The sequence below is a fragment of the Saccharopolyspora erythraea genome (assembly GCF_018141105.1).
GTDB classification, from domain to species: Bacteria; Actinomycetota; Actinomycetes; order Mycobacteriales; family Pseudonocardiaceae; genus Saccharopolyspora_D; species Saccharopolyspora_D erythraea_A.
The window spans coordinates 5,536,419-5,650,198 of record NZ_CP054839.1 but is presented as its reverse complement, the minus strand read 5'-3'; the positions used below and the strand labels follow the sequence as shown (position 1 = coordinate 5,650,198).

101 protein-coding genes and 1 pseudogene (3 of these 102 running past the window's edge) are annotated in these 113,780 nt (G+C 71.5%); 46 read left to right on the top strand and 56 right to left on the bottom strand.

What is annotated here, in order from left to right; translation table 11 throughout:
- On the top strand, positions 1-8 hold the final stretch of the coding sequence (locus HUO13_RS25240; RefSeq protein WP_211897539.1) for a DUF5997 family protein. Its footprint begins 391 nt before the window's first position; the window shows 8 of its 399 coding nt (coding positions 392-399); the start codon falls outside the window, past its left edge; the stop codon is at positions 6-8.
- On the opposite strand, the gene HUO13_RS25235 is transcribed toward HUO13_RS25240, so the two are convergent.
- Positions 1-177: the 5' portion of a hypothetical protein gene (locus tag HUO13_RS25235; protein WP_211897538.1), read on the bottom strand. It extends 39 nt beyond the left edge of the window; only the first 177 of its 216 coding nucleotides appear in the window; the start codon lies at positions 175-177; its stop codon lies off the left edge, out of view. The two genes, HUO13_RS25240 and HUO13_RS25235, sit on opposite strands and share 47 nt — an antisense overlap.
- Positions 178-387: 210 nt before the next feature.
- Here HUO13_RS25235 and HUO13_RS25230 point away from each other — a divergent pair, with 210 nt between their 5' ends.
- The 3 genes from HUO13_RS25230 (at position 388) to HUO13_RS25220 (ending at position 4,574) form a co-directional block, all read left to right on the top strand.
- Complete coding sequence (locus HUO13_RS25230; RefSeq protein ID WP_211897537.1) at positions 388-1,293, top strand: LysR family transcriptional regulator; 906 nt, start codon at positions 388-390, stop codon at positions 1,291-1,293.
- A 100-nt stretch (positions 1,294-1,393) separates the two neighbouring features.
- Complete coding sequence (locus tag HUO13_RS25225) at positions 1,394-2,473, top strand: tartrate dehydrogenase (RefSeq protein WP_211897536.1); 1,080 nt, start codon at positions 1,394-1,396, stop codon at positions 2,471-2,473.
- A 517-nt stretch (positions 2,474-2,990) separates the two neighbouring features.
- Positions 2,991-4,574 carry a BCCT family transporter gene (locus HUO13_RS25220; protein ID WP_211897535.1) on the top strand — a complete coding sequence of 528 codons (1,584 nt, stop codon included), beginning with the start codon at positions 2,991-2,993 and terminating at the stop codon, positions 4,572-4,574.
- Between the two features lie 70 nt (positions 4,575-4,644).
- Here the strand turns inward: HUO13_RS25220 and HUO13_RS25215 are convergent, their stop codons facing one another.
- Together HUO13_RS25215 and HUO13_RS25210 are read right to left on the bottom strand one after the other, a co-directional pair.
- Positions 4,645-5,952, bottom strand: a complete 1,308-nt coding sequence (locus tag HUO13_RS25215) for an MFS transporter (RefSeq protein ID WP_211897534.1) — start codon at positions 5,950-5,952, stop codon at positions 4,645-4,647.
- Positions 5,953-5,972: 20 nt separating this feature from the next.
- Entirely contained in the window at positions 5,973-6,983 is a 1,011-nt protein-coding gene (locus tag HUO13_RS25210; protein WP_249124031.1) for a 2-hydroxyacid dehydrogenase, read from the bottom strand.
- A gap of 110 nt (positions 6,984-7,093) precedes the next feature.
- Here HUO13_RS25210 and HUO13_RS25205 point away from each other — a divergent pair, with 110 nt between their 5' ends.
- On the top strand, positions 7,094-7,957 hold the full coding sequence (locus tag HUO13_RS25205) for a dihydrodipicolinate synthase family protein (protein WP_211897533.1): 864 nt from the start codon (positions 7,094-7,096) through the stop codon (positions 7,955-7,957).
- 66 nt (positions 7,958-8,023) lie between these two features.
- A complete protein-coding gene (locus HUO13_RS25200) occupies positions 8,024-8,701 on the top strand; it encodes a GntR family transcriptional regulator (RefSeq protein ID WP_211897532.1) in 678 nt (225 codons plus the stop codon).
- A gap of 100 nt (positions 8,702-8,801) precedes the next feature.
- On the opposite strand, the gene HUO13_RS25195 is transcribed toward HUO13_RS25200, so the two are convergent.
- On the bottom strand, positions 8,802-9,524 hold the full coding sequence (locus tag HUO13_RS25195) for an SDR family NAD(P)-dependent oxidoreductase (protein WP_211897531.1): 723 nt from the start codon (positions 9,522-9,524) through the stop codon (positions 8,802-8,804).
- Positions 9,525-9,540: 16 nt separating this feature from the next.
- The gene (locus HUO13_RS25190) at positions 9,541-10,305 is read right to left on the bottom strand and encodes an SDR family oxidoreductase (RefSeq protein WP_211903132.1); all 765 of its coding nucleotides are present in this window, start codon (positions 10,303-10,305) and stop codon (positions 9,541-9,543) included.
- A gap of 110 nt (positions 10,306-10,415) precedes the next feature.
- On the opposite strand from HUO13_RS25190, the gene HUO13_RS25185 reads away from it, so the two are divergent.
- Positions 10,416-11,243, top strand: coding sequence for a helix-turn-helix transcriptional regulator (locus tag HUO13_RS25185; RefSeq protein WP_211903131.1), 828 nt, complete (start codon positions 10,416-10,418; stop codon positions 11,241-11,243).
- A gap of 41 nt (positions 11,244-11,284) precedes the next feature.
- Here HUO13_RS25185 and HUO13_RS25180 read toward each other — a convergent pair whose 3' ends face one another.
- From HUO13_RS25180 to HUO13_RS25145, 8 genes are all read right to left on the bottom strand, one after another.
- On the bottom strand, positions 11,285-12,427 hold the full coding sequence (locus HUO13_RS25180; RefSeq protein WP_211897530.1) for an L-talarate/galactarate dehydratase: 1,143 nt from the start codon (positions 12,425-12,427) through the stop codon (positions 11,285-11,287).
- Positions 12,428-12,468: 41 nt separating this feature from the next.
- Positions 12,469-13,854: an MFS transporter gene (locus HUO13_RS25175; RefSeq protein ID WP_249124030.1), complete on the bottom strand. Its 1,386-nt coding sequence runs from the start codon at positions 13,852-13,854 to the stop codon at positions 12,469-12,471.
- A 213-nt stretch (positions 13,855-14,067) separates the two neighbouring features.
- Positions 14,068-16,581 (bottom strand): LamG-like jellyroll fold domain-containing protein, encoded by a 2,514-nt coding sequence (locus HUO13_RS25170; protein ID WP_432757770.1) that lies wholly within the window; start codon positions 16,579-16,581, stop codon positions 14,068-14,070.
- Between the two features lie 336 nt (positions 16,582-16,917).
- The gene (locus HUO13_RS25165; RefSeq protein ID WP_249124029.1) at positions 16,918-18,024 is read right to left on the bottom strand and encodes a L,D-transpeptidase; all 1,107 of its coding nucleotides are present in this window, start codon (positions 18,022-18,024) and stop codon (positions 16,918-16,920) included.
- 309 nt (positions 18,025-18,333) lie between these two features.
- Positions 18,334-19,182, bottom strand: a complete 849-nt coding sequence (locus HUO13_RS25160; protein WP_211897527.1) for a carbohydrate ABC transporter permease — start codon at positions 19,180-19,182, stop codon at positions 18,334-18,336.
- Positions 19,179-20,252 carry a carbohydrate ABC transporter permease gene (locus HUO13_RS25155; protein ID WP_249124028.1) on the bottom strand — a complete coding sequence of 358 codons (1,074 nt, stop codon included), beginning with the start codon at positions 20,250-20,252 and terminating at the stop codon, positions 19,179-19,181. Before HUO13_RS25155 ends, HUO13_RS25160 begins: the two co-directional genes overlap by 4 nt.
- Before the next feature lie 4 nt (positions 20,253-20,256).
- The gene (locus tag HUO13_RS25150) at positions 20,257-21,480 is read right to left on the bottom strand and encodes a sugar ABC transporter substrate-binding protein (protein WP_211897526.1); all 1,224 of its coding nucleotides are present in this window, start codon (positions 21,478-21,480) and stop codon (positions 20,257-20,259) included.
- Positions 21,480-22,514, bottom strand: coding sequence for a LacI family DNA-binding transcriptional regulator (locus HUO13_RS25145; protein WP_211897525.1), 1,035 nt, complete (start codon positions 22,512-22,514; stop codon positions 21,480-21,482). The genes HUO13_RS25150 and HUO13_RS25145 overlap by 1 nt, the downstream gene beginning before the upstream one ends.
- A 175-nt stretch (positions 22,515-22,689) precedes the next feature.
- Between HUO13_RS25145 and HUO13_RS25140 the strand changes: the two genes are divergently transcribed.
- Complete coding sequence (locus tag HUO13_RS25140) at positions 22,690-24,621, top strand: amylo-alpha-1,6-glucosidase (protein ID WP_211897524.1); 1,932 nt, start codon at positions 22,690-22,692, stop codon at positions 24,619-24,621.
- 24 nt (positions 24,622-24,645) lie between these two features.
- Here the strand turns inward: HUO13_RS25140 and HUO13_RS25135 are convergent, their stop codons facing one another.
- Both HUO13_RS25135 and HUO13_RS25130 read right to left on the bottom strand, forming a co-directional pair.
- Positions 24,646-25,812, bottom strand: a complete 1,167-nt coding sequence (locus HUO13_RS25135; protein ID WP_211897523.1) for an acyl-CoA dehydrogenase family protein — start codon at positions 25,810-25,812, stop codon at positions 24,646-24,648.
- A gap of 137 nt (positions 25,813-25,949) precedes the next feature.
- Positions 25,950-27,134, bottom strand: coding sequence for a CaiB/BaiF CoA transferase family protein (locus HUO13_RS25130; RefSeq protein ID WP_211897522.1), 1,185 nt, complete (start codon positions 27,132-27,134; stop codon positions 25,950-25,952).
- A 119-nt stretch (positions 27,135-27,253) separates the two neighbouring features.
- Here HUO13_RS25130 and HUO13_RS25125 point away from each other — a divergent pair, with 119 nt between their 5' ends.
- The 7 genes from HUO13_RS25125 (at position 27,254) to HUO13_RS25095 (ending at position 33,504) form a co-directional block, all read left to right on the top strand.
- Positions 27,254-28,207, top strand: a complete 954-nt coding sequence (locus HUO13_RS25125) for a LysR family transcriptional regulator (protein ID WP_211897521.1) — start codon at positions 27,254-27,256, stop codon at positions 28,205-28,207.
- 65 nt (positions 28,208-28,272) lie between these two features.
- Positions 28,273-29,073, top strand: a complete 801-nt coding sequence (locus HUO13_RS25120) for an alpha/beta fold hydrolase (protein ID WP_211903128.1) — start codon at positions 28,273-28,275, stop codon at positions 29,071-29,073.
- A gap of 106 nt (positions 29,074-29,179) precedes the next feature.
- On the top strand, positions 29,180-29,764 hold the full coding sequence (locus tag HUO13_RS25115) for a phosphonopyruvate decarboxylase (protein WP_249124027.1): 585 nt from the start codon (positions 29,180-29,182) through the stop codon (positions 29,762-29,764).
- Positions 29,764-30,348, top strand: coding sequence for a thiamine pyrophosphate-dependent enzyme (locus HUO13_RS25110; protein ID WP_211897520.1), 585 nt, complete (start codon positions 29,764-29,766; stop codon positions 30,346-30,348). The genes HUO13_RS25115 and HUO13_RS25110 overlap by 1 nt, the downstream gene beginning before the upstream one ends.
- Positions 30,349-30,452: 104 nt before the next feature.
- A complete protein-coding gene (locus tag HUO13_RS25105) occupies positions 30,453-31,805 on the top strand; it encodes an MFS transporter (protein WP_211897519.1) in 1,353 nt (450 codons plus the stop codon).
- Positions 31,806-31,828: 23 nt separating this feature from the next.
- Positions 31,829-32,695, top strand: coding sequence for a hypothetical protein (locus HUO13_RS25100; RefSeq protein WP_211897518.1), 867 nt, complete (start codon positions 31,829-31,831; stop codon positions 32,693-32,695).
- On the top strand, positions 32,692-33,504 hold the full coding sequence (locus tag HUO13_RS25095) for an HpcH/HpaI aldolase/citrate lyase family protein (protein WP_211897517.1): 813 nt from the start codon (positions 32,692-32,694) through the stop codon (positions 33,502-33,504). The genes HUO13_RS25100 and HUO13_RS25095 overlap by 4 nt, the downstream gene beginning before the upstream one ends.
- A 64-nt stretch (positions 33,505-33,568) precedes the next feature.
- On the opposite strand, the gene HUO13_RS25090 is transcribed toward HUO13_RS25095, so the two are convergent.
- Both HUO13_RS25090 and HUO13_RS25085 read right to left on the bottom strand, forming a co-directional pair.
- On the bottom strand, positions 33,569-35,497 hold the full coding sequence (locus HUO13_RS25090; RefSeq protein ID WP_211897516.1) for a YhgE/Pip domain-containing protein: 1,929 nt from the start codon (positions 35,495-35,497) through the stop codon (positions 33,569-33,571).
- 18 nt (positions 35,498-35,515) lie between these two features.
- Positions 35,516-38,227, bottom strand: coding sequence for an MMPL family transporter (locus tag HUO13_RS25085; protein WP_211897515.1), 2,712 nt, complete (start codon positions 38,225-38,227; stop codon positions 35,516-35,518).
- A gap of 167 nt (positions 38,228-38,394) precedes the next feature.
- On the opposite strand from HUO13_RS25085, the gene HUO13_RS25080 reads away from it, so the two are divergent.
- A complete protein-coding gene (locus HUO13_RS25080; RefSeq protein ID WP_211897514.1) occupies positions 38,395-39,090 on the top strand; it encodes a TetR/AcrR family transcriptional regulator in 696 nt (231 codons plus the stop codon).
- A gap of 500 nt (positions 39,091-39,590) precedes the next feature.
- On the opposite strand, the gene HUO13_RS25075 is transcribed toward HUO13_RS25080, so the two are convergent.
- From HUO13_RS25075 to HUO13_RS25040, 8 genes are all read right to left on the bottom strand, one after another.
- Positions 39,591-40,091, bottom strand: coding sequence for a quercetin 2,3-dioxygenase (locus HUO13_RS25075; RefSeq protein WP_249124026.1), 501 nt, complete (start codon positions 40,089-40,091; stop codon positions 39,591-39,593).
- A 111-nt stretch (positions 40,092-40,202) separates the two neighbouring features.
- Complete coding sequence (locus HUO13_RS25070) at positions 40,203-41,447, bottom strand: beta-ketoacyl synthase N-terminal-like domain-containing protein (protein WP_211897513.1); 1,245 nt, start codon at positions 41,445-41,447, stop codon at positions 40,203-40,205.
- Positions 41,444-43,159 (bottom strand): polyketide synthase, encoded by a 1,716-nt coding sequence (locus HUO13_RS25065; RefSeq protein ID WP_211897512.1) that lies wholly within the window; start codon positions 43,157-43,159, stop codon positions 41,444-41,446. Before HUO13_RS25065 ends, HUO13_RS25070 begins: the two co-directional genes overlap by 4 nt.
- A 2-nt stretch (positions 43,160-43,161) precedes the next feature.
- Positions 43,162-43,908, bottom strand: coding sequence for a polyketide synthase (locus HUO13_RS25060; RefSeq protein WP_211897511.1), 747 nt, complete (start codon positions 43,906-43,908; stop codon positions 43,162-43,164).
- Positions 43,905-44,648, bottom strand: coding sequence for an enoyl-CoA hydratase/isomerase family protein (locus HUO13_RS25055; protein WP_211897510.1), 744 nt, complete (start codon positions 44,646-44,648; stop codon positions 43,905-43,907). The genes HUO13_RS25060 and HUO13_RS25055 overlap by 4 nt, the downstream gene beginning before the upstream one ends.
- The gene (locus HUO13_RS25050; protein WP_211897509.1) at positions 44,630-45,853 is read right to left on the bottom strand and encodes a hydroxymethylglutaryl-CoA synthase family protein; all 1,224 of its coding nucleotides are present in this window, start codon (positions 45,851-45,853) and stop codon (positions 44,630-44,632) included. Before HUO13_RS25050 ends, HUO13_RS25055 begins: the two co-directional genes overlap by 19 nt.
- 12 nt (positions 45,854-45,865) lie before the next feature.
- Complete coding sequence (locus HUO13_RS25045) at positions 45,866-46,114, bottom strand: phosphopantetheine-binding protein (protein WP_211897508.1); 249 nt, start codon at positions 46,112-46,114, stop codon at positions 45,866-45,868.
- Between the two features lie 3 nt (positions 46,115-46,117).
- Positions 46,118-46,378: an acyl carrier protein gene (locus tag HUO13_RS25040; protein ID WP_211897507.1), complete on the bottom strand. Its 261-nt coding sequence runs from the start codon at positions 46,376-46,378 to the stop codon at positions 46,118-46,120.
- A gap of 313 nt (positions 46,379-46,691) precedes the next feature.
- Between HUO13_RS25040 and HUO13_RS25035 the strand changes: the two genes are divergently transcribed.
- Positions 46,692-47,903, top strand: a complete 1,212-nt coding sequence (locus HUO13_RS25035; protein WP_211897506.1) for an IS110 family transposase — start codon at positions 46,692-46,694, stop codon at positions 47,901-47,903.
- 5 nt (positions 47,904-47,908) lie between these two features.
- On the opposite strand, the gene HUO13_RS25030 is transcribed toward HUO13_RS25035, so the two are convergent.
- Genes HUO13_RS25030 through HUO13_RS25010 form a run of 5 tightly spaced genes read right to left on the bottom strand, consistent with a single transcriptional unit; the run spans position 47,909 to position 53,990 of the window.
- Positions 47,909-48,922, bottom strand: coding sequence for a 3-oxoacyl-ACP synthase III family protein (locus tag HUO13_RS25030; protein WP_211897505.1), 1,014 nt, complete (start codon positions 48,920-48,922; stop codon positions 47,909-47,911).
- Positions 48,919-49,569, bottom strand: coding sequence for an SRPBCC family protein (locus HUO13_RS25025; RefSeq protein WP_211897504.1), 651 nt, complete (start codon positions 49,567-49,569; stop codon positions 48,919-48,921). Before HUO13_RS25025 ends, HUO13_RS25030 begins: the two co-directional genes overlap by 4 nt.
- A complete protein-coding gene (locus HUO13_RS25020; RefSeq protein ID WP_211897503.1) occupies positions 49,566-51,269 on the bottom strand; it encodes a thiamine pyrophosphate-binding protein in 1,704 nt (567 codons plus the stop codon). The genes HUO13_RS25025 and HUO13_RS25020 overlap by 4 nt, the downstream gene beginning before the upstream one ends.
- A complete protein-coding gene (locus HUO13_RS25015; RefSeq protein WP_211897502.1) occupies positions 51,256-52,446 on the bottom strand; it encodes a valine--pyruvate transaminase in 1,191 nt (396 codons plus the stop codon). The genes HUO13_RS25020 and HUO13_RS25015 overlap by 14 nt, the downstream gene beginning before the upstream one ends.
- Complete coding sequence (locus HUO13_RS25010; protein ID WP_211897501.1) at positions 52,443-53,990, bottom strand: coproporphyrinogen-III oxidase family protein; 1,548 nt, start codon at positions 53,988-53,990, stop codon at positions 52,443-52,445. Before HUO13_RS25010 ends, HUO13_RS25015 begins: the two co-directional genes overlap by 4 nt.
- A gap of 805 nt (positions 53,991-54,795) precedes the next feature.
- On the opposite strand from HUO13_RS25010, the gene HUO13_RS25005 reads away from it, so the two are divergent.
- The gene (locus HUO13_RS25005) at positions 54,796-56,067 is read left to right on the top strand and encodes a cytochrome P450 (RefSeq protein WP_249124025.1); all 1,272 of its coding nucleotides are present in this window, start codon (positions 54,796-54,798) and stop codon (positions 56,065-56,067) included.
- 48 nt (positions 56,068-56,115) lie between these two features.
- Positions 56,116-57,492, top strand: a complete 1,377-nt coding sequence (locus HUO13_RS25000) for an FAD-dependent oxidoreductase (RefSeq protein ID WP_211897499.1) — start codon at positions 56,116-56,118, stop codon at positions 57,490-57,492.
- Between the two features lie 250 nt (positions 57,493-57,742).
- On the opposite strand, the gene HUO13_RS24995 is transcribed toward HUO13_RS25000, so the two are convergent.
- The 7 genes from HUO13_RS24995 to HUO13_RS24965 all read right to left on the bottom strand — a co-directional run bounded on the left by HUO13_RS24995 (position 57,743) and on the right by HUO13_RS24965 (position 65,580).
- Positions 57,743-58,618, bottom strand: a complete 876-nt coding sequence (locus tag HUO13_RS24995; protein WP_211897498.1) for an NAD(P)H-binding protein — start codon at positions 58,616-58,618, stop codon at positions 57,743-57,745.
- A gap of 287 nt (positions 58,619-58,905) precedes the next feature.
- The gene (locus HUO13_RS24990; protein ID WP_211897497.1) at positions 58,906-60,321 is read right to left on the bottom strand and encodes an Nramp family divalent metal transporter; all 1,416 of its coding nucleotides are present in this window, start codon (positions 60,319-60,321) and stop codon (positions 58,906-58,908) included.
- Between the two features lie 76 nt (positions 60,322-60,397).
- Positions 60,398-61,558: an enolase C-terminal domain-like protein gene (locus HUO13_RS24985; RefSeq protein WP_211897496.1), complete on the bottom strand. Its 1,161-nt coding sequence runs from the start codon at positions 61,556-61,558 to the stop codon at positions 60,398-60,400.
- An 11-nt stretch (positions 61,559-61,569) separates the two neighbouring features.
- Positions 61,570-62,520 carry a phosphoglycerate dehydrogenase gene (locus HUO13_RS24980; RefSeq protein ID WP_211897495.1) on the bottom strand — a complete coding sequence of 317 codons (951 nt, stop codon included), beginning with the start codon at positions 62,518-62,520 and terminating at the stop codon, positions 61,570-61,572.
- Positions 62,517-63,701, bottom strand: coding sequence for a sialidase family protein (locus tag HUO13_RS24975; protein ID WP_211897494.1), 1,185 nt, complete (start codon positions 63,699-63,701; stop codon positions 62,517-62,519). The genes HUO13_RS24980 and HUO13_RS24975 overlap by 4 nt, the downstream gene beginning before the upstream one ends.
- Positions 63,698-64,471: an HpcH/HpaI aldolase family protein gene (locus HUO13_RS24970; protein WP_211897493.1), complete on the bottom strand. Its 774-nt coding sequence runs from the start codon at positions 64,469-64,471 to the stop codon at positions 63,698-63,700. Before HUO13_RS24970 ends, HUO13_RS24975 begins: the two co-directional genes overlap by 4 nt.
- 131 nt (positions 64,472-64,602) lie before the next feature.
- On the bottom strand, positions 64,603-65,580 hold the full coding sequence (locus HUO13_RS24965; RefSeq protein WP_211897492.1) for an aldo/keto reductase: 978 nt from the start codon (positions 65,578-65,580) through the stop codon (positions 64,603-64,605).
- A 116-nt stretch (positions 65,581-65,696) separates the two neighbouring features.
- Between HUO13_RS24965 and HUO13_RS24960 the strand changes: the two genes are divergently transcribed.
- Positions 65,697-66,926 (top strand): RNA-guided endonuclease InsQ/TnpB family protein, encoded by a 1,230-nt coding sequence (locus tag HUO13_RS24960; protein WP_282974502.1) that lies wholly within the window; start codon positions 65,697-65,699, stop codon positions 66,924-66,926.
- Here the strand turns inward: HUO13_RS24960 and HUO13_RS24955 are convergent, their stop codons facing one another.
- Genes HUO13_RS24955 through HUO13_RS24935 form a run of 5 tightly spaced genes read right to left on the bottom strand, consistent with a single transcriptional unit; the run spans position 66,927 to position 71,990 of the window.
- A complete protein-coding gene (locus tag HUO13_RS24955; protein ID WP_211897491.1) occupies positions 66,927-67,757 on the bottom strand; it encodes an ATP-binding cassette domain-containing protein in 831 nt (276 codons plus the stop codon). It abuts the gene before it with no gap.
- Complete coding sequence (locus HUO13_RS24950; RefSeq protein WP_211897490.1) at positions 67,754-68,587, bottom strand: ABC transporter ATP-binding protein; 834 nt, start codon at positions 68,585-68,587, stop codon at positions 67,754-67,756. The genes HUO13_RS24955 and HUO13_RS24950 overlap by 4 nt, the downstream gene beginning before the upstream one ends.
- On the bottom strand, positions 68,584-69,486 hold the full coding sequence (locus tag HUO13_RS24945) for an ABC transporter permease (protein WP_211897489.1): 903 nt from the start codon (positions 69,484-69,486) through the stop codon (positions 68,584-68,586). Before HUO13_RS24945 ends, HUO13_RS24950 begins: the two co-directional genes overlap by 4 nt.
- Complete coding sequence (locus HUO13_RS24940) at positions 69,483-70,418, bottom strand: ABC transporter permease (protein ID WP_211897488.1); 936 nt, start codon at positions 70,416-70,418, stop codon at positions 69,483-69,485. Before HUO13_RS24940 ends, HUO13_RS24945 begins: the two co-directional genes overlap by 4 nt.
- A 3-nt stretch (positions 70,419-70,421) precedes the next feature.
- Positions 70,422-71,990, bottom strand: a complete 1,569-nt coding sequence (locus HUO13_RS24935) for an ABC transporter substrate-binding protein (protein WP_211897487.1) — start codon at positions 71,988-71,990, stop codon at positions 70,422-70,424.
- A 185-nt stretch (positions 71,991-72,175) separates the two neighbouring features.
- Between HUO13_RS24935 and HUO13_RS24930 the strand changes: the two genes are divergently transcribed.
- The 5 genes from HUO13_RS24930 (at position 72,176) to HUO13_RS24910 (ending at position 77,399) form a co-directional block, all read left to right on the top strand.
- A complete protein-coding gene (locus tag HUO13_RS24930) occupies positions 72,176-73,561 on the top strand; it encodes a four-carbon acid sugar kinase family protein (protein WP_211897486.1) in 1,386 nt (461 codons plus the stop codon).
- A gap of 4 nt (positions 73,562-73,565) precedes the next feature.
- Entirely contained in the window at positions 73,566-74,570 is a 1,005-nt protein-coding gene (gene pdxA, locus HUO13_RS24925; protein WP_211897485.1) for a 4-hydroxythreonine-4-phosphate dehydrogenase PdxA, read from the top strand.
- Positions 74,571-74,658: 88 nt separating this feature from the next.
- Complete coding sequence (locus HUO13_RS24920) at positions 74,659-75,459, top strand: DeoR/GlpR family DNA-binding transcription regulator (RefSeq protein WP_211897484.1); 801 nt, start codon at positions 74,659-74,661, stop codon at positions 75,457-75,459.
- A 294-nt stretch (positions 75,460-75,753) separates the two neighbouring features.
- Positions 75,754-76,515: a siderophore-interacting protein gene (locus HUO13_RS24915; RefSeq protein ID WP_211897483.1), complete on the top strand. Its 762-nt coding sequence runs from the start codon at positions 75,754-75,756 to the stop codon at positions 76,513-76,515.
- Positions 76,516-76,547: 32 nt separating this feature from the next.
- Positions 76,548-77,399: an alpha/beta fold hydrolase gene (locus tag HUO13_RS24910; RefSeq protein ID WP_249124024.1), complete on the top strand. Its 852-nt coding sequence runs from the start codon at positions 76,548-76,550 to the stop codon at positions 77,397-77,399.
- A gap of 21 nt (positions 77,400-77,420) precedes the next feature.
- Here the strand turns inward: HUO13_RS24910 and HUO13_RS24905 are convergent, their stop codons facing one another.
- Positions 77,421-77,624 carry a hypothetical protein gene (locus tag HUO13_RS24905; RefSeq protein ID WP_211897482.1) on the bottom strand — a complete coding sequence of 68 codons (204 nt, stop codon included), beginning with the start codon at positions 77,622-77,624 and terminating at the stop codon, positions 77,421-77,423.
- A gap of 11 nt (positions 77,625-77,635) precedes the next feature.
- Positions 77,636-78,379: an SDR family oxidoreductase gene (locus HUO13_RS24900; protein ID WP_211897481.1), complete on the bottom strand. Its 744-nt coding sequence runs from the start codon at positions 78,377-78,379 to the stop codon at positions 77,636-77,638.
- 174 nt (positions 78,380-78,553) lie between these two features.
- On the opposite strand from HUO13_RS24900, the gene HUO13_RS24895 reads away from it, so the two are divergent.
- The 3 genes and pseudogenes from HUO13_RS24895 to HUO13_RS24885 all read left to right on the top strand — a co-directional run bounded on the left by HUO13_RS24895 (position 78,554) and on the right by HUO13_RS24885 (position 80,683).
- Positions 78,554-79,030 (top strand): MarR family winged helix-turn-helix transcriptional regulator, encoded by a 477-nt coding sequence (locus HUO13_RS24895; protein ID WP_211897480.1) that lies wholly within the window; start codon positions 78,554-78,556, stop codon positions 79,028-79,030.
- 188 nt (positions 79,031-79,218) lie between these two features.
- Positions 79,219-79,883, top strand: a pseudogene (locus HUO13_RS24890) (nitroreductase).
- Positions 79,884-79,951: 68 nt separating this feature from the next.
- Positions 79,952-80,683, top strand: a complete 732-nt coding sequence (locus tag HUO13_RS24885) for an SDR family oxidoreductase (protein WP_211897479.1) — start codon at positions 79,952-79,954, stop codon at positions 80,681-80,683.
- Between the two features lie 14 nt (positions 80,684-80,697).
- Here HUO13_RS24885 and HUO13_RS24880 read toward each other — a convergent pair whose 3' ends face one another.
- Both HUO13_RS24880 and aspA read right to left on the bottom strand, forming a co-directional pair.
- Positions 80,698-81,216 carry an RrF2 family transcriptional regulator gene (locus HUO13_RS24880; protein WP_211897478.1) on the bottom strand — a complete coding sequence of 173 codons (519 nt, stop codon included), beginning with the start codon at positions 81,214-81,216 and terminating at the stop codon, positions 80,698-80,700.
- Positions 81,217-81,281: 65 nt separating this feature from the next.
- Positions 81,282-82,697: an aspartate ammonia-lyase gene (aspA, locus tag HUO13_RS24875; RefSeq protein ID WP_211897477.1), complete on the bottom strand. Its 1,416-nt coding sequence runs from the start codon at positions 82,695-82,697 to the stop codon at positions 81,282-81,284.
- Between the two features lie 333 nt (positions 82,698-83,030).
- Here aspA and HUO13_RS24870 point away from each other — a divergent pair, with 333 nt between their 5' ends.
- Positions 83,031-84,425, top strand: a complete 1,395-nt coding sequence (locus HUO13_RS24870; RefSeq protein WP_249124022.1) for a dicarboxylate/amino acid:cation symporter — start codon at positions 83,031-83,033, stop codon at positions 84,423-84,425.
- A 7-nt stretch (positions 84,426-84,432) separates the two neighbouring features.
- Complete coding sequence (locus tag HUO13_RS24865) at positions 84,433-85,389, top strand: TAXI family TRAP transporter solute-binding subunit (RefSeq protein ID WP_211897476.1); 957 nt, start codon at positions 84,433-84,435, stop codon at positions 85,387-85,389.
- On the opposite strand, the gene HUO13_RS24860 is transcribed toward HUO13_RS24865, so the two are convergent.
- Together HUO13_RS24860 and HUO13_RS24855 are read right to left on the bottom strand one after the other, a co-directional pair.
- A complete protein-coding gene (locus tag HUO13_RS24860) occupies positions 85,368-86,750 on the bottom strand; it encodes a sensor histidine kinase (RefSeq protein ID WP_211897475.1) in 1,383 nt (460 codons plus the stop codon). The two genes, HUO13_RS24865 and HUO13_RS24860, sit on opposite strands and share 22 nt — an antisense overlap.
- A gap of 2 nt (positions 86,751-86,752) precedes the next feature.
- A complete protein-coding gene (locus HUO13_RS24855; protein ID WP_211903122.1) occupies positions 86,753-87,415 on the bottom strand; it encodes a response regulator transcription factor in 663 nt (220 codons plus the stop codon).
- A gap of 181 nt (positions 87,416-87,596) precedes the next feature.
- On the opposite strand from HUO13_RS24855, the gene HUO13_RS24850 reads away from it, so the two are divergent.
- The 3 genes from HUO13_RS24850 (at position 87,597) to HUO13_RS38385 (ending at position 90,037) form a co-directional block, all read left to right on the top strand.
- Positions 87,597-89,063 carry an amidase family protein gene (locus tag HUO13_RS24850; protein WP_211903121.1) on the top strand — a complete coding sequence of 489 codons (1,467 nt, stop codon included), beginning with the start codon at positions 87,597-87,599 and terminating at the stop codon, positions 89,061-89,063.
- A gap of 46 nt (positions 89,064-89,109) precedes the next feature.
- A complete protein-coding gene (locus tag HUO13_RS38390) occupies positions 89,110-89,517 on the top strand; it encodes an IS5 family transposase (RefSeq protein ID WP_432757769.1) in 408 nt (135 codons plus the stop codon).
- 76 nt (positions 89,518-89,593) lie between these two features.
- A complete protein-coding gene (locus HUO13_RS38385) occupies positions 89,594-90,037 on the top strand; it encodes a transposase (protein ID WP_432757768.1) in 444 nt (147 codons plus the stop codon).
- Positions 90,038-90,084: 47 nt separating this feature from the next.
- Here the strand turns inward: HUO13_RS38385 and HUO13_RS24840 are convergent, their stop codons facing one another.
- Positions 90,085-90,717: an FkbM family methyltransferase gene (locus tag HUO13_RS24840; protein ID WP_211897474.1), complete on the bottom strand. Its 633-nt coding sequence runs from the start codon at positions 90,715-90,717 to the stop codon at positions 90,085-90,087.
- Between the two features lie 249 nt (positions 90,718-90,966).
- Entirely contained in the window at positions 90,967-91,629 is a 663-nt protein-coding gene (gene lexA / locus HUO13_RS24835) for a transcriptional repressor LexA (protein ID WP_211897473.1), read from the bottom strand.
- 327 nt (positions 91,630-91,956) lie between these two features.
- Here lexA and HUO13_RS24830 point away from each other — a divergent pair, with 327 nt between their 5' ends.
- The 5 genes from HUO13_RS24830 to HUO13_RS24810 all read left to right on the top strand — a co-directional run bounded on the left by HUO13_RS24830 (position 91,957) and on the right by HUO13_RS24810 (position 96,744).
- Positions 91,957-92,403 (top strand): YbaB/EbfC family nucleoid-associated protein, encoded by a 447-nt coding sequence (locus tag HUO13_RS24830; RefSeq protein WP_249124021.1) that lies wholly within the window; start codon positions 91,957-91,959, stop codon positions 92,401-92,403.
- Positions 92,404-92,415: 12 nt separating this feature from the next.
- The gene (locus HUO13_RS24825) at positions 92,416-94,101 is read left to right on the top strand and encodes a WXG100 family type VII secretion target (protein WP_249125167.1); all 1,686 of its coding nucleotides are present in this window, start codon (positions 92,416-92,418) and stop codon (positions 94,099-94,101) included.
- A gap of 7 nt (positions 94,102-94,108) precedes the next feature.
- A complete protein-coding gene (locus HUO13_RS24820; protein WP_211897472.1) occupies positions 94,109-94,861 on the top strand; it encodes a hypothetical protein in 753 nt (250 codons plus the stop codon).
- The gene (locus HUO13_RS24815; RefSeq protein ID WP_211897471.1) at positions 94,854-95,576 is read left to right on the top strand and encodes a hypothetical protein; all 723 of its coding nucleotides are present in this window, start codon (positions 94,854-94,856) and stop codon (positions 95,574-95,576) included. The genes HUO13_RS24820 and HUO13_RS24815 overlap by 8 nt, the downstream gene beginning before the upstream one ends.
- 127 nt (positions 95,577-95,703) lie before the next feature.
- On the top strand, positions 95,704-96,744 hold the full coding sequence (locus HUO13_RS24810; RefSeq protein ID WP_211897470.1) for an SDR family NAD(P)-dependent oxidoreductase: 1,041 nt from the start codon (positions 95,704-95,706) through the stop codon (positions 96,742-96,744).
- Positions 96,745-96,752: 8 nt separating this feature from the next.
- On the opposite strand, the gene HUO13_RS24805 is transcribed toward HUO13_RS24810, so the two are convergent.
- The gene (locus HUO13_RS24805; protein ID WP_211897469.1) at positions 96,753-97,298 is read right to left on the bottom strand and encodes a TetR family transcriptional regulator; all 546 of its coding nucleotides are present in this window, start codon (positions 97,296-97,298) and stop codon (positions 96,753-96,755) included.
- A gap of 42 nt (positions 97,299-97,340) precedes the next feature.
- Positions 97,341-98,702, bottom strand: coding sequence for an MFS transporter (locus tag HUO13_RS24800; RefSeq protein ID WP_211897468.1), 1,362 nt, complete (start codon positions 98,700-98,702; stop codon positions 97,341-97,343).
- A gap of 242 nt (positions 98,703-98,944) precedes the next feature.
- Between HUO13_RS24800 and HUO13_RS24795 the strand changes: the two genes are divergently transcribed.
- The 5 genes from HUO13_RS24795 (at position 98,945) to HUO13_RS24775 (ending at position 103,571) form a co-directional block, all read left to right on the top strand.
- A complete protein-coding gene (locus HUO13_RS24795; RefSeq protein ID WP_211897467.1) occupies positions 98,945-100,150 on the top strand; it encodes a cytochrome P450 in 1,206 nt (401 codons plus the stop codon).
- 5 nt (positions 100,151-100,155) lie between these two features.
- Complete coding sequence (locus HUO13_RS24790; RefSeq protein ID WP_211897466.1) at positions 100,156-100,809, top strand: TetR/AcrR family transcriptional regulator; 654 nt, start codon at positions 100,156-100,158, stop codon at positions 100,807-100,809.
- Between the two features lie 143 nt (positions 100,810-100,952).
- Entirely contained in the window at positions 100,953-101,153 is a 201-nt protein-coding gene (locus HUO13_RS24785; RefSeq protein ID WP_211897465.1) for a ferredoxin, read from the top strand.
- Positions 101,150-102,337: an NAD(P)/FAD-dependent oxidoreductase gene (locus HUO13_RS24780; RefSeq protein ID WP_211897464.1), complete on the top strand. Its 1,188-nt coding sequence runs from the start codon at positions 101,150-101,152 to the stop codon at positions 102,335-102,337. The genes HUO13_RS24785 and HUO13_RS24780 overlap by 4 nt, the downstream gene beginning before the upstream one ends.
- Before the next feature lie 31 nt (positions 102,338-102,368).
- The gene (locus HUO13_RS24775; protein ID WP_211897463.1) at positions 102,369-103,571 is read left to right on the top strand and encodes a cytochrome P450; all 1,203 of its coding nucleotides are present in this window, start codon (positions 102,369-102,371) and stop codon (positions 103,569-103,571) included.
- A 42-nt stretch (positions 103,572-103,613) separates the two neighbouring features.
- Here HUO13_RS24775 and HUO13_RS24770 read toward each other — a convergent pair whose 3' ends face one another.
- The 4 genes from HUO13_RS24770 to HUO13_RS24755 form a co-directional block, all read right to left on the bottom strand.
- Complete coding sequence (locus HUO13_RS24770) at positions 103,614-106,538, bottom strand: tetratricopeptide repeat protein (RefSeq protein ID WP_211897462.1); 2,925 nt, start codon at positions 106,536-106,538, stop codon at positions 103,614-103,616.
- Positions 106,535-106,951, bottom strand: a complete 417-nt coding sequence (locus HUO13_RS24765; RefSeq protein ID WP_249124020.1) for a hypothetical protein — start codon at positions 106,949-106,951, stop codon at positions 106,535-106,537. Before HUO13_RS24765 ends, HUO13_RS24770 begins: the two co-directional genes overlap by 4 nt.
- Positions 106,952-107,068: 117 nt before the next feature.
- The gene (locus tag HUO13_RS24760) at positions 107,069-109,570 is read right to left on the bottom strand and encodes a sensor domain-containing protein (RefSeq protein ID WP_249124019.1); all 2,502 of its coding nucleotides are present in this window, start codon (positions 109,568-109,570) and stop codon (positions 107,069-107,071) included.
- 367 nt (positions 109,571-109,937) lie between these two features.
- Complete coding sequence (locus HUO13_RS24755; RefSeq protein ID WP_211897460.1) at positions 109,938-110,741, bottom strand: IclR family transcriptional regulator; 804 nt, start codon at positions 110,739-110,741, stop codon at positions 109,938-109,940.
- Between the two features lie 108 nt (positions 110,742-110,849).
- Between HUO13_RS24755 and HUO13_RS24750 the strand changes: the two genes are divergently transcribed.
- The 3 genes in view from HUO13_RS24750 to HUO13_RS24740 are tightly spaced (at most 2 nt apart) and all read left to right on the top strand, a layout consistent with a single transcriptional unit that may run on beyond the window.
- Positions 110,850-111,389: a thioesterase family protein gene (locus HUO13_RS24750; protein ID WP_211897459.1), complete on the top strand. Its 540-nt coding sequence runs from the start codon at positions 110,850-110,852 to the stop codon at positions 111,387-111,389.
- A 2-nt stretch (positions 111,390-111,391) separates the two neighbouring features.
- The gene (locus HUO13_RS24745; RefSeq protein ID WP_249124018.1) at positions 111,392-112,552 is read left to right on the top strand and encodes an acyl-CoA dehydrogenase family protein; all 1,161 of its coding nucleotides are present in this window, start codon (positions 111,392-111,394) and stop codon (positions 112,550-112,552) included.
- 2 nt (positions 112,553-112,554) lie between these two features.
- Positions 112,555-113,780: the 5' portion of an acetate--CoA ligase family protein gene (locus HUO13_RS24740; protein ID WP_211897457.1), read on the top strand. Its footprint extends 835 nt past the window's final position; the window shows 1,226 of its 2,061 coding nt (coding positions 1-1,226); the start codon lies at positions 112,555-112,557; its stop codon lies off the right edge, out of view.

The window sequence follows — 113,780 nt, the reverse complement described above, 5'->3', positions numbered from 1 at the left end:
CGAGGTGACGGCGGCCGAGCGCCCCGGGGAGATCCGGTCGGCGAGGGCCCGCCTGGCGCGGTCGATGTCCACGGCCTCGTCCCACTTCGGGATCGCCAGGGTCGCCACGGCGCTGTCGTAGAAGTTGACCAGCGCGCGGCACTCGGACATGAACTCGTCGACGCCGAAGATCAGCATGATGACCCGGCGCGGACTGCGCCGAAGCGGTCAGGGCGATGAAGCCGCCACCGGCCACGCTCGCGGCGCCGTCGAGGTTGACGCTTGTAGCCAGTGGGCAGCGCCAGGCCCACCGTGGCGCGGGCGGCGCCCATGAGCGATAGGTTCGCCTTATGAATGGCGGCCTACCTGGGCTGATCCAAGCCCGCCCGTACCGGAGGCAGACCGACGATGGACGCACGCCGACTTGAGTACTTCCTCGCGATCGTCGACCACGACGGCTTCGGGCGCGCGGCGCAGGAGCTGCACATCGCCCAGCCCTCGCTGTCGCAGGCCATCGCCGGCCTGGAACGCGAGCTCGGCGTCCGGCTCTTCCACCGCATCGGCCGCGGTGCGGTGCTCAGCGACGCGGGCAGGGAGCTGATCGCACCGGCCCGCCAGGTCCTTCGCGACCTGCGCACGGCCCGCGCGACGATGGACTCGCTGAAGGGCGTGCGGCGCGGCCGGGTCGAGCTGGTGACGATGCCCTCGCCGGGCATCGAGCCCCTCGGCACGCTGACCCGCCTGTTCACCCGGCGGCATCCCGGCGTGACGGTCGGCGCCGACGCCGCCTTCACCCCCGAGGAGGTCGTGCGCAAGGTCCGCGAGGGCGTGTGCGAGCTCGGCCTGGTCGGCGCACCCGGCAGCGTGCAGGCCCCGGGCGTCGACGTCATGCCGCTGGAGTCCCAGGACTTCGTCCTCGTCGGCGCGAGCGACGTGGAGTTCCCCGCGGGGAACCCCGTGCCGCGCACGGCGCTGGCGGGCGCTCGGTTGATCGTCTCGCCTCCCGGCAGCCTGATGCGCCGGATCGTCGACGAGGTGCTCGCCTCCGGCGCGGACCTGGAGATCGTGGCGGAGGTCGCGCACCGCACCTCGATCCTCCCGCTGGTGACGCAGGGGGTCGGGCTGGCGGTCCTGCCCGCGGCGTGGGCGCCGCTGGCCCGCCGGGCCGGGGCCCGCGCGGTCCGCATCGACCCTCCGGCCCAGCTGCACGTCGCCTTGATCAGCCGGTCCGCCCCGCTGACACCGGCCGCGCGCGCCTTCCTCGACGTGGCCCGCTCCTACACGCCGGTCGACCACCTCGAACAGCCGGGATAGCCACAACCTATGGACCGGATCGGAAGCGCGTGTTGGACGCCCGGTTCCCGCGGGTCTTCACTCGGGGTGAGGAGAGCCGAACCCACCAGGGAGTGACCCGATGTCAGCACCGCGCACGTTCAGGATCGCCGCCATCCCGGCCGACGGCGTGGGCGCCGAGGTCGTCGCCGCCGGACGTGCCGTTCTCGACGCGCTGGCCCGGTCCTCCGGCGGGGCCCTCGCCTTCGACTGGACGGAGTTCCCGTGGGGCTGCGGCTACTACGAGAAGACCGGCCGCATGATGGACGAGGACGGCCTGAAGGCACTCGAGAAGTTCGACGCCGTCTACTTCGGCGCCGTCGGCTGGCCCTCCGTCCCCGACCACGTCAGCCTGTGGGGGCTGCGGCTGCGGATCTGCCAGAACTTCGACCAGTGGGCCAACGTGCGGCCGGTCCACTTCCACCCCGGCGTCACCTCCCCGCTGCGCAAGGCCGACGACACCGCGCTGGACTGGGTCGTGGTCCGCGAGAACAGCGAGGGGGAGTACGCCGGTCTGGGCGGGCGCAACCTCTCCGGCCGCGGTCCGGGCAACGAGGTCGCCCTGCAGACCGCGCTGTTCACCGAGCGGGGCTGCGAGCGGATCATCCGCTTCGCCTTCGACCTGGCCCGCACCCGGTCGCGCAGGAAGGTCTCGTCGGTGACCAAGAGCAACGCCCAGCAGTACGGGATGGTGTTGTGGGACGAGGTCTTCGCCCGCGTCGCCGGGGACTACCCCGACGTGGAGACCGAGAGCGTGCTCGTCGACGCGATGTCGGCGAAGTTCGTGCTGCACCCCGAAGACCTCTCGGTCGTCGTGGCCTCCAACCTCAACGCCGACATCCTCTCCGACCTCGGCTCCGCGCTCGCCGGCAGCCTCGGGCTCGCCGCCAGCGCGAACCTCAACCCGGAGCGCCGGTTCCCGTCGATGTTCGAGCCCGTCCACGGATCGGCACCCGACATCGCGGGCCAGGGCCTGGCCAACCCGATCGGCGCCATCGGCAGCGCCGCGCTGATGCTCGACCACTTCGGACTGGCCGACGAGGCGGCCCGGGTGCACAAGGCCATCGAGCGCACCACGGCATCGGGAGTCCTGACCCGGGACGTGGGCGGTACCGTCGGCACCGATGAGGTCGTGGCGGCGGTCATCGAACACCTCGCCTGACGCAGAACCACAACTGGCCCTCGAGTGCGTTCACCACGCGCTCGGGGGCTTTTCGCATGTGCCGCACTCCGGTTCCGAAAGCAGCGGAGGTGCGAATACGACTTCCCCTTCGCACCGGCTCCACCACGCCGTGCGCTTCTCAGACGGGCGGCGCCGTATCCGACGCGCACTTGTCGTGGTGACCGCCGCGACGGCAGGGCCCCCACGGGCGCGTCGTCGTGATCTGCCCAAGGGTACGATCCGGGGCCGCGTACTCCGCGGCCGAGACGGGCCGCACGCAGCACGACGCGATGCCCGTCGTCGGCATCCTGCGTGACCTCGGGGTTCGTTGCGATCCGGTCGGCGAGCGCCGACCCGGTTCCGGAACCCCGTCAGGAGCAGAATCCAGCCACCCCGCCGACGTGCCCGTGTAACGGCATGACCTCGGCTCCCCGATCCCGGTTCCCGGCAGGCGGCGCAACGCGTCCTGCCTGGCGCCGCACCGGGAACCCACCACGTCCGAACCTGGAGTCGAACCATGGCACGAGCCACCGCCACCACCCGGCGACATACCACCTCACCGCCGCTGGGCAGCGTCTTCTACGCGTCGGTCACGCTCTGCGGCCTGTTCGTGCTGTGGGCGACGCTGTTCACCGAGAACCTCAACGCGGTCACCTCCGCCGCACTGAACCGGGTCACCGGTGAGTTCGGCTGGGTGTACCTGGTATCGAGTCTGGGCGTGCTGGGCTTCCTGATCGTGCTGGCGGCCAGCAGGTTCGGCCGGATCCGCCTCGGCGCCGACACCGACCGCCCGGAGTTCGGCACGGTCAGCTGGCTGGCGATGATCCTGGCGGCGGTGATGGGCATCGGCCTGGTGTCCTACGGGGTGTCCGAGCCGATCAACCACTTCGCCGAGCCGCCGCACGGCCTGGCGCAGCCGGGCAGCAGGCACGCGGCCGTGGTCGCCTTGCAGTACTCGTTCTTCGACTGGGGCCTGCACGCGTGGGCGATCTTCGCGGTGTTCGGCATCGCGCTCGGCTACTCCACCCACCGCAAGGGCCGCAAGGGACTGGTCAGCCCGATGCTGCGTCCCGTTCTGGGCAGGCGGGTCGACGGCCCGGTCGGCAAGGCCGTCGACGTGCTGGCGATCTTCGCGACGCTGTTCGGGACCACCACGTCGCTGGGACTCGGTGCGCTGCAGATCAACGGCGGGCTCAGCCGGGTGTTCGGGATGCCGGCGGGAACCGGAACCCAGGTGCTCGTCATCGCCGTGGTCACGATCCTGTTCACCATCTCGGCGATCACCGGTCTGCACAAGGGAATCCGGTTCCTGAGCGAGAGCAGCATGGGGCTGGCCGGGTTGTTGTTCGCCTTCGTGCTGATCGCCGGACCGTCGGCCTTCGTGCTCAACCTGTTCGTCGAGTCCATCGGCCGCTACGTCGGTGACTTCGTGCCGATGAGCCTGCGAACCGGGAGCTCTGGCGAGCTGGCGTGGATGCAGAACTGGACCTACTTCATGCTGGCGTGGTGGATCTCGTGGGGCGCTTTCGTCGGGGTGTTCCTGGCCCGCATCTCGCGCGGCCGCACGATCCGCGAGTTCGTCGTCGCCGTCATCGGCGTGCCCAGTGCGGTTTTCTTCCTGTGGTTCAGCGTCTTCGGCGGCTCCGCGATCTTCCAGGACGCTTTCCGCGGTGGGCACGTGGCCGGAGCCGCTGCCCAGGACTCGAACAACGCCATCTTCGCAATGCTCGAAGCCTTCCCCTGGCCGACCGCGACCTCCTCTGTCGCCATGGTGCTGGTCCTGCTGTTCTTCGTCTCCGGCGCCGATGCGAACACCTTCGTGCTGAGCATGTTGTCCTCGGACGGCGAGACGAAGCCCCGGGCAGCGGTGCTGGCCCTGTGGGGTGGGCTCACCGGCGTGACCGCCATCGTGCTCCTGGTCGCCGGTGGGCTGGAGGCGCTCCAGCAGACCGTGATCATCACTGCGGCGCCGTTCGTCGTTCTGATGGTCTGCCTCGCCTACTCGCTGTGGCGCGAAGTGCGCGAGGACCCGTTGTTCGGGCCGGCGCCCGAACCGGCCCGAGCGGAGCGGGAAGCCGAAAAGCCGGTTCCCGTGGCGTGATCCGGTAGGTGTTCACCGCGTGCTCCTGCGCAGCGGCCCACGACCGGGTGGGTCGCGGGCCGCTGCCGCGTCACCGCACGCCCAGCCGGCGCACCGGGGGCAGCACGAACGCGTAGACCGCCGCGCCGGTGAGGGCCACGCCGCCCGCGATCAGCAGGGGCAGGACGAACGAGCTGGTCATGCCGGTGAGCACGCCGATGAGGATCGGCGAGATGATCCCGGCGATGTTCGCCGCGGTGTTCTGGATGCCCGCCAGCGAACCGACCTGGCCCGGCGTCGGGGCGAAGTCGGCGGGCAGCGCCCACACGCTGGCCGCGGCGAAGGTGCTGCAGAAGTACGACGCCGACAGCGCCGCCAGCGCCATCTCCACCGACGGCGAGAACACCGCCAGCGCGATCACCGAGGTGCCCAGCAGCCCGCCGACCAGCGGGATCTTGCGGGCCACCGTGAGCGAGGTGCCGCGCCGGACCAGGTAGTCGGAAAACAGGCCGCCGCACCAGCCGCCGAGCATCGAGGCGATGCCGGGGACCATCCCGTAGAAGCCGAACTTCAGCAGGCTGAGCCCGTAGGTCTTGACCAGGTAGGTCGGGAACCAGGTGATGAAGAAGTAGGCGACGAAGTTGACGCAGAAGAAGCCGATCATCATCGCCCACACCGCGCGGAACCGGAACAGCTGCGCCCAGCGCACCGGCGCGCCGGCCGCGGTCGGCTCCTCCTGACCCTCCTCGATGTGCGCCAGCTCGGCGGCGGTGATCTTCGGGTGCTCGCGCGGCTCGCGGTAGACCTTCCACCACACCAACGCCCACACCACGCCGAGGGCCCCGGCCAGCACGAAGGCCCACCGCCAGCCGAGCGTCGCGATCGTCAACGCCACCAGCGGCACCGAAAGCGTCGCGCCGACCGGGTTGCCGTTGTTGAAGGTGGCGGCGGCGAAGCTGCGTTCGGAGCGGGGGAACCAGCGCGACACCACCTGGGCGCTGGCCGGGAAGGCGGGCGACTCGCCGACGCCCAGCACCAGCCGCAGCACCACCAGGGACACCACACCCCACGCCAGGCCCATCGCCATCGTCGACAGGCCCCAGCACAGGCTGGCGACCAGGAGCATCTTGCGCGGACCGAGCTTGTCGGCGAGGAAACCGCCGGGCATCTGCCCCGCGGCGTAGGTCCAGAAGAACGCCGAGAGGATCACGCCGCCGACCGCGTCGGAGATCCCCATCTCCTCGCTCATGAACGGCATCGCGACGCTGATCGTGGCGCGGTCGACGTAGTTGATCGCGATGCCGGCGAACAGCACGCCCAGCATCGCGTACCGCAGCTTGCCGATCCCGCGACGCGGGGCCGGGGTACCGGTCGGCTCTGACCGGGACAGGGTGGCCATCAGGTTGTTCCTTTCGGGGATCAGCGCGGTTGGACGCCGTTGACGATGTCCGCAGGGGACTTGCCGGCCAGCACCGCCGCGAGCTTGTCGAACAGGCGGTTCCGCAGATTGTGGTAGGCCTCCCAGGTGACCCCGGCGGTGTGCGGGGTGAGCAGCACGTCGTCCCGGCCGCGCAGCGGCGAGTCCGCGGGCAGCGGTTCCTCGGCGAAGACGTCGAGCGCGGCACCGGCGAGGTGGCCGGAGTCCAGCGCGCGGGCCAGTGCGGGCTCGTCGATCACACCGCCCCGCCCGGCGTTGACCACGTACGCGCCCGGAGGCATGGTCGCCAGCGACTCGTCGCCGAGGATTCCGCGGGTGGCGTCGTTGAGCGGCATGTGCAGGCTCAGCACGTCGGCCCGCGCCACGGCTTCCTCCAGCGCCACGTACTGGCGGCCGGGTTCCGACGGGAAGGGGTCGTGCACGACGATCTCCGCGCCGAAGCCGTCGAGCCGGCGGGCGACCGCGCGGCCGATGTTGCCGAAGCCGAGGATCGCGACCGTCAGCGCGCTGAGATCGCGGCCGCGCAGTCCTTCCGGTCCCCAGCCGCCCTGCTCGACCTTGCGATGTCCGGCCGCGTAGTGGCGCAGCAGGTACAGCATCGCGCCCACTGTCCAGTCGGCGACCGCGTCGGCGTTGAAACCCGGCAGGTTCGCCACCGGGATACCGCGCTCGGCGGCGGCCACGTGGTCGACGCCGTCGAACCCGACCGCGACCGACTGGATCAGCCGGCAGTTCGGCATCGCGTCGAGCAGGGCCGCGTCGATCCGGCGTTCCTTCTCCAGCGGGGCCAGCACGATCGTGGCGGTGGCGAGCTCGGCGTGGCGGTCCGCGGGGTCGGCGTCCGGTCCGATCTCGGTGATCCGCAGGTCGGGGTGGTCGGGCAGGTGCTTGCGCAGCTCCGCCTCGGTGATGTCGTTCAGGTGGTAGAGGCTGACGATGTGCTCGCCCATGCGGGCCTGCTCCTCTTCGTCGGGGAGCGCGGCGGAGGTCACGCGGCGCTGGTCGGCACAGTCTCGGCGGAAACCCTGCCTCAGTCAACCGTTAACGAAAGACCGTTAACGAAGTATGCTGGGGTCGTACCGATCCGGACGAAAGGACCCGCATGAGCGGCCAGCGCACGGTCATCACCGCGGTGACCACGCCCTTCCAGCCCGACGGCGACCTCGACCTGGCGGCGGCCAGGCAGCTCTACGGGTTCGCGGGGCAGCACACCGGGCAACTGCTCGTCGGCGGCACCACCGGCGAGTTCCCGGCGCTGACCATCGGCGAACGCATGTCGCTGCTGGACGTCGCGCTGGAGATCGCCGGTGCGGAGGGCGTCATCGCGCACGTCGGCGCGGCGGACGCCCACAACGCCGCGCTGCTGACCCGGGCGTCGGTGCGCGCGGGCGCACGACGGCTGGCCGCCCTGACGCCGTACTACCTGCCCGCGACGCCCGAGGAGCTGCACGCCTACTTCGGCAGCGTCCGGGAGGCCGCCGGGGACGCGGAGATCTACGCGTACCTGTTCCCGGAGCGCACGGGGCTGGAGGTGTCGCCGGAACTGTGCGCCGAGCTGGCCACCGCGCACGGGTTCGCCGGCGTCAAGCTCAGCGGCGCGGCGTCCGGTCAGGTGCGGGAGCACGTCGCGGTGGCGCCGCAGGGCTTCGAGGTGTATTCCGGCAACGACCGCGCGCTGGCCGACGTCCTCGCCGCCGGCGGCGTGGGAACCGTCTCCGGATGCTCCGCGGCGCTCCCGGAACCGTTCCTGGAGCTGGCCGAAGCGATCCGGGCCGGACGCGACACCGGTGAGGTCCAGCAGCGCGTCGACCGAGTGGTGGCCGCGCTCGGGCCGAGCATCGGGCGGATCAAGTGCGCGCAGCGGCTGCGCGGGCTGCCCGCGGGGGAGTCCCGGATGACCGTGGCCGACCCGGATGCCGAGACCGAGGCGCTGATCAAGGACCTGGTGGCCGAGAACGCGCGCTAACCTGGTGGCCGCCCTGCCAAGATCCACCGGCGGGGCGGCGCCGCAGCCCGAGCCTAGGAGTTGATCTTGAGCTTCCCGTCCCTGGTGCAGCGGTCGCTGGGCGACCGGGTCGCGCACGAGCTGCGGGTCCGCATCATCGGCGGGGAGCTGCCGCGCGGCACCCGGCTGGTCGAGGACGTGCTCGCCGAGCAGTTCGACGTCAGCCGCGGCCCGATCCGCGACGCCTACCGGCAGCTGGAGGCCGAGGGCCTGCTGGAGTCGCGGCGGCGCGGCGTGTTCGTCACCGGGCTCACCGAGGACGACGTCGACGAGCTGTACATGCTGCGGGAGTCGCTGGAGACCCTCGCGATGTCGTTGGCGATCCGGCGGGCCGAGCAGGACGGCTGGGACCGCGCCCAGCAGTGCGTGGACGAGATGAACACCGCCGCGCAGCGCCGGGACGTGCAGACCTTCGCCCGCGCCGACCTGGAGTTCCACACGGAGTTCTACCGGCTGTCCGGGCACCGGCGGTTGCGGTCGGTGTGGGAGCAGTACCTGCCGACGATCGCCGTGGTGCTGGACGTGACCAACGCCCAGGACGTCGACCTGCACCCGGCCGCCGAAGCCCACGCCGACCTGCTGCGCCTGGCCCGCGGCGGCCTCGAGGAGGAGGCGCTGACGAACCTGCGCGCCCACCTCCTCGGCGCCCGCAACCGCCTCCGCGCCGCCATCGGCACCACGCAGCGCTCCGCAGCGTCGGACTGACCCCGCCGCCCGGCGGGCCACCGCGGGCCCGCCGGTCAGCGCGCTACCGCGGGGAACCGGGCACCGATCACTGGGCGGTCCATCCGCCGTCGACCGCGATTTACGCGCCGGTCACGAACGTGGAGGCGTCGCAGACGAGGAAGGCGACGGCTTCGGCGACCTCCTCGGGCCGGCCGATCCGGCCGATCGGATGCGCGCCGCCGAAAGAGGCGAGCATCTCGCGCCCGTTGTCGACGACGCCCTCCATGATGTCGGTGTCGACGACGCCCGGGAGCACGACGTTGGAACGGATGCCCTTGGGGCCGCCCTCGATCGCGAGCACGCGCGTGATCTGCGCCAGGGCACCTTTCGACGCGGCATACGCGGTCTGGGTGTGGAAGGCCACGACCGACGAGACGGACGCGATCGAGACGATCGCACCGCCGCCCGCGGCCTCCATGGCGCGGAAGGCTTCGCGCGCCTGCACGAATTTGCCGCGGGCGTTGACCCGCATGATCTCGTCGAAGTCCTCGACGCTGGTTTCGGTGATCGGCTTGTTCAGGGTGCGGCCCGCGTTGTTGACGAGGATGTCGAACCGCCCGAACCGCTGGGTGGCCAGTCGCGTGGTGGCTCGTGCGACGTCCTCGTCGGCGACGTCGCCGACGAGCACCGCAACGTCGTCCGCCGCGAGCTCCCCGACGGCCTCGCGACGGTCGGTCACGACCAGCCGGGCGCCGCGCTCGCGCAGCAGCGTGGCGGTGGCCCGGCCGATTCCGCGTGCGGCGCCGGTGACGACGGCGACCCGGCCGGTGAGGTCCCAGGAAGCGGGGATGGTGGTGGTCACGGGTTCCCCCGCGTGGTCAGCGCTGGCGGGCCGGACGCACGACGATCTCGTTGACGTCGACGTCGTCCGGCTGGTCGAGGGCGTAGGAAACGGCTTCGGCGATGGCCTCGGGCGCGATCGCGTGCCTGCGGTAGGCGTGCATCGCCTCCGCCGCCCCCGGGTCGGTGATGGAGTCCGCGAGCTCGGAGGTGACGACGCCGGGGGAGACGGTGGTGACCCGGATCGAGGGGTCGGCCTCCTGGCGCAGTCCCTCGGTGATCGCCCAGGCGGCGTACTTGGTGCCGGAGTACACGGCGCTGGTCGGCACGACCTGGTGGGCGCCGATGCTTGCGATCGTGACGAAGTGGCCCCCGCCTTGCGCGGTGAAGTGGGGCAGCGCGGCGGCGATCCCGTGCAGCAGTCCGCGCACGTTCACGTCGATCATCCGGTCCCACTCGTCCACCAGCAGGGAGTCCAGTCGCGACAACGGCATGACCCCGGCGTTGCTGACGAGGACGTCGACGCGCCCGAACCGTTCGCGGGCGGTCTCGACGAAGGCGGCGACGTCGTCGCGGTCGGTGACGTCGAGACGCACCGGGTGGATGCCGCCGCCCGAGGCGGCGGTGGCCTGCTCGGTGCGTTCCGCGAGCTCCCGCAGGCGGTCGGTTCGCCGGGCGCCTGCGACGACCTGGTGCCCTGCACCGGCCGAGCGTGCGGCGATCGCCTCGCCGATCCCGCTGCTGGCTCCGGTGACGAGGACGACCTTTCCGGTGATGGGGGCGCCGGCTGCTTCGTGGTTCATGTGCATGCCGACCACGCTGGCCCGGCCGGGCGTCCCGTACGAGGGCGCCGTCTTCATGGGAGCGCCGCACCCACGAAGACCGGCGCCCGCACACCTACGATCGGGGTGTGATGCGCTCGGACCTCGGCGACTACCTCCGCGCACGGCGAGCCCGGCTCGGCCCGGGCGAGGTGAACCTCCCCAGCACCGGTCACCGCCGGGTGCCGGGTCTGCGCCGTGAGGAGGTGGCGCTGCTCGCGGGGCTCAGCGTCGACTACTACGTCCGCCTCGAACAAGGCCGGGAACGCAGTCCGTCGGCCCAGGTGGTCGACGCTCTCGCGGCCGCGCTACGGCTCGACGAGGACGGCCGTCAGCACCTGTTCCGGCTGGCCGGGCTCAGCCCGCGCGCCCGGCCCGCCGTCGTCCGCGACCGCGTCGACCCGAGCCTGCTGGAGCTGATGGATGCCTGGCCGGACAACCCGGCCATCGTCTACAACCGGGCCTACGACGTGCTGGCGTCGAACGCGATCGCGGACGCGCTCTTCCAAGACTGGACCCAATCGCGCAACCTGATGCACGTCGTGTTCACCGACCCGGTCGCGCGAACGTTCTACCGGGACTGGAACGACGTCGCGCGCAACACCGTCGCGGGGTTCCGGCTCTGCCACGGCGAGGCGCCCGACGATCCCCGCGTGCGTCAGGTGCTCGCCGAAATGCTCGACCAGAGCCCCGAGTTCGCCGAGCTGTGGACCGCCCACGACGCCCGGGGCAAGGCGCTGGAGCGCAAGCGCTTCGACCACCGCGCCGTCGGACCGCTGACCCTGACCATGCAGACCTTCGACGTCCGGTCCAGCCCGGGCCAGGAACTCGTGGTCTACCACGCCGAACCGGCGTCGGAGAGCAGCCGCGCGCTCGCCCTGCTCGGGTCGCTGGCCGCCACCTCACGTCAGCGGACCTGAATCCTTCGACTCACCTCGCGTGGCGGTGCGGATGCGGGAGCTCAGGCGTGGAACTCCTGCTCCGCGACGGTCCAGGCGCGGGCCTGGTCGCTGATGGTCACGCCGAGGCCCGGGCGCGGCGAGATGTGCATCAGGCCGCCGGAGATCTTCAGGTGCTCGTCGAAGAGCGGGTCCAGCCACTCGAAGTGCTCCACCCACGGCTCGCGGGCGTAGGCGGCGGCCAGGTGGATGTGGATCTCCATGGCGAAGTGCGGTGCCAGTTGCAGATTCCGGCTGTCGGCCAGCGCCATCACCTTGAGGAACTGGGTGATGCCACCGACGCGCGGGGCGTCGGGCTGCACGATGTCGGCGCCGCCCGCGCGGATGAGCTCGGTGTGCTCGGCGACGCTGGTCAGCATCTCCCCGGTCGCGATGGGGGTGTCGAAGTGCGACGCGAGCACGGCGTGGCCCTCGAAGTCGTAGGCGTCGAGCGGTTCCTCGATCCACACCAGGTCCAGCGGTTCCAGGGCTCGGCACATGCGTCGCGCGGTGGGCCGGTCCCACTGCTGGTTGGCGTCGACCATCAGGGCCACGCCGTCACCGATCTTCTCGCGCACGGCGCGCACACGCGCGAGGTCGGTGGCGTTGTCGGGATGGCCGACCTTGATCTTGATCCCGCCGATGCCGTTGTCCACCGACTCCGCCGCGCGGTCGAGGACTTCCCCGACGGGCGCGTGCAGGAAGCCGCCCGAGGTGTTGTAGCAGCGCACCGAGTCGCGGTGGGCGCCGAGTAGCTTCGCCAGCGGCAGACCGGCGCGCTTGGCCTTCAGATCCCACAACGCGACGTCGAAGGCGGCGATCGCCTGCACCGACAACCCGCTGCGGCCCACCGACGCCCCCGCCCAGACGAGCTTGTCCCAGATCTTGGCGATGTCGCTGGGATCCTCGCCGAGCAGCACCGGCGCGATCTCGCGGGCGTGCGCGTACTGGCCCGGACCGCCCGCGCGCTTGGAGTAGCTGAAGCCGACGCCTTCCAGCCCGCCTTCGGTGGTGATCTCGGCGAACAGCATCGCCACCTCGGTCATCGGCTTCTGCCGCCCGGTGAGCACCTTGGCGTCGCTGATGGCGGTGGGCAGCGGCAGCGTCACCGAGGAGATCTTGACTCCGGTGATCCGGTCCGAAGTGGCTGATCCGGCGGTGGTCATGGTCGTTCTCCGTTCCGGGATTCGGTTGTGCGGGAGGGAAGTCACGGCTCGTCGAACTGGATGCGCCTGATCGTGCCCATCGCGGCGAGTCCGACCAGTGACAGCAGGCCGTGCGCGGCGACGAACCACAGCGCGGTGTCGAACGAACCGGTCGCCTGCACGGTGTAGCCGATGACGATCGGTGTCACGATGCCCGCCACGTTGCCGAACGCGTTCATCGTCGACCCGACGAAGCTGGTGGCCTGCGGCGGCGCGATGTCGGTGGTGATCGCCCAGCCGAGCGAGCCGAGCCCCTTGCCGAAGAAGGCCAGCGTCATGATCGCGACGATCAGCGGGCTGCTGTCGGTGAGGCTGCAGAGCGCGATGCTGGTCGCCAGTCCCATGCCGATGACCGACGGCACCTTGCGGGCCGCGGTGAGCGAGTACCCACGGCGCAGCATGGCGTCGGAGAAGAAGCCGCCGGCAAGGCCGCCCGCGAAGCCGCACAACGCGGGCAGCGCCGCGACGAACCCGACTTCCAGCAGCGAGAGCCCGCGGCCCTGCACGAGGTAGACCGGGAACCAGGTGATGAAGAAGTAGGTCAGCGCGTTCACGGCGTACTGCGAGATGTAGACGCCCCACAGCGCGCGGGTGGAGAAGATCTTCGCGATGGTCCGGCGGTCGAGGCGGGTGCGCTGCTGCTTCGGCGAATCAGGAGTGCCGGTCTTGGGCGCGTCCAGGTCGACCAGTCCGCCTCCCGCTCTGATCGTCTCCAGCTCGGCGGGCGTGACGCGCGGGTGGTGCCGCGGCGAGTCCATCCACCGCAGCCACACCACGGCCAGCACCACGCCGAGCACGCCGAGCAGGACGAACACCCAGCGCCAGCCGAACTGGTGCGTGACCCAGCCCATCACCGGCGCGAACAGGGCGGTGGCGAAGTACTGGGCGGAGTTGAACACCGCCGTCGCGCGGCCGCGCTCGGCGGTGGGGAACCACGCCGTGGCGATGCGCGCGTTCGCCGGGAAGGCGGGCGACTCGAAGACGCCCAGCAGGAGCCTGAGCACGAAGATCACGGACACGGCCACCAGCACGGGGGTGGTGATCAGCCCGACCAGGCTGATCGCGGCGGTCACCAGGGTCCACAACCCGAGGCTCAGGGCGTAGACGCGGCGCGCGCCGAACCGGTCGAGCAGGATTCCGCCCGGGATCTGGCCGGCGACGTAGGCCCAGCTGAACGCCGAGAAGATGTAGCCGAGCTGGACGCTGCTGAAGCCGAGGTCCTCCTGCAGGCTGGTGCCCGTGATGGACAGGCTGCTGCGGTCGGCGTAGTTGAGCGCGGTGATGATGAAGATCAGCGCCAGGACCAGGTAGCGGGTCGGCACGCGACGGCCGGTGGTGGCCGGGGCCGCCGTCTGCCCGCCGCTGGAAGCCGTTGTGTTGTCAGACATCGTTGTCCTCCGGTCGCCGCGGAGCACTGCGCGGTGACCAGGACATTAGGGCGGCCCGGCGATGCCGGTCCAAAACCAATTGGACATCAACCAATACCTTGAACGTATTGGAAGTCCTGCGCTCACCGGCTGACGGCTCGTGAGCGCGGCAGAGCGCCGGGTCCGCGCGTTCGTGCGCGGACCCGGCGCTCCCGGGCGTTCTCCGATGGTGCGTCAGTCGCGGTTGGCCAGTGCGGCGACCTCCTCCTGGGACAGAGCGCGGTCGAAGACGCGGACGTCGTCGACGTCACCGCGCAGGAAGTCGACCTGCGCGCCGCCGTACTGGCCCCGCCCGATCACCGTGCTCCCGGTGGATTCCGCCGCGACGCAGGCGTTCTCCGTGCCCGCGAGCCGGCCGTCGACGTAGAGCGAGACGGTGCCGTCCGCGGCGTTGCGCACACCGGTCAGGTGGTACCAGCGGCCGGGTTCGGGCTTCTCCGGCGACAGCGCGCGCAGCCCGACGAAGCTCATCGCCCAGCGCTGGTCGGCTCCGGAGTACTGCAGGAAGAAGGCGCTGTTGGTGCCGCCGTCCTGGCTGACGACCGTCTGGAACGCCCCGGTGGCCTCGTCGAGCTTGGCCCACGCCGAGACCGAGTAGCTGCCCGCGGTGTCGATCAGCGGCTGCCGGGTGTCGGCCTGTCCCGCTCCGGCGAAGGAAAGCCCGCCACCGTCGACTCCGGGCACCCACTCGGTGCCGGTCAGCGCGGCGTCGGCGGAACCGACCGAGTCGGCCGCGGTCGATCCGGTGCCCTCGTCGAACTGGTAGCCGTGCACGCCCTGCAGGCCCGGCGTTCCCGGGGCCGGTGCGGGGCCGCCGCTGCCGTCGGCGCTGCGCACGATCTCGTCGTTGATGGCGCGGACCCGCGCGAAGTCCATCTTCTCGACTTGGCGGTCGTAGGTGAAGAACCCGTTGACCTCGTGCTCGACGTCGGTGATCTGGGTGTAGATCGCACCGCTGATCCCGCAGCGCTGCGCCGCGGTGAGCACGTCGCGCTGGTTCTCCACGTAGCGCCTGGTGAGGGTCTGCTCGTCCGGGGTCATCTCGTAGGCGTGGCCTTCGCCGAACCACATGTGCCCGTCGACCTCCAGGCCGAACCCGCCGTGCTCGCCGTCGATGGAAACCCGGTCAGCTTCCGGGGAGGGCGTGGCCGGACCGACGTACTGGTGCCAGTCGATGACGTCGCCCTTGCCGGAGTCGCCGAGAGAGGCGCAGCAGTTGACCCCGCTGTGCCCGTTGACCAGCCGGGTGGGGTCCTGGCGCTTGACGTCCTCCGCGATGCGGCCGGTGGCCTCGCGGGACCACTCACCCCAGCCCTCGTTGAACGGCACCCAGCCGATGACCGACGTCCAGTTCTTCTTCTGCTCCACCAGTTCGTGCAGTTCGGACTCGAACTGGCGCTGCGCGTCGGCGGGCGGCCGTTCGTCGCCGGTGCGCATCGACGGCATGTCCTGCCAGACCAGCAGACCGAGCTCGTCGGCGTGGCGGTACCACGTGTCGGGTTCGGTCTTGATGTGCTTGCGCACGGTGTTGAAACCGAGCCTCTTGTGCTGCTCCAGGTCGAACCGCAGCGCTTCGTCGGTGGGAGCGGTGTAGATGCCGTCGGGCCAGTATCCCTGGTCCAGTGTGGACATCAGGAAGAGGATCTTGCCGTTGAGCGTGATCCGCTGCTTGCCGTCGGCTCCCGGCGCCATGCCGATCTCGCGCATGCCGAAGTAGGACGACACCCGGTCCACCGGCCGCCCGCGGTCGGTGAGCACGACGTCGAGGTCGTAGAGGAACGGCGAGTCGGGCGACCACAGCTTGGCGTCGGGCACCGGCACGTCGATCCTGCGGCCCGCGATGCCCTGCGTCCGGCTGACGACCCTGCCGCCGTCCCTGACGGTGACCTCGGCCCGCAGCCCGGGGGCGCCGCCGGGGCGCACCGTCAGCCCGAGGGTGGAGGTGTCGATGTCGGGCACCATGTCCAGCACCTCGGCGTGGCCGCGCGTCGCCACCGGCTCCATCCAGACCGTCTGCCAGATGCCGGACGCGCCCTCGTAGAAGATGCCGCGGTCGGGAACCAGGCGCTGCTTGCCGACGGGCTGCCAGGTGGCGTCCGTGCGGTCCTCGACGCCGACGACGATCTCCTGCTCGCCCGACGGCTTCAGCGCGCCGGTGACGTCGGCGGAGAAGGCGCCGTAGCCGCCGCGGTGGGTGGCGACCTGCTTGCCGTTCACCCACACCACGGCCTGGTGGTCCACGGCGCCGAAATTGATCTTCAGCGAGTTGCCCCGGCCGACGTGCCAGTCCGGTGGCACGGTGAAGGTCCGCCGGTACCACATGCGGTCTTCGTGGCGCTGGATGCCGGAAAGCGCCGATTCGGTCGGGTAGGGCACCAGGATGCGTTCCGGCAGGCGCTGCCCGAAGGGTGGGGCCTGGCCGGCCTCGGCACCGGCGAACTCCCAGGTGCCGTTGAGGTTCTGCCACTTCGGGCGGGTCAGCTGCGGCCGGGGGTACTCCGGCAGGGCGTTGTCCGGAGAGACCTCGTGGGTCCACGGGGTCGTCATGCGCGGCTCGGCGGGCTTCGGGCCTGCGGCCGGCTGCGCCGTGGAGGGTACGGCCGCGGTGGCCAACAGCATCGCTGCCGCGACCGCGGTGGTCAGGAAGCCTCGGATCGTTCGCCGTCGAGTCGTCGGTGCTGGTGACATCGGTGTCGGACACCCTTCTCGAAGGGGACCGCGCCAGCGGACGCTGGCGCCAGAGCGCCGGCCGGACGCACGAGCGGTGGGTCCCCGGGCCGACGCGATGTCAATTGACGATCCCTTTTCGTCAGATGTCAACGAACTCGATCAATTTCAATCAGACTTCAACACTAATGTCGTAGTTGTCCGGCTGCGGTGCTCATTTGATGCGTGATGTTGTTCGTTCTCGATCACAGTCGGCGTGGCGGCGCGCCGCGTCCGCCTCCGTCGAAAGCGAAGGCCGTGCGGGATCGCCGCCCGTCCTCGGCCGCCGCGCCGCGGCCGGGTCCAGGGCTGCGGGCGTCAGCGCGGTTGGTAGAGCGCGCTTCCCTTGATGTAGTCGTCGTAGGGGATCGTCCAGTCGGGGATGTCCCCGTCCTGCGGTGTCAGCGGGCGGTCCGACCCGACGATCTCCACCGGGTCTCCGATCTGGACGAAGTCGAAGAACCACTTGCCGTTGGCAGGGGAGAGGTTGATGCAGCCGTGCGAGACGTTGGCCCTGCCCTGCTGGCCCACCGTCGCGGCGTTGACGTGCACGAATTCACCGTTGTTCGAGATCCGCACCGCGTGCGGCAGGACCTCGTCGTAGTAGCCCGGCTCGCCCTTGCGCGGGCCTCCCCAGGTGTCCGAGCGCATCCGCGTGGAGGTGTGCTTCTCGAAGGCCACGTGGACGCCCGACTGGGTGGGGTAGACCTTCCTGCCGAAGGAGGCCGGGAGCTCGCGGATCTGCCGGCCGTCCTGGAAGACGGTCACCACGTGCCGGTTGACGTCCCCGACCGCGCGCTGGTCGCGTCCGATGACGAAGCCACTCTCGTGGTCGGCCGTTCCCATGACGCCGCCGCCCGCGTCGACGCCGTAGATCCGCGCGCGCACGCGGACGCTGGTCCCGGGCTTCCAGAACTCCTTGGGGCGCCAGTTGACCTGTTCGTCGCTCATCCAGTGGAACGAGCCCTCGGTCGGCACCGACGGCTCGACCGACAGGCGGCTCTCGACGGCGGCCCGGTCCGCCACCGGCCTGCTGAAGTAGATCGACACCGGCATGGCCACCCCGACGGTGTCACCGTCGGACGGCCGCGTCCTGTCGACGGTGAGCTCCTCCTTCGGGACGACCGTGCTGAACGTCGAGTTCAGCGGGACCGACGGGACGCGCTCGGCGTTGTGAGCCACGGCGTGCACGCGGTAGGTCGTGCCGAAGGCCAGCGGTTCGGTCGTGGTCCAGTTGCGGCCGTCGGGGGCCATCGCGCCTGGCACCGGGGCCATCTTGTCGGTGGTCACGGTGACCGTGCCGAGCGTGCCCTGGTGCGCGGTGACGACGAGCGGCCCGCTGGGGGCGACGTGGGTTGCGCCGTGCGGTATCGAGGTCGTCACCGACGCCGCGGGCACCTCGGGCCCGGCGCACGAAGCCAGCACGCAGGAGAGCGCGGTTGCACTGATGAGATGCCACGTCGTTGCGACCCGCATATCGGTCCCCCGCTCTGGTCGCCGCTCGGCCCGACATTCCAAACACTGTTGGGGTCCGGGGCCCAGTTATCAACACGATCATGGCCGGGGGTCATCCGATCAGTCCTTTCTCGTGTTCCCCAGGGTTACGCGAGCGGTCGGGCGAGCCCGATGAACACCCGTCCGGGCGACATCGGCACCGCGGACGCGTAGCGCCTCGCCCGGGTGTTCGCACGGGGTGCCGCGCACCCGACCGCGAGCCGGATGGGCCGGGTTACGCTAACCCTTCACCGCGCCGGACGTCTGGCCGCGCACCAGGTAGCGCTGGCTGAACAGGAAGACGACCGCGACCGGCACCGTGGCCACCATCGCGATGGTCAGCTTCAACGGCAGCTGCTGGCCCTCGCCCAGCGCACCGCTGACCAGCCTCGCCAGGCCGACGGTCAGCGTCTCGTACCGCGCGCCGGAAGTGGCGACCAGGAAGTGGGCGAACTCGTTCCACGAGGACTGGAAGGCCAGGATCGCCAGCGTGATCAGCGCCGGACGCACCATCGGCAGCACGACGCTCCACCACCGGCGGACGACACCGGCGCCGTCGACCTTCGCCGACTCCTCGACCTCGGCGGGGACCTGCTCGAACGCCTGCTTCATCAGGAAGATGCCCATCGCGTCGGCCAGCAGCGGCAGGATCATTCCGGAGTAGGAGTCGTACATGCTCAGCTGCCGCAGCAGGAGGAACTTCGGGATCAGCAGCACCACGCTGGGCACCGCCATCACGACCAGCACACCGCTGAAGACCGCCCTGCGCCCGCGCCAGCGCAGCCGGGCCAGGGCGTACCCGGCCATCGAGTCCACCAGCAGCCTGCCGGTCGTCACGCACGCGGTGACCAGCAGGGAGTTGCCCAGCCATCGCGGGACGTCCACGGTGGGGTCGGTGGCGACCCGCTGGTAGCTGCCGGTGGTGACCGGGCTCGGGACCAGCGAGAGCGGATGCGCCACGGCGTCGGTGTCGGTCTTGAACGACGTGGCGAGCTGGATCGCGAAGGGGCCGAGGTAAAGCACGGCACCGACCACCAGCACGGCGTAGCCGAAGGCGGTCGCGATGCGCCGCGGGCTGGGCGTGGTCAAGAGGTCCTCCCGTCCCGGAGCACGACGCGTTGCACTGCGGTGAGCACGACGATGAGCAGGAACAGCAGGAAGGCGATCGCCGCTCCCGTTCCGTAGGCGCCCTCGGCGAAGGACTGCTGGTAGGACAGCAGCGCCGGGGTCAGCGTGGTCTTGGCGGGATCGCCCTGGCTCATCACGTAGACCTGATCGAACACCTGCCACGTGCTGATCAGCCCCAGCGTCGCCACCAGGAACACCGTCGGCATCAGCATCGGCACGGTGACCCCGCCGAAGCGCTGCCACCACCCGGCTCCGTCGACCCGCGCGGCCTCCTCGACGTTGTCGGGGATGTTCTGCAGCGCGGCCAGGAACATCAGCATGTAGGTGCCCGAGGTCGTCCACACCACGAGCGCGACGAGGGTGAGCATGGCCGTCGACGGTCCGGCCAGCCACTCCCACAGCGAGAGCCCGGCCAGCTCGGTGCCCGCCAGCCACGACGGGGCGTCGTGCACGCCCACCGCGGCCAGCAGCTGGTGCAGCACCCCGCGGGAGTCGGTGAACCAGTTCGGCCCCTCGACGCCGATCGACCGCAGCAGCGCGTTGACCGCGCCTGAGCCGGAGAACAGGAACAGGAAGATGACCGAGATCGCGACCGAGCTGGTGATCGACGGGAAGTAGAACACCGACCGGAAGAACCCGCGTCCGCGCAGCGCGCGGTCGTTGACCACGACCGCCAGCAGCAGCGCGACGAAGGTCTGCGCCGGGACCGTGAACAGCACGAAGTAGAACGTGTTGCGCACGCTGGTCATGAAGTCCTCGCGGGCGAGCCCGTCCTCGGCCAGCAGCTCGCGGTAGTTCTCCAGACCCACGAACGGGGCCCGGCCGGACAGCGGGCTGTAGGTGCCGTTCCACTCCAGCAGGCTCACGTACAGCGCCAGGACGGCCGGCACGACGAGGAAGAGCACGAGCAGGACCACGGCCGGAGCGACGAACAGCCAACCCGCCCGGTTCTCCCGCCTGACCTCCGCTGACACCCGGTCGGCGGCGGGCGCGTGCCGGGCCGGCGGACGGGGAACGGTCGCTGTCTTCATCGGATCACCCGTCCAGTGCTCGTTCGGCGTTGCGCTGCACCTCGGCGAGGATCGCCCGCGGGTCGTCACCGCGGGCCAGACCCAGCAGCTTGGCGTCGAAGTCGTCGGCCACCGCTCCGAAGCCCTGCGCGGTCACCTCGCCCTTCGCGTACGGGGCACCCGCGGTGAACCCCCGCATCCGCACGTCGGCCTCGGTGGCCTGCGCCGCGCGCTGGTTGCTCGGCAGTACTCCGACCTCGCGGCCGACCTGTTGCTGCTGCGGGACGTCGAGCAGGAAGTCCGCCAGGCCCTCCGCGGCTCGCTGCCGGGAGCTGCGCTCGGGGATTCCCCAGCAGTTGGTGAACGACAGCGTCCCCTTGCCCGCCGGGCCGCTGGGCAGCTCCACGGACCGCCAGCGGGTGCCGGGGTAGTCGGCGGCCAGCGCGCCGGCGGCCCAGGTCCCGTCGATGGCCATCGCCGCGGTTCCCCTGCCCAGCGCCTCCCCGCCCCATCCGGCGTCCACCTGCGAGGAGAACGCGGTGCTGCCGGAGCGGAACAGCTGCTGAACGTACCGCAGTGCCGTGAGGTTCTCCGGACTGTCCACTGTGGCTTTCCGTCCCGTCGGGTCGAGGTACCAGCCACCGGCCTGCCGCATGAACGCCCCGATGCGGTCGCTGTTGTCGTCGAACACCAATCCCTTGCGAGCCGGAGTCGTCAGGCGCTGGGCGATGTCGGCCAGCTGCCGCCAGTCCCTCGGGATGTCGGCGTCGGTGAGGCCGGCGGCCTGCCACGCGTCGGTGTCGATCAGCAGCGCCAGCGTCGAGAAGTCCTTGGGGGCGCAGAAGAGCTCGCCGTCGTGGGTGAACACCTCCCGCAGGTTCGGGTAGATGTCGGCGGCGCCGCGCAGCCGGTCTCCGTAGGCGTGCAGGTTCCCGCTCCCGGCGTAGCGGCCGAAGCTGTCGGGGGAGAGGTAGAACAGGTCGGGCGGGGTGCCGCCGGCGAACGCCTGCCCGAGCTGCTGGTCCAGCTCGGCGGCCGGAACGATCTCGACCCTGTTGCCGGTGCGCGCTGCCCAGCGGGCGGTCTGCTCCCGCAGCACGCGGGTCTCGGCGGTCGTGCCGGACCCGATCAGGACCTGCAACGTGACCGGTCCGCGATCCTGCTCGACCGGGTCGTCGAAGCCGCTGCCGCAGCCGGCGGCAAGAACCGCGACGGAGACGGCCATCGCGGCCGCGAGTGCGCGTCGCATCAGAGCGGCCCTCCGATCGCGCGGGCCGGGTCGCTGCTGCCTCGGACGACGAGATCCGGCGACAGCAGCTCGCCGCCGGCGGCGTCCGGCTCGTCGAGCAGTTCGACCATCCGCCGCGCGACCTGTTCGACGGGCTGGCGCAGGCTGGTCAGGCCCGGCACGAGCACCGAGGCCGTGGGGCTGTCGTCGAATCCCGTCACCGCCACGTCGGTTCCGGCCCGCAGTCCGCGGGCGGCCAGCGCCGCGTAGGCGCCCAGCGCCAGCGCGTCGTTCGCGGCGACCAGCGCGGTCGGCCTGCCGGGCTGGTCCAGGAGCAGTTCGGCGGCTTCGCCGCGGTCGCGGTGCTCGTCCGCGCACCGCATCACCAGGTCGCCGGATGTCTCGACGCCGGCTTCCGCGCAGGCCCGCCGCCATCCCTCGGCGCGGTCGTCACCGACCCGGTTGCCTTCGGGCAGGCCGAGGAACCCGATCCGCGAATGCCCCTGTTCGAGCAGATGGCGCACGGCCTGGGCGGTCCCGTCAGCGCCGTCGACGTCGACCCACGGGCCGGGCTGGTCGCCGGTGGCTGACCCGGTCCGGCCGAAGGAGGCGAACGGAACCCCGCGCTCGGCCAGCCATTCGTGCCGGGGGTCGCCGACCTGCGTGTCGCTCAGCACGAACGCGTCGACCGCGCTGCGGGCGAGCAGGTCCTCGTAGACGGGTAGCCCCTCGGCGCCCGGCGCGGCGGTGAACAGCAGGACGTGCCTGCCGGTGCACTCCACTTCGGCGGTCAGGGCCCGCAGGTAGCGGTCCATGAACGTGTTGACCGAGTCGGCGCGCCGTTCGGCGACGCAGTAGCCGATCAGGCCGCTGGACCGGGTGCGCAGCCCGCGTGCCTTCGTGTCGGGCCGGTATCCCAGCTCGTCGATGACCTCGCGGACGCGCCGCAGCGTGTCGGGACGGACCTTGCCCGGCGCGTTGAGCGCGTTGGACACCGTCTGGCGGGAGACGCCGGCGCGTGCGGCGACCTGTTCGAGCGTCGTTGCCCGAGGCACCTCGGAACCCCTTCCGCGGAGGTCTGGCCTCGCCATGCCGGTTCGTGCCAGACTGCGACTGGTTTGAACGTTCAAATCGGTTCAAGTTCCTGCTTTTGAACGTTCAAAGCGTTGGTTGAGGCACCAGGCTCGCCCGCCGCTGCCCGAATGTCAAGAAGAACCAGTTGGAGGAAGAATGCCCGACGGCCAGCAGCCCGCGCTCCACGACCTGGTCACCGTGCTGTGCGCGCCGAGCGTCGCCATCAGCGCGCCGGACGGGCAGATCCGCGCCGGAGGGGCGTCCGGCTGCTACCGCCACGACCGGCGCGGCCTGGCTCGGCTGGAGATCGGCGTCGAGGATGCGGAGCTGGTGCCGACGGGCGCGAGCGCGGCCGAGGCCGGACGCGCGTGCTTCCACGGCGTGGTGCGCGGGCGGGGGGAGGCGACCCCGGATCCCGTGCTGCACTACCGCCGCGAGCGCCGTGCCGATGCTGAGTCGTTCGCCGAGACCTGGACGCTGCGCAACTACTCGTCGCGAGACGCCGACCTGGTCGTCACCGCCCGCCTCGCCACCGACCTGGCCCGGATGGACCTGGTGAAGGCCGGTACGCCGGGCGCGCTCGCGGAACCGGAGGCCACCGGCGACGGCGTGCGTTGGCAGGGCGACGGGTGCACCGTCGACCTCGCCGCGAGCCGGACGGCCGACGCTGTGTCCATTGAGGACAACGAGGTGAGGTTGTCGTGGCGCGCCGAGGTTCCCGCCGGCGCGCAGTGGTCCTTGTCGTTCGCCCTCGACCAGCAGGAGCACGAGCAGTCCGGGTTCCTGCCGCGGCGGCCGGCACGGCCGGTCCGGTTGGTCGCTCCGTGGGCGAGGGACGGTGACCACGCGCGGCTCCTGGAGCGCAGCCTGCAGGACCTGGAGGGGCTGCTGCTGGCCGACCCGCGGCAGCCGGAGTCGGCGTTCCTCGCCGCGGGCAGCCCGTGGTTCTTCACCCTGTTCGGCCGGGACTCCCTGTGGGCGGCCAGGTTCCTGCTGCCGCTGGGCACCGAGCTGGCCGGCGGCACGCTGCGCGTGCTCGCCGCGCGGCAGGGCACCCGGCACGACCCGGCCACCGAGGAGCAGCCGGGCAAGATCCCGCACGAGCTGCGGCGGGCGGCGATCGACATCGACGGCTCCGACCCGCTGCGGCTGCCGCCGCTGTACTACGGAACCGTCGACGCGACGCCGCTGTGGGTGCGCCTGCTGCACGACGCCTGGCGCGCGGGCCTGCCCGAGGACGAGGTGCGCGCACTGCTGCCGGCGTTGACGGCGGCGCTGGGGTGGTTGTCCGGTCCCGGCGACCCCGACGGCGACGGGTTCTGCGAGTACCGGGGCTCGGACGCCGACGGGCTCGCCAACCAGGGCTGGAAGGACTCCGGCGACGGCATCCGCTGGTCCGACGGCGCCATCGCGCGCCGTCCGCTGGCGCTGTGCGAGGTGCAGGGCTACGCCTACGCCGCCGCGGTCGGGGGCGCGGACCTGCTCGACGCCTTCGGCGGCGACGGCGGCACGGCCCGGCAGTGGGGTGCCGAGCTGCGCGCGCGGTTCCGCGAGCGCTTCTGGGTGGAGGACGAGCACGGCCGCTACCCGGCGGTGGCGCTCGACGGCGACAAGCGCCCCGTCACCGGACCGGCGTCGAACATGGCGCACCTGCTCGGCACGGGACTGCTCGACGCGGACGAAGCGCGGCTGGTGGCCGACCAGCTCACCAGCAGCGCGCTAAACAGCGGCTACGGGTTGCGCACGCTGGCGTCGAGCAACGCCGGGTTCAACCCGCTGAGCTACCACTGCGGCAGCGTCTGGCCGCACGACACCGCGATCGCGGTGCTGGGACTGGCCGCCGAGGGACTGCACGAGCAGGCGCGGGTGCTGGCCGGGGGACTGGTGCGGTCGGCCGTGGAGTTCGGCCACCGGGTGCCCGAACTCCACGGCGGCACCGACAGGGCGGCGGGCGAGCCCGTCGTCGCCTACCCCGCGTCGTGCCGGCCGCAGGCGTGGTCGGCTGCCGGTGCCGTTGCCGTGGTCGGCTACCTGGAGGGCTGGAACCGGCCGGCGAAGCCCTGTGCGCAGCCGGAGCGCAACGCGTAGTGCCGGTCGCGTTCCGGCAGGTTCTCAGCCGTCGAGGCCGCCGCGTTTGACGAGCTGGCTGGCGATGACGTTGCGCTGGATCTCGTTGGTGCCTTCGCCGACGATCATCAGGGGTGCGTCGCGGAAGTAGCGTTCGACGTCGAACTCGGTGGAGTAGCCGTAGCCGCCGTGGATGCGCACCGCGCTGAGGGCGATCTGCATGGCGGTCTCGGACGCGAAGAGCTTGGCCATGCCGGCTTCCATGTCGACCCGGCGCCCCGCGTCGTACTCGCGCGCGGCGTGCAGGGTGAGCTGTCGGGAGGCTGAGAACGAGGTGGCCATGTCGGCGAGGTAGTTGCCGATGGACTGGTGCTGCCAGATGGGTTTGCCGAAGGACTCGCGCTCCTGGGCGTAGGCCAGGGAGTCCTCCAGCGCGGCGCGGGCGACGCCGAGCGCGCGTGCGGCGACCTGCAGGCGGCCGGTCTCCAGGCCCTTCATCATCTGCGCGAAACCGGCGCCCTCCACGCCGCCGAGCACCGCGTCCCCGCTCGCTCGGTAGTCGGTGAAGGACAGTTCGCAGCTCTCGACGCCCTTGTAGCCGAGCTTGGGCAGGTCTCGGGAGACGGTGAGCCCGGGTCCGTGCTCGACGAGCAGGATCGAGATGCCCTTGTGCGCGGGTTCGGCCTGCGGGTCGGTCTTGCACATCAGCGCGATCAGCTGGGAGCGCCGCGAGTTGGTGATCCAGGTCTTCGACCCGTTGATCACATATCCGTCGGCGTCGCGGCGGGCGACGGTGCGCATGGCCTGCAGGTCGGAACCGCCGCCGGGTTCGGTCAGCGCCATGGTGGCGCGCACCTCGCCGGTGGCCATCCTCGGCAGGTAGCGGCGTTTCTGCTCTTCGGTGCCGAAGCGCAGCAGCAGTTTGGCGACGACGGTGTGCCCGCCCATCGCCCCGGCCAGGCTCATCCAGCCGCGGGCGAGTTCTTCGGTGATGAGCACGTAGCACGGGGTGGACACCGGGGTGCCGCCGTGCTCCTCGGGGACGGCCAGGCCGAAGATCCCGAGCTGCTTCATCTGCTCGATCAGCGCCTCGGGGTAGGTGTTGGAGTGCTCCAGCTCCTGGACGACCGGCCGGACCTCCTTGTCGACGAAGTCGCGGACCGTGGCGACGACGAACCGCTCGTCCTCGGAAAGGGCGTCGAGGGTGCTCACGTTGCTCCTTGGATCGTTGTGTCCTCAGTGGACTTGAAGGCTGTTTTGAACTCGGCTCTCGTCGCGGTGTGGGTGGCGGTGCCGGTTGTGAGGGTGGGCCAAGCGGCTGCGCCGCTTCAATGAGCCAAGACATGCCATCAGATGACGTTGCCGGACCGCAGGCCGTCGATGTCGCCGGGGGAGTAGCCGAGCTCGGTCAGCACCTGCTCGGTGTGCTCGCCCGCGGCGGGCACGGGATCCATGCGCGGGGTGATGCCTGCCAGGTCGACCGGGGGCACCAGCGCGGGCGCGACCGCTCCCGGGATACCCACGTCGCGCCAGCGGTCGCGACCGCTGAGCACGGGGTGCGCGAGGAACTCCGCGACGTCGTTGACCCCGGCGTTGGCGATCCCGGCCTGGTCGAGCAGCTTCGAGATGTCGGCGCTGTCGCCGCGGCCGAAGCGCTCGGCGACGATCGCGTTGAGCTCGTCGCGGTGCGCGACGCGGTCGGAGCCGGTGGCGAACCGCGGGTCGGCCACCAGGTCCGGGCTTTCGAGGACCTGTTCGCACAGCGCGGCCCATTCGGTCTCGTTCTGGATGGAGAAGAGGACTTCCTTACCGTCGGCCGCGGTGTAGGCGCCGTAGGGGGCGATCGTCGCGTGCTGGGTGCCGATTCGCGGCGGCTGGGTGCCGCTGTGCCGGGTGTAGTTGGCGGGCTGGCTCATCCATTCGGCGAGCGCCTCGAACAGCGAGACCTCGACAGCCCGGGCCACACCGCTGGTCGCCCGGGTGAACAGCGCGGTCAGGATTCCCGAGTACGCGTACATCCCTGCGGCGATGTCGGCGACGGAGATCCCCACGCGGGCGGTTCCGCGTTCGTCGCCGGTCAGCGAGACCAGCCCGGTCTGGCACTGCACGAGCAGGTCGTAGGCCTTGCGGTCGGCCCACGGCCCGCTGGTGCCGTAGCCGGACACGGTGCACGGGATCAGCGACGGGTACCGCCGGGTCAGCGACGCCGCGTCCACGCCCAGCCGCGCGGCGGCTCCCGGCGCCAGGTTCTGCACGAACACGTCGGCCGTGCCGAGCAACCGCTCCAGAACCTCCCGTCCGAGCGGTGTTTTCAGGTCCAGCGCCACGGACTCCTTCGAGCGGTTGAGCCACACGAAGTAGCTGGACTGGCCGTGCACGGTGGTGTCGTAGCGGCGGGCGAAGTCGCCGCCGCCGGGCCGTTCCACCTTGATCACGCGGGCGCCGAGATCGGCCAGCTGGCGGGTCGCGAAGGGGGCGGCCACCGCCTGCTCGACGCTGACGACGGTGATGCCGGAAAGCGGCGGTTCGGTCATGCGGAGACCTCCGTTGGCCCGGGCATGTGCAGTAGTAGCATCATCTCCGCTAATGACCGCGTTCGTGAAATAAAAAGGGCTGATGCCTCCATGTCGGACGCGGATGGTGGGAGGACGCGGTGGACATCAAGCAGCTCAAGGCGCTGGTGACGGTCGCCGAGGCGGGCAGCGTCACCCGGGCGGCCGAACTGCTGCACCTGGTGCAGCCCGCGGTGACCAGGCAGATCCGCACGCTGGAGCAGGAGCTCGGTGTAGTGCTGTTCGAGCGGACCCGCCAGGGCATGCGGCCCACCGAGGCGGGCGCGGTGATGGTCGACCGCGCCCGGCGGGCCCTCACCGAACTCGAGCGGGCGCGGGCGGAGGTGCAGCCGACCCCCGGCGTGGTGACCGGCGTGGTGACCGTCGGGCTGCTGGAGAGCACGACCGACCTGCTCGCCGAGCCGCTGGTGTCGGCCATCGCACGCGATCAGCCCGGGATCGAGCTGCGGCTGATGACCGCGTACTCGGGGTATCTGCAGCAGTGGCTCGACGATGGCGACCTGGATCTGACGTTGCTCTACAACCTGGCCAGCGGTCCGTCGCTGAACGCGCACCGGCTGGCGCGGGAGCGGCTGTGGGCGGTCGCGCCGCGTGACGAGGCCTTGCGTGCCGAAAGCCCCGTCGCGTTCGGGGAGGTCGCCGCGCACCCGCTCGTGATGCCCGCGGCCGGGCACGCCCTGCGGGCCCTGATCGACTCGGCCGCCGCCCGCGCCGGGGCCGAGCTGAACGCGGTCGTGCAGACCAACTCGATGCGGGTGCAGAAGCAGCTCGTGCTCGCCGGCCACGGCTGGACCATCCTGCCCGGCGTGGGCATCGCCGAGGACGTCGCCCGCGGTTCGCTCAGCGCGGCGCCGTTGTGCGAGCCCGACGTGTGGCGCTCGATCGTCCTCGGGACGCAGCGCAGCGGCCGCACGCCGCCCGCGGTGGAGGTCGTAGCGCGCGAGCTGAGCAGGCAGGTCCACGCCGCCGTGCGGGACGGTCGCTGGCCGTCGGCCGAGTGGCAGGCCGACGGCACCGCCCGGGAAGACCGATGACGGCCCCGGAGGACCGGAAGTCCGATGACGACCGCCGCGAGCAGTCACGCGGCAGGGAGGAAGCCATGTCCCACGCCCACCAACGGACCGACGCCGTCGCCCGAGCCCACGACGGCACCGCGCTCGCCCACCAGCGCCAGGGGAGCGGGTACCCCCTCGTGCTGCTCGCGGGGCAGGCCAACAACCACCACTGGTGGGACGGCGTGCGCGAGGACTTCGACGCCGAGCACAGCACCATCACGATGGACTACCGGGGAACGGGGGACAGCGGCAAGCCGGACGAGCACTACTCGACCCAGGGTTTCGCCGAGGACGTCATCGCCGTCCTCGACGACCTCGGCGTCGACCGCGCCGACGTCTACGGGACGTCGATGGGCGGCCGCGTCGCGCAGTGGGTCGCCGCGCGCCATCCCGAGCGCGTGCGGCGGCTCGTGCTCGGATGCACCTCGCCGGGCGGTCCGCGCGCCGTCGAGCGCGACGGCGCGGTGCGGCGCGCCCTGGCGCAGAGCGACCCGGCGGCGGCTCGCGGCGCCCTGCTCGAGCTGATGTTCGCTCCGGACTGGCTCGCCGAGCACCCCGGACCGCATCCGGTCCTCGGCGATCCGGACATGCCCCCGCACGCCCGGCGCCGCCACCTGGTGGCCAGCAACGAGCACGACGCCTGGGACGTGCTCCCGCTGATCACGGCACCCACGCTGATCCTGCACGGTGACGAGGACCGGCTCACGCCGCCGGACAACGCGGCGCTGCTCGCCTCGCGGATCCCGGACGCGCGCGTGCACCTCCTCGCCGGCGCACGCCACGCCTACTTCCACGAACGCCGCCGGGAAGCCGGGGCGCTCGTCGCGGATTTCCTCGCAGGCTGAAGGAATCCGGCGCGCACCGCCGAAGCGCGCGGCCGGGCGCCTGCTTCGGACTCCGATGCCGTGAGCGCATGCGGGCATCACTTCTTTTTATTGTTCAGCCGACTGCATGAGTGCACATGATGTGTGCCACCAGTCGACCGAACAGCGGGAGCCGAAGCGGATGCCCGAAAAACAAGCCACCGCCTGGCAGAACGCCGTCTTCACCGTGTTGAGGAAGGGCGGCGTGCAGCAGATCGCCCACGTCCCCGACGCCGGCCACTCCCACGTCATCCGCCAGGCCCAGCAGGACCCGTCGGTCCACGACGTCGTGCTCACCACCGAGGAGGAAGGCGTCGCTGTCGTCAGCGGCGCCTGGCTCGGCGGCCAGGGGGCGGTGCTGCTGATGCAGAGCAGCGGGGTGGGCAACTGCGTCAACATGTTCTCCCTGCTGGAGATGTGCCGGTTCCCGTTCCTCGCGCTGGTCACGATGCGCGGCGAGTACGCGGAGTTCAACCCGTGGCAGGCGCCCATGGGGCGCGGTACCCGGCAGGCGCTGGAACTCATGGGCATCAGCGTTCTGCGGGCCGACGACCCCGGCGACGTCGAGGACACCGTGGAGGCGGCTCTGGACTCGGCTTTCGAAGCCGGTGAGCGGGTGGCCGTCCTGCTCGGGCAGAAGCTGATCGGACGCAAGAAGTGGGAGCGCGACTGATGACCACCCGCCTCGACCGCCGCCGCTTCGTCGCCGAGCTGATCGACCGCGTCCCTGACGACACCCTCGTCATCAGCGGGCTCGGCTCGGCGAGCTACGACGTGTTCGCCGCCTGCGACCGACCCGGGAACTTCTACCTGTGGGGCGCGATGGGCGCGGCCGTCCCGTTGGCCCTCGGTCTCGCGCTCGCGCAGCCGCGGCACCCCGTCGTGGCGATCACCGGCGACGGTGAGCACCTCATGGGCATCGGCGCACTGGGCGCCATCGGCGTCCGGCAGCCGCCCAACCTCAACGTGGTCGTGCTCGACAACGGGCACTTCGGCGAGACCGGCATGCAGCCCAGCCACACGAGCCTCGGCACCGATCTCGTCGCGGTGGCGCGGGGTTTCGGCATCGCCGACGCCCGCCGGGTCAGCGATCTCGCCGAGGTCGGTGACCTCGCCGCGCGCGTCCGCGCTCGCCAGGCCACGACCTACGCCCAGGTGCTCATCAACACCGACGAACCGCCCCGCGCGCTGCCGCCGCGCGACGGCGTGGCGAACAAGAACTCCTTCCGCGCCGCGCTCGGTTTCCCGACCTTCTGACCGCGAGAACAGGACCGCCTAGCCCAACACCGGCGCGCCCGCGGCGAACCCGTTCGTCCTGCGCTGAAGAACATCCCACCGCGACGAGAGCAACGGAGCTTCACATGTCGCAGCAGACAGCCCCCGCGAGATCCCGCGTCATCGCCAACATCGTCCGCGGCTGCCTGGGCAACCTGGTCGAGTGGTACGACTGGTTCGTCTACGCCTCCTTCAGCATCTACTTCGCGCACGTCTTCTTCCCGGAGGGCGACCAGACCGCGCAACTGCTCTCCACCGCGGTGGTCTTCGCCGTGGGGTTCTTCATGCGCCCGCTCGGCGGCTGGCTGCTCGGTCTCTACGGCGACCGCTTCGGGCGCCGTGCCGCGCTGACCCTCTCGGTGACGCTGATGAGCGTGGGCTCGCTGACGATCGCGGTCACGCCGTCCTACCAGACGATCGGCCTCGCGGCGCCGGTCCTGCTCGTCGTCGCCCGCCTCGCGCAGGGGCTCTCCGTCGGCGGGGAGTTCGGCTCCAGCGCCTCGTACCTGTCCGAGATCGCCCCGAGCGGCCGTCGCGGCTTCTACTCCAGTTTCAACTACGTCTCCATCGTCCTGGGCCAGCTTTCGGCGCTGGCGGTGATGATCGTGCTCCAGTCGCTGCTGGACGAGGAGCAGATGGCGCAGTGGGGATGGCGGGTCCCGTTCGCGATCGGCGCGGTGGCCGGGCTGGTCGTGATGTACCTGCGGCGGTCGATGGAGGAGTCCGAGCACTACGAGCGGGACCGGATCCGGCGGTCCGCTCCGGAAGCGGCAGGGGAACGCCGCGGCCTGTTCGCCCTGCTGACCGAGTACCCGCTCCAGGTCATCGCGGTGCTCGGGTTCGCCATCGGCGGCACGGTCGCCTTCTACACCTTCACCACCTACCTGCAGAAGTACCTGGTGAACACCTCGGGCATCCCGAAGCCGACCGCCGCGCTGATCAACTTCGCCGCGCTGTTCGTCTTCATGCTGCTGCAGCCCGCGGCGGGCGCGCTTTCGGACCGCATCGGGCGAAAGCCGGTGATGTTCGTCTTCTCCGTCGGCGGCATGCTCATCACGGTGCCGGTCATGACCGTGCTCGGCCACACCCGCGACCCCTGGGTCGCGTTCCTGCTGATGACCGGCGCGCTGGTGTTCGTCAGCGGCTACGCGGCGCTGTCGTCGATCATCAAGGCCGAGATGTTCCCGACCAAGGTCCGCGCGCTGGGGGTGGGGCTCTGCCACGCGCTGGTCACCGCCACCTTCGGCGGCATGACCGAGTCCGTCGCGCTGGTGCTGAAGCAGAGCGGCCGCGAAAGCACCTTCTTCTGGTACGTCACCGGCTGCATCGCCCTGACCTTCGTCGCCACGCTGCTGGTGCGCGAGCCTTCCCGCGAGTCCACTCTGGATGGCGAGGACACCGCGTCCGAGCGGGCGTTGGCGCGGACGACGAGCAAGTGACATCCCCCGATGGAACGGTGAGCATGCACAACGCTGAAAGCGCACTCGACAAGTACGTGGAGTCGTGGGCACCGGGCCCCGTCAGCGACGAGGACCCGATGCCATCCGGGCCGGTGGCGGCCGTGTCGGCCCTGCTGGACCTCCCGGAACCCGCCGCCGGGACCGGCGGCCCCGTTCCCGCGCTGTGGCACTGGTTCCACTTCCTGCACTGGCCACGGCAGGAGGAGCTGGGCGCCGACGGCCACCCGGCGCACGGGCGTTTCCTGCCGCCGATCCCGGATCGGCAGCGGATGTTCGCGGGCGGCCGCTGCGAGATCGTGCGGCCGCTGCGGCTGGGGGAGCGCGCGGAGCGCACCAGCAGTCTCGCGAACGTGGCGCTCAAGCGGGGCCGCACCGGCGAGCTGCTGTTCGTCACCCAGCGCAACGAGTTCCGGCAGGGTGGGCGGACGTGCCTGGTGGAGGAGCTGGACATCGTCTACCGGTCCGGGCGCAGTGCGGCGAAGCACCCGGTAGCACTGGACACCGCCACCGCACCCCGGGCCACGGGCGCGTGGCAGCTCGCCGCGCAACCCGACCCGACGCTGCTGTTCCGCTTCAGCGCCCTCACCGCGAACTCGCACCGCATCCACTACGACCACCCGTACGTGCGGGAGGAGGAGGGCTATCCCGGGATCGTCGTGCACGGCCCGCTGCTGGCGGTCCTGCTGCTGGAGCTGGTGCGCCGCAACGCGTCGCGGCCGGTGCGCTCCCTGTCGTTCAAGCTGCGCAGCCCGGTGTTCGCGGGCGAGAAGCTGCTGGCGTGCGGGACACCGTCGAACGACGGTGCGCGCCTGCACGTGGCCACCCACCGGGACGACCAGCACGCCACGGCGGAGGTGACGTTCGCGTGAGCCTCGCCCCAGAGCGCGTCGCAGCCGCCCGCAGCTTCCTGTTCGTGCCCGGGCACCGGCCCGACCGGTTCGCCAAGGCCGCCGCGTCCGGGGCCGGCGTGGTGATCATCGACTTGGAGGATGCCGTCGCACCCGCGGACAAGGATCGCGCACGGGGCTACGCGGCCGAGTGGCTGGCACGCGGTGGCGACTGCGCTGTCCGGATCAACCCACCCGGGACCGCCTGGTTCGAGGAGGATCTCGCGACCGCGCTCCGCCACGGTTGCCCCGTCGTGGTGCCCAAGGCCGAAGCGGGCCCGGCGCTTTACGACATCGGCCGCCGGACGCGAGGTCTGATCCCGCTGGTCGAGACGGCATCGGGCGTGGAGCGGGCCGCCGAGCTGTGCGCGACGGCCGGAACCGTCCGGGTCGCCCTGGGCAACGTCGACCTCGCCGGAGAGCTCGGCGTCGCCCCCGGCGACCACGCAGCCCTGGCTTATGCGCGGTCCAAGCTCGTGTTCGCGTCGTCGGCGGCGAACCTCGCCCCGCCCATCGACGGCGTGACGATCGCGATCGACGACACCGCGGCCCTCGAAGACGACGTCGCGCATGCCTGCCGCCTCGGCTTCGGCGGGAAGCTGTGCGTGCATCCCAGCCAGGTTCCGGTCGTCTCGGACGGGTTCGCACCGTCGGAGAGCGAGCGGGAGTGGGCGCGCGCCGTCGTCGGGGCCGGCGACTCGGTCACCCGAATCGGCGGGCAGATGATCGACAAGCCGGTGCTGGAGCGAGCCCGCCGCATCCTGGCCGCCTGCAACGGCAACGACGCGTGATCGTTCCCGCGGGCTGCACGCGAACCGGGGTAGGGCGAGGATTCCCCGCCCTGCCCCGGGGAGATCACGCCAGTCCGCGCTGGACTCCGTAGGCCGGACGGAAGCGGGTGGCGCGGACCGTGCGCCCGCGTTCGACCGCGACCCAGGTCACCAGCAGGCCACTCAGCGCCCAGATGAGCAGCAGTGCGAAAGGCGCGCCCCCGGGGCTGCCCTCGTCGGTGACCGCGCGCAGGGCGTCCTGCGCCGGACCGACCGGTAGCGCCGCGGAGATCTGGCCCAGCACCGCGGGCACCGCCGCCACGAACCCGTTCGCAAGCACCACCAGCCCGACCAGCATCGCCGCGAAGCGCCCGACCCCGCCCAGGAGCGCGGCGAGCGCCTGGTTCACCGCGGTGAACGCCACCGCCGCCAGCGCCAGGAGCCCGGCGGCGGCGAACCACTGCCCGGCCGAGAGGCCGCCCGCTGTCCCGACGACCACGCTCACCAGCACGCCCTGCACCACGGCGAGCGCGGCGGGCAGCCGGAACTGGCGCAGCGCCAGCCGCAGCGACGAACGGGTCGACTCCAGCGCGCGCTCCGGAACCGGGCGCAGCACCAGGAACGTCACCAGCGCACCGACCCACAGCGCGAGGACCGCGTACAGCGACAGGCCGGAGGCGCCGAAGCCGAGCGTGGTGCTCCCGGCGGTCTCGACCGGGTTGGCCACCGCCTTCGCCAGCTTGTCCCGCTCGCCGTCCGGGTACTTGGGCAGCTGCCGCACCGCCTGGTCGAGTCCGCCCGCGAGTTGCCCCGACCCGTCGCCGAGCCGGCGCGCACCGTCGGCGATCCCGCGCACGCCGCCGGCGAGCTGGTCCGCGCCGTCGGCGAGCTTGTCGGCACCGCCCCGGGTCTGAGAGAGGCCGCCGGCGAGCTGCTGGGCGCCGCCGTCGAGTTGCGCGGCGCCGTCGGCGAGCTGTCCGATACCGCCGCTGAGCGCGGGCATCCCGCCGGAGAGCTGGTTCAGGCCGCCGGAAACGCCGGTGCTGGCCTGCTGCACCTGCCCGGCTCCGTCGCTGAGGGCCTTCGCCGTCGCGGCCTGGACGGCGAGGTCGTTGCACATCGGCAGGACACCGGGCGGGCACTGCTTGGACATCTCGGCGAGCTTCTCCGACATCCCCTTGAGCCCGCCGTTGAGCTGCTGCACGCCCTGGGCCTCCTGCGCGGAGACCTGGGCCAGCGTCCCGACCTTCTGCGGAAGCTGCCCGGTCTGGTCCCGCAGCGCGCCGAGCCCGTCGGAGAGTCCGCCGGTGCCCTGTGCGAGCTGTGCAGCGCCGTCGTCGAGGGCGCCCAGACCGTCGGCCAGCGCCCGCGAGCCCTTCGCCAGCTCATCGGCGCCATCGGAGAGTTTGCCGGTGCCGCCCGCGAGCTGGTTGGCGCCGTCGGCCAGCGAGGTCGCGCCCTCGGAGGCGTCGCCGAGCTTGTCGCCGAGGGTGTTGAAGCCGACGTAGACGTTGTCCAGGTAGGTCGTGGTCAGCTGCTGGCCGAGCAGGTTCGCGGCCGTTGAGGTCACCACACGGCTGATCGCCTCGTCGGCCAGGCGGCTGCGGTCGCCGGTGCTGACGTCGATGGTCGCGCGCCGGGCCGCGGCCGGGTCGCCGGAGAACGAGGTGGCCGCCGCGGAGAAGTTCTCCGGGATCGTCACCACCGCGGCGTAGGTGCCGTCGCGCAGGCCCTCCTCCGCGGTCTGCGGGGTCGCGAACTCCCAGCTGTAGTTGCTCCTGATCTCCCCGCCGACGAGCTTGGCCGACAGCTGGCGCCCCAGCGGGGCGAGCTGGCCGTTGACCTGCACGGGCTCGTCGTTGTTGACCACGGCGGCCTTGACGTCCTTCAGCCGTCCGGGATCGCCCAGCGACCAGGTGAGCAGTCCCGCGATGGCCAAGGGGACCAGCAGCAGGCCGAGCAGGGGCAGCACGGGGAGCCGGAACCGGGACCGGCCCTTCACCAACGGGCTCAAAACGAGTACCTCGGCTTTCTAGCGGATCGCGCCGGAGAGGACACCGGGGGTGGCGGCAGCGCCGTCGCGCAGTTCGGCGACGGTCGGCGAAGCGGTCGCGGGCAGGACGTCGCTCACCTCGGCCAGGCCGGTGGTGCCCGCGACGACGGTCTGCCGGGAGCCGGTGAGCAGTGCGCGGATCTCCCGGCGGGTCGCGGGGTCGGAGACCCGGTCGGTGCGGTCCAGCACCAGCACCTCGGGGTTCTCGGCCAGCGCGCGGCGCACCGCCTCCGCGCCGCCCTCGCCTGCGTCGACGTAGGCGACGCGCGAGCGCACCGCCGAGGCGCGGGCGGGCAGCACGTGGCCGAGTACCTTCAGCCTGCCCGCGTCCGGCTTCAACCGGCCGGACAGCGTCAGCAGCAGCGCGGTGGTCGCCGGCTCGCCGGCACCCCGCACGACGTGCACCCCGCCGCGCGGCACCAGGAATCCGACGTCGCTGTAGAGCGGAGCGCCGGTGGACGGCTCCACCAGCCGCAGACCCTGGCAGGCGATGGCCTCGTCGGAACCGGGGCGCGGCCAGTCCCGCAGCTCCAGCTCTTCGCGCAGCTTCTCGCCCTCGACGTCGAACGACGGCAGCACGCGGTCCAGCCCGCGCGGCATCCACCACGCCTTGTCGCCCAGCAGCGTCAGCACGGCCGGGACCAGCGTCATGCGCACGACGAACGCGTCGACGAACACCCCGACGGCCAGCCCCAGTGCGATCGGCTTGAGGTTCGCGTCGCCTTCGGGCACGAACGCCACGAACACCGCGAACATGATCACCGCCGCCGCGGTGACGACCTTGGCCGACGACACGAATCCGCTGTGGACCGCACCGCGCGCGTCGCGGGTGTGCACGAACTCCTCGCGCATCCGCGTGACCAGGAAGACCTCGTAGTCCATCGCGAGCCCGAACAGCACGCCCATCAGCACGATCGGCATGAAGCTGATCACCGGCCCGGTGCGGGAGACGTTGAGCGCTTCGGCCAGCCAGCCGTCCTGGAACACCAGCGTCACGATGCCCATCGAGGCGCCGATGCTGAGCAGGTAGCCGAGCGCGGCCTTGACCGGCACGGCGATCGAGCGGAACACCATCGCCAGCAGGATCAGCGACAGCCCGACCACCACCACGCCGAACGGCAGCAGCGCCTCGCCGAGCTTGTCGGAGACGTCGATGCCCACGGCGGTGAAGCCGGTGACGGAGATGTCGATGCCGTAGGTCTGCTGGAAGTGCCCGCGCAGCGAGCGGATCTCGTCGACGAGCTGCTTGGTCTGCTCGGAGTCCGGGGAGCCCTCCGGGATCACCTGCACGATACCGGTGTCGGCGGTCGGGTTCGGGGTGGCCAGCGGGACGTCGGCCACCCCGGGCAGCCGCTCGATCTCGGCCTTGAGATCGGCCATCAGGCCCAGGGGGTCGGTGCTGGTGACGATGTTGCCGGTGACGATCAGCGGGCCGTTGAAGCCCTTCGGGAAGTGCTCGGAGACCAGGTCGTAGGTGACCCGCGCCGGATCCTCGCTTGGCAGCGCACCGGCGTCGGGCAGCGCGAGCCGCAGCCCCGCGGCGGGCACCGTCGCGATGCCCAGCGCGCCGATCACGACAAGCACGGTCACCAGCGGGAAGCGGGTCACCGCGCGCACCCAGCCCGCGAAGAACCGGTCGCCGCCGCCCGGGCGCCTGGCCCGCTTCTTGCGCGGCCGCGGACGCAGGCGGTCGCCCGCGAAGCCCAGCAGCGCGGGCATGAGCGTCACCGACACCAGCACCGCGATGCCGACGCCGACGGCGGCCGCGGCGCCCATCGTGGTCAGGAACGGGATTCCGGCGACACCGAGCCCGAAGAGCGCGATCATGACCGTCAGCCCGGCGAAGATCACCGCCGAGCCCGCGGTGGCGTTGGCCCGCGCGGCGGCCTCGTGCGGGCTCACGCCCCCGGCGAGTTCCTGTTGGTGGCGCGAGACGATGAACAGCGCGTAGTCGATGCCCACGGCCAGGCCCAGCATCAGCGACAGCAGCGGTGTCGTGGCGGTGATCGGTCCCAGCGCGGTCGCGACGAAGATCAGCGTCATCGACACGCCGACCCCGACCAGTGCGTTCACCAGTGGCATCCCGGCCGCCAGGAACGAGCCCAGGGTGATCATCAGCACCACGATCGCGACCACCAGACCCAGTGCCTCGATGATGCTCAGGCCCGGGAAGTTCTGCGCGAACAGCGGCCCGCCGTAGGAGGCCTGCGAGCCCGCGGGCAGGCGCTGCTGGAGGTCGTGGGAGATCTGGGCGATGCGGTCCTTGGTGGGCTGGCCGATCGTGGAGGTCTCGCCGTCGAGCTGGATCATGATCAGCCCGGCCCGGCCGTTCTCGCTGATCGTGCCGCCGATGTTCTCCTCGTAGGGGGAGACGATCGAGGCTGCTCCGTCGAGGTTCCGGAGCTCCTCGACGGTGCGGTCCACCTCGGCGCGCACGGCGGCGTCCCGCACGCCCTGCGGGGCCACCGCGATGATCTGCGCTGAGGCGCCGCTGGTCTGCGGGAACGTCACCGACAGCCGGTCCAGCGCCTGCTGGGCCTCGGTGCCGGGGATGGTCACCGAGTTGTCCATGCCCTTGTTGAGCAGACCCGCCGCGCCGCCGGCCACGGCCAGCACCAGCAGCCAAATCAACAGCACGGTCTTGCGGGCGGCGAAGGCCCTGCGGCCGAGTGAGTAGAGGAACGAGGACACGCCGGACTCCTGTCGCCGGACGCACCGGACTGGTCTATGTCACCGGAACGGGGGTACTGGATACAGCACTGTATCCGATACATGAGCGTATCCGATAAGGTGGCGTCCTTCCACGCCGGTGCACGCGTCATGCTGGAACCGCTGGTCGAGCGAGGAGGATGGGTCCGTTGAACACGAGCAATCCGGCCGCGGGAAGGGCTCCCGCAGGCGGCGGGCGGGAGACCGCGCGCCGGGCCAGGACGCGCGAGCGGCTGCTCGACGCCGCCTACCGGCAGTTCTGCGAGCACGGCATCAACGGCACCTCTATCGAGGCGATCACCGACGACGCCGGGTACACCCGCGGCGCGTTCTACTCGAACTTCGCCAGCAAGGAGGAGCTGTTCCTCGCCCTGACCGAGCGGGAGAACCGGCTGCGGCTGGAGACCCTGCGCGACCGGTTCGACGAGGTGGTCGCGCCGCTGGGCAGGGTGAGCGGCAAGCCCGATCCGGAGCTCATCGAGGGCGCGATCGCCGACATCCTGGCGGTCCAGCCGGACAACCGGCAGTGGTGCCTGCTCAACAGCGAGTTCAAGCTGCTGGCGATGCGCGATCCGCAGGTCGCCCCGCGGTTCCTGGAGAGCGTGCGGACCTTCCAGCAGGAGCTGGCCGCGATGGTCGACGCCGCGCTCGCCTCGGTGGGGCTGCGGTTCTCCGTCGACTCCGGACACCTGACCCGGCTGCTGCTGGACCACTTCGAGTCCGCGATGCAGGAGGCCATCCTCGCCGGCGCGGAGGACGCCGAGCGCGCGGTGCGCGACAACGTCATGCGCACGCTGCCGTCCCTGGTGCACAGCCTGACCGAGGTCCGTCCGGCCGGTTCCTGACCGGCGTCAGGCGGGGAACGGGTGCGGATCCGGGGTTACATAGGTGTCTGCTCGCGCGCAAGATGCCCGGAGCCGGAAACGCGCGCCGGCATCTCGGGGCTGCTGGTTCACTGCTGCGGCAGCGTGGTGCCGCCGGGCGTGCGGACCGGCTGAACGCCTGTGGAGACCAGGTAAGACCCCACACCGGGGCACAGGTCGCTGAAGCAGGAAGTAGCGGAACCTCGCGAGGGGGTCCCGCTCTGCACACGGCGTAGCCGCGTCGGAATCCCCGCCGTTCACGGCGGGGAGCACGTCTATTCTTCCCAGTCGCCGTCGGACAGAACGGCGCAGTCGGACTTCTCGGGAAACGTCGTGTTCTCACCGCCAGAGGGGGATTCCTCTCGCCCGGCTACCCGGCGTCGGCGGCTCCCACTCCTCTGGCGGTGTGGTCGTCGGCGTGCGGCCACTCCGACCGGTGCGCGGCCACCGGTCCGTCGACGGGCTGGTGGCCGCGCGGCGTGCTACTGCGGCCCGCCCTCGGGGAGCCGTACCTCCAGGCCGTATTCCTGGGAGAGCTCCATCGCCTTCTGGAGCTGTTCGGGGGACATCTGCGGCGCGGGCGGCACACCGGGCTCGGCGGGCGTGCCGACCCCGGCGAAGTAGCGGTCCATGCCACCGGGGGTGTACATGGTCAGCGTCTTGCCGGGATGGATGCCGACGTTGCGCAGCGCGTGCACGGTGCCGCGGGGCACGAACACGAAGTCACCGGGGCCGGCCAGGAACGTGCGGCCGTCGGTGAAGAACTCCAGCTCCCCGGCGAGGACGTAGATCCCCTCGTCCTCGTTGGCGTGGACGTGCGGCGGCGGGCCGTCTCCCGGCGGCACCGAGACCTCCATGAGGCTCAGCGACCCGCCCGTGGTCTCCTTGGTCGCCTTCAACGTGTAGATGTCGGCGCCGATCCACACCGACTGCCCTTCGCTTGCGGGGACGTGCAGCAAATCCTTCTTCGGGCCTTCCGGCACCGCGACCTCCAGTCGATCTCCGCGAGCCGCGCTCGCTCGTAACAGGTATCCGGGGAACGGGGTTTTCGTCTCACCGCAACAGCATTCGCAGCACCTCTCCCTCCGGCGTTGTCACCGGCGGACGACGAGCGCGGCGTTGATCCCGCCGAACGCCACGCTGTTGGACAGCGCCACGCGCAGCGAGGTGCGACGCGCGGTCCGGCCGACGAGCGCGAGCGCCGGATCGATCGGTTCGGTCAGGTTGGGGTTGGGGTGGGCGAACCCGCCGCGCAGTTGCAGGACCGTGGCGACCAGTTCCTGCAGTCCCGCCGAGGCCAGGCAGTGCCCCACCAACGGCTTCGTCGAGTTGACCAGCGGGCGGTTGCCGGGGCCGAACACGTCGGAGAGCGCACGCGCTTCGGCGGCGTCACCCACCACCGAGCCGGTGCCGTGCGCGTTGACGTAGTCGACGGCGGCCGGTTCGACTCCGGCGGAGGCCAGCGCGGCGCGCATCGCCGCCGCCTGTCCCGCCGGGTCCGGCTCGGTGCCCCGGCGGGCGTCGAGCCGCTGGCCCCATCCTGCGATGCCTGCCATCCGGCGCGCGCCCCGGCGTTCGGCCCGCTCGCGGCTTTCCAGCACCACGGCCGCGGCGCCCTGTCCGTAGACGAACCCCCGCCGCTGCGCGTCGAACGGCCGGCACACCTGCCAGGGCTCGTCGGTGCCGTGCGAGCCGGCCATGGCGCCGCTGTCGTGGAAGGCGCGCAGCTCGGCCGCCGACAGCTCCGATACCGGCGCCACCACCAGGCAGGTGTCCGTCTCACCCGCGGCGACCATCCTGGCGCCGAGGATCACCGCGAGCGTGCCGCTGGCCGAGGCGGCGCCGGCCGTCCACCCCTCACCGGCGATCCCGGTCACCTCGCTCACCACTCCCACGACGTCGGTGTCGAGGTGGGTGAGCGCGTGCGACGGACGCAGGCTGCCCGGTCGTTCGCGGAACCGGTGCAGGACGTCGGCGTGGTACTCCAGCGCGAGGTTGTTGCCCGCGACGATCAACGCCGCGGCGCCGCGCTGCTCGGCCGCGAGCCGTGCGTGCCGGACGGCCGCGAGCGCCGCGCAGGCCGCTGTCCGCGCGGGCAGGGCGGCGCGGCGGGACACCGCCGCCAGCCGGTCCGCGTCCGGGGCGTCGCGCAGGTGCCGACCGGCCCAGCCGGAGACGGAGAACCCGTCGAGCCAGGCACCGACCGACGTCCTGGCTTCGGCCGCTACGTCGGCGGAGCGCACTCCGCTGCGCCCGGCCGCCAGCGCGGCGGCGTAGGAGTCCGGGTCGCAGGCGAGGGAGTTGAGCACGCCGACGCCGGTGACCACCACCTCGTTCATCGCGCCGCGCGTGCCGCGCGCTTCGGTGCGATGCCGAGCGACGTGCGGCGGAACGGGTAGCCGGGGAGCCGGACCCGGCGGCCGGGCGGGCGGTTCCACAGCGGGCGCCAGTCGATGTCGCCGCCGTCCAGCCACCTGCGGACCCGGACGTCGTCGTCCGGCGCGACGTCGTCGCCCGCCGCGATCCGCCGGAGCCCGTCGCGCAGCTCCGCGAGCGTGCGCGCGGGGACGACGGCACGCGACGCGAGGTGGTCGCGGCCGGTCTGCAAGGTCCAGGCCGTCGCCGCCAGCTCGGGCGCCGACGGCCTGGCCAGGAACTCCGCCAGCCGGGTCGCGACGCGTCGCAGCGCCTCGGGGTCGGTCGCGCTGATCGGCACCGGGACCGGCCGGGAGCCCCACGTCCCGCCGGGCGCCGCGACGGCCGGGGCTTCCTCCAGCACGACGTGGGCGTTGGAGCCGCCGATGCCGAACGAGCTCACCCCGAGCCGCCGCGGGCTCGGCGACCCGGGCCAGGACACGACACCCGCGTCCACCTGCTCGTCGCGGACCTCGAAACCGTTGTCCATGCTGAGGATTCCCGCACCGGCCGGGATCGCGCCGTTGAGCAGGACCAGCACGCCCTTGGCGAGGCTGGCCGCTCCCGCCGCACCTTCCAGGTGCCCGAGCACCGCCTTGACCGTGCCGATCCAGAGCCTGCCTTCGGGGCCGGCGAAGCGTGCCGGATCGGTGTCCCGCAACAGCTCCCGCAGACCGTTGAGCTCCTCCTCGTCCAGCTTGGTGCCGGGGGCGTGCGCCTCGAGGTAGCCCAGCGAGGCGGGCTCTATCCCGCCCTGCGCGAGCGTTCGCCGCATCAGCCTGGCCTGCGAGCGCGCGTCGGTCTTGACCAGCCCGCCCGCCCGGCCGTCGTGGTTGGCCGCCGCGCCCCGGATGACCGCGAGCACCGGGTCGCCGGAGTCGAGCGCGTCGCCGAGCCGCTTGATGACGAAGCACAGCACACCCTCGCCGCGCACGTACCCGTCGGCGTCGGGGGAGAACGGCCGGCAGACGCCCGACGGCGACAGCGCTCCCATGTGTGCCAGCGCGGCGGTGAGCCAGCCCGACCCGTAGACGTTGGACGCGCCGACGATGGCCATGTCGAAGTCGCCCGCGCGCAGTCCCGACGCGGCCAGCGACAACGCGCTCAGCCCGCTGGAGCACGCCGTGTCCACGGTGATGCTGGGGCCGCGCAGGTCGTAGTGGTGCGAGATGCGGTTCGACAGGTAGGCGGCGACGCTGCCGGTCGCCGAGTAGCGGTCGAGCGCGCCGGTGCTGATCATGTGGTCGCGGAAGTCGCTGGTCGACGAGGCGACGAACACGCCGACCTCCCGGCCGCGCAGGCTCGCGGGCGCGATGCCCGCCGACTCCAGCGCGCGCCAGCTGGTCTCCAGCAGCAGGCGCTGCTGCGGGTCCATCCACACCGCCATCCGGCCGCCGACGTCGAAGAACTCGGCGTCGAAGGAGTCCGCGTCGGGCATCAGCCCCGCGGTGAGCCCGCCCGCCCCGGCCACCTCGGCGTTGTAGCCGACCAGGCGCTCCTCGGGCACCGGGCCCATCATCGTGCGCCCGCTCAGCAGCGTCTCCCAGAACTCGTCGACGTCATCGCCGCCGGGAACCCGGCACGACATGCCCACGATCGCCAACGGCTCGGACTCCGCGAATCGTCCAGTGCTCATGTTCATCGAGCTATCTCCTCCGCTCGCCCGTACCGCTGCTCGACCAGCCGGCGGAACTCCTCGCTCCGCCACGCCTGTTCGTGCCTGCCCACCTCGACCTCGATCGCTGCGTCACCGGCCGCGAGCGCCTGCGCGGCGAGCTGCTCCTTGAGCAGCCGCAGCGCGTGCCTGGGCGCACGGGCGATGTCGCGGGCGATCGCCAGCGAGGAGCCGAAGACCTCGTCGTGCGGCACCACGCGCACCGGGGCGGACCTCGCGCGCAGCTCGGCCCCGCGGTAGCCCCGCGCGGTCAGCAGCATCTCGGTGCCGAGGGTGTGCCCGAGCCGGTTCGGCAGCAGCCACGTCGTGCCGTACTCCGGGACCAGGCCGTAGTTCAGGAAGTTCGCCGCGTAGACCGAGCGCTCGGACAGCACCGGCACGTCCGCGTAGAGCCCGTGGCTGAGCCCGCCGCCGATCGCGTGGCCCTGCATCGCCGCCACGACCGGCAGCGGGCAGTGCGGGAACGCGCGGACGAACGGTTCGACGTCGGCGCGTTCCTCGGTGAGCAGGTACTCGCGGCTGGCACCGGCGGCGAACACGGCCGGCAGTCCGGCGGCCAGGACCACGTGCACGCGCGGGTCGGCCGCGGCCGAGGCCAGCGCGGCGGGCACCTGCTCGCTCAGCGCGGGCGAGATCGCGTTGCCGCCGTCGACGTCGGCCACCGTCACGACCGCCACCCGCTCGTCGACCTCGACCGTCACCGGGCTCATAGCATTCCTTCCCGTTGCAGCAAGCGGACCCGGTCGCGCACGGCGGGATCGGCCGCGGCGCGCTCGAAGAGCCGGTGGGCGTGTTCGAGGTAGCCGTCGGGTTCCGTGGCGAGCATGCGGCGGCACCGCTTGAACTCGCCGACCGCGTCCGGTCGCGGCATCCTCCGCAGCGCCAGCACGATCCGGCGCACCGCGTCTCCGGGCCGCTCCGCGACCTCGTCGACGAGACCGAGCCGCTGTGCCGCGGTGGCGTCGAGCTCCTCGGCGAGCAGCGCCATCCGGAGCACGGCCCGGCCGACCCTGGCCGACACGAACGGCGTGATCACGGCGGGCACCAGTCCGAGCAGCAGCTCGGTGAGGCGGAAGCTCGCGCCGGGGCCGGCCACGACGAAGTCGCAGCAGGCGGCCAGCCCGACTCCTCCGCCTGTGACCCGGCCCTCGACCACCGCCACGGTGACCAGCCTGCTGCCGGCCAGGCCGGACAGCAGCTCCATCAGCGCGGCGGTCGCCTCGGCGGGCCAGGCATCCGGATCGTCCACAGCGGACAGATCGACGCCGGTGCAGAAAGCGGGGCCTTCCGCGCTGAGAACCAGTGCCCGGCAGCCCGGGTCCTGCTCGGCGGCGCGCAGTCCGTCGAGCAGTTCGGCGACCGCGTCCGCACTCAGCGCGTTTCCCGCCCCTGGGCGGGACAACCGCAGCTCGGCGCACGCGCCGCGGATGCTCAGCGCGCTGGGAGCCACCGGTACTCCCTGCGGTAGTTCTCGACGGAGGACAGCACCGCGCGCGGCCGGTCGCCCGCGCCCCACGCCGCGAGGTCGTCTGCGGCGACCTGGGCGTGCTCGGCGCCGAACCCTGCGGCCACGGCGCCGTCGACCGCGGCGTCGTAGTCCGTGACGCTCAGCCGCGTCCGGGCCGCGAGCTCCCGCTCCAGCCCGGTCCGCGCGACCAGTTCCGCGGCTCCCGGCAGGACGGTGCAGGCGAAGAACTCCGAGGCGCACCCGGAGCCGTAGCTGAACACCCCCATCGACGAAGGCCGGTCCGCGGGTGCACCGGCGACCGCGCTGATCATGGCCAGCAACGTCGTGGCGGAGTAGATGTTGCCGACCTGCTCGGGGAAGCGCAGCGACTGCGCGACCCGGCGGGTGAAGTCGTCCTGCTCGCCACCCCGGCCGAGGCCGGACAGCTTGCGCACGCCGGTCCGGTGCGCGCCCCGGACCATGCCGGGGAACGGGGTGTGCATGGCCAGCAGGTCGTAGGAGCCGGCGAAGTCCGCGCCGGGCTTGCGTGCCGCGTGGTCGCCGAATGCCCCGACCAGGCAGTCCAGATAGGACATCAGTGACAGGTCGGTGTCCATCACGTCGACGTCGGGACGCGGCCGGAAGAAGTCCGGCGTCTCGTAGCCGTAGCAGCCCGTCGTGCCCAGCTCCAGCTCGACGACCCGCGGTCGCGACCCGACCAGCACCGCCACCGCGCCGGCGCCCTGCGCGGGCTCCATGTAGGACCCCCGGGTCGGCACCGGGGTGTCGGAGGCGATCACCAGCGCCCTGCTGCCCGGTTCGGTGGCCACCACCGAGGCGGCCAGGCCGAGCGCGGCCGCCCCGCCGTGGCAGGCCTGCTTGACCTCCAGCAGCCGGCACTGGCGGGGCAGCCCGAGCAACTGGTGGACGTGCGTGCTCGCGGCCTTGGACAGGTCCAGCGGTGACTCGGTGGCGACCAGGAGCGTCCGGATGCTCGCCTTGTCGTCGACCGCGTCGACCAGCGGGCGGGCGGCGGTGGCCGCCATCGCGACGACGTCCTCACCGGGAGCCGCCACGCTCTTGCGGCGCAGGCCGAGGTTGCCGATCCTGCCGGCGTCCAGACCCCGGGCGGCGAACAGGTCCTCGGTCTCCAGGTAGGCGCTGCCGCAGTAGGCGCCGACCGCTTCGATTCCCACGGGGACGTTCATGGGCCACATCCGTTACGACTCGTTGACGTTTTCCAGCAGGACGTCGACCAGGCCGCCGATGTCGCGCACGCCCGCGAACCGCTCCGGGCGCAGCTCCAGGCCGACCTGGTCGAGCGAACCGACGACCACGTCCATCCGGTCCAGCGAGTCGCAGCCCAGGTCGTGCATGCTGCGGTCCTCGCGGATCTCGGCGGGGTCGACTTCCGAGCGCACCGCGAGGATGTTCTCGCGCACGACCGCGAACACCTCGTCCCTGGTCATCGGCTACGCCTGGGCGGCGATGCCGGCGAAGAGGGCGCGCGGCGTCCCCAGCTCGTAGAGCGCGGCGACGGTCTGCTCGACGCCCAGCTCGCTCTTGAGCATCGACACGTATTCGACGGCCAGGATCGAGTCCAGGCCCAGCTCGGTGAAGCCGGCGTCCAGGTCGATCTTGCCCGCCTCGACGTACAGCACCTCGCCGAGCAGGTCGAGCGCCGCGCCCTCCGCGGTCCTGCCGGAGCCTTCCGCCTGGGTTCCGCTGCTCATCGCTGGTCCTCCTGATCCGTTGTCCGCATGGGGTTTTCTCGAACGGGCGCGGCTCGTCGCGCAGAGACGAGCCGCGCCCGGGTCATGCCTTCTCCATAAGATCGTTGGTGTTCAGGACGTGGTGTTCTGGATGCCCAGGACGGCGGGGTGTGGCTGATGTCTTCTTGCCGTTGGGTGGCTTGGAAGGAGTGGCCGCCCTGCTGTTCTGGACGCCCTGGCCGCTGATTGAAATCTGTGCGCACGGTCGCTGTTTATGGAGCTGCTGGCGGGGTCGTCCACGGGGTTGAGCTGGGATGACGGGAGGACGGGCCCGGTGAAGGTCCGCGAGATCGTCTGGGCAGGCATCGATGTCGGCAAACACACCCACGATGCCTGCGTGGTGGACGAAACCGGCAAGGTCGTGTTCAGCCAGAAGGTCACCAACAGTCAGGTCGCGATCGAGGGGCTGATCGCCCGCACCGCCAAGAAGGCCGGCCAGGTGGTCTGGGCGGTGGACATGACCTCCGGCGCCGCCGGCCTGCTGCTGACGCTGTTGCTGGACACCGGGCAGCCGGTGGTCTACGTGCCCGGGCGGCTGGTCAACCGGATGGCCGGCGCGTTCGCCGGCGAGGGCAAGACCGACGCCAAAGACGCCCGCACCATCGCCGAAACCGCCCGCATGCGCGGGGACCTGACCCCGGTGACCAGCCCAAACGACATCGTCTCCGATCTGGGTGTGCTCACCGCCCGCCGCGAGGACCTCATGGCCGACTGGGTGCGCGGAATCAACCGGATCCGCGAACTGCTGGCCTCGATCTTTCCCTCGCTGGAGAGGGCCTTCGACTTCTCCACCCGCTCCGCGCTGATCCTGCTGACCGGGTTCCAGACCCCCGACGGCATCCGCACCGCCGGGCCGGACGGCCTGCGGTCCTACCTGACCGAGCACCAGGCCCACACCCGCAGCATCCCGTCCATCGTGGACAAAACGTGGGCGGCCGCGGGTGAGCAAACCGTTGCCCTGCCCACGGAAAAGGTCACGGCGCCGCTGATTGCCCGGCTGGCACGCCAGTTGCTGGAGCTGGACCGGGAGATCAAAGACCTCGACAAGCAGCTCGCCGAACGCTTCGAGGCCCACCCCGACGCCGAACGGATCACCAGCGTCGACGGTTTCGGTCCGATCCTGGGCGCCGAGCTGCTGGCCGACACCGGCGGCGACCTGCTGGCCACCTTCGGCAGCTCTGGCCGCCTGGCCGCCTACGCCGGTCTGGCTCCCGTCCCGCGTGACTCCGGGCGCGTCCGCGGTAACCTGCACCGCCCGAAGCGTTACCACCGCGGGCTGCGGCGGGTGTTCTACCTCGCCGCGCTGTCCTCGATCCGCCCCGAAGGTCCTTCCCGTGCCTTCTACCAGCGCAAACGTGGCGAGGGGAAACGGCACACCCAGGCGTTGATCGCGCTCGCTCGTCGCCTGGTCGACGTGATCTGGGCACTGCTGCGCGACGGCCGCACCTTCCAGATCACACCGCCGACCCAGGACAACGCGGCTTGACACGATCATTGAAACTCCCGCCACCTGATGGCCGCGCCCGCGGCCATCTCGCCCGCCCCGGCGAAACCGGCGAGCACCACCAGCGAGCCGGGGGCGACCCGGCCGGCGCGCAGGGCGTGGTCGAGGCTCACCGGCACTCCGGCGCCGAAGAGGTTGCCGTAGGAGTCGAAGGTGTCGAACTGCCGCGACGCGTCGACGCCCAGCTCCCTGGCCCAGTTGCGCAGCAGCAGCCGGTTCGGCTGGTTGGTGACCAGCAGGTCGATGTCGTCGGGTCCGCCGCCGATCTGCCCGCACAGGGCGCGGACGACCTCGGGCAGGATCTTGGTCCCGCGCTCGATGACGTTCTGCGCCTTGGTGTTGTCGAAGCCGACGTCCATCTCCGAGCTGCCGGGCTCCCAGTACAGCCGCCCGTCCTCCAGCGTGATGTTCACGTCGGGGGCGTACTCCGGGTAGTGGTGCACCTCGGTCGCCAGGACCGGCGACTCGTCGGAGGCAGCGACGAGCGCGACCGCCGCGCCGTCGCCCGGAACCGACGCGTGCGCCGAGGTCCGCACGCCGGGCTGGGTGAAGATCTTGCCCGCGTTCTGGGAGACGCACAGCAGCGCGGTGTTCGCGCCGTCGTCCTGGAGCAGCTTCCTGGCGAGGTCGAGCATGTACGGGAACACCACGCAGTGCCCGTTGTGCACATCGATGACCGACCTGGGCCGGCAGCCGAGCCGCCGCGCGACCTCGGCACCGGACCCCAGGAACGGCACGTCGGGCAGCGCGTTGTAGGTGATCAGCACGTCCACCTCGCGCAGGGCGTCCGCCCCGTGCCGGTCGGTGAACGCCGCCGCGGCCTGCTCGATGAGGTCGGCCCCGGTCTGCTCCCGCGAGGCGTAGTGCCGGTACTCGGGCGGGCGGAACATCGGGTTGCGCAGCAGCGGGTCGTCCGCGCGCGAGTACCGCTCGAAGTACTCCCGGCCCACCCGGTTCTGCGGCTGGTAGCTGGCGACGTCGATGAGGCTGACGGGCTTCACCGCGCGGCTCCCGCGTCGGCGTCGACGATCGGGATGCCGTTGCGGTGGCGGTGTTCCAGGATCGCCTTGACGTTGTCCATCTCGATCCGGTGCCCGGCGTTGAACAACGGCCAGAGCTCGCCCACCCACGGGCGCGACGGGCTCGGCGCCGCCTCCGGGTAGGGGTTGTCGGTGTAGTACGGGTGGTGGCAGTTGGTCATCAGCAGCACCGAACCCGGCTTGCGCAGCACCAGCTCGGCGGGCAGCACGCGGAAGAGGTAGATCATCCACAGGTCGTCGCCCTGGTCCCACGCCGCGTGGTAGTCGACGGTGAGCGCGTCGGGGTTCGACTCGATCCGCACGTAGATGCGGGTCTGCGGGTCCACGCGGTCCCAGCCGACGTGCAGCCCGGTGCCGTCGACCGGCTCCAGCCCGCGGACGCTGTAGGTGTACTCCTCCTGGCTGTACATGTCGGCCAGGTAATCGAAGACGTCGCGAGGCGGGCAGTCGATGTAGGTGTGCAGGGTGCAGTAGTCCCCGTACACCTCCTCGTGGGAGTAGGACTCCTTGGTGTTCTCGTGGGCCTGCTTGACGATCACGTCCATCGGCAGGCTCTCGCACCGGGCCAGGCCCGGGATGGCGGACAGGTCTTGCTCGGAAGCCCTCACTTCGGCGATGTCCTCTCGGTCGCGGGTTCTGCGGGGACGAACGGCAGGTAGGGCGGCATCTCGTCGCGGCGCATCTCGACCGACACCAGGCAGGGCGCCCGGGTCCTGCCGGTCTCGGCGAGGAACGCGCGTAGTTCCTCCAGCCCGCGGACCGTCGTCGCGCGGAGGCCGGGGAACATGGCCGAGACACCGGCGCCGATGTCGCTGCTGCGGAATTCGTTGAACGTGTGGCCGCTGTCGTAGAACAGCTCCTCCCGCGACTTGCAGGCCGCGTGCGAGTTGTTGTTGAAGACCACGAAGGTGACGGGCAGGTCGTGCTCGATCGCGGTGTGCACCTCCATGCCGTGCATGAAGAACGAGCCGTCGCCTGCCAGCACGTAGGTGCGCTCACCGGTGGCGAACGCCGCGCCCAGCCCGGCGCCGAAGCTGAAGCCCATCCCGCCCATGCCGAGCGCCAGCAGGTACCGGCCGCGGGCGGGCGCGGGCAGGAAGTGCAGCACCCCGCATCCGGTGTTGCCCGCGTCGGACACCACGGTCGCCTCGGCGGGGACCGCGGCCGCGATCGTCTCGACCACCTCGCGCAGCGCGATCCGGGAGCCTTGCGACCGCTCGTGCGGCAGGTAGTGCAGGCCGTCGTGCGGCGGGGTCGCCGGCCGGGCGCAGGGCAGCCCTTCCAGCCGCTCGGTGGCCCGCGAGAGGCTCGCCCGCAGGTCGCCGCCGACCTGCAGTGCAGGTAGCTCGTCGGCGACGTAGGCGGGGGCGCGGTCGAAGCACACGATCGTGCGCCCGAACAGGGCGTCCTCCAGGCCCGCGCGCGCCACCTGCGGGAAGCGCGTTCCCGCCAGGATCACGGTGCTCGCGCGCTGGAGGCAGTGCCGCACGCTGGGATGGCCGTTGGCCCCGGCCACGCCGACGAAGCTCGGATGGTGGTTGTCGAAGACGTCCTTGGCGTCGGGTTCGACGGCCACCCACGCGCCCAGGCTCCGGGCGAAGCGCGCCAGCGCCGCGCGTGCGTTCGCGCGTACCACGCCGGAGCCCGCGACTATCAGCGTCGGCCCGCCGCGCCGCGCCCCTTCGAGCACGCGCCACACCCGCTCGCCGAAGTCCTCGGGCTCGGTGGCGTCCTCGTCCAGGTCGGGCGGTTCGGCCGTCGCCGCGGCCTGCTGGACGTCCTTGGGCAGCAGGAGAACCGCGGGACCGCCCTCGCGCAGCGCCGCCCGCACCGCGCGCGGCAGCAGGTCGGCGATCGCGTCGGGCTTGTCGACCCGCTCGCAGAACCGGGAGACCGTCGAGAACAGCGCCGGGCCGTCCAGCGACCCGCCGAGACCGCTCTGGTCCTGGAACCCGCCGCGCCCCTCCAGGGAGGTCGGCGGTTGCCCGATCAGCGCGAGCACCGGCACTCCCGACGCGTATGCCTCGCCCAGTGCCGGCACCAGGTTCAGCGAACCCCCGCCGGAGGTGGTCGCGACGACTGCGAGCCGGTCGCTCGCCCGGTGGTAGCCGTCGGCCATCGCGCCGGCGGAGAACTCGTGCTTGGCGATGACGCCCCGCATCCGGCCGGGGGAGCGGTGGATCGCGTCGTAGAGGTCCTCGACGTTGGCGCCGTGCACCCCGAAGACGTGGCGTACGCCGGCCGAGTCCAGGTAGTCGACGATGCGGTCCACCACCCGGGTGCGCGCGCCGTTGTCAGCGTCCCGCATTGACCACCTCCGCGAAGATCGCCAGACCCTGCTCGATCTCGGCGTCCGACGCCGTGACGCCGATGCGCACGCTCGTGCGCGCGTGCGGCTCCCGGTGCAGGTGCGGCAGGTAGAACGGGGCGGAGGGCGCCACCAGCACGCCGCGGTCCTTCAGCTCGTGGAACAGCTCCGAGGTGGACGTGCGCAGCTCCGGCAGGTGCAGCCAGCGGAACTGGCCGCCGTCGGAGGCGTGCAGCAGGAACGGGACCTCCATCCGGGCGTGCAGGACCTCGCCGACGAGCTGGTGGCGCTCGCGGTACCGCTCGCGCAGGTCGCGCTCGCACAACCCGACGTAGTGGTCGTCGCGGAGCAGGATCGACGCGACCAGCTGCACCAGCTGCGGCGGGAACGTGGCCACCTGCGCCTGCAGCTCGGCGAACATCTCGATGACCGGCTCCGGCGCGAGCACGAAACCCATCCGCTCGCCGGCGAGCGCGCCCTTCGAGAAGCTCTGCACCAGCACGACGTTCGGCGCCCACGGCATGCCGAGCTCGCGGAAGGCCAGGCCCGGGATGACCGGCGCGTAGGCGTTGTCGACGACCAGCAGCGCGTCGACGGCCGCGCACTCGCGCAGCAGCTCGCCCAGCGCCTCGTCGGAGATCACGTTGCCCGCGGGGTTGCTCGGCCGCGACACCACGACCGCGCCGACGTCGGAGTCGAGCGCGCCGCGAGGCGGTACGTAGCGGAACTCGTGCTCGCCCTCCGCCACGACGTCGGAGTGCACCATCTCGTACCGGACATCCTGGTGGGTGCGGTAGCCCGGGTACTCCGGCCCGAAGAACAGCACCTTGCGGCCGCGCCGGGCCATCAGCGCCGACACGGCGTGGAAGGCGGCCTGGGCGCCCGGCGTGACCAGCACGTTGGCGCTGGAGACCGGCAGCGCGAACCGCTCGCCGTAGAGCGCCGCGAGCTGCTCGCGCAGCACCTCGTCACCGAGCACGCCGTGGTACCGGGCCACCCGGCTGGAGAAGCCCGGGTCGTCCACGGCGGCGCGGAACGCCGCCCGCACCGCCGCCGACATCGACGGCAGCTCGAGCGGCATGCCGGTGGCCAGGTTGTGCCGTCCGCCGTCGACGTCGAGCAGGTAGGGCACGACGTCCTGCCACTGCTCGATCGCCGCCGCACTGGCCGTGGTCATGCGCGGACACCGTCCCGGTAGTGGTCGGCGATGCCGCCGGGCAGGTCCAGCCGCCCGATCGGCGAGTAGTCGTAGCGGTCCACCGGGTCCTGCGAGGGCGACAGGATGAGCTCGTTGGCCTCGGCGACGTGCGAGGTGACCTCGTCGCTGGCGAACAGGTAGCCGATCCCGTCGACGAAGGTGCAGCCCAGGTCGGTCAGCGTCATCCGGGAGCCGTCGACGGTGACCAGCCCGAGCCGCTCGAGCCGGGCGATCTCGGCGGAGAACAGCGCCTTGGCGTCGATCTCGTAATGCCGGCCCAGGGCGTCGAAGTCCACGCCACCGGAGCGGATCCCGAACATGACCGCCCGCCGCGCGCGCTCCTCGTTCGGCAGCGTGTGGCCCCGCCACACCGGCGCCCTGCCTTCGGCGATGGCCTCGACGTACTGCCGGTTGTCGCACAGGTTGTAGTACTGCGTGCCGCCGATGTAGCCGAACCCGCTCACCCCGAGCGCGACGAGATTGTCCTCCTCGATGGAGTCGAACTTGTTCTGCTGCTGCTGCGAGTGCACCCGGCCCTTGGCGTAGTAGAAGACGGGGCCGCGGACGAAGCCCGCCGAGCTCAGCACGAACTCGGCCATGTAGTGCATCCGCAGCCGGTCGGTGGCGTCCGGGAACAGCTCGGGGTTGCGCATGTACTGCCGGGTGATCGGGTCCGAGCGCTTGAACATCAGCGGGAAGATGTTGAACTTCTCGATCCCCGCGGCCATCAGCTCGGTGAGCGTGTCGTACCAGTTGCGCAGGTTCTGCAGCGGGAGCCCGAAGATGAGGTCGACGTTGAGGTTGTCGATCCCGCGCTGCTCGAGCAGTCCGAGCAGGCGGTAGACCTCGTCCCTGCCGTGCCCGCGGTTGAGCTTGACCAGCACGTCGGGGTCCATCGACTGGATGCCGAAGACCCAGCGGTTGACGCCGCCCGCGGCGATCGCGTCGAGCCGGTCCTCGTAGTCGGGCTGGCGCACCACACCGGGGTGCAGCTCGAAGGTGATCTCGGTGTCGGGACTGGTGCGGACGTTCTTCCACAGGTGTTCGAACAGCCGGGTGATCTGGTGGGCCCGCAGGTAGGAGGGGGTGCCGCCGCCGAAGTAGACCGACGAGGCGTTCAGGCCCTGCGGGCTCTGCGCCGACACCCGCTGCCCGACCGCCGAGATGTCGTCCAGCAGCGCCGCGACGTAGCGGTCCACCCAGGACTGCTCGGCGTTGATCTCCTTGTAGAAGTGGCAGAAGGTGCAGTACTGCTCGCAGAACGGGATGTGCAGGTAGAGGTTCTGGGAGGCGGTGACGCCCCGGAAGACCTCGTCCTCGCCGATGTCGTGCAGGTACTTCAGCGGCGGATAGGTGCCCACCAGGTAGTACTCCAGCGGCGTGCGGTACACGCCCGCCGCGCGGAGCTCGTCCAGCGCGATCGCCTGGATCTGCTGGTCGGCGTATTCGACGGCTTCGGCGAAGCCGGGGACTGTCGGCGCATCGCCGGCACCCGGGGAACTCGATCCATTCGGCTGCCGCACAGGGTTCTCCTCCGGTCTCGTGACGCCAGACTCGTATCTCGTTCAACCGACTCGTAGCGTGTTCAACTAATTCGGCAAGAAAAGGCAGAGCCCCACTCGGGCCCGTAATTCGGGCAGCGTCGGACACGGCGCCCGAACCGCGGAAAATCCGCGAACTCGGCACGAAGGGGCAGCGGTGACGGCTTTTGGCTGAATTCCCGCCGAAAGGAGTCGTGGCGCTGAGCGGAAGTTCTCCGCTCGGTTCCTGTCGTGTTGCCGCCGCCGAACAGGTCAGCACCGCCACGGGGCTGCCGATCCTCTGGTCCGCGATCTGATCGCCGGTTCGCCAGACCGGGAACAGGGTGTCGCAGAGGACAGCGAACTCGTGGAGAACGTCGCCGCCGGGAGCCCGCTCGTGTTCCTCCCTGATTCGCTGACCAGCTAAAACAGGGCGAAGTGCGGAAAAAGACGCACCGCTTCGCGTGCTACATCAGCTGCTCACCCGTTCGTCGTAATTGCGCTGCTTCCGTTCCGGGTAATTAGCCCGGTGCTGTTCGGTTGAACGCGATTGTTCAAAGACGAACTTTTCCACCCAGTTCTCCCCAGACGTTCAGCGGCTCTCTTCGAGCCTACCCGGTGGAGCCTAAGCACGCCCGTGAGTGATCGTCAAGGATTGTCGCTCCTGACCAGGTCGCCGCGAATTTCTTGACAGGATGGGGAGGGCTCTGCAACATGGGAACATCTGATCACGGTGCGGTATCTCCGTACCGTCTTTCTCCCGGTCGACCCCTCGGGTAAACGAACGGGTGGGGTGGAGGAGCTACAGGTGGACGCAACCCGTGTGGGTGCAGGCTGCCCGATATCGCGGATCGCGGAAGAATTCGATCCATTCGGCGAGGCCTACCAGCAGGATCCCGCGGGCGTGCTGAAGGCGGCGCGCGAGCGGGAACCGGTGTTCTACAGCCCGGAACTCGACCATTGGGTCGTGACCAGATACGCCGACATAAAGGAGATCTTCCGCGACACCCGGCGCTTCTCGGCGTCGAACGCGCTGGACCCGATCACCCCGCTGGGCGCCAAGGCCCGCGAGCGGCTCGCGGAGTACGACTTCGCGCCCGGCCCGGTCCTGGTCAACGAGGACGAGCCGCTGCACATGCGACGCAGGCGCGCGCTCGCCGGCCCGCTCGCCGCCGACGAGGTCGCCAGGCTGGAGGGGCGCATCCGCGACCTGGTGACCCGCTACGTCGACCGGTTCGCCGGGCGCGGGCGGGCCGACCTGGTCGACGACCTGCTGTGGGAGGTGCCCGCGATCGTCGGGTTGCTGGTCTGCGGCGTACCGGACGAGGACATCGACCGCGCCCGGCACTACACCATCAAGATGGGCTCGTTCACCTGGGGAAGGCCGACCGAGGAGCACCAGGTCGAGATCGCCGACCAGGTCGGCCAGTGGTGGTCGCTGTCGGGGCAGCTCGTGGAGCGCCTCAAGAGCGAGGGCGGCGAGGGCTGGGTCCCCACCGCGATCGACGTGCACCGTGAGGACCCCGAGCTGGTCGACGACAACCACCTGCAGAACATGATGATGAGCGGGCTGGTCGCCGCGCACGAGACCACGACCAACGCCACCGCCAACGCCCTGCGGCACCTGCTGACGCACCGGTCCTCCTGGGAGTCGCTGTGCGCGGACCCGTCGGCCATCCCCAACGCGGTCGAGGAATGCCTGCGGTATTCCTCGTCGGTGCTGTGCTGGCGGCGCAAGGCGCTGGTCGACGTGCCGGTGGGTGGCGTGACGATCCCGGCGGGCGCGCGCGTGCTGCTGGTGATCGGCTCGGGCAACCACGACGAGGACGTCTTCGGCGACCCCGGGGAGCTCGACATCGCGCGGTCCAACGCCAAACGCCACCTCACCTTCGGGATCGGCAGCCACGCGTGCATCGGCGCGCCGCTGGCCAGGCTCGAGATGCGGATCATCCTCGAGGAGCTGACCCGCAGGCTGCCGGGGATGCGCCTGGTCGAAGGACAGGACTTCGGCTACCTGCGCAACGCCTCCTTCCACGGCCCGCGGCACCTGCTCGTCGAGTGGGAACCGGCCGGGACCTGATCCGGCCACCAGCCGGCTGGGGACAACATCCATCACATTAGGAGCATCATGGCTGCACGAATTGCCGTCGTCGGTGGCAGCGTCGCCGGGCTGAGCAGTGCGATCCTGCTGGCGCGCCGCGGGTTCGAGGTCGACCTCTACGAGAGGGACACCCCGCCGCCGGACGACCTGGACGACGTGCAGCAGTGGAACCGGCCCGGAGCACCGCAGACCCAGCACCCGCACGTCTTCCTCGGCCTGTTCCGCAAGCTGCTGCGGCAGAACCTGCCGGACGTGCACGAGGACATGCTCGCCGGCGGGGTGGAGGAGCTGCCCTTCAGCTGTCCGCAGGCGGCCACCGCGCCCGGTGACGAGGACCTGCTGATGATGGCGGCCCGCCGGACCACGCTCGAGTGGGCGCTGCACCGCGCGCGGGAGCGGGAGAGCCGCATCCGGTACTGCCCCGGTGCTTCCGTGCAACTCGGCGAGGTGCACGACGGCAGGCTCAGGGGAATCCGCACCGCCGAGGGGGAGCGGGACTACGAGGTCGTCCTCGACGCCACCGGCGCTCGTTCGAAGCTGGGTCTGGGGTTCACGCCGGCCGTCTCCGACATCGAGTGCGGCAAGGTCTACAACAGCCGCTTCTACGTCCTGCGGGACGGCGCCGAGCGGCCGCCGCTGCAGTACGGCTCGGTCAGCGTGGTGGACGGACTCGGCTACGGCGCGGCGCTTTTCTACCACGACCGCGGCACGTTCTCGATCGACATCGGCAGGCTGCCCGAGGACGACGCCATGAAGAAGCTGCGCGACCCGCTCGCGTTCGACCGGGTGGTGGCGATGCTCGAGCCGTTCCGGCCGTGGTTCGAGGACGGCGACGCCTCGCCGATCAGCGAGGTGGTCCCGATGCCGGGACTGCGCAACGTCCTCCGCGGTTTGGCAGCGGACGCGCCGAAGGGCTACTTCCCGGTCGGCGACCGGGTCTGCCTCACCGACCCGACGTTCGGGCGCGGGCTCGCGCTCGCACTCGCGCACGCGGTGCGGATCGCCGAGACCTTCGAAGGCGCGGAAGGCGAACTGGCCTCCCTCAACGTGCGCACGACGCAGGAGCAGGTGGACTACGTCCGCCCGTGGTTCGACGACGTCGTGGTCCAGGACGTCGCGCGCACTTCGCTGTGGCGTGCCGCGGTCAAGGAGGAGCCGTGGCAGCACCTGCTGCCCGACATGCCGCCGAACCCGTTCCTGATGATCGACGCCGAGGAGCACGACCCCGAGCTCGGCCAGGCGGCCCGCCGCTACGTCAGCATGCTGACCCGCACGGTCGACACCTCGGACATCCACGAGCGCATCCAGGCCATCGGCACCTCGAGCGCCAAGGACCAGGCCGCCGCGAGCGCGCCGACCTACGCCCAGGTGCTCGACGCGCTGGGAGTGGGAGTCGCCGCGTAGTTCGGGAGTGAACCAGCCGGGGCGCCTGCCCCGGCTGGTTTGCGATCGCCCTCGATCCGAATATCGAGAAACCCGCGCGGAACGTGCTTCCGCCGCGGGTTCGAATTGTTCGGTGAACCAGGAACGCGGAAGGCGCCGAGCCGTAAAAGAGGGGGAACGGCGCCACAATTCGGTGGCGCGCCGTTCCCGCCGGGATCACGTGCCGACGGCGGCCGGTCGACAAGGTCGCCCCGCCGGCCCGACGTAGGCGTCAGCCTGCGGCGAGGCATTCGGTGAGTGCGCGTTTCAGCGTGGTGGATCCGGTGAGTTCCTTTCCGGCACCGGGTTCGACGCCGAGCTTGCCCGCGTTGAACGCGTCGTACATGTCGGTCAGCAGGTGTGCCGCGTCCGCGCTGCACCCCGAGATGCCGGTGAACAGCCCCATCCACTGGCTGCGGGCAACTTCGACCGCGCGCACGTCGTGTGCGAGGAGGTCGGACAGCACCTGCGCCGCGTCCGCGGGTGAGTAGTCGTGCGGGCCGGTGATGAACCGGATTCGCGTGGAATCCGCGGGGTCCTCGAGTGCGTCCGCGATCGCTTCGCCGACGTCGATCGCGGAGACCATGCGGATCCGTCGCTCGAGTGGCGTCAGGAAGCTGGGGAACACGCCGTCGCGGCGAGCCGGTTCGATGGCGTACCGCCAGTTCTCCATGAACTGCGGGCAGCGCAGGATCGTGGTCGCCAGCCCGGTGTCGCCCAGCGCCGTCTCCAGTGCTCTCGTGGTCAGGATCAGGCCTGTCCCGTGCGGGATCTCGGAGCCTTCAGCCGAGAGTGCGACCACGTGCGGCGGCTTCGCGATCTCCAGGGCCGCGGTGATCTTTTCGATCTGGTGGTCGTAGGTCGCTAGGACATCGGTTGCGTCGTAGTGCGTCGGGAGCATGACGAAGACGCCGTCCACACCGGTGCAGGCGGCGGCGAGGCTTTCGACGTCGGCGATGTCGGCGACGGCGAGTTCGCAGCCCATTTCACGCAGTGCCCGGCCGCGGCTCTCGTCGCGGACCACGGCCCGCACCGCCAGCCGCCGCTGGCGCAGCGCCGCCGCTGCTTGCCCGCCGTTGAGTCCGGTCGCTCCGAGCACCGCGTACATGCGTCATCGTCCCCTCGTGATCGCTGACTCCGGGATCGTGCTCGACGTGGCGGACCCGGAATTCCGCCGCACCGCACCACCGGGCAATTCCGGTGGTGTTGAACGAATCCGCTCCGGTCTCGTCCGGGCGGCCCCATCCGCCATTCTTACCACGCGGTGGTGCGGCGCAAAAGAAGCCGATCTTGATTTCGGGAGGAATGCGGAGTCGCGTGCTTTCCCACTGTTCCCGTTCTCGGCTGATTTCCGTGCGAGGTGTCAGGTCGCGTTCCGGGTGGTCGCGCGCCCCGCTACTCCCCGAAGCCGATGCCGAAGACCTCCAGCACCGAGTACACGCCGATCGTGGCGATGGCGGTGCTGCTGAGGACCAGGGCGACGGTCAGCCAGGGGTTGGTGCGGAAGCGCCGGTCGACCTCGGTCGTGCGCAGCTTCCACACCGCGATCACCACGCCGAGCAGGAAGACCCCGCTGCCGATCGCGCCCACCTGGACCATCAGCACGGGCGACTGCAGGAACAGGAAGAACGTCGCCCACAACGGGGGAAGGCAGCAGGTCAGGATGCGGATGGTGCGGCGGCGCGCACGGACGTCGTTCCAGTCGACGACCCCGAGCAGCCCCAGCGTGTTCGTCCACAGCCGCGGCACGCTCGCCGTGGAGCCGATGTTGGTGGAGTACAGCACCGCGATCGCGCCGAACAGGAACAGGTACTGTGCCCACGGTCCCATGGTGTCGGTGTAGATCCGCGACAGCGTGGTGATCATGTCGTTGCCCTCGGGCACCAGGTCCTGCGGGTGCAGGACCGCCGCGCCGATCACGTAGAACGACAGCGTGCACAGGGTGCAGACCAGCCACGACGCGAACACGTCCAGCCGCATGACCTTCAGCCAGCCCTCGGCCCGCCGGGCGCGTTCCTCGGTGCCGTCGTCCGGGCCGGTCCAGCGCGCGTAGCCCTTCTCCAGGCACCAGTAGGTGTAGGTGGTCATCTCGTCCGCGCCGACGCCGGTGGAGCCGAACATGGCGACGGCGATGCCGACCGTGCCCGCGGGGATGGCGAAGCTCAGGCCGCCGGCGAGATCGCCGGCACCGTAGGAGAACTCGGTCAGCGGCAGGCCGAGCGCGAGCCCGACGGTGGCGAAGGTGAACACCGCCACCGAGAGCACGGCCGCGTTCTCGACCACGCTGTACCTGGCGCTCTGCAGCAGCAGCACACCGCTGGCGGTCACGACGACCGTCCAGACGACCAGGGACGGGAAGCTCAGCGCGGCGCCGTAGACCGGCCACAGGATCGAGCAGGCCGCGGCCGTGCCGCCGATGATCCCGCCGCGCTGGAACATCTTGGCGAAGTCCATGCCGATCCACAGCAGGTTGATCCAGCTGACGCGGCCGACCTTCGGGCCGACGTGGCTGAAGCCCTCCAGCGCGGTCCTGCCGTTGAGGATCGTCCAGCGCGCCAGCTCCATCTGGATCCACACCTTGACACCGGTGCTCAGGATCACCAGCCACAGCAGCGCGAACCCGGCGCGGGCGCCCATCGACGTGGTGACGATCAGCTCGCCCGATCCCACGATGGCGGCGGAGAGCACCAGACCGGGGCCGAGGTGGCGCAGCCTTCCGGTGAACGTCGTCGGCGGCGTGCGGACGTCTTCGGCTCGCAGCGCGTAGGGATCGTGCTCGACCGGGGCGGCGGTCGCGGCTTTTCTGGACATGGCGCAATGTCCTCTCCACCCGGCGTCCTTGCCGGGTGCGGGGAAGTGGCGGGGTGTCGGGAGGAGCGGTGGCGGGTCAGTGGAACTCGGCGGTGTCGACGGTGTGCGCGGCGATGGCGTCCCAGTCGTAGGAGACGCCGACGCCGGGGCCTTCCGGCACGGGCACGCAGCCGTCGGCGTCGATGGCGGTGAGGCCGTCGCGGTAGTCGTCGGCGTAGACGAGCTGGCTGCGCCCGATCTCCGAGGACTTCGGGTGGACGAACGACATCTCGTAGTAGTTGGTGTTGCGGATCGAGGCCATCAGCTGGCGCTGCGCCGGACCCGGGGTGTGCAGCTCGACGTCCAGCCCGAAGCCCTCGGTGGCGTGGGCGATCTTCAGCGCGCCGGTGATGCCTCCGTCGTACTCGGCGTCGGCGCGCACGAAGTCGGTCCCGCCGCCGATGACGAAGTCGGTGTGCTGTTCGAGGCCGCGGACGTGCTCGGTCTGGAGCAGCGGAGTCCTGATCAGCTCGCGGAGCCTGCGGTGGCCGTGGATCGAGATCCCGGTGTCCTTGTAGGGGTCTTCCAGCCACAGGTAGTTCGCGTCGTCGCAGGCCCGGCCGACTTGCACGGCGTGGGCGAAGGTCTCCAGCTTGCAGCCGGGGTCCAGCATCAGGTCCATCTCGGGACCGACCGCATCGCGCACCGCTGCGATCGTCCTGACGACCTCGGCCACCTCGTAGTCGTCCCACACGTGCAGCTTGTACGCCCGGTAACCGAGTTCCTTGCACCGCACGGCGAAGTCCGCGTACGCCTTGGCGCTGTCGAGGCCGCCGGACCGGTCACCGGCCGCCGTCGAGGCGTAGGCCGGCAGCTTCGTCTTCCAACCGCCCAGAAGCGTCCGGATCGGCACGCCGAACGCGCGCCCGGCCAGGTCCCACAGGGCGATGTCGATCAGGCCCATGCCCATCTTGTCGAACTTGCGCAGCTGGCGCTTGACGTCGTTGTAGATGCGCTCGCGCTCGAAGGGGTTCTTGCCGACCAGGTACTTGCCGAACATGGAGACCTGTGCGGCGGCGACGGAGTTGCCGCCCACGTACTCGCCGACGACGCCGTCGTCGGTGAAGATCCGGACCGCGTAGGCGCTGACCTCCTTGCGGCTGCCGGGCTCGTACACCAGGGAGAAACCCGTGGGGTGCTTGGCGAAGTCCTTCATCTCGAACTTCGCTCTGTCGACGCGCACGCGCTCGATCTTCATCCGCTGCCTCCTCAGGTCGCCGTGTGGTGGGGGAGTTCGCCGCGCAGCACCCTGGCCACGTCCTCGGCCACCATCACGCCCATGTCGCGGTTGGCCTCGTGGCTGCAGGCGCCGATGTGTGGTGTCAGCAGCAGGTTCGGCGCTGTCCGAAGTGGACTGTCGGTCAGCGGTTCGGTGGCGAACGCGTCCAGGGCGGCGGCGCCGAGGTGGCCGGAGTGCAGCAGCTCCGCCAGCGCGGTCTCGTCGACCAGTCCGCCGCGCGCGGCGTTGACCAGACAGGCACCCTGCTTCATCGTCCGCAGAGCCCGCTGGTCCAGCAGGGGCGGCCTGCCGGGCTCGGCGGGCAGGTGCAGGCTCACGAAGTCCGACGCCGCCAGGCACTCGCTGAAGCCCACCGGACGCACGCCGCGCTCGGTGAGCTCTCCGTCGTCCAGGAAGGGGTCGTAGCCGAGCACGGTCATCCCGAAGGCCTGGGCGTATCCGGCGAGCAGGCGCCCGATCCGGCCGAACCCGATGATGCCGAGAGTCCGCCCGGCCAGCTCGGGACCGTAGAGCTTGGGCCAGTCACCGGCGACGACCGCCGTGTGAGCGGCCGCGATCCGGCGCGCCGCGGCGATCATCAGGCCGAACGTCAGCTCGGCCACGGCGCGGGAGTTGCTGCCGGGGGCGAACACCACGGGTATTCCCCGCGCCCGCGCGGCGTCCAGGTCGATGTTGTCGACGCCCACGCCGTGCTTGGCGATCACCCGGAGCCGGGATCCGGCCTCGATCACCTCGGCGGTGACCTGGTCCATGCCGACGATGAGCGCGTCGGCGTCCGGCACGCCGGCGAGCAGCTCGTCGGCGTGCATCGCCCGCGTCTCGTGCGGGCGCACCGCCGTGGACCCGGCGGCGTCGAGGATTTCCCACGGTTCCGGGGAGAAGCGCCCGAAAGTCGGAGTCGTGATCAGGGTGGTGGTCATCGTGCGACTCCCCGGGACACCCAGTCAGGATCGATCCGCACGTGCTTGATCGCCCTGCGGTGGTAGGTGAACGCGATGTGCAGGACACCGTCGGCGGTCTGGGCGACCGACGGGTAGGACAGCTCCCGGTTGAGCCCGTCCCGCGAGTTGTTGGTCATGCAGTAGCCGTCGCCTGCCTCCACGTCCCGCCGGACCGGCCACGTGCGCCCGCCGTCCGAGGACAGCGCGAGGGTCAGCGGTGCCCGGGGCGCGCCCCAGAAGGCGCGGCTCGGCCCGCCGTGCGCGGCGGGGGAGCCGGTGACGCCGTTGTCGTCGATCTCGTCGTAGAGAGACGTTCTCCGCTCGGTGGCGTCGGCCGCGCTGCTGGCGTTGAACACCAGTGCCAGCCGCCCGTCGCGCAGGCGCGTGCACTGGATCGAGGAGTTGTTGTTGGGCAGCGCGGTCGGTACCGGGGCGCTCCAGGTCCTGCCGTCGTCGTGGGAACGGCTCTCGTGGATGGCGTCGGCCCAGCGGCTGCGGAACAGGGCCAGCAGCGAGCCGTCGTCGAGCTCGACGACGTTCATGTGCACGCACCCGGTGCTGTCCGGGATCTCCTGGTGCTGCCAGGTTTCACCGCGGTCGTCGGAGACCAGCAGCGCGCTGGTGTCGTCGTCGCCGACCCACTTCCCGGTTTCCGGCCGTGCGCAGCGGAAGACCGGCAGCAACCACCGGCCGGACCGCAGGACGGCCACCGGCTGGCGGACGAACACCCCGCCCGCCTCGGTCGCCGCGACCAGCGTGCGCACCGGACCCCAGGTCCGTCCGCTGTCGCCGGAGGTCCGCACCCGCACTTCCGCGGTGTCCTGGTCGCCCGCGTGCTGGGCGGTGTGCAGCAGCCACAGCTCACCGCCCGGCGCGGGGAACAGCACCGGGTTCTGCTCGGACCGCGTCTCGTCGTCGGAGAGCGGGACGGGATCGGACCAGGTGTCCCCGCCGGCGGCGAGCCGGGAGAACCAGACGCCGATGTCGGCCACGCCTTCCTGCGTCCCGCTGAACCAGACGCATCCCAGGTCACCGCCGGGCAGGGGCATCAGGTTCGCGGCGTGGGACTGCACGGCGGGGGCGGGGAGGAACGCTTCGCGGCGGTGCGGGTCGTCCGGGACGGGCCGCACCACGCCGTCGGTGCGCAGGGCGGTGGTCACGAGTCCTCGCTTCCGGAGGCGGCCGCCAGGTGCGCCGCGGCGACTTTCTCCAGGTGGACCAGGTCGGAGGCGACCGTGGCGAAGGTGTAGCCCTCCGCCAGCCTGCGCGCGGCGGCCCGGCCCTCGGGGGTGTGGATGCCCGCGGCGATCCCCGCCGCCGCTGCCACCTCGCGCACCGTCTTGAGCGCGGCCTCGAAGACCTCGGCGACCTCGGGATCGCCCGGGTAGGCGCCCCCGACGGCCAGGCACAGGTCCGACGGGCCGACGTAGACGCCGTCGAGACCCGGAGTCGCGCAGATCGCCTCGACGTTCTCCAGGCCCTGCGGCGTCTCGATCATGGCCAGCACGACGGTGCTATCGTCGGCCTCCGCGGGCTTCGGCCCGATCCGCAGCATGGAGCGCATCGGGCCGTAGGAGCGCACGCCGCGCGGCGGGTACCGGGTCGCGGCGACGGCCGCCGCCGCGTCCTCGGCGGTGTTGATCAGCGGCACGATCACGCCGCCGGCCCCGGCGTCGAGCGCGCGGCCGATCGAGGCCGCGTCGTTGGCCTCCACGCGGACCATGCCGACCGACGCACCACCCGCGTCGATGGCCTGCATGCCGTGCAGGATGCCGTCGTAGCCGATCAGCCCGTGCTGCCAGTCCAGCGCGACGTAGTCGTAGCCCAGGCGCGCGATGCGCTCGGTGGCGACCGGCGCGTCCAGCACCGACCAGTAGCCGATGGCGCGCTCCCGGTTGCGGATCCTGCGGGCGAAGTCGGCCGCGGTCATGGACTCTCTCCTTCGGTTTTCTTCTTTGCTCGTCTTGCGTTGCGGTGCGGGTGGCGGTGCCGGTGTCGGGGGTGGGCCAAGCGGCTTCGCCGCTTGAGGACCACGATCAAAAGATCGTTCGTGCTGTCCGGTCAGCGGTTGTAGGCGGGCATCGGGCCGCGCAGGGCGGCGCCGACCTCGTCGCAGGCGGCGACGACGTCGGCGGGCAGCGGCCCGGCGTCCAGGGCGGCGATGTTGGCCCGCAGGTGCTCGACCTTCGAGCCGCCGAGCAGGACCGACCCGGTCGCGGGCTTGGACACCAGCCAGCGCAGGGACAGTTCGGTCAGCCCGAGGCCGGCGTCGTCGGCGACCTTCGCGAGCGCGGCGACCGACTCGAACAGCTCGGGGTTCCAGTAGCGCTGCCGGTACATCTCGGCCACCCGCGAGTCGGCGAACCGGCCGCCGGAGGGCTGCTCCCCGAAGGAGTGCCTGCCGGTCAGCAGCCCGCCGCCGAGCGGGTTGTAGACCATCGTCAGCAGGCCGGTGGCCGCGGCGAACTCGGCGTACTCCTCCTCGATGCGCCGCGCGAGCAGGTTGTAGAGCTGCTGCGCGACGACGGGGCGGGGCGCTCCGGTCTCGTCGGCGGCGCGGTTGAGCTCGCCGATCTGCCACGCCGCGTAGTTCGAGACACCGAGCGCGCCGATCTTGCCCTCGGCGACCAGCTCGGCCACCGTCGTCAGCGTCTCGGCCACCGGCGCCGCACGGTCGGGCTGGTGCAGGTAGAACAGGTCGATGCGGTCGGCGCCCAGCCTCCGCAAGCTGCCTTCGACACTGGCCCGGAGCCCGCGTGCAGACAGCGGGGAGTGCTTCCCGGCGTCGGGGTGGGGGATGCCCGCCTTGGTCGCGAGCACGACGCGGTCGCGTCGCGAACGCAGCAGGTCGGCCAGGATCTCCTCGGCCGCGCCGCCGGCGTAGCCGTTGGCGGTGTCGATCCCGGTGATCCCGGCCTCCAGCGCGACGTCGAGCATCCGGCCGGCCGCGGCGGCGTCCGCGGTGTCCCCGAACGTCATCGTGCCGAGCACGAGCGGGGACAGCGGCACGTCGGTTCCCGGCAGTCGGGTGGGTTTCATCGGAAATCCAATCGGCGGATACCCCGGCCTTCAGGCCGGGGACGGGCCGACCGCGAGTGTTGTTGGTTGATCACCCGAGATCGGCTCTTACGAACTGGCTTGCAAACATGTGAGGCATGGCTAGGACGCTGGTGAAGCGGGCGTACAAGTACCGCTTCTATCCGACCGGTGTGCAGCGCAGTGAGTTGCTGCGCACGTTCGGATGTGTCCGTAAGGTCTACAACCTCGCCCTGGATGCCAGGACTCGCGCGTGGTTCACCGAGCAGCGCCGGGTGAACTACAACGAGACCTCCGCGATGCTCACCGCGTGGAAGAAGACCGACGCGCTGTCGTTTCTGGGTGAGGTGTCGTCGGTGCCGTTGCAGCAGACGTTGCGGCATCTGCAGGGCGCGTTCACGGCGTTTTTCGACAAGCGCGCGCAGTACCCGCGTTTCAAGTCCCGCAAGAAGTCCCGCCAGTCGGCGGAGTACACCCGCTCGGCGTTCACGTACCGCGACGGGCAACTCACGCTGGCGAAGATGCCTGAGCCGTTGAACATCGTGTGGTCGCGTCGGCTTCCGGAGGGTGCGGAGCCGTCCACGGTGACCGTGTCGCGAGACGCGGCTGACCGGTGGTTCGTGTCCCTGCTGGTGGAAACGGCGGTGGAACAGCACGCCCCGGCGGATGCCGCCGTGGGTGTGGACGCGGGCATCAGCTCGCTGGTCACGTTGTCGACCGGCGAGAAGATCACCAACCCCAGGCACGAGAAGCGGGATCGCGCCCGGCTGGCGAGGGCTCAGCGGGAGCTGGCCCGCAGGCAGAAGGGTTCGAACAACCGGGCCAAGGCCCGCCACAAGGTCGCCCGTGTCCACGCACGCATCACCGACCGCCGTCGGGACCACCTGCACAAGGTCACCACTCGACTCGTCCGCGACAACCAAACGGTCGTGATCGAAGACCTCAACGTGCGAGGCATGCTGGGCAACGGCACGCTCGCACGCGCGATCTCCGATGCCGCGTGGTCGGAGTTTCGGACCATGCTGGAGTACAAGGCCGCCTGGTACGGGCGGGGGCTGGTCGTGATCGACCGGTGGTTTCCCTCCAGCAAGACGTGTTCGGCGTGCGGCAGGCCGGCCCGGTCGATGCCGCTGCACATCCGTGAATGGACGTGCGGCAGTTGCGGTTCCCGGCATGATCGGGACGTCAACGCCGCGAAGAACATTCTGGCCGCCGGGCTGGCGGTGTCGGCCTGTGGAGCCGGTGTAAGACCTCAACGGGAGACCTCCCGGACGGGGCAGTCGGCTGGGAAGCAGGAACCTTCCGGCGCGAGCCGGAAGGGAATCCCCGCCCTTCACGGCGGGGAGTAGTCAACGGACAGCTCCTCCGGCGGTCGTGGCGGTGGCCGCGCGTGGCTTGCGGCCCCGCATGGTGGACGGGTCGAGGGCGGCCGCGCGCAGCGCGCGGGTGTAGGGGTGCTCGGGTGCGGCGAGCACCCGCTCGGTGGGGCCGTGCTCGACGAGGGACCCCTTGCGCATCACCACGATCTGGTCGCTGATCTCGCGGACCACGGCGAGGTCGTGCGAGATGAACAGGTAGGTCAGCGCGCTCTCCCGCTGGATCTCCCGCAGCAGCGCGAGGACCTGCGCCTGCACCGAGACGTCGAGGGCACTGGTCGCCTCGTCGCACACCAGGACCTCGGGCCGGCTGGCCAGCGCGCGGGCGATGCCGATCCGCTGCCGCTGGCCGCCGGAGAACTCCGCGGGCCGCCGGTCGAGCGCGTGCGAGGGCAGCCCGACGCGGTCGAGCAGCGCGGCCGCTTCGCGCGTCCGCTCGGCCCTGGAGCGCACGCCGCGCAGCCGCAGCGGCTCGCCCACGATCTCGGCGGCGGACAGCCGCGGGTCCAGCGACCCGTAGGGGTCCTGGAAGACCATCTGGATGCGGGGCCGCAGCGGACGCAGCTGCCTTTCCCCGAGCCGTGCGATGTCCCGCCCGCCGAGCAGGATGCTGCCCGACGTCGGCGTCAGCAGCCGCACCAGCGACCGGGCGATGGTGGACTTGCCACAGCCCGACTCGCCGACGATCGCCAGCGTGCTCCCGGCGGTCACCGCGAAGCTGACGCCGTCCACGGCCCGGAACGTTCCTCCGGGCGCCGGGTACTCGACGACGAGGTCGCGCACGTCCAGGATCGGTTCGCTCATCGGGGGTCTCCGTTCGATCCGTCCCAGGGACCGAGTTCGGGCACGGCCCCCAGGAGCGCCCGCGTGTACTCCTGAGCAGGGGCGCCCACGACGTCCTCCACCTCGCCGCTCTCGACGAAGCGTCCCGCGCGCATGACGTGGATGCGGTCGGAGACCAGCCGAGCGACGCCGAGGTCGTGGGTGATCATGAGGATGCCGACGCCGGTGTGCTCCTGGAGCTCCAGCAGCAGGTCCAGGATCTCGGCCTGCACCGTGACGTCCAGCGCGCTGGTCGGCTCGTCGGCCACGAGCAGCCGGGGTTCGGCGGCCAGCGCGATGGCGATCAGCACCCGTTGCAGCATGCCGCCGGAGAGCTGGTGCGGGTACTTGCGCAGCTGCCTGCCGGGATCGGGGATGCGGACCTGGGCCAGCAGTTGCGCGGCCGACTCCTTCGCCGCGGCGGCGGGCAGCTCGGGCCTGCGCAGCCGAACGCTCTGCACGAGCTGGTGGCCGATGGTGTGCACCGGGCTGAGCGCGGTCATCGGGTCCTGCGGGACCAGCGAGACCTCGCGTCCCCGCACCTCGCGGACCGCGCGCGGGTCGGCGATGACGTCGCGTCCGGCGATCACGGCGCTGCCGGAGAGCACGGCGAGGTCGTCGGGCAGCAGCCGCAGCACGCCCATCGCGGTCGTCGACTTGCCCGAACCGGACTCGCCGATGATCGTCACCGTCTCGCCGGTGCGGATCTCGAACGAGACCCCGTCGACCGCGCGCACGACGCCGGCCTCGGTGATCAGCTCGATCTGGAGGTCGCTGACGGTCAGCAGCGGCTCCCCGGTGGCGGTCGTCATGCGCCTGCCCCCTTCCGGGCCGGGCTGCGGTCCCGCAGGCCGTCGCCGAGCAGGTTGACGCCGATGACCAGGACCACGATCACCAGGCCGGGCAGCGTCACCAGCCACCAGGAGGTCGTCACGTAGTCCTGGCCGTCGGAGATGATCCGGCCCCAGGTGGCGAACGGGCGTTGCGGCCCGGCGCCGAGGTAGCTCAGCGCGCTCTCCAGCAGCACCGCCTGCGCGAGCAGCAGCAGGACGACCAGCGTCGCGCGCTTGGCGATGTTGGGGATGACGTGGCGGGCCAGCACCGCGACCCGGTTCAGCCCGAGCACCCGGGCCGCGTCGACGTAGGGCTTCTCGCGTTCCACCAGCACCAGCGACCTGGTCAGCCTGGCCACCTCCGGCCACTGCGCGATGGCGATGACGCAGGTGATGACCGGTACCGACGGCCCGAACAGGGCCACCACCAGCAACAGCATCATCAGCAGCGGCAACGACATCTGCGCTTCCAGCAGCCGCGAGACCACGGCGTCGACCCAGCCGCCGAAGTAGCCCGCCGCCGCGCCGGCCAGCACCCCGACGATCCCGGAGACCACGACCGCGAGCACGCCCACGAGCAGCGACACCTGGCCGCCGTGCAGCACGCGCGCCAGCAGGTCGCGGCCGAGCTGGTCGGTGCCGAACAGGTGGCCGCCGGTCAGCGGTGGCAGCCTGCGCTCGTGCAGGTTCTGCTCGTCGGCGCCGGGAATCGGCAGCACGCTCGCCAGCGCGACCGGGACGACCACCAGCGCCGTGCACACCGCGCCCGCCCAGAGCTTGGCCCGCGCGGCCTTCGCCCGCCGGGTCGCCGAGGCACGGGCGAGGTCGTCCGTCGTGACCCGGCTCGGCCTGCTCGCTTCCACAGTGGACTGGGTCATCGGGCGACCGCCTTCCCGAGCCGCACCCGCGGATCCAGCAGCGGGTAGGCCAGATCGATGAGGAGCTGCACGCCCACCGCCAGCGCGGCCGTGACCAGGACGGTGGCCTGGATCAGCGGGTAGTCCCTGGTCTCCAGCGCTCGCACCACCAGCGAACCGACGCCGGGCCAGGCGAAGACCACCTCGACCACGACCACGCCGTTGAGCATCGCGGCGAAGCGGGTCCCCAGCGCCGTGAGCACCGGGATCGACGAGTTGCGCAGCGCGTAGCGCCAGGTGAGCACGGTTTCGGGGAGGCCCCGCGAGCGCGCGATCGTCAGGTAGGGCGCCGCGAGGTTGGCCCCCATCTCCCGCCGCACCAGGCGCGAGATCAGGGCGATCTGCAACAGCGCCACGGTGGTGGCGGGCAGGACGAGACCGGCCCAGGTCGCGAACCCGGACGCGGGCAGCACCGGGACGACCACGGCGAAGGCGGTGAGCAGCATGACGCCGCTCCAGAACTCCGGCATCGACTGCCCGGCGATGGTGAGCACGTTCGCGCCGGTCTCCCTGCGGGTGTCGGCACGCCGCGCCATCCAGACGCCGAGCGGGACGGCCAGCAACGCGGTGATCACGATCGAGGCGACGGCGAGGGTGACGGTGTAGGGCACCCGCTCGGCCACGACGTCGAACGCGGGGGCCTGGAACGAGTAGGAGGTGCCGAGGTCGCCGGTGACCAGGCCGCGCAGGAACACGGCGTACTGGGTGGTCAGCGGCGCGTCCAGGCCGAGCTGCGCGCGGACGCGCGCGAGCTCCTCGGTCGTGGCCAGCGGTCCGGCGTAGGAGGTCGCCGGATCACCCGGGGCCATCCGGATCAGCACGAACACCGTGGAGACGGTGAGGAAGACGGTCAGGGCGCTCAGCCCGAGCCTGCGCAGGAGGTAGCGGACCACGGCTCACCTCTCCAGCCGGGTCGATGCGAGTTCGTAGGAGTTGGTGGGCTCCAACGCCAGGTCCTTCACCCGCCTGCGGCGGGCCAGCACCGCGCGCGGGACGAACGCCCACAGGCAGGGCCAGGTGTTCCACACCGCGTGCTGGGCGCGGGCGACCAGCTCCTGGCGGGCGGTGGCGTCGATCTCGGCGTTGGCCCGGTCCAGCAGGTCGGCGACCTCGGGGACGACGTAGCCCTGGTAGGTGTCGCGGGTCTTCTCCTTCTCCGGGGTCCCGCCGTACATGCCCTGCAACGTGATCATCGCCAGGCCGGTGGGGCTGGTGAACCCGTTGCCGAGGACGTCCCAGTCGCCCGCACGGCCCTGCCGCCACTGCGAGATGTCGCCGCCGGGCTCGAACTGCTGGAGCGTCACCGGCACGCCGACGCGGCCGAGCATCTGCAGCACCGCTTCCATCACGGTGGTGTCCGCGGGGAACTCGCCGGACTCCCAGATGATCTTGAGCCGCAGGTCGCCCGCGCGGACTCCCGCCGCGTCGAGCAGCTGCCGCGCACGCCGCGGGTCGAAGGTGTAGTCGCCGGTGCGCACCGCGCCGGACAGCGTCGCGGGCACGACACCGCCCGCCTGCTCCACCGATCCGACGAGCACGTCCTCCACCAGGGTTCGGCCGTCGATCGCGAAGGTCAGCGCCTCGCGGACGCGGGGGTCCGACAGCGGATGGCCCTGCGGTTTGCGGAAGTTGTAGAAGAGCTGGTTGATCCGGGTGCCGGGCACGGTGTCGAGCCCGACCTCGGGCAGTCCCGTCAGCTGCTCGGCCGAGTCCGGCGAGATCGTGTCGATCACGTCCACCTCGCCGCTGCGCAGCGAGACCACCCGGCTGGACTCCTCGGGGACGAACCGGACCTCGACGTTGCGGACCCGCGGCGGCGGGCCCCAGTAGCGGGGGTTCGCGGTCAGCGAGTAGTCGCCGGTCCCGCGGTTGGAGGCGGTGACCACGTAGGGGCCGGACCCGATCCCGGACTGCAGCTCCTCGGGCCGGTTGGCGGCGGACGGGGTGATGAGGATGTTGGCCATCAGGTAGTCCAGCGCGGGCAGCGGCCTGCGCGACCGCAGCTGGAAGGTCCGGTCGTCGAGGGCGACGACCGTCGGCCACTCGGGGAAGAACGCCGCCAGGAACGAGCCGTTGACGCCCTGGTACATCTCCAGCGCCTTCGCGACGTCCTGCGGCGTCACCGGGCTGCCGTCGGAGTACCGCACTCCCGCGCGCAGGCGCACCGTCCACGCGGTCGGCTCGGTGAGCTCGAACCGCTCCGCCAGCACCGGTTGCGGGGTCAGGTCGGGGCCGATGCGCACCAGCGCCTGCCGCACGGCGCGCTGCACGGTGACCGCCGCCTCGAACTGGTTGAGCTTGTTGTCCAGCGAGACCAGGGAGCGGTTCAGGGCCAGGGTCATGGTGTCGGGTCCCGGGCTCCCGGTCGGTCCCGCGCAGGCGGCGAGCGGTCCGAACGCGCAGAGTCCGGCACCGAGCCGCAACGCGCTGCGCCGGGACAGCGCCGGGGATCTCGACTGGGTCATCGTCGACCTTTCCGTCTGGCACACCGGCCCGGCCTGCGGGCGGTCGGTGTTGCGTGGAGCACCCTTGCACGATTGCGTGTTTCGCGCAATGCCAGTAGCGTGATTCGCGCAAAGACTGCGAGGGATGCGGTGGCTCCGCGTTCTCGGCGACGGCACGCGCCCGGTGCGCGCGGGAAGGGGAGAGGATGCGCGATCTTGCTGTTCTCGCCCTTGCGGATGACCTTTCGGGCGCGGCCGAGACCGCGGCGGCGCTGATGTCCTCCGCACTGCGCGCCGACATCGCTCTCGATTCAGGCGCAGTACTTTCTGCGTATAACGCGCAGAACAGTGGCAAGGCACGTGCACTCGTCGTCGACCTGGACTCGCGGCAGTCGGACGCGGACCGCGCCGGGGACGCGCTCGCGGGCATGCTCGCGCAGCGCGGTCCGACCGGCCCGCGGGTGCTGGTCAAGATCGACTCGCTGCTGCGCGGGAACGTGGCCGCGACGCTCTCGGCCGTCGGTCCTGCCGTTCTCGCGCCGGCGCTCCCCGTCGGCGGCCGGACCGTCGTCGACGGAGCGGTGCGCGTCGACGGTACGCCTCTGCGCGAAACGACGGCATGGGGCGCCGAACCGGGCTCGGCGCCGGACTCGATCGCCCAGGTCCTCGCGCCAGTGCCCTGCCGTTCGGTCTCGCTCGCCGAGGTCCGCCGCGACCCGCGCACGGCGATCGCCGAAACCCTTGCGGCAGGCCGGATTCCGGTCTGCGATGCCGAGACCGACAGCGATCTGGACGCCGTCGTGGCCGCCACCCCACCGGAGGTCGCCCTCGTCGGCTCCGGCGGTCTGGCCGCCGCCCTCGGCAGGTCCTTCCGGCACGGCAACGCCGCGCGACGCCCGGACTTCGCGCCGCGCGATGACCGCGCCCTGCTGGTGGTCGTCGGCACGGCGGAGCCGGGCGCGGCGGTCCAGGTGCGCCGGCTCGTCGAAGCGGGTGCGCGGTCTCTGGACCTGCACGTCGATCGGCTCGCGCACGCCGACCCGCCACCCGCGGAGATCGAGCGCATCGCTGAGGCGGTGCGGCAGCAGCCGACCGCACTGCGGCTGCACGCGCCGCGCGGCGTCGACCCAGCCCTGTCCCGCGTCCTCGTGCGGCGGCTGGCCGACACGGTGCGGCGGGTCGTCGCCACGGTCGAGGACGTCGACCTCGTGCTGACCGGAGGGGAAACGGCCCGCGGGGTCCTCGACGCGCTGGACGTCCGCGCGCTGCGACCGGTCGCCCAGGTGCACCACGGCGCCGTGCTCAGCCTCACCGCCGACGCCCGCTCCGTGGTCACCCGCCCCGGGAGCTTCGGCGATCCGGACAGCCTCGTGCGGATCCTCCGGCACCTCCGGCCCCGGTTCCCGTCCCCGCCAACGACATTCCCGCCAACGGCAGACCCGCCAACTGCATCCCCGTCAACGACGGACCCGGCAAGGACATCGCCGCCAACGGCATCACTGCCGACGACGGACCCCGCAACGACATCCCCACGAACAACCTCGCTGCCAACGACAGCACCCGGGCTCGTCCCGGGCTCCACGGAAGGCTGAACAGGTGAGCACCGCTCTTCCCCTCATCGCCGTCACCATGGGAGACGGCGCCGGCGTCGGACCCGAAGTCACCGTCGGCGCGCTGCTGGACGACGGCACCGCGGCGCGGTGCAGGCCCGTCGTCGTCGGCGATGCCGCCCGGCTGCGCCAGGCCGCCGAGATCCTCGGGAGGCCCGCGGAGGTCGTCGCGGTGGAGTCGGTCGCCGACGCGGTCTTCGCGCCGGGCCGCGTCAACGTCGTCGACCTCGGGCTGCTCCCGGCGGACCTGCCGTGGGGCGAGGTCTCTGCGGTGGCCGGCGACGCGGCCTACCACTACGTCCGGGTCGCCGGCGAGCTCGCGACCGCCGGGCAGGTGCACGGCATCTGCACGGCGCCGCTGAACAAGGAGGCGCTGCACTCGGCGGGACACCTGTTCCCCGGCCACACCGAACTGCTCGCGCACCTCACCGGGACCGACGAGGTGTCGATGATGCTGTCCACGCCCAAGGTCAAGGTGGTCCACGTGACCACCCACATCGGACTGGTCGACGCCGTGGCGAGGATCGAGCCCGGCCTCGTGGAGCGCACCGTGCGCCGGGGCCACCGGGCGATGGTCGGCTCCGGCGTGGCGGAGCCGAGGATCGGCGTGTGCGGGATCAACCCGCACGCGGGGGAGAACGGCTTGTTCGGCCACGGCGAGGAGGCGGAGAAGATCGTTCCCGCGATCACCGCCCTGCGTGCCGACGGCATCGACGCCCACGGCCCGCTGCCCGCCGACACGGCGTTCTTCCTGGCCGGGCGCGGTGATTACGACCTGATCGTGGCGATGTACCACGACCAGGGGCACGCCCCGGTCAAGGTGCTGGGGATCGAGGCCGGGGTCAACATCACGGTCGGGCTGCCGGTCATCCGGACCTCGGTCGACCACGGCACGGCCTTCGACATCGCGGGCAAGGGCGTCGTCGACGTCGGTAGCATGATCGAGGCCCTGCGCCAGGCGGCGGAGCTGGCATCCGCTCCGGCCGCGTAGGAGGCCCTGCGGTGCGAGCGGGAGCCGGGCGCGTTCCGAGCCGGTTTCCGGGTTGCTTCGGCGAGTTGCCGGTGAGCGGAGGAGGACGATGACCCGCGGATCACAGGCGCGGCGCGACGCGATCGTCGAGCTGGCCACGACGTCGGGGCTGGCCAGCGTGGAGGAGCTGTCGGCGACGTTCGGGGTGACCGCCTCCACCATCCGCCGCGACCTCCAGGCGCTGGAGTCGGCGGGGCAGCTCGCCCGGACCTTCGGCGGCGCGATGGCGATGGCCGCCCACCCGGAAGCGTCCCTGCGCCAGCGCACCGGCGAGGAGTTCGATGCCAAGCGGGCGATCGCGGCCTGGGCGGCGGCGCAGGTCGGCCCGGGGGAGACGGTGCTGCTCGACTCGGGCTCGACCACGGGGGCGCTGGCCCACGAACTGCGCCACGCGCGGGACCTGACCGTGGCCACCACCGGGCTGACGGCGCTGCAGGAGCTCGCCAACGCCGAGAACGTCCACGTCGAGTGCCTGGGCGGCACGCTTCGGCACCTCAGCCAGGGTTTCGTCGGTCCGCTCGCCGAGGCGGCGCTGACCAGGATGACCTTCGACCGGGCCTTCCTGGGCGCCGACGGGGTCACCGCCGAGGACGGCATCTGCGAGGCGAGCCTGCAGCAGACCCGGCTCAAGGAGCTGATGGCGCAGCGGGCGAAGCGGGTCTACGTCCTGGTGCACGCCGCCAAGCTCGGGCGCCGGCCGTTCCACGCCTGGGCGGCGCTGCCCGACCGCTGCACGCTGGTGACCGACACCAAGGCCGGCGACGCCGCCATCAAGCCGTTCCGGGCGCGCGGGATAGAGGTGGTCGTGGTCGGCGCCGACGGTGTTGCGGAGCAACCCGGAGCCTGCTGATGCGGGGAAATGCGGGATTTCCCTTCGTGCGGTGGGAAATGCCGCGGGGCATCGCGTAGCGACGGGCCAGTTCCGGCGTCTGTCCACAGAGGTCATTTTCGCGCCGCACGCTGGTCCTCGGGTCGGCGGCGATGGCGTCCACTTGGCGTCGCGGCAGAACCCGGCACTTGACCTTTAGGTTAGCCAAACCTAAGTTGATCGCATGAGGTTGTTGCCGCGGGAGAGGACGCGGAGGGTGCCGGTCCCTCTGACGTGGAGCGCCATCGGGTCCGCCGCTGACCAGGGCGAGCGCTGATGTCGCGCGGTTGGCAGGGCGTCGTCCTGAAGGCGCTCGGGGCGTCGGAACACCTGCTCGCGGTCGTGTCGACGTCGGCACCGGCCCCGAGGGTGCGTCGTGTGCGCTTCCTGGCGTCCACGCTGTTTCAGCAGGTGAGGCCGGAGCCGGCGACCTGGCTGCGGTTCTGGTTCCCCGACCCGGACAGCGGGCGGCGGGAGTTCCAGCGCGCCTACACCATCGCCGCCGCGGACGAGGCCACGGGCGAGCTGGACGTGGACTTCGTGCTGCACGAACCCGGCGGCCCCGCCTCGGAGTGGGCTGCCACCGCGGCGGCGGGGGACCGCATCGCGGTGATGTCGATGGGGTCCACGCCGTTCCGGCTCCTGCGCGAGCGGTCGGGAGTGCTGCTCGCCGGGGACCCGTCGTCGCTGCCCGCGATCAACGCCATCGTGGCCTCGCTCCCGTCCGAAGTGGACGTGGATGTCGTCCTGGAGCACGACCACGGCGACGACGAACTCGTGCCTCTGGCCGCGCACCCCCGGCTGGAGCTGCGCCGAACCGCCCGCGAGGGCGACGACTCCCTCGCCGGGGCGCTCGCCGGGCGGGACTGGTCGGGCTGGCAGGTGTGGGCGGCGGGTGAGTCCGGGTCGATGAAGGCGGTCCGCCGGCTGTTGCGCTCCAACAGCGGTGTTGCTCGCTCCGACGTGCACGCCCAGGCCTACTGGATCGAGGGCCGCGCGATGGGTACCGCGCGCGGCACCGGACGGGAGACGCCGTGACGAGCCCGCACCCGCAAGGACGATCCACGTGGGTGACCACCCGCGACGGACGCCGCCTGCACGCCATGGTGCTGCCCGGACCCGGGCCGGACGCGCCGACGGTGGTGTTCGAGGCCGGGGCCGCGGCAGGCCGGTCCACCTGGGCGCTGGTGCAGCCCGCGGTGACCGCGTGGGCGCGGGCGGTCGTCTACGACCGCAGCGGGCTCGGCCGCAGTGCCGCGGACCGCCGATCGCGCAGCCTGCTGCGGATGGCCCACGACCTCGGCGCGGTGCTCGACCACTTCGGGCCGGGGCCCTTCGTGCTCGTCGGCGACAGCGCGGGCGGACCGATCGCGCGCGCGGCGGCCGCCGCGAGTCCGCAGCGGATCGCGGGACTGGTCCTGGTCGATCCCACCGACGAGGCCGCGGACGTGCTGTTCGGGCGTGCTTTCCGCGTCGCTGAGCGCACGGCCATCAGCGCGAACCTGGTGCTGGCGCGCGCAGGGCTGCTGGGCCTGCTCCACCGGTCGACGATCCGGGCGCTGCCCGTCGAGGCGCGCGACGACCTGCGGCGGGAGGGGTTCACCGCCGAGGTCGTCAGGACCCAGGCGGCCCAGGCGCGCACGTTCCTCGACGAGCTGTCCGGGTTCCGCGCCCACCCGCCCGAGATGGGCGACATCCCGGTCACCGTCATCTCCGGAGGACTCGCCGGAGGCGGCATGGGTGCCGGGCTGCGCGCCGCCGCGAACGCGGCCCACGCCGAGCGCGCCGCGCGATCCCCGCGCGGACGCCACGTCGTCGCCGAGCGGTCCGGCCACTACGTGCCGATCAGCGAACCCGACGTCGTCACCGCCGAGATCGCCCGTCTCGCCAGGTCGACGAAGGCCGGCGGTCAGGTGCTCTGACCTCGGCCCGCGACCCCGGCGTCACCACTCGTAGGGCAGGAACTTCCCGTCGAACGTGATCCGCATGCGCGGCGGTGTCCTCCCGCCGCAGGGGTGCTGCCCGAGCAGGGCGGCGGTGGTCCACACCCGGTCGGTGCCCAGCTCCCGCGCGAGATCGGTGAACGACAACCGCTTGCGCTGCTCGGCGTCCAGTGCGGGCGCCCACGGCAGGGCGTGAGCGCCCACCGGGTGACCGCTCAGCGCTGTCCGGCGAGCCACTCCTCGAAGGTGGTCGGCGCGATGCGGGCGCCCTCGCCGGGCAGCAGCACCTCGCCCGCCATCGCCGGACCGAAGATCCCCGACCACGTCGGCACGAGCTTCAGCTCGCGGCCCCGCGCGGCGTTGGTGCGCCGGGCCATGTCGACGAGGTCCTGCGGCTCCGGCCCGGCGAGGTCGGGGTGGCGGCCCAGCGGCTCGCCCACCGCGACCTCGGCCAGGACGTCGGCGACGTCCGCGGGTGCGATCGGTTGCACGAGCAGCGGCGCAATGGTGGCCACGCCGTCCTGCTCGGTCCAGCTCGCCACCATCGCGGCGAAGTCGTGGAACTGCGTGGCCGGCACGATCGTCCACGGCACCGGCCCGTCAGCCACCAGGCGCTCCTGCTCGCGCTTGCCCGCGTAGTGCGCGTTGCCGTCGACCCGGCTGATGCCCACGATCGACAGCAGCACGTGGTGGGCGACCCCGGCCCGCTGCTCGGCGGCGAGCAGGTTGGCGGTCGCGGTGCCGAAGTACTCCACCGTCTCGGCTTCGCCGACCGGCGGCGAGCTGATGGCGTCGACGACCGCCGCGACGCCGGCGAGGGCGTCGTCGAGCCCTTCGCCGGTGGACAGGTCGGCGCCGAGCGAGCGGCTGATCCGCACGACCTCGTGTCCGCCTCGCTCGAGGGCCGCGACGGTGAGGCTCCCGATGTTGCCGGTGGCGCCGGCGACTGCGATCCGCATGGCGATCTCTCCTCGTCTCGTTGTGCACTCGAACCCTAATGTGGGTTTCGTGGATGCACAATATCCACTATTGTTCGGATCGATCAGCGGTGGGCGACCTGTGCTGTCGCGCCGCCCGCTCGACGCGGGAGGGTTGGTTTCAAGTGAGATGGTTTCAGGCGCTAACATGTCCTCATGGCCGCCGACGTCCCTGCCCCATCGCGGGCGACCGACCGCCCCGGGGACATCTCGCCTTTCGCTCTCGGCTTGCTGCTGCGCCAGGCCCACTGGCGCGCGGCGTCGGTGATGGCGGAGGCGCTTCGGCCGCTCGGCATCGAGTTGCGGCACTTCGCCGTGCTGATCGAGCTGGTCAACCGCGGGCCGACGGTCCAGCGGGACCTGGCGGCGGCGACGGGGTCGGACAAGGCGGGGATCATGCGGGTCGTGGACGACCTGGAGCGCAAGGGGCTGGCCGTTCGCAAGGCCGTCGCGGGGGACCGGCGGGCGCGGGCCGTGGAGATCACGCCCGATGGTCTTGAGCTTTTCGACGCGGCCCATGTGGCGGCCGAGCCGCTGTCCGAGCGTCTGGTCGCCGAACTGGGGTCCGACGAGGCGGAGCAGCTGAAGGATCTGCTGACCAGGTTCGCGTACCCCGCGGGCAGCGAGGCGTAAGCGCGACGGCGCCACGTCGCCTGTCGCGCGGGCGCGTTTCGTGTCCTGCGGCTCTCGCTGTCCGCACGGCTGAGGCATCAGTGGCTGTGACGCTTCGAACTCCGAGTTAGTATTAACTGAGATGGTATCAAATGATACTATCATGGACGTAACGAAATAGGGCCGCGTTGAGCAGGGAGATTCGGTTGATGGACGTCTACGAGGCGTCACGAGCCGACGGGCGGTGCGCGGGTTCACCGACCGGGAGGTCCCGAGGGAGGTGCTGGAGCGCGTGCTGTCCGCCGCGGCTTGGGCGCCGTCCGGATCGAACCTCCAGCCGTGGAAGATCTACGTGGTGAGCGGCGAGCCGCTGGCCGAGATCAAGAAGCGTGCGGGCGAGCACCTGGCCGCGGGCGACCCCTTCGACGAGCCGGAGTACGAGCAGTACCCGGCCGTGCTGAAGTCCCCGTACCGCGAGCGCCGATCCGCCTTCGGCGAGCAGCGCTACGGCGCACTCGGCATTCCGCGCGAGGACGTGGAGGCGCGCCAGAGGGCCGCTTCGGCGAACTGGGACTGCTTCGGCGCGCCCGCGGCCCTGTTCTGCTACATCGACCGCGATCTGGGCCGGCCCCAGTGGTCCGACGTCGGCATGTACCTCCAGACGGTCATGCTGCTGCTCCGCGCCGAGGGCCTGCACAGCTGCCCGCAGATGGCGTGGGCGAAGTTCCACGAGAGCGTCGCGGAGGTCCTGGCACCTCCGGACGACCTCATCCTCTTCTGCGGCATGTCGATCGGATTCGAGGACGCCACGGTGGGTTACACCCGTACGGGCAGGGCACCGCTCGACGAGACGGTCACGTTCGTCGAGGGTTAGAACACAGGCCGCAATCAGCGCCGCACAAGCCGTACATGGGGATCTGACATCGAAAGAAGGGGCGTGCCATGAAGTTCGCAGTCATCGGCGGAACCGGGCGGATCGGGTCGCGGGTCGTGGAGAACCTGAACGCGGCCGGTCACCAAGCCGTACCGCACTCGCCGTCCACGGGCGTGGACATCATCACCGGCGAGGGGCTGGAGGCGGCCGTGGCGGACGCCGACGTCCTCATCAACCTGGCGAACTCCCCGACCTTCGACGACGCCTCCCTCGACTTCTTCCGGACCTCGATGGACAACCTCCTCGCCGCGAGCGAGAAGGGCGGGGTCGGGCACTTCGTCATCCTCTCGATCGTCGGCGTGGACCAGGTGCCCGAGCTGGACTACTACCGGGCGAAGGTGCTCCAGGAGAACCTCCTCGAGGCCGGGCCGATTCCCTACTCCATCGTCCGCGCCACGCAGTTCATGGAGTTCATGGACGCGACCCTGGCCATGACCACCGAAGGCGACACCGTCCGCCTGCCACGCACCCAGGTCCAGCCGATCGCCGCCGCGGACGTCTCCAGCTTCGTCGCCGAGGTCGCCGCGGGCAGCCCGCTGAACGGCGTCGTCAACATCGCGGGGCCCGACGTCTATCCCCTCGACGAGATCGGCCGGCTCACCGTGGTAGCCAAGAGCGACGGGCGCTCCGTCGTCACCGATGACACCGCCGGGATGTTCGCCGTCGTCGCCGGTGACGTCCTCACCGCCCCGAGCGATGCCCGCATCGCCCCCACCCGCTACACCGACTGGCTGTCCTGAACCAGCCCCCGGACTCAGCTCTCCTCGCGCCGTCCGGTGGCCTGGCCGGAGCGATCGGACGCGGGTGGGGTGCTGAAGCGCTCCCGGTTGCGGGCGCGGATGTCGGCGGGGACCTGGCCGACCAGGTCGGCGATCGTGGTGCGGCGCAACGAGTCGCGCCACGCCTCGTGGGCCTGGGCCATCACGGAGGCGATGCCGCACGGGCCGGTGCACCGCTCGGGTGGCAGCGCGCCGGTGCCGCGCTGGCGGATCTCCTGGCACACGAACGGCGCGGCGTCGCCCTCGACGGCGTCGAGCACGTCCAGCACGGTGATCCGCTCGGCGGGCCGGGCCAGGCGGAAGCCGCCGCGCGGCCCCGGGGTCGCGGTCAGCAGACCGGCGCGGGTCAGCGCGTTGAGGTGCTTGGCCAGGTAAGCCTCGGGTAGCCCGTGGTGCTCGGCCAGGCTCCGCCGGGACAGGGCGGTGTCCTCGGGGGCCTGCGCGATCAGCGCCGTGCAGTGCAGGCCCCACTCCACGCCCTGCGACAGCTTCATGTCGCCACCTTAACAAGGTGAACGTGGACGGATGATGTCCGCGATCGCCCGGCCGCGCGCGGCGACTACTTCGCAGGCACGTCCCCGAGGGGCCGGGGCTGGGTGAGCTGTTCGGGTTGGAGGAGGGCGGCGAGCTGGTCGGGGGTGATCAGGCCGGTGTCGAGGACGAGGTCGGTGATGGTGCGGTCGGTGGTGAGGGCTTGCTGGGCGATGGTGGTGGCGTTGGCGTAGCCGATGTAGGGGCTCAGGGCGGTGATCAGGCCGATGGAGTTGCGGACGGTTTGTTCGAGGTGGGTGCGGTTGGCGGTGATGCCGGTGACGCAGCGGGTGGTGAGGGTGTGGCAGGCGGCGGTGAGGTGGGTCAGCGATTTGAGCACGCTGTGGGCGATGACGGGTTCGAAGGCGTTGAGCTGGAGCTGGCCGGCTTCGGCGGCGAGGGTGACGGTGACGTCGTTGCCGATGACTTCGAATGCGACCTGGTTGACGACTTCGGGGATGACGGGGTTGACCTTGCCGGGCATGATGCTGGATCCGGCTTGGACGGCGGGCAGGTTGATTTCGTTGAGTCCGGCGCGGGGCCCGGAGGAGGTCAGGCGTAGGTCGTTGCAGGTTTTGGAGAGTTTGACCGCGACGCGTTTGAGCACGCCGGAGAGTTGGACGAGGGCGCCGGCGTCTTGGGTGGCTTCGACGAGGTTGTCGGCGGTGCGGACGGGGATTGCGGTGATGCGGGCGAGGTGGGTGCAGGCGCGGGCGGTGTAGTCGGGGTGGGTGTTGATGCCGGTGCCGATGGCGGTGCCGCCGAGGTTGATCTCCAGGAGGAGTTCGGTGGCTTCGGCGAGGCGTTGCCGGTCCTCCTCGAGCATGATGGCGTAGGTCTTGAGTTCTTGGCCCAGCGTCATGGGAACGGCGTCCTGGAGTTGGGTGCGTCCCATCTTGAGGACGTCGGCGAACTCGACCGACTTGTCGTGAAATGCCTCGGCGAGCGCACCCATGGCCGTGCGCAGCCGGTCCAGGCCGGCCACGAGCGCGAGCTTGATGGTGGTCGGGTAGACGTCGTTGGTGCTTTGGGCGAGGTTGACGTGCTCCAGCGGGTGTAGGTGGTGGTAGTCGCCGCGGGCGTGGCCGAGGTGTTCGAGTGCGCGGTTGGCGATGACCTCGTTGGCGTTCATGTTGGTCGAGGTGCCGGCGCCGCCCTGGATCACGTCGACCACGAACTGCTCGTGCAGCGCGCCGTCGCGGATCTCGGCGCAGGCGGTGGCGATCGCGTCGGCCCGGGTCTGGTCGAGCTGCCCGAGGTCGTGGTTGGCGCGGGCGGCGGCTTCCTTGACCGAGGCCAGGGCGTTGACCAGGTCCGGGTAGGTCGAGATCGGTGTGCCGGTGATGCGGAAGTTCTCCACGGCCCGCGCGGTGTGCACGCCGTAGTACGCGTCGGCGGGAACCTCGCGGTCCCCGATGAGGTCGTGCTCCGTGCGCGATGTCATGACGCCTCCGGTGATCGGTGCGGGTGGGGAGTGCGGGCGGCGCGCCCGTCCCGGGTGGACACCCCGCCGCGCCGGTCGAGCCGCTGCCGCGATGTGCGGGGATGCTGCCCCGCTCCGGTCGGCCGGTCAACGGGGCCGTCGCGGAGCCGGGATCTCCGGCACCGCTGTCTTGGCAGGTCAGCGTCGTGCCGGGGGTGAAACCTCAAATCTTGCCCAACCCGGCGGAAAGCTCAACTTTTCCTCAACTCCGGTGACCGGCCGCACAGACGGCGCTTACGGTCTCGCCCCAACGTGACCGCCGTGTGAACCCGGCGGAAGTCCGGAGGAGGTGCTGTGAGCGCAACGACCGGTTCCGAGACCGTCCCGCAGGGGACGGACCGGCCTGCTGGAGAGGCGAGGAAGCGTCGCTGGTGGCGGTTGCCGATGGGCGTGCAGGCCCTGCTGGCGATGGTCGTCGGCGCCGCGATCGGAGTCTTCGCCCCGGATGTCGGGGAGAACATGAAGATCCTCGGCGACGTGTTCATCCGGCTCGTCGAGATGATCGTGCTGCCGCTGGTGTTCCCCCTCATCGTGCTGGGCATCACGCAGATGGAGTCGGTGAAGAACCTGGGCAGGCTGGCCTGGCGGACCATCCTGTACTTCGAGGTCATCACGACGGTGATCCTGCTGGTGGCGGTCGGCCTGGCGAAGGCGTTCGACATCGGCACCGGCATGCCGACCGCCGGCGGCGACGTCGGGCAGCTGCCCGGTGACGGCAAGCCCGCTGAGGTCGACTTCGCGCAGCTGCTCCTGCACGCGGTGCCGGACAACGTGTTCAAGGCGTTCGCCGAGGGCAACCTGCTCGCGGTGCTGCTGTTCGCGGTGTTCTTCGGCGTCGGGCTGGCCGCGGTCGGGCACAAGGCCGCACCGGTGCGGTCGGTGCTCGACACCGTCAGCGAGGTCATGTTCAAGGTCGTCGGGTTCGTGATCCGGCTGGCACCGCTGGGAATCCTGGGCTTCCTGGCCTACGACGTCGCCCACTACGGGCTGTCCGGGCTCAAGGGCCTGGTGGGTTTCGTCGGCGTCGTCTACTTCGGACTCGCGGTCATCCTGCTGGTGGTCTTCCCGATCACCGCGGCGATCTTCCGGGTCCGCTACGTCGCGCTGCTGCGGGCGGTCGGCGGCCTCGCCGGGATCGCCTTCGTCACCCGCTCCTCGGAGGCGGTGCTCGCGCCGCTGCTGGCCAGGCTTGAGAAGCACGGCATCCGGCGCAGCACGGCGTCGTTCGTCGTCCCGCTGGGCTACTCGTTCAACACCGACGGCTCGACGCTGTACCAGGCGGTCGCGCTGGTCTTCCTGGCCAACGCCTACGGCATGGACCTCAGCGCGGGCACGCTGCTGACCATGGTCCTGGTGCTGGTCGTGCTGTCCAAGGGCATGGCCGGTGTCGCGTCGGCCTCGATCGTGGTGCTGATGGCCGCGGGCAAGACGCTCGGTCTCCCGGTCGAGGGCATCGCGCTGCTGATGGGCGTGGACTTCCTCGCCGACATGGCCCGCACGGCGGTGAACGTGTTCGGCAACTCGCTGGCCGCCGCCGTGCTCGACAAGAGCGCGGGTGGGTCCGACAAGGGCGCGGTGTCCGCCGAGGACGGGGCCGGGTCCGACGAGATCGTGGACGGGTCCGGTGAGGGCGCCGGCCCCACCGAGGCCGCGGGCCGGTCGGAAGAGCGGCTGCCCGAGCGCGCATGATGGTCCGGTGCATCCCGGCGAGCTGACCAGGCGCGGGCTGTTGTCGCTGGTGCTGGCAACAGCCGGCTGCTCGCTGCTGGACGGCTCCAGGCCCGCCCGGGGCACTCCGGTGGTCGTGGCCACCGGCGAGACCCAGGGGTTCTTCTTCGCCTACGGCCGGGAGCTGGCGGCGGTCCTGGCGGCCGGACTGCCCGAGGCGCGGGTGTCGACGGTGACGACCAGCGGCACCGTCGACAACCTGCGCCGGGCGGCGGGTGTCCCGGGCACCTTCGGCCTGGCCGCGCTCGACGCGGCGGCCGCCGCCCAGTACGGCCAGGAGCCCTTCGCGCTGCCCGAACCGCCGCAGGCGGTGGGGCGGCTGTTCGACGACTACGTGCACCTGGTCGTCCCTGGCGAGTCACCGGTGCACCGGATCGCCGACCTGGCGGGCCGGCGGGTGTCGGTCGGCCCGGCCGGTTCGGGCAGCGCCCTGGTCGCCGGGCGAGTGCTGGAGGTGAGCGGCCTGCGCGGACGCGTCACCGAGGAGCGGCTCGGGTTCAGCGAGGCGCTGACGGGGCTGGACCAGGGGCGGCTGGACGCCCTGTTCTGGCAGGGCGGCCTGCCGACCGGCAGCATCGTGCGGCTGGCCGGGCGGCGACCGCTGAGGCTGGTGCCGCTCGGCGAGTTGCTGGGGCCGATGCGGGTGCGCTACGGCCCCTACTACCGCGCCGCGAGCATCCCGCGCGGCGTGTACTCCAACGCGGTGCTCGTGGACACCATCGCCGTGCCCGACCTGCTGGTGACCAGCGCGGCCACCGACCCGGTCCTGGTCCACGCCGTCCTGGAGCTGATCTTCGACGACCGCAAGCGGCTGGAGCGCGCGGTCCCCACCGCGGCCCAGCTCGACCCGCGCGCCGCGATCGCGACCAGCCCGCTGCCCCTGCACGAGGGCGCGCTGCGCTACTACCGCGAGGTCAAGCGCTGATCCGGTGGCACGGGCACGTGCACCGCGACGGCGAGGCCGCGTTCGCGGTTGCGCGCCTCGAGACCTCCGCCGAACGACCCCAGCAGGGCCTTGGCGATGCTGACGCCGAGCCCGGAACCCTCCACGTTCTGGTGCCGCGGACTGCGCCAGAACCGGTTGCCGATCCGGTCGAGCTCGTCGGAGGCCAGCCCGGGCCCCTCGTCCAGCACCGTGATCACGGCGTCCTCGCCGCTGGTCCCGACGTCCACGGCGACCCGCCCGCCCTCCGGGCTGAACTTGATCGCGTTGTCCAGGACCGCGTCCAGCGCGCTGCCGAGCGCGATGGGGTCGGCGAAGCCGCGCACGTCGTCGCGCCCGGTGCGTTCGAGGTCGATGCCGCGTTGTCCGGCGGTCGGCCGCCAGCTCGCGATCCGCTCGTCGACCAGGTCGCCCAGCGAGACGTCCGCGGGCGGTGAGATCGACTCCTCCGCGGTGGCCAGCGCCAGCAGCTCGTCCAGCACGCGGGTGAGGCGGCGGCCCTCTTCCTGCGCGCTCGCCCAGTCCTCGCGCAGCTCCGGCGGCAGGTCCATCTCCAGGGCCTGCTGCCGCAGCAGGAGCGCGCTCAGCGGGTTGCGCAGCTGGTGGGAGGCGTCGGACACGAACGACCGCTGGCGCTGCCACGACGTCTGCACGGCGTCGGCCATGTCGTTGAACGAGGTGGTGAGGCGCCGCAGCTCCGGCGGTCCGCCGGCATCGCCGACGCGGGCGTCGAACCGCCCCTGCGCGATGTCGTACGCGACGGCGTCGAGGTCGTGCACCGGCCTCAGCACCCACCGGGTCAAGCGGCTGGTGACCAGCGCGCACACCACCACCGCGACCAGCGCGCCGCCGGCCACCAGCGCCCACCACCACGCCACCCGCTGCCGCAGCTCGGCGGTGGGCGAGACCGTGACGGCCGCCCCGACGACGTCCCCGGCCCGCAGCACCGGTACCGCCACCACCAGCGGTTCCGGCTGCCACGGCGCCACCCACCGGGGCGCCTCGCTGCGCCGGCCCGCGAGCGCCGCGCGCACCGCGGGGTCGGCCGCGATCGACGGGTCGGGCGGCGAGGAACCGGTGCGCACCGCGCCGTCGCGGTCCAGCACCGCGGCGGTGATCCCGTAGACCTGCTGGTATCGGGCGAGCTCACCGGCCAGCCACGGCAGGTCGGCGTCGGTCGTGGCCTGCTCGGCCAGGCCGGCGAACCGCTCGGTGTCGTTGAGCCGGTCGAGGAACACGCCCTCGGTCTCGCGGGCCGCCGTCGACAACGCGAGCGGCACGCTCAGCGCCAGCAGCAGGCACGCCACCAGCGTCAGCAGCAGCGCCGTGATCCGGGCGCGCACGGTCAGGGCCTCAACCGGTACCCGACGCCGCGCACGGTCTGCACCGCGTCCGGGATGCCGAGCTTGGTGCGCAGCGATGCTACGTGCACCTCCAGGGTGCGCTGGCTGCCCTGCCAGTGCGTGCTCCACACCTCGCTGAGGATCTGGCCCCGGCTGAACACCACGCCGGGCTGGCGCGCCAGCATCGCCAGCAGGTCGAACTCCTTGCGGGTGAGCTGCACCGGCCTGCCGTCGACGGTGGCTTCGCGGGCGTCGACGTCGACGCTGATCGGCCCGGCGTGGCGGGTCGGGGTGGCCGTCTCCCGGCGGGGTGCGCTGCGCCGGGCGACGGCGTGGATGCGGGCGATGAGTTCGCCGATGTCGTAGGGCTTGACCAGGTAGTCGTCGGCGCCGAGGTTGAGGCCGTGGATGCGGGCGCGGGTGTCGGTGCGGGCCGTGACGACCAGGATCGGACGGTCGTAGCGCTGCCGCATCCGCCTGCACAGGTCGAAGCCGTCGGTGTCGGGCAGTCCCAGGTCGAGCAGCACGAGGTCGGGGTCGTGGGACAGCGCCTCCAGCGCCTGCGCTCCGGTGCGGGCGCGTTCGGTGTCGAAGCCGTGCCGCCCGAGCACCGCGGTCAGCGCGGACGCCACGTGGTCGTCGTCCTCGACGATGAGCAGGAGCACCGCACCATTATCGCCCCGCGCGTGGCGGCGGGCCCGGGGGCGCCGGTTGCGCCGGGCGGATCTTGCGGGGTCCCCGTCGGCGGTGTCTGCTGATCCCATGCGCATCAGGGGCGCCGCCGCGCTGACCACCGCTGTCGTCTTCGGGTCTTTGCTCATGGCCCCGCAACTCGTGGCCGAGGCCATGGCCCCGCAGGCGGCGCCCGCTGCCTCGCGGATGGCGTCGACGCCCGATCTCGACGTGGTGACCATCCCGCAGCTCCAGGAGCGCATGACGAGCGGATCGCTGACCTCGGTGTCGCTGACGGCGGCGTACCTGAGGCGGATCCGCGCCGTGGACCCTGTGATCGGTGCGGTGCTGCGCACCGACCCGACGGCGCTGCGCCAGGCGGCTGCCAGCGACCTGCGCCACCGCACCGGAGCTGTCCGCGGCCCGCTCGACGGGATTCCGGTGCTGCTCAAGGACAACGTCGACACCCGCGACCTGCCGGCCACCGCCGGATCGCTCGCGCTGGCGGGCAGACCGCCACGCGACGACGCCGCGCTGGTGACCCGGCTGTGGGAGGCGGGCGCGGTGGTGCTGGGCAAGACGAACCTCTCGGAGTGGGCGAACTTCCGCGCCGAGAAGCCGACCTCGGGGTGGTCGGCGGTGGGAGGCCAGACCCGCAACCCCTACGTCCTGGACCGCAACCCGTGCGGTTCGTCCTCCGGGTCGGCCGCCGCGGTCGCGGCATCGCTCGCGCAGGTGGCGATCGGCACCGAGACCGACGGGTCGATCGTGTGCCCGGCCGGGATGAACGGGGTGGTCGGTCACAAGCCGAGCCTCGGACTGGTCAGCGGCGACGGCGTGGTGCCGATCTCGTCCGAACAGGACACCGCCGGTCCCATGGCGCGCAACGTGGTCGACGCCGCCCTGACCCTGTCGGTCCTGCGGGGCGACCGCGCGGGCGAGCCACCACGTCCGGTTCCCTTGCGCGGCACGCGGATCGGGCTGTGGCGGCTGCCCTCACTCGGGCCGGAGGTCGACGCGGTGACGACCCGCGCGGCCGAGCGGTTCCGCGCGGCGGGCGCCGAGGTCGTGGAGGTGGCGCTGCCCCACCAGGACCGGCTCGCCGAGCTGGAGTTCCCGGCGCTGCTCAGCGAGTTCCACCGCGACATCGACGCCTACCTGGCCACCCGCGACGGACCGCGCGACCTGGCCGAGCTGGTCGAGTTCAACCGCACCCACCCCCAGGAGCAGACCTGCTTCGTCGGTCAGGAGCTGTTCGAGCGGGCCCTGGTCGCGCCCGCGACCACCGACCCCGGTTACCTGGCCATGCGCGCCGAGCTGGACGAGCTGTCCGCGCGGTCGATCGACGAGACGATGACCGCGCACCGGCTGGACGCCATCGCCTCCCCGGCGAACCCGTCCGCGTGGACCACCGACTGCGAGCGCGGGGACAACGACGTCATCCCGTCCTCGACCCCGGCGGCGGTGGCGGGCTACCCGTCGGTGTCGGTGCCCGCCGGGTTCGTCGGGGAACTGCCGGTCGGACTCCTGCTGATGGCCGGTGACCGGCAGGACCAGGCGCTGCTTTCGCTGGCCGCGGCGGCAGAGCGCGAGCTCGGCGCGTGGCGTCCGCCGCGCTACCTGCCGACCGTCGGTGGCTAGGGCGTGTCTCCAAATTATTGGCCTGGTTGTAGGCGATGATCGGTCAGTGGTTCGTGATGGTGTGATCTCGGATGAGTTGTGGGAGTTGGTCGAGCCGGTGTTGCCTTCTCGGAAGGGCTTACGGGGTAGGCCCTTTGCCGATCACCGACTGATCCTGGAGGGGATTGCTTGGCGGTTCCGTACCGGAACGCCCTGGCGGGATGTGCCCGAGGTGTTCGGGCCGTGGCAGACGGTCTGGAAGCACCACCACCGGTTCTCCATCGATGGCACCTACCAGCGGATGTTCGATGTGGTGCGGTCCAGCTACGGCATCGACGCCGGCGACGACCTCGCCCAGTTGCTGTCGGTTGACTCCTCGGTCGTGCGCGCGCACCAGCACGCTGCGGGTGCACCCAGGACTCCGGGTCGGGCCCTGGCCGCGGCCACCGACCACACAGGGGGCACCGTCGAATGACACGAACCCGGCCGGGGAGCCGGGCGATCACGCGCTGGGCCGCTCCCGTGGCGGGCTTTCCACCAAGATCCACGCGTTGGGCGACGTCGCCTGTGACCTGGGCGTGTTGCGGCTGACCCCAGGGCAGGCCGGAGACAATCCCCAGTTGCTGCCGTTGCTGGATGACTACTTCGCCTCCGACTGCACCGACGCCGGGCCACTGGACGTCCGGCTGCTGACCGACAAGGCCTATTCCCACCCCTCGACCCGGCGGAACCTGCGTCGACGCCGGATCAAGCACACGATCCCCGAACGAGATGACCAGATCGCCGCCCGCAAGGCCACAGGCTCGGCGGGCGGTCGCCCACCCGCCTTCAACACGGAGATCTACAAGCACCGCAACACAATCGAGCGTGCATTCAACCGCTTGAAGCAGTGGCGCGGGGTGGCCACACGCTACGACAAGTACGCCCTGACCTTCCTCGGCGGCATCCTCCTCGCAAGCACGATCATGATTTCCCGCACCGCATCCCAGAATTAGGAGACACGGCCTAGGCTGCGTTGTCACGCGCAGTGCATCCGGCGCGCTCAGCCACGCATCGCGAGCAGCATCCGGCCTTTTGTTCCTTGCGGCACCATCACTTCGTACTGCCGTGCGCGCAGAAGTCCTTCCAGCTCCGAGAGTCCGTCTTCGTCGTGGAGTTCCACGACGATTCGGCGAATCCGGGTCCACAGGTCGTCACCGATCCCGCGGAGCACCTCCGGACCGGCGTGCCGCGTGCTGATCCGGAGCAGGTCGATGGACTCGACCTGCTGGCGTTCGGCCACTCTGGTCAGCGTGGTCACCCGGACCGAGCACGTCCGTTCGACGGCCTCACGCCTGCGGAGTTCGTGCGCTTGCCGGACGTTCCCGCCCTTGTGAGTGCCGGGTGCCTCGGCCACCGAGTACGTCAGTTCCCGGCTCCCGGGCTCCTCCCCGAGCGCGCAGTGGAAGGGCTGCCCGTTCGGCACGTAGCGGACCAGGTTCTCCCGGAGGCACTCGAACGCGGGCGGTACCGGCTCGAAGGCGAGGATTCTGGCGTCCGGCAGGTGATCGGCGAAGAAGATCGCGGAAAGTCCGTGGCGCGAACCGACATCCGCGATGTGGGAGCCGGGCCGGAGTCCCCGGACCGCCTTCGCGTACGTGCCGTCCTGGTTCAGATCCTCCCAAGCGGCCAGCACTTCCGATGGCGATGTGCAGGAGACCACTCGGCCGTCGGGAAGGCAGTGCCACGACCTGTGCTGAGCTCCCGTTGCCACCGCGCCGCCTCTCCGGTTCCACCAGTTCCGTCCGCAACACCTCGATGTCCATCGACATCCGCCGGTCGGCGCCCAACGCCCGCAACCCGAAAGTGTCGAAGCGGCAAGCAATTCCCGGAAGCGGACGGCGGGCTGCGGCGGGCTGTGGCACCGGCAGGGCGATGGCGCCGTTCAGACGCTGCGCAGCACCGAGACGACGGTTCCCAGGATCACGGCCTCGTCGCCGTCGATGACGTCGTAGTCGGGGTTGCGCGGCTCGAGGAAGACGTGCCCGTTGCGGCGGCGGTAGACCTTGACGGTGGCCTCGTCGTCGATCATCGCGGCCACGATCTGCCCGGAGTGCGCCTCGGGCTGCTGGCGCACCACGACGATGTCACCGTCGCAGATGGCGGCGTCGATCATCGAGTCGCCGCGCACCCGCAGGCCGAAGACGTTGCCGCGCCCGGTGAGCCCGCGGGGCAGCTTCAGGACGTCGTCGACGTGCTCCTCGGCCGCGATGGGGACGCCCGCGGCGATGTCGCCGACCACGGGCACGGGCACCGAGTCCTCGGCGGGCTCCCGCGTCGAGGAGTCCCGCAGGAACGCACGCACGTCGATCGGGCGCGACATCGTGTCGCTGCGCCGGAGGAACCCGTGCTCCTCGAGGCTTCGCAGGTGCTTCGAGACCGAGGACGACGACCGCAGGCCGACGGCGTCGCCGATCTGCCGCGTGCTCGGCGGGTACCCGTATCTGGTCACCCAGTCCCGGATCGTGACCAGGATCCGTTGCTGCCGCAGCGGCAGGATCGAGGTGTCCAGGTGCTCGAACGCGTCAAGATCGTCGTAGGCGGTCACCCGCGGAATGGTAAACGCAGGCACCTGCGACGACGGCACCGGCATACGCCGTCAGCCGCATCCGCCGCATGCCTGTCCCAGACGTCGGCGGGGACGACTTCGGATATGTCCGATCCATTCGGATTTCTCGAAGGAAGTGCTGTTCACCTGGAGCGGGAGCGTGCGCAGTTGTCATTGGTCGCGGAGCACTTGTCCACCCAATGGCTTCGGCCGCTATATCCGGTGTCGGGTGTCACGGGCAGTCCTGTTGGAATTGGCGGTGCTTTGGCGCCGGCCTCGGTAGCATCCCCGGCCAACGTGGGCCTTTAACACGAGTGGGGGAAGATTGTGGCGCAGCCGTCCGAGCGCGTTCAGACCATGATGCGGCGATTCGAGGAGCAGGCAGCGCAGGTCGGCCAGCTCCGGGAGAAGATGCAGGAGATCCGGGGCCAGGCCCGCAGCAGCGACGGCGCGGTACTCGTCACCGTGGCTCCCTCCGGGGCGGTGATGGACCTGCAGTTGAGTCCGGATGCGGTGCGGCAGTCGCACACCGCATTGCAGCGGAGCATCCTGGGGGCGATTCGGGAGGCGACGCAGGACGCTGCCCAGCAGATGGACGACACCGTGCAGCCCGTGCTGGGCGACCGTGCAGAGCAGTTCAAGAACGCTTTCAACGCCCATTCCGCGGGCGGGGTCGATCCGGCCGGTACGGGCTCGAATTCCGAACCAGCGCGTCGACCGGACGACAACGGCGAATGCGAAGACGACTTCTCCGGCGACTCGTTCCTCAGGTGATGCGGCGTGACGATGAAGGTGGCGCCGGAAGCGCTGTCGGCGCACAGCAAGGGTTCCGAGGGCGTGGCGCAGCATCTCGGCCAGCTTTCCTCGGTGCTGGAACAGGCCCGGGTGAGCGACGACTGCTTCGGCCCGATCGGTGAGTTCCTCGCCTTCGCCTACTTCGATTCGCTGGAGGAGTGCCGTGACCTGGCCAAGCAGGCCGGTGCCTTCATGCAGCACATCGCGGAATCGGTCAGCGAATGCGCGGAGGACTACCAGGAAACCGACCGAGGCCAGGCGGACAAGCTGGGTGCGGTCGACCTCAGCGGGATGCAGATCTCCGGGGCGGGGCCCGGCACTCTCTCCGGCGTCAACAGCGCCGGTGGTCCGCAGCGGGGATTCATGGCCCAGACGGCCGGGTACGGCATGTCCACGGCCTCAGCCGCTCAGGACCTGGCCAGGGCCGACAGCCCTCCGGACATCGCCATCGCGACCGTCAACGCTCGCATGGAGCAGCTCGACCTGGTCACCAGCCCTGGCCAGTCGTTCGTCGACAACGGCCTGGGCTTCCTGATCTCCCTGGTGATCAGTCCGCTCGTCGAGTTCGTCCTCGAGCCGGCGATCGGCGACCCCGAGCAGATGCGAAGCACGGGCAAGGGCTGGGAGCAGGTCGCCGACTGGCTGGACAAATGCGGCGACCAGGAGAAGCAGCGCGCCGACGCGACCCGGCCGGTCTGGGAAGGCCAGGCAGGTGATGCCTTCCGCAAGCAGCTCGACGAGTTCAGCCAGGGCGCGAAGGCGTTCGCAACCGAGGTTCGCGGACTGAAGCAGACATTGGACCTGGCCGCTGACCTCTTCGACGCGTTCGTCGAGATGGTCATCGACATCATCCAGGAACTGGTCATCGGCCTGATCATCGAATGGGTCGCCGCATTGGCCGCTTCGTGGATCACGGCAGGCGCTTCCGTCGGCGCGGCTTCCGGTCTGACCGCCTCCCAGGTCGCGATCACCGGAACCCGGCTGGGCACCAAGGTCGCCAATCTCCTGCACAAGCTCAAGCCGCTGGTCACCAAGCTGGAAGACCTGCTCCAAATGCTGCGCAAGGGCCCGCTGCGCAAGGTCGTGGAGAAGATGAACGAGCTGCGTGGCGGGAACCGGTTCGAGCAGTGGGTAGCACGCAACATCGACTCCAACCCGCTGGTCAAGACAGTCACCCGCGGCGACACCGGTGACCTCGTCGACGCCCAGAAAGCCGTCAAGCAGGCGGAGAAGGCGGTGGCGGAGGGCAGACCGGGCGCGCAGGGCGAGCTGGACGACGCGCTGCGGCGGGTCGACAACGCCCGGGAGAACGCGTCGATGGCCTCCACCACCGGCAACCGCTTCGCGCACCAGGCGGTCCGCGGCGATGACGGTACGGTGGTCGCGCAAACCGATCGCCACGGGGATCTGCGGACCACCTGGGGCGGCGACCTGCGGCCGGAGCTGGAGAGCGCCACGGGGGAACGCGCGCTGGCGGCGAACGTCGCGCAGTCGGGCTTGAACACGCTGGGCCTCGGGGGTGAGGCGCGCTGGCAGGACGCTGTCATCCACCAGGGTGGGCAGGCAGTCGCCCAGGAAGGCGTTGAACAGGGCGTCAAGTACGGCTACGACAAGGCCGCTGACCCGTCGAGCGCGGAAGAGCGCCGAGCGGCACAGGAACGCGGCTTCCAGGCATGAGGAGGCGATGACCGTGACGGTGTCCGGAACGCTCGGTGCGGCCCTCACCGCGCGCCGGTGGTGGTGCCGGCCGGGCGAACCCGTCCTGTGGGCGCTCTGGCAGGTCGACAAGACCTACCGGGTGGCCGGGTGCGACGAGAACGGGTACCCGGACAAGAGCGCAGGCAGCAGGTTCGCCCGAGCAACCGGCCGGGCAGCGGCGTCGGTCGGTGATGCCGTCGCCGCGGGGCTCCTGACGGCTGCGTTCGGCGGTGGCGAGGACAGCGGAGCGCCCGGCGGCACCAAGCGGTCGCCGGACCTCACGGTCGTGGGCTCCGCACCCGACTGCACCGCGATGCGCCTGATCCGGTCGGAGCGCCCGCCGGCCTGCGTGGGCTACGAGCTGCTGTGGGTGCTGACTCCGCATCGACTGGGCGTGCTGGTCACAAGGAAGAAGGACGCTTCTGGGTCAGCGAGCGCCGCTACCGGGGGCATCCGCCAACTCGGGCGGGGTTGGGGCGATGTGGGCCGTGCGCTGGTGGGGAAGGTGCCGGAGAAGTTCGGCGGGAACGAAGCGGGAGAACCGTTGCGCGGTGACGAGGTCGCCTCCTGGTTCGAACTCGCCCGTCCCGACGTGGTCGACTGCCGGCCCGCCGGCGACACCAGGTTCCCGGAGCGGGTCCGGCACTGCGCGCTGATGCTGGCCGATGGATCCGGTTTCGTGCTGAACGCGCGCTCGGCCGAGGGCGCACGTGTGATGGTGGAGGCGAGTCGTGGCTGACCTGAGTCCCCCCGAACAGCAGTTGCTGCGCGAGAAGTGGCAGCCGCTGCTGGAGGAGCACTGGGTGGCCGGCGGCGAATCGGTGCTCTGGGTCGAGCTGCCGGCGCAGGGCTACGTGGGCTCGGTCGTGAACCAGCGGCTCGAGGTCCCGCACGCACCGAAGTCCGAGGTCCGCGAGTCGTTGGTCGACGCGCCGGATTGGCCGCTGCCCAGCGAGCAGGTCACCGCAGGTGCGTTTCTGGATGACGAGTGGGCCGACGACCCGTCGATCATGTGGTGGGTGCACGCTGCCGCGCAGGAACGGGACGCGGTCCTGCTCGGGGACCACATCGCGAACGTCCCGGGACAGGCTTTCCTGGTCCTCAGCACGAACCGGCTCGCCGTGGTGGTCGCGGAGAAGCAACTCGCGGCGACCGAACCGCAAGGCCCTGCCTCCGCGGGACTTTTCGGTCGGGCCAGAGCAGCCGTCCACCAGGTGCAGCGAGCAGCCGGAGAACTCGCGCCGTCGCTGTCCGAGGACGTGCCCGTGTCCTACTTCGAGGTGCCGCTGTCGAGGATCGCGCGCATGAGCGCCGCGCGCTTGGGCCGTAGCATCCCGAGATCGGCTTTCCTGCGGATCGATTTCGCCGACGGCTCCACGGTTTTCACCCGCACCGACAGCGGCAGCGCGGAGGCCAAGGCCATGGAGTTCACCCACCTGCGCTCGCGCCCGTAGTGCTCTTGGGCCGGATGCCGCCCCTCGACGTCGGCGGGGATGGCTTCGCCGGTGAAGTAAACTTAGTTTACTTCACCCGTTCACGCCTCGGCCGACGTCGGTCGGACCGGTTCGCAAGGAGGGCGCGATGGCGAGCACTCAGGACGAGGGGCCGCGGCCCGAACCGCTGACGGCCCGGCATCCGGTCGGGGAGTGGCTGGAGCATCCGCTGGGTGGGCCGCTGCTTCGCGAACTGCTCGCACCGGCGGGGTTCGACGAGCGGGTGCTCGCCCCGGTGAGCAGGCTGCCCCTGCGGGAGCTGGTGACCCTCAGCCAGGGCCGGCTGCCGCAGGACGTCGTCGACGACATGGTGGTCCGGGTGAACGGTGGTGCCGTGCCGGACGCCGATGCCGAAGCGGCTGCGGGGTGGCGGGAGCGGCCCGTGCCCGGACGGTTCGACGGCCGGACGGTGGTCGTGACGGGTGCGGCCGGCGGCATCGGCCGTGCCACGGCGTCGCGTCTTGCCCGGGAGGGCGCACGTGTCGTCGCGGCCGACGTCTCGCCGGACGGGCTCGGCGAACTCGCCGCGGAGCTGGGCGAGGACTCCCTCGTGACGGTCGAGGCCGACATCACCCGCGACGAGGACGTCCGGCGGATCGTCGAGGCGGCCGGGGACCGCGTCGACGGGCTGGCCAACATCGCCGGCGTGGTCGACGACTTCTCCCCGATCCACGAGGTGTCCGACGAGGTCTGGCAGCGGGTGTTCGCCGTCAACGTCGACGGGATGTTCCGGCTCACGCGCGCGGTGGTGCCGTCGATGCTGGCCGCGGGCGGTGGCTCCATCGTCAACATCGCCTCGGAGGCCGCGCTGCGCGGGAACGCCGCGGGCGTGGCCTACACCGCGTCGAAGCACGCCGTCGTGGGCATCACGCGGAGCTCGGCGTTCATGTACGGGCCGCAGGGGGTCCGGGTCAACGCCGTCGCTCCCGGCGGCGTGGCGACCGGCATGGGTTCCGGCGGTGCGGCGTCGGAGTTCGGGAGGCGGCGCACGGGCGACTTCCTCGACCTGGTCCCGCCGATCGCCACCGCGCGGCAGCTCGCCGCCTCGATCACGTTCCTGCTCAGCGACGACGGCGTCAACATCTCCGGGGCCGTGCTGCCGTCCGACGGCGGCTGGTCGGTGCAGTAGGCCGGGCGTCAGCCCTGCGGCGTGAGGACCTGCTGGATGAGCGCTCCATAGCGGACGACCAGCTCCCGGGGATCGGCGGCGAGCCGCTCGTCGCCGACCACCCACAGCGCGTGCAGCAGCCCGCCGACCACTGCCGCGGCGAGCCGGGCGCGGGTGTCGGCGTCGGGACCGGACAGGCGGTCGCGCAACGGCTGGACGAACGCGGTCTCGTGGCCCTCCCTGAGCCGCTGCGCGATCCGCGGCTCGTTGCTGCCGCGGACCAGCGCCAGGTAGACACCGCGGATGTCCTCGTCGGCCGACAGCAGCGCCTCGACGAACCGTTCGCCGAGCGACTCCAGCGGCACGTCCAGCAGCGGGTCGACGCTCAGGTGCACCACCTCCAGGAACAGCAGTTCCTTGGTGCCGAAGTGCCGGATCACCAGCGCCGGGTTGACCTGCGCCAGCGCCGCGATGTCGCGGACCGAGGTCCGTGCGAAGCCGCGCTCGCGGAACAGCCGCGAGGCGGCCGAGTGGATCTCGTCCCGCGTCGACCTGCCGGAGTTCCGCCTGACCATGCACCGATCGTATTCGCAGGCGGGGAGGGCCGGCCGGGCCCGTCAGGGGTGTGTGCGGCTGCCGGCCGCGGCGATCGCACCGTCCGCAGTGGACTGATCACCGGCGGGGATCAGTGCGGCCACCGCCGCGGCGGCCAGCGCCGCGCCCGCGCCGACGGCGATGACCACGCGGAACCCGGTCAGCGACGGCACGGGTGCCGGGCCGAACGGGACTGTCAGCTGCGACAGCACCACCCCGGCCACCGCGCTGGACACCGAGGTGCCGATGGAGCGCATGAGGGTGTTGAGGCTGTTGGCGGCGGCGGTCTCCGAGACCGGCACGGCGGACATGATCAGCGCGGGCATCGCGCCGTAGGCCAGGCCGATGCCGGCGCCGATCACCACCGACACCAGCACGAGCTGCCAGATCTGGCTCATCAGCACCAGGTTGAGCCCGTACCCGGCGGCGACCACGAGGGTGCCCGCGACGAGCGTCGTCCGCGGCCCGCTGGTCCGGGTGATGCGGGCCGACACCGGCGCCATCGCCATCATCACCAGCCCGGACGGGGCCAGCACCAGGCCGACGACCACCATCGGCTGGCCGAGGCCGTGACCGGTGCCCGCGGGCAGCTGGAGCAGCTGCGGCATGACCAGCGACATCGCGAACATCGAGAAGCCGAACACGGCCGAGGCGAGGTTGGTCAGCGCGACCGGCCTGCGCGCCGTGGTCCGCAGGTCCACCAGCGGCTCGCGCGTGCGCAGCTCCCACCGGCCCCACGCCGGCAGCAGAACCAGCACGGCGGCGACGAGACCGATCGTGAGACCGCTCGTCCATCCCCACTCCGTGCCCTTGGAGACCGCGAGCAGCAGGCACACCAGCACGGTCGACAGGCCGACCGCGCCGACGAGGTCGAACCGGCCGCCGGAGCGGACCGGCGACTCCGGCACCAGCCTCGCCACCAGCGCGGCGGCGGCCGCGCCGAGCCCGGCGGCGACCCAGAACAGCACGTGCCAGTCGGCGCTCTCGGCCAGCAGCGTCGCCGCGGGCAGGCCCAGCGCGCCTCCCACGCCGAGCGACGCGCTCATCAGCGCGGTCGCCGAGCCGAGGCGTTCGACCGGCAGCTCGTCGCGCATGATGCTGATGCCCAGCGGGATCACCCCGGCGGCCAGCCCCTGCAGCACGCGTGCCGCCACCAGCGGCGCCAGGCTCGTGCTCAGCGCGCCGAGCACCGACCCGGCGACCATCAGGGCGAGGCTGGCCAGCAGCATGCGGCGCTTGCCGTACATGTCGCCGAGCCGGCCCACCGTCGGCGTGGCGACGGCGGCGGCCAGCAGCGTGGCGGTGATGGCCCACGCGGTGTTCGCGGGTGTGGAGCCCAGCAGTTCCGGCAGGCGGGGGACGAGCGGGATGACGACCGTCTGCATCAGCGAGACGGTCACCCCGGAGAACGCGAGTGCGGTGACGACCGCGTTCGGCCTTCGGGCCGCGGCCGGTGCCGTCCCGGCGGACGAGGGGGCAGCGTGCGCGGTGGACGAGGGTGGCGGGGTGGGCGGCACTGGGCGGGCCTCCGAGGTGTCGTCGCATCAAGTTAAATCAGTCGCTTGACTTAGCGTATCGGGTCCGACTTGACTGGCGGAGCAGCGCACCCGAACGAGGAGGAACCCAGGTGGGGCACAACGACACGAGCGCACCGCTGAGCTATCCGATCCCGAACCCGACCGCCCTGGAACCGCCCGCCGAATGGGAGGAGCTGCGGCGGGAATGCCCGGTGGCGGCCGTGCGGCTGCCCAGCGGCGACCGCGCCGCGCTCGTCACGCGCTACGACGACGTCAAGCAGGTGCTGTCCGACCCGCGGTTCACCCGCCAGCTCTCCGCGCCCGACGCGGCACGTCTCACCGACAGCGAGTCGGGCGGGGTCTTCAACAACGACATGGCGAAGCGGATCCCGGACTCCGGCGAGGAGCACCAGCGCTGGCGCCAGCGGGTCGGGCGGTGGTTCACCGCCAAGCGCATGACCGCGCTGCGGCCGGGCATGACCGAGATGGCCGAACGGCTCGTCGACGACATGGTCGCCTCCGGCGCACCCGCCGACCTCAAAGCCGCGGTGGGCTTCCCGCTGCCGGTGTGGGTCATCTGCGACCTGCTCGGCGTGCCCGACTCCGAGCGTGACAGGTTCTCCTACTGGTCGGACACCCTGCTCAACCTGACCCGCTACCCGGAGGAGGAGATCGCCGCGGCGCAGAAGGCGTTCGTGGCCTACATGGGCGAGCACGTCGCGGCGAGGCACGCGGCCGCGGGCGACGACCTGCTCAGCACCCTGATCGCCGACGGCGGGATGTCCGACGCCGAGCTCGTCGCGACCGGACAGGCCCTGCTGGTCGCGGGACACGAGACCACCGCCAACATGATCGGCAAGATGGCCGGGATGCTGCTGGCCGACCGCACCCGCTGGGAGCGGCTGCTCGCCGACCCGTCGCTCGTGCGCACGGCGGTGGAGGAGGTGCTGCGCTTCGACGCCAACCCCGGTCTCGGCATTCCGCGCTACATCACCGAGGACGCCGAGGTCGGCGGCGAGGCCGTCCCGCGCGGCACGACCGTCATGTGCAGCATGGGCGCCGCCAACCGCGACGGGACGGCGTTCGACGGTGCCGGCGAGATGGACCTCGGTCGCCGCCCCAACCCGCACCTGGCCTTCGGTGCGGGCGCGCACTCCTGCCTCGGCCAGGCGCTGGCCCGCACCGAGCTGCAGGTCGTGCTCGAGGTGCTGCTGCGCAAGCTGCCCGGCCTGCGGCTGGCGGTCGCACCGGAGGACCTGGCCCGCGTGGAGGGGCTCGTCGTCGGAGGTCTGAGCAGCGTGCCCGTGCGGTGGTGATCGCGATGGCCGGCGTCGACCGGGACCTGCGCGCGCAACGGTCCGGTGCGACCCGCCTGCAGATCCTTAGTGCCGCGGAGCGGCTGTTCGCCGAGCACGGCCTGTACGCGGTCTCCAACCGGCGGATCAGCGTGGCCGCCGGGCAGGGCAACAACGCCGCTGTCGGTTACCACTTCGGCACCAAGGCCGATCTGGTGCGGGCGATCGTGCGTGGGCACGGCGAGCGGATCGAACGGCTGCGCGCGGCGATGGTCGCCGCGGTGACGGGCTCGCAGGACGTGCGGGACTGGGTGGCGTGCCTGGTGCGCTCGCACACGGCGCACCTGGACTCGCTGGGCGTGCACTCCTGGTTCGCGCGGTTCGCGGCGCAGGTCGCGACCGACCCGGTGTTCGGCGCGATCGTGTCAGAGGAGGTGATGGCCGCGCCGTCCCTGGAGGAGGCCATCGCCGGTTTCGACCGCTGCTCCCCGGATCTGCCGCGGGACGTCCGCGCCGAGCGCGAGGCCATGGTCCGCACGCTGATGGTGCACGTGTGCGCCGAGCGGGAACGTGCTCTCGCCGAGGGCACGGGCACTCCGAGGGCCACCTGGGACGAGGTCGCGGCGGGGCTCGTCGACGCCATCACCGGCCTGTGGACGGCGCCGGTCACCCGCCGCTGAGGACTCGCTAGAATTTAAGTCAGTCGATTGACTCAGGCGTCTGGAGTTGGTTTGCTGCGCGCGGGGGACGTGTCCGGAACCCGAAGGCTCGTCTTCCTGCGCCGGCGCCTGTCCGGCAACAACACGAAAAGGAGTGCTGGAACGTGAAGATCACCGTTGACGAAGAGAAGTGCTGCGGCGCCGGCTCCTGCGTCCTGGCCGCGCCCGAGGTCTTCGACCAGCGCGACGAGGACGGTGTCGTGGTCCTGCTCGACGCCGAGCCCGCCGAGGGTCTGCACGCGGCCGTCCGCGAGGCCGCCGACGTGTGCCCGGCCGCGGCGATCGCGCTGAGCGAGCAGGCGTGAGCACACCCGCGGGCGTGCTCGTCGTCGGTGCCTCCGCGGCGGGCCTGGCCACCGCGGAGGCGTTGCGCCGCAAGGGATACCGCGGAGCGCTGACCGTGCTCGGCGACGAGCCGCACGTGCCCTACGACCGTCCTCCGCTGTCCAAGCAGGTCCTGGCGGGGCAGTGGGAACCAGAGCGCGCGCACGTGCGTTCCGGTGACGCGCTGGAGCGGCTGGATGCGCGGTTGCTGCTCGGTGACGCGGCCGTGTCGCTGGACGTGGCGGCGCGCACCGTGCGCAGCGCTTCCGGGCGGGATCTGACCGCCGACGCCGTCGTCGTGGCGACCGGTGTACGACCGCGCGTGCTGCCCGGCCAGGCCGGGCTGCGAGGGGTGCACGTGCTGCGCTCGCTGGACGACGCGCTCGCGTTGCGGGTCCGCCTGCTCGGCGCCCGTCGTCTGGTGGTGGCGGGCGACGGTGTTCTCGGTGCGGAGGTCGCCGCCACCGCGCGCGGTCTCGGCGTGGAGGTCGTGCTGGCCGGGCCGCAGTCCGCGCCCATGGAGGCCCAGCTCGGGCCGCTGGCGTCCGGGCTGCTGGCCGAACTGCACGGGGAGCACGGCGTGGACGTGCGCCCGGGCGTCGCGGTGGAGGGCCTCGCCAGCGCGGACGGCCGGGTGACCGGTGTGCGGCTGACGACCGGTGACGTGCTGGACGCGGACGTGGTCGTGGTCGCGCTCGGCGCGGTGCCCAACACCGATTGGCTGGAGAACAGCGGGCTGATGCTGGAGAACGGCGTGGTGTGCGACTCCCGGTGCAGCGCCGCCGACGGGATCTACGCGGTAGGCGATGTGGCGCGCTGGCAGCACCACGGTCTCGGCGGCCTGGTGCGGCTGGAGAACCGCACCAACGCAACCGAACAGGCCGCCGCCGTCGCGGCCAACATCCTCGGCGCCGACCTCCCCTATGCGCCCGTTCCCCACTTCTGGACCGACCAGTTCGCCGCCAGGGTCCAGGTCCACGGCGTGCTCCCCGCCGACGCGCAGGTGGACGTGGTGGAGGGCGACATTGCCTCGCGGCGCTTCGCCGCCGTCTACGAGCGGGACGGCCGGGCCGTGGGCGTGCTCGGCTGGAACATGCCCAAGCAGGCGCGCCTGCTGCGCCAGCGCCACCTCGTGGAACCGCGCGCCGCGGCGGTGGACTCCTGAACCGCATTCCCCGCCCCAGGAAGGAAAACCGATGACGAGCACGTTGGACGAGAGCACGCCCGAGTATCCGATGTCGCGGGCCCAGGGCTGCCCATTCGACCCGCCGCCCGCACTGCGCGACCTCCAGCGGGAGACGCCGATGGCGCGCGTGCGGTTGTGGGACGGCAGCATGCCGTGGCTGGTAACCCGCTACGCCGACCAGCGCGCGGTGCTCAGGGACAGCCGCGTCAGCGCCGACATGAACCACCCCACCTACCCGCGCCAGGCGCCGGGCGGCGGCACGCTGAGCTTCATCGGCATGGACGATCCCGAGCACGCCCGGCTGCGGCGGATGGTCGGCTCCGCCTTCGCGGTGAAGAACGTCGAGCGGATGCGGCCCTGGGTGCAGCGGATCGTCGACGAGGCGGTGGACGAGCTGCTGGCCGGGCCCAGGCCCGCGGACCTGGTCGAGGAGTTCGCGCTGCCGGTGCCGTCCATGGTGATCTGCGAGCTGCTCGACGTGCCCTACGCCGACCACGCCTTCTTCCAGTCCAACAGCAAGACCATGATCAACCGCAACTCCACACCGGAGCAGCGGTCGCAGGCCTCCGGCGGGCTGGCCGAGTACCTGAGCCGCCTCTTGGCGTCCAAAATGGACGATCGCGGCGACGACCTGCTTTCCCGGCTCTGCGGCAGGATCGAAGCGGGTGAGCTGACGTCGCGGCAGGCCACCGAGATGGCGGTGCTGCTGCTGATCGCCGGGCACGAGACCACCGCCAACATGATCGCGCTCAGCACGCTACTGCTCCTGCGCCACCCCGACCAGCTCGCCCTGCTGCGGGAGTCCGACGATCCGGCGGTGGCCCGTCGGGCAGTGGAGGAGATGCTGCGCTACCTCAACATCACCCACGGCGGGCGCCGCCGCGTCGCGCTGGAGGACCTGGAGGTCGCCGGCCAGCGGGTGCGGGAAGGTGAGGGGCTGGTGTTGCCCAACGAGATCGCCAACCGCGACCCCGACGCGTTCCCCGACCCCGACCGGCTCGACATCACCCGCGAGGCGCGCCACCACGTCGCGTTCGGCTTCGGCGTGCACCAGTGCCTCGGCCAGCCCCTCGCCCGGCTTGAGCTGGAGATCGTCTACCGCACCCTGTACCGCAGGGCACCCGGGCTCGCGCTGGCGGCCGGCGTCGAGGACATCCCGTTCAAGCACGACGGGTTCGTCTACGGCGTCTACGAACTTCCGGTCACCTGGTAGCGCGGTTCCCCTCTCGGCGCGGCAGGCGGGGTGGACGCGTGGTCAGGTCGCCGGTGGTGCGACCTCGGGGACGGTGCTGAGCGCGCGCCGAAGTTCGGCCGCGTCGTGAGCGCGGCCGAGTTCGTCCAGCACTTTGACGAACTCCCCACCGGCCGAGCGCACGCCGAAGGCGAACATGGCCAGCGCGTGCCCGTCGCGGTGGTAGGTGGTGATCACTTCGTTGATCGCGCTCAGCCCGCTGTCGATCTCGCTCTTCGTCCCGGCGCACAGTCCCGCGAAGGACAGCAGGGCCACCGCGAAGCGGTGCTCGTAGGTGCCCGGGTTGCCCTGGCTCAGGCGCCGGTACACCTCGACCTGTTCGCGCGTGGCGGCCAGGGCCTCGGCGTGCCGCCCCGTCGCGTACAGGCACCAGCTGTGGACGAGCAGCGCTTCGGCGAGGCGCGGCTCGTAGGCGGCGGGGATGTCCCGGGCCAGCCGCCGCTGGATGCCGACCGCTTCGCCGCTCGCGTCCAGCGACTCCGACCGGCCCGCGTTCAGCAGGCACATCCCCAGGCACCGCAGCGCCTCGGCGAGCTCCGGCTCGTGGGCGGCCGGGTTGATCCCGGCCAGCCGCCGGTACACCGCGACCGCTTCCTGCGCGGTGGCCGTCGCCTCGGCGGGCCGTTTGGAGTTGGACAGCCGGAGGCTGAGCGTGGACAGCAGCTCGGCGAAGCTGGGCTCGCGGGTGGCGGGATCGGCCTGGGCGTGCCGCCGCATGATCGCCACGCCCTCCTCGGTCAGTGCCAGCGCCTCGGGCAGCCGGCCCTGGTCGAACAGGCCGGTTCCGCAGCCCACCAGGAAGATCGCGAGGTCGGGTTCGTATGCGGCCGGGTCGGCGGCGGCCAGCCGCCGGTACGTCTGGACGGCCTCCTGCGCCGCCGCGGAGGCATCGCCGGGGCGTCCCATGCTCGCCAGGTCGCCACCCAGGGAGTACAGCGCGGCACCGAATTCGTCGTCGTAGACGGTGGGGAAGTCCTGGACGAGACGGCGCATGATGGTGACGGCTTCCTCGCTCGCCGCGAGCGCTTCGTCCTTGCGGCCCAGCGCCGACAGGCGTCGCCCGAGACTCCGCAACGCACCCGCGAGCATGCGTTCCGCGCCGGCCCCCAACTGGGTGGCCTTCTCCTCGGCCCCCAGCCGAGCCAGCTTCTCCTCGGCCGTCAGGCCGGACGCCGCTGCTGCTCTGGCGAAGGCGGGATCGCTCGCGGCGCGCTTCAGACGCTCCATCGTGCGCGCACGGGTGCCGGCCGCTTCCTCCACGAGCCGCCGCGCTGCCGCCACGGCTTGCTCGGCTGCTTGGAGCGCCTGCGGCTCCCGGCCGGCGTAGTGCAGCCGGAGACCGACGTCGTGGTGGATCGCCACCTGCGTGGACCAGCCGGAGCCGTGCGTCAGGCGGTGTGGTGCGAGGCGGACGGTGACGGCGGCGATGCCCGCGTCGAGGTCGACGCGGCGGTCTTCCGGGAAGTGCGACGCGATGGATTCCAGCAGATCGGGGTCGATGTCCGGTAACCCGGCCAGGGAGGTCAGCGCGGCACCGCCCGCGGCGACGGCGAGTTCGGGGGAGGCGTGCAGCAGCGGGTAGAGGTGGTCCGGGCCGACGTGGGGCCAGCGTTCCGCGGCGGCGGCGAGGAAGGTGACGGTGCGGGGCGTCCAGGAAGGCGTCGAACGGTCGCCGTTCGCGGCGAGCAGGGTGGAGGTGGTTGGTGCGGCCCAGGACTGGGTGGGGTAGTCGGCGGTGTGCCCGGGCAGGGTGAGGGCGATGAAGTCCTCGGCGAGCCGGTCGGGATACAGCGGTTCCAGCACCGAGGTTCCGGTGGGGTCCGCGGGCGGGTAGCACAGGCTGTGGTCGGTGAGGACGCGCTCGGGTTCCAGTGGCACGTGCAGTGATCCCAGGACCGTGGTGGCGGGGGATCGGGCCAGCGGACCGGTCAGTGCCGCGGTGAACACGGTCCGGTTCATCACCGCGGGCGGAGTCAGGTAGCCGCGGTCGGTGTCGCCGGTGTCGTGCTCGCCGCTGGTGTGCAGGCGTGCCCAGTGCAGGTGTTCGCGGTCCAGCAGGTAGATGGTCAGGTTCGCCATGTCGGCGGGTGGGCGGCGGCCGGTGGCGTGGGCGTCGACGGCGACCAGCGCGGCGATGTGCAGCGCGAGGGTCAGCCCGAAGTCGGGGCCGTCGAGCCGGGCCGGTGGCCGGACATCGGTGGCGGAACCCAGGGCGTAGCGGGTGGCGAAGCTGTCGCGTGCCGCGGTGAACATCTCGGTGCGCTGGCCGGTGTCGTCGGGCAGGGCGGCCAGGTGCTGGGAGGAGGTGCCGGCCTGGTGGTTGGCCAGCGCCGCGCGCACGGCGGGCCAGGCGTCCGCGCCGCGGGCGAGCATCAGCACCCGCGCCGGGACCGCGCTCTGGTGCAGGAGGGCGTTGCTGAGCAGCCAGGTCAGGTGGCTCAGCGGCCACCGGTCGGCGTAGTCGATGATCAGCAGCAGGCCGCGTTTTCCGGTCAGACGCAGGTCCTGGCTGCCAGGTGGCGGCAGGACGCTGCCCGGTCCGTGCGTCGCGGTGACGACCTTCCAGCCCGCGGCGAGCGACTCCTCGGCGAACCGGGCGGCCAGCCGGGTCTTGCCCTGGCCGCCGGGTGCGTGCAGCCACCGCGCGGCCAGTCGCGGTCCGGTGTCGCGCCACTGGCGCAGCAGGGCCAGCTCGTCCTGGCGGCCGGTGAAGTCCACGACCGCGTAGCGGGCGTTGAGCATCCGGCTCGGCAGCTCGGCCAGCCAATCCGGGTCGGGCGGCTGCGACCGCCGGTACTCCTCCAGCACGTAGACCGGTCCCCGGTCGGCGAACACGTGCAGGTCGGCCCCGATCACCCCGTAGCCGAAGCCGCCCTCGACGCGCACTTCCTGGTGCACCTGCGAGGGCCCGTCGCCCGCGGTGGTCATCGGGTGCTTTCCCCGCGCCGACCGGGTTCCGGTGGCGCGTCGTGGAGGTGGACGTCGCCGTGGGCGACCTGGAACAGCCGGCCGCCGTCCGAGGCCGTGCCGATCTGCACGGTGCCCCCGGGCTGTGGACTCTCGGGCTGTGGCTCGCGGGACTCCCGCGAGCGGGCCTGCCTGGCGCCCTGGCGCAGTTGCAGCGCCGCCAGCACCAGCGACCCCGCCGACACCAAAAGCGCCGCACCGCCGATGAACATGCTGGTCACGCTGGCCAGACTGTCCTGATCGGACAACGGCCTGCGGGAGTAGGACACGATCTCCCCGCCGAGCCACACCGCGACGCCCGCGACGGCCAGTGCGGACACCGCGCCGAACACCGCCCACGGCCACCGCCGCCGCGCCCTGCCGTCACCGACCACGAACCCCTCCGGATGACGAAGCCGATCAGCCAAAGAAGGCTTTCAGTCTGCCAGCTCCCGGCCCTGCGCAGGTCGGGTTTCGTCGATCTCGGCGGGCGCGGCCGATCACGCGGCCGATCATGTGGTCGGTACGGGCAGGTGGCCCTTGCGCAGCAGCGGGAGCAGCTCGCGGACGGGTAGGGCGTGGGAGAACAGCCAGCCCTGGTAGCCGTTCACCCCGATGCCGCGCAGCACGTGGAACTGGGTCGCGGTTTCCACGCCTTCGGCGACGCATCGGCGGCGCATGGCGTGGGCGATGTCGGCGACCGCCTTGGCGACCGCCAGGTCCGCCGGGTCGGTGACGACTCCGGAGACGAACCGGCGGTCGAGCTTGATCGTGTGCGCCGGGAGGTCCTTCAGGCGGGCCAGCGATGAGTAGCCGGTGCCGAAGTCGTCCACGGAGAACCGGACCCCGTAGCGGGTGAGCTCGTCCATGGCCTGCCGGGAGCGGTCCGGCAGGTCCACCAGCGCGGTCTCGACCAGCTCGAGGATCACCCGGCCCGGGTCGATGCCGCTGGCGTTGATCGCGTCCCGGACGGTGTCGACGAATCCGGGGTCGCCGGGAACCAGCGCCGAGAGGTTGACCGCGATCCACACCGGCTCGCCGCGCGCGGGTGGCCAGGTCGCGGCTTCGCGCAGGCAGGTCCGCAGCACCCAATGGTCGAGGTCGCGCAGCATGCCGCCCTGCTCGGCGATCGGCATGAACGCGCCGGGCCTCAGCATCCCGCGCTCGGGGTGCGGCCACCGCAGCAGTGCTTCGACCGTGACGATGGTGCCGTCGTCGGAGACCACGGGCTGGTAGTGCATCTCCAGCTCGTCGTCCTGCAGGGCCTTGCGCAGCTCTCCTTCCAGGTGCACCTGCTGGTTCGCGGCGTCCCGCAGCGCGGGCCCGGCCAGCGAGAGCCTGCCGGGCCCCTGCCGCTTCGCCTCGCTCAGCGCCGCGTCGGCGAAGCGCAGGAGGTCGCCGCCGGTGGTGAGCGGGTCGTGGCGCATCGCGGCGCCGATCGACGCCGACACGTTGATCAGCTGCCCGTGCACGGGAACCGCGGTGCTCAGCAGTCCGGACATGGTCCTGGCCAGGCTCTCCACGCCGCCCGCGGCGTCGATGTCGGAGCAGACGACCAGGAAGTCGTCACCGGAGAGGCGGGCGGGCGTGCATTCGCGCGGCAGCCGGCTTTCGAGCCTCCGGGCGAGCGCGACCAGCAGCTCGTCCCCGGCGTCGTGGCCGAGGGAGTTGTTGATGCGCTTGAAGTTGTCGATGTCGCAGAGGAACACGGCCACCCGGTCCGCGCCCGGCGAGGCGAGCAGGTCGCCCAGCGCCGCCTTCACCGCGGCATGGTTGGGCAGGCCGGTCAGCTCGTCGTGGGTCGCCTGGTGCCGCAGCATCTCCGCGGTCCGGTACGGCTCGGTGACGTCCTGGAAGACCACCAGCCAGAACCGGGTTCCGTCATCCTGCACCGACTCCGTGCTGTGCAGTTCGCAGTACACCGGGTAGCCGTCGCGGCGGCGCAGCCATCGCCGTGGTGCCGGGGCGATCCCGGTTCCCCGTGCCGCGTCGGGCAGGGACCAGCGGTTCTCCTCGCCGGGCTCGCTGATGGCCTGGGTGGTCATGCCGCGCATCTGCTCGGGCGAGTGGCCGAGGAGCCCGCACAGTGCGGGGTTGGCGTGCACGAGCCGCTCCTCCTGGTCGAACAGGCCGACGCCGACCGGGGCGAGCTCGCACAGGTCGATGAACCGCCGCAGCCGCGACTGCGCGGCGTGCTCCTCGGTGACGTCCTGCACGGTGCCGAGCAGCCGCGGTCTGCCCGCGATGTCGTGCCTTTCGGCGCCATGCATCCGCCACACGCGGACCGACCCGTCCAGGCGGACGTAGCGGTGCTCGAACTCGACCGGCTGCCGGTCCCTGCGCAGCCCCTGCCAGATCCGGTGCACCTGCTCTCGTTCATCGGCCGGAACCCGTTGCAGGTACCCGTGATAGGTCGTGATCTCCGCGCGGCTCCTGCCGGTGAGCTCGTAGAGCAGGTCCGAGAACCTGGTCTGCCCGGAGCCCGGGTCCCACTCCCAGGTGCCCAGCCGGGCGAGCTGCTGGGCGTCGACCACCCGCTGCTGCTCGTCGCGCAGCTTCCACTCCAGCGTCCGCTGCTCGGTGACGTCCTGGACCGTGCCCAGCAGGCGGGTGAGCCGGCCGTCGGGACCGTGCTCGGCGCGCACGTTGCAGAGGTAGATGTGCGCGCCGCTCTGGTCGCGGATCTCGATGCTCTGCGTCCGGCCGCCCGGGTCGGCCACGACCTCGGCGTAGCACTTCTCCGCGGCGGTCCGGTCGTCCGGGTGCAGCGCGGCGAGCAGGTGGTGCAGGTCGTCGACGACGATCTCGTCCTGCCCTCGTGCGAACCACTCCATGAGCAGCGGGCTGCCGTATCCGACACCGCGGGCGACGTCGTAGGCGAAGCTGCCCATCCGCGCCATGCGCTCGGCCTCGACCAGCCAGGCCAGCTTGTCGGCGTGGCTGAGCATGCCGGGGCGGCCGCTGCCGGGCAGCGCCCGCCGGATGCGCCTGCCCCGGTGCTCCCGCTCCGTCATGGCTACCCCTCGTGGTCGAACCGCACTGCTTCAGCGCCAGACGACCACCGCGAACCGACGAGCATCGGTCGCGGTTTGATCACACTGTGTAACAGTAGTAGCTGCCCGGAGGTCTCGCCAGAACGACGCCTGCGAATCGCATCCACAAGGCGAGGACCGGGCAGCGGATGCGCCTGCGTCCCCGGTCGGCCAGGTCGTTCTGGTGGTCCAGGGTGGCGGCGCGGTACTCCTCGCGCACCGATTGCCCTGTACCGCATCCAGTCCTCCAGAGCCGCTCGACCCACCTGCGATCGTTCGTCGCGGTTCCGGCGCTACGCCGTGAGTGGCGCCGGGGGAGCCGGGGAGCAGCGGGCGGGCAGGGCCCGGGTCAGGCGGTCGACATGGCGGCGGCGATCTCGGCCGCCGCCCGCTGCGCGCGCTCGCCGAGCTCGGGGAACCGGGGCCGCGGCACGCGGTCCTGCGGGCCCCAGATGCTGACGATGGCGAACGGGCGCCGGTGGTCGTCGAGCACCGGCGCGGCGACCCCGTAGAGGTGCGGTTCGAGCTCGCCCACGCTGACGGCGTAGCCGTTCGCGCGGACCTCGGCCAGCTCGGCCCGCAGCGCGGTCCGGTCGGTGCGGGTGGTCCCGGTGTACTCCGGCAGCGGCTGCGCGAGCATCGCCTCGACCTCCTCCTCCGGCAGCCAGGCCAGCAGGGCCTTGCCCGCCGAGGTCGCGTGGATCGGGACCTGCCTGCCCAGCCACCGTGCGCTGAGCACCACGGGCGGGATCACCTCGTCCACATAGGTCAGTCCGAGTCGTTGCGGCACCGCGAGGTTCGCGGTCTCGCCGGTCTGCCCGCACAACCGCTCCAGGACGCCGTGGGAACGCCGCACCAGGCCCTCGACGCCCGCGGAGGTGGCCATCCTGGCGATGGCGAAGCCGATCGAGTAGCGGTTGGTCGCCGGGTCGCGTTCGACCATCGAGTGGTGTTCGAGGGTCGCCAGCAGCCGCCACGCGGTGGCCCGGTTGAGCCCGCACTCCACCGCCAGCTCCGCCGCCGAGCGGCCTTCCGGCGCGCCCGCCGAGATGGCGTTGAGCAGCGCCGCGGCCCGGTCCAGCGACTGCACGCGGCCGGTCGGCGCGCGGGACGGGTCCTGGTCGTTCCGGGTTTCGGCCGCGTTGGTGCGCATGGGAGCCAGCCTAGTCCGCCCGACTGAGCCTCCTTGACGCGACGCGATTGCCGAGCCTACGGTCACCGTCGCGCAATGCGAACAATCAACGCACATTGTGAGACACATATGGACCGAGTGGTCACTCCATACGAAGGCAGCGGGCACCGCCAGTGGGACCCCGACGCCGAGATCCCCGCGCCGCTGCGGCTGCACCGCACACCGGTGAGCCCGCGGTGGGTCGACTACAACGGCCACCTGAGCGAGTCCTGCTACCTGCTGGTCTTCGGCGACAACGCCGACGCGTTCTTCCGCTACGTCGGAATCGACGAGCGGTACCGGGCCGCGGGCCGGTCGCTGTACACGGTGCAGACCCACCTGCACAACCGCCGCGAGGTCACCGAAGGCGAGCCGCTGGCGCTGACCCTGCGGGTGCTCGACCACGACGCGAAGCGGGTCCACGTCTTCCACGAGATGCACCACGAGGGCACCGGCGTCCTGCTGGCGACGGCCGAGCAGATGCTCGTGCACGTCGACACGCACCGGGGCCGTGCCTGCGAGATGCCCGAGGACCTGCGGGAACGCCTGACCGCCGTGCACCGCGCGCACGCCGTTCTCCCCGTGCCCGAGGTCGTGGGCCGCCCGATGGGGATCAAGCGAGAGGAGTGATCGTGGACTTCGAACTCACCGACGAGCACCGCCTGATCGTCGACACCGTCCGCAGGTTCGTGGCCACCGAGCTCGACCCGTACGAAGACGAGGTGGAGCGGCTCGACGAGGTGCCGCCCGGGCTCGCCGAGCAGATCCGCGACCGCGCGCTGGCGGCAGGCCTGTACGCGGCGAACATGCCCGAGGAGCTCGGCGGCGGCGGACTCGACGCCGTCGGCATGGCGTTGGTGGAGCGCGAGCTCGGCCGCGCCGGCTACGCGTTGCAGATGCTGGTCGCCCGGCCGAGCAACATCCTGCAGGCGTGCGAGGGCGAGCAGCGCGAGCGCTACCTGCTGCCCGCCATCCGCGGTGAACGCCACGACTGCCTTGCCATGACCGAGCCCGGCGCGGGATCGGACGTGCGGTCCATGACCACGCGCGCGGTCCGCGACGGTGACGACTACGTGCTCAACGGCACCAAGCACTTCATCAGCCACGCCGACGCCGCGGACTTCGTCATCCTGTTCGCCGCCACCGGAACCGAGCAGACGCCGCGCGGTGAGAAGAACCTGATCACCGCTTTCCTGGTCGACCTGGACACCCCCGGGCTCACCGTCCGGCGCGGCTCGGCCTGCGTGTCGCACCGCGGCTACCACCAGTGCGAGCTGTCCTTCGAGGACTGCCGGGTCCCCGCGGGCCAGCGGCTGGGCGAAGAGGGGCGCGGGTTCGAGCTGATGGGGCAGTGGCTGGGCGCCAGCAGGCTGAGTGTCGCGGCCACCAGCGTGGGCCGGGGCAGGCGGGTCCTGGAGCTGGCAACCGAGTGGGCGGCGCGGCGCGAGCAGTTCGGTCAGCCGGTCGGGCGCTTCCAGGGCGTCGGTTTCCAGCTCGCCGACATGGCCACCGAGCTCGACGCCGCGGAGCTGCTCACCCTGCGCGCGGCCTGGAAGCTCGACCAGGACGCGATGACCGACCGGGACGCCGCGATGGCCAAGCTGTTCGCCTCCGAGGCGCTCGGGCGCATCACCGACCGCGCGGTGCAGATCTTCGGCGGCATGGGCCTGATGGCGGAGCTGCCGGTCGAGCGGTTCTGGCGGGACGCCCGGGTCGAGCGGATCTGGGACGGTACCAGCGAGATCCAGCGCCACATCATCTCCCGGTCGATGCTGCGTCCGCTGGGAGCCTGAGCGTGGCCGCGCACGGGGACCTGCGCAGGCTGCTCGCACCCGAGCGCGTCGCCGTCGTCGGCGGCGAGGCCGCGGCCGAGGCGGTGCGGCAGTGCCGCCGGATCGGGTTCGGCGGTGAGATCTGGCCGGTGCACCCGCGGCGGACCGAGATCGCGGGACTCGACTGTCACCCGGACGTCGCGTCGCTGCCCGGCGTGCCCGACGCCGCGTTCGTCGCGGTGCCCGGCCAGGCGACGGTCCAGGTGGTGGCCGAGCTGGCCGCCCTCGGTTGCGGTGGCGCGGTCTGCCACGCCTCGGGGTTCGCCGAGCACGGGGGAGCGGCGTTGCAGCAGTCCCTCGTGGCGGCCGCGGGGACGATGCCGCTGATCGGGCCGAACTGCATCGGCACGCTGAACTACCTCGACGGCGTTGCGCTGTGGCCGGACCAGCACGGCGGCCTACGGGTGGACAGCGGCGTCGCGGTGATCACCCAGAGCGGCAACATCGGCCAGAACCTGACCATGCAGCGGCGTTCGCTGCCGCTGGCCCAGCTGGTCACCCTCGGAAACGCGGCCGTGACCGGGGTGGCCGACCTCGTCGCGGCGATGCTGGAGGACCCGCGGATCACCGCGATCGGCCTGCACCTGGAAGGCATCGACGACGCCCCGGGCCTGGCCGAGGTGGCGCTGGAAGCGCTGCGCAGGCGGGTTCCGGTCGTGGTGCTCAAGTCCGGCAGCTCCGAGCTGGGCGCGCGGGCCAACCTCAGCCACACGAGCTCGCTCGCGGGTCCGGACGTGCTCTGCGACGCGTTGTTCCGGCGGTGCGGCATGGCCAGGGTGCACGAGATCGGCGCGTTCGTGGAGACGCTGAAGTTCCTCCACGTCCACGGCGCCCTGGCGGGAACCCGCTTCGCCTCAGCCAGCTGCTCCGGGGGAGAGGCCGCGCTGGTGGCCGACCTGGCCGACGAGCGCGGACTGCCGCTGCCGGAGTTCCCGGAGGTGGTCGGCAGGCGGCTGCGGCGAGTCCTGGGCGACCGGGTCGCGGTGGCGAACCCGCTCGACTACCACACCTACGTCTGGGGGCGGCCGGAAGAGCTGACCGAGTGCTTCACGGCGTTCCTCGGCGCGGGCTTCGACACCCACCTGCTGATGCTCGACTTCCCGCGCGAGGACCGCTGCTCGGACGCGTCGTGGTCGATCACCGCGGACGCCTACGTCGAGGCACACCGCCGAACCGGGGCGTCCGCCTG

What these genes read in the sequence shown, in the direction of transcription:
- HUO13_RS25230 (WP_211897537.1), top strand. Translation starts at nt 388, where the DNA reads ATGGACGCACGCCGACTTGAGTACTTCCTCGCGATCGTCGACCACGAC.
- HUO13_RS25225 (WP_211897536.1), top strand. Translation starts at nt 1,394, where the DNA reads ATGTCAGCACCGCGCACGTTCAGGATCGCCGCCATCCCGGCCGACGGC.
- HUO13_RS25220 (WP_211897535.1), top strand. Translation starts at nt 2,991, where the DNA reads ATGGCACGAGCCACCGCCACCACCCGGCGACATACCACCTCACCGCCG.
- HUO13_RS25215 (WP_211897534.1), bottom strand. Translation starts at nt 5,952, where the DNA reads ATGGCCACCCTGTCCCGGTCAGAGCCGACCGGTACCCCGGCCCCGCGT.
- HUO13_RS25205 (WP_211897533.1), top strand. Translation starts at nt 7,094, where the DNA reads ATGAGCGGCCAGCGCACGGTCATCACCGCGGTGACCACGCCCTTCCAG.
- HUO13_RS25190 (WP_211903132.1), bottom strand. Translation starts at nt 10,305, where the DNA reads ATGAACCACGAAGCAGCCGGCGCCCCCATCACCGGAAAGGTCGTCCTC.
- HUO13_RS25185 (WP_211903131.1), top strand. Translation starts at nt 10,416, where the DNA reads ATGCGCTCGGACCTCGGCGACTACCTCCGCGCACGGCGAGCCCGGCTC.
- HUO13_RS25180 (WP_211897530.1), bottom strand. Translation starts at nt 12,427, where the DNA reads ATGACCACCGCCGGATCAGCCACTTCGGACCGGATCACCGGAGTCAAG.
- HUO13_RS25175 (WP_249124030.1), bottom strand. Translation starts at nt 13,854, where the DNA reads ATGTCTGACAACACAACGGCTTCCAGCGGCGGGCAGACGGCGGCCCCG.
- HUO13_RS25170 (WP_432757770.1), bottom strand. Translation starts at nt 16,581, where the DNA reads ATGTCACCAGCACCGACGACTCGACGGCGAACGATCCGAGGCTTCCTG.
- HUO13_RS25155 (WP_249124028.1), bottom strand. Translation starts at nt 20,252, where the DNA reads ATGAAGACAGCGACCGTTCCCCGTCCGCCGGCCCGGCACGCGCCCGCC.
- HUO13_RS25150 (WP_211897526.1), bottom strand. Translation starts at nt 21,480, where the DNA reads ATGCGACGCGCACTCGCGGCCGCGATGGCCGTCTCCGTCGCGGTTCTT.
- HUO13_RS25140 (WP_211897524.1), top strand. Translation starts at nt 22,690, where the DNA reads ATGCCCGACGGCCAGCAGCCCGCGCTCCACGACCTGGTCACCGTGCTG.
- HUO13_RS25130 (WP_211897522.1), bottom strand. Translation starts at nt 27,134, where the DNA reads ATGACCGAACCGCCGCTTTCCGGCATCACCGTCGTCAGCGTCGAGCAG.
- HUO13_RS25120 (WP_211903128.1), top strand. Translation starts at nt 28,273, where the DNA reads ATGTCCCACGCCCACCAACGGACCGACGCCGTCGCCCGAGCCCACGAC.
- HUO13_RS25115 (WP_249124027.1), top strand. Translation starts at nt 29,180, where the DNA reads ATGAGTGCACATGATGTGTGCCACCAGTCGACCGAACAGCGGGAGCCG.
- HUO13_RS25110 (WP_211897520.1), top strand. Translation starts at nt 29,764, where the DNA reads ATGACCACCCGCCTCGACCGCCGCCGCTTCGTCGCCGAGCTGATCGAC.
- HUO13_RS25105 (WP_211897519.1), top strand. Translation starts at nt 30,453, where the DNA reads ATGTCGCAGCAGACAGCCCCCGCGAGATCCCGCGTCATCGCCAACATC.
- HUO13_RS25100 (WP_211897518.1), top strand. Translation starts at nt 31,829, where the DNA reads ATGCACAACGCTGAAAGCGCACTCGACAAGTACGTGGAGTCGTGGGCA.
- HUO13_RS25070 (WP_211897513.1), bottom strand. Translation starts at nt 41,447, where the DNA reads ATGAACGAGGTGGTGGTCACCGGCGTCGGCGTGCTCAACTCCCTCGCC.
- HUO13_RS25065 (WP_211897512.1), bottom strand. Translation starts at nt 43,159, where the DNA reads ATGAGCACTGGACGATTCGCGGAGTCCGAGCCGTTGGCGATCGTGGGC.
- HUO13_RS25060 (WP_211897511.1), bottom strand. Translation starts at nt 43,908, where the DNA reads ATGAGCCCGGTGACGGTCGAGGTCGACGAGCGGGTGGCGGTCGTGACG.
- HUO13_RS25050 (WP_211897509.1), bottom strand. Translation starts at nt 45,853, where the DNA reads ATGAACGTCCCCGTGGGAATCGAAGCGGTCGGCGCCTACTGCGGCAGC.
- HUO13_RS25045 (WP_211897508.1), bottom strand. Translation starts at nt 46,114, where the DNA reads ATGACCAGGGACGAGGTGTTCGCGGTCGTGCGCGAGAACATCCTCGCG.
- HUO13_RS25040 (WP_211897507.1), bottom strand. Translation starts at nt 46,378, where the DNA reads ATGAGCAGCGGAACCCAGGCGGAAGGCTCCGGCAGGACCGCGGAGGGC.
- HUO13_RS25020 (WP_211897503.1), bottom strand. Translation starts at nt 51,269, where the DNA reads ATGCGGGACGCTGACAACGGCGCGCGCACCCGGGTGGTGGACCGCATC.
- HUO13_RS25015 (WP_211897502.1), bottom strand. Translation starts at nt 52,446, where the DNA reads ATGACCACGGCCAGTGCGGCGGCGATCGAGCAGTGGCAGGACGTCGTG.
- HUO13_RS25000 (WP_211897499.1), top strand. Translation starts at nt 56,116, where the DNA reads ATGGCTGCACGAATTGCCGTCGTCGGTGGCAGCGTCGCCGGGCTGAGC.
- HUO13_RS24995 (WP_211897498.1), bottom strand. Translation starts at nt 58,618, where the DNA reads ATGTACGCGGTGCTCGGAGCGACCGGACTCAACGGCGGGCAAGCAGCG.
- HUO13_RS24990 (WP_211897497.1), bottom strand. Translation starts at nt 60,321, where the DNA reads ATGTCCAGAAAAGCCGCGACCGCCGCCCCGGTCGAGCACGATCCCTAC.
- HUO13_RS24985 (WP_211897496.1), bottom strand. Translation starts at nt 61,558, where the DNA reads ATGAAGATCGAGCGCGTGCGCGTCGACAGAGCGAAGTTCGAGATGAAG.
- HUO13_RS24980 (WP_211897495.1), bottom strand. Translation starts at nt 62,520, where the DNA reads ATGACCACCACCCTGATCACGACTCCGACTTTCGGGCGCTTCTCCCCG.
- HUO13_RS24970 (WP_211897493.1), bottom strand. Translation starts at nt 64,471, where the DNA reads ATGACCGCGGCCGACTTCGCCCGCAGGATCCGCAACCGGGAGCGCGCC.
- HUO13_RS24965 (WP_211897492.1), bottom strand. Translation starts at nt 65,580, where the DNA reads ATGAAACCCACCCGACTGCCGGGAACCGACGTGCCGCTGTCCCCGCTC.
- HUO13_RS24960 (WP_282974502.1), top strand. Translation starts at nt 65,697, where the DNA reads ATGGCTAGGACGCTGGTGAAGCGGGCGTACAAGTACCGCTTCTATCCG.
- HUO13_RS24955 (WP_211897491.1), bottom strand. Translation starts at nt 67,757, where the DNA reads ATGAGCGAACCGATCCTGGACGTGCGCGACCTCGTCGTCGAGTACCCG.
- HUO13_RS24950 (WP_211897490.1), bottom strand. Translation starts at nt 68,587, where the DNA reads ATGACGACCGCCACCGGGGAGCCGCTGCTGACCGTCAGCGACCTCCAG.
- HUO13_RS24945 (WP_211897489.1), bottom strand. Translation starts at nt 69,486, where the DNA reads ATGACCCAGTCCACTGTGGAAGCGAGCAGGCCGAGCCGGGTCACGACG.
- HUO13_RS24935 (WP_211897487.1), bottom strand. Translation starts at nt 71,990, where the DNA reads ATGACCCAGTCGAGATCCCCGGCGCTGTCCCGGCGCAGCGCGTTGCGG.
- HUO13_RS24930 (WP_211897486.1), top strand. Translation starts at nt 72,176, where the DNA reads ATGCGCGATCTTGCTGTTCTCGCCCTTGCGGATGACCTTTCGGGCGCG.
- HUO13_RS24920 (WP_211897484.1), top strand. Translation starts at nt 74,659, where the DNA reads ATGACCCGCGGATCACAGGCGCGGCGCGACGCGATCGTCGAGCTGGCC.
- HUO13_RS24915 (WP_211897483.1), top strand. Translation starts at nt 75,754, where the DNA reads ATGTCGCGCGGTTGGCAGGGCGTCGTCCTGAAGGCGCTCGGGGCGTCG.
- HUO13_RS24900 (WP_211897481.1), bottom strand. Translation starts at nt 78,379, where the DNA reads ATGCGGATCGCAGTCGCCGGCGCCACCGGCAACATCGGGAGCCTCACC.
- HUO13_RS24895 (WP_211897480.1), top strand. Translation starts at nt 78,554, where the DNA reads ATGGCCGCCGACGTCCCTGCCCCATCGCGGGCGACCGACCGCCCCGGG.
- HUO13_RS24885 (WP_211897479.1), top strand. Translation starts at nt 79,952, where the DNA reads ATGAAGTTCGCAGTCATCGGCGGAACCGGGCGGATCGGGTCGCGGGTC.
- HUO13_RS24880 (WP_211897478.1), bottom strand. Translation starts at nt 81,216, where the DNA reads ATGAAGCTGTCGCAGGGCGTGGAGTGGGGCCTGCACTGCACGGCGCTG.
- aspA (WP_211897477.1), bottom strand. Translation starts at nt 82,697, where the DNA reads ATGACATCGCGCACGGAGCACGACCTCATCGGGGACCGCGAGGTTCCC.
- HUO13_RS24850 (WP_211903121.1), top strand. Translation starts at nt 87,597, where the DNA reads ATGGCCCCGCAGGCGGCGCCCGCTGCCTCGCGGATGGCGTCGACGCCC.
- HUO13_RS24825 (WP_249125167.1), top strand. Translation starts at nt 92,416, where the DNA reads ATGAAGGTGGCGCCGGAAGCGCTGTCGGCGCACAGCAAGGGTTCCGAG.
- HUO13_RS24820 (WP_211897472.1), top strand. Translation starts at nt 94,109, where the DNA reads ATGACCGTGACGGTGTCCGGAACGCTCGGTGCGGCCCTCACCGCGCGC.
- HUO13_RS24810 (WP_211897470.1), top strand. Translation starts at nt 95,704, where the DNA reads ATGGCGAGCACTCAGGACGAGGGGCCGCGGCCCGAACCGCTGACGGCC.
- HUO13_RS24805 (WP_211897469.1), bottom strand. Translation starts at nt 97,298, where the DNA reads ATGGTCAGGCGGAACTCCGGCAGGTCGACGCGGGACGAGATCCACTCG.
- HUO13_RS24800 (WP_211897468.1), bottom strand. Translation starts at nt 98,702, where the DNA reads ATGCAGACGGTCGTCATCCCGCTCGTCCCCCGCCTGCCGGAACTGCTG.
- HUO13_RS24790 (WP_211897466.1), top strand. Translation starts at nt 100,156, where the DNA reads ATGGCCGGCGTCGACCGGGACCTGCGCGCGCAACGGTCCGGTGCGACC.
- HUO13_RS24775 (WP_211897463.1), top strand. Translation starts at nt 102,369, where the DNA reads ATGACGAGCACGTTGGACGAGAGCACGCCCGAGTATCCGATGTCGCGG.
- HUO13_RS24770 (WP_211897462.1), bottom strand. Translation starts at nt 106,538, where the DNA reads ATGACCACCGCGGGCGACGGGCCCTCGCAGGTGCACCAGGAAGTGCGC.
- HUO13_RS24760 (WP_249124019.1), bottom strand. Translation starts at nt 109,570, where the DNA reads ATGACGGAGCGGGAGCACCGGGGCAGGCGCATCCGGCGGGCGCTGCCC.
- HUO13_RS24755 (WP_211897460.1), bottom strand. Translation starts at nt 110,741, where the DNA reads ATGCGCACCAACGCGGCCGAAACCCGGAACGACCAGGACCCGTCCCGC.
- HUO13_RS24750 (WP_211897459.1), top strand. Translation starts at nt 110,850, where the DNA reads ATGGACCGAGTGGTCACTCCATACGAAGGCAGCGGGCACCGCCAGTGG.